Source organism: Flavobacterium undicola, from assembly GCF_009909155.2.
GTDB classification, from domain to species: Bacteria; Bacteroidota; Bacteroidia; order Flavobacteriales; family Flavobacteriaceae; genus Flavobacterium; species Flavobacterium undicola.
The window spans coordinates 57,672-138,923 of sequence record NZ_JAAAPM020000009.1; the positions used below are offsets into that span (position 1 = coordinate 57,672).

An 81,252-nucleotide genomic window follows, 5' to 3' on the forward strand; every position below is an offset into this window, starting at 1 on the left:
CGCCAGCGGTCTGGATGGCCTGCTTTATTAATGGAATACGATATTGCTTATCATGATCAATAGAAAACGTTTTTAAAGCTGTATCTCCTTCTTCGATATAAGAATAGCTTTCACTGCTAAAATCAGAACTTTGTATTGTTGTTCTTAGCAATGAATAGCCTATTCCTTTTTGCTTATTATAATAAGCATTTAAGAATTCTGTTTGTTTTTCTTTTGAAAGTTTAGCAAAAATTTCAGCACTCGCATCTGTAATAGCACCTCCAATTCCCATAAAGGTTTGAAACTTTTTAGAGGGTTCTACAAAAACAGAGGTTTCAGTTTCAAGAGGTTGTTTGGCTGCTGAAAAAATTAAATTATCTGTAGATGTTAATCTTAAATTTGAATTTTCAGCGGTCGTATAAACCCTTATCTTTTTTCCATTGGTTGTAAAATCTTTTTTTGTTTTCGGTTGTTGGGCGAAAGCCACTAACGAAAACAAAAAACACAGAGCTTTAAAACTATTTTTTTTCATTCTTCCCTTTTTTAATTTAGACTTTTAAATGAGGTTGTCAAATCTTTTCACATAAAAAAATGCTATCAGATTTAAAAATAGCCCATACTCATAATGATTATGGGCTATTCTGCAACAACCAAACTAAATTTATTTATATTCCTCTTAACTCAATATTATCAACGGAGATTCCATCTTTAAGATTTTCGCCACCACATTTAATAACCAAATAAACTGTTTCTGTAGCAGTAGCGGTATAAGTCCCAGCATTACTCGCGCCATCACATCCAACGCTTGATATTTTTCCAGAAAATGCAGATGTACCACAACCTGCCCAAGTATTTATCGTGCGTATTTTTCCTCCGGCAGAATAATCGCTGTTTTGTGTTGGAATTATTGGAGATACAAAAACTTCAAACCAAGTGTTTGATACACCACTTGTAGAAGAGCACACCATATCAACTTTATAGGTGCGACCAGAAACTACACTAATAGCCTGATAGAATCCTTGCTGATTCCAACCGCCACCTGTAACTGTTGCTTTACCATTTGCAAAAGCCCAAGAGGTTCCTGATGCAGTTATGTTTAAAACTGTCCATTTGCTTATATCTGAAGCCGTGTCTAATTTACCCCCTTGAACCAGGTTTCCTTTAAGTGGATCAGAGGTATTAACTACAATTTGCTGTGTTGTTTTAGCTGTAGCTCCACCAATTCCTACTGCGTTATGTGATATGGTATAGGTTCCTGCATCTGGTAAAGAAATTTTTTCAGCAAATTTTCCAGTATATTCTCCATCACCAATATTCCATTTAGATAAAACCACTCCTTTAGTTTGAGCTGATAAGAGATAGGTGTTAATCTCACCATTTACTGGAGCTACAGTAAATGAAGCATCAATACTTGCAGCTGTTAAACCATTTCCGTTGCCTGTACCGACTTCGTCAGGTTGGCAACTTACTAGTGTACCTAATGATAAAGCAAACATTAGAAAAACACTTCTTTTTAAAATTATATTTAGGTTCATATGTTTTAATAATTAGTTGTTATAATTTGGATTTTGAATAATTTTAGTGTTTTCTAATTCTTTTAAAGGGATTGGCCAGATTTCATTTTTTCCAGCTGTAAAACCTCTACTGGCTAAAGCGGTAGCCGCTTTACCTGTTCTCACTAAATCGAACCAACGATGTCCTTCTCCTGCTAATTCTAATCTACGCTCTAACATGATTGCATTAATAGAAACCGGTACAGATCCTAATCCTACTCTGGCTCTAACAGCATCTAATAATGCTTGAGCTCTGGCTCCTGTTCCTCCTAATGCCTCTGCTTCCATCAAATAAGTATCTGCTAAACGAATTGAATAAACATTTTGTTTGTAATTTAAAGCCGTAGTACCACCACCAGTTGAAGCATCTGAATTTAATGGCATGAATTTTTTTAAGAAATAACCTGTATCTCCAAAAGAAGGAGCCCAATCAGCAACACCAGCTGCTTTAAGAGCTTTCATATCTAAAATAGTAGATTCAAAACGAGGATCTCCTTTTAAAACATCATATAAACTTTGAGTTACAGTATTAAAACTCCATCCTGAAACATAATCAGGAGCTGGTGAATTAGCTGGTCTCGTATACCCTCTGGGGCCAACCATAATGTTGATAGTATTTCCTTCGTCACTTCCACTACCCCAGAATCCCCAGTCGGCATTACTTTTATCTGTGTGAACAATTTCTATAATTGCCTCAGAATTAAATTTGTTGCTTATTTTCCATAAATCAGCATAACTGGCAACTAGTTTATATCCATAAATACTTGTTCCTCCAGGAGTTCCATTTACTTCAGCTAATTGAACTGCAGCTTCACTGTTTTTTCCTTCATATAATAAAACTTTACCTAATAATGCTTTTACAGCACCTTTTGAAAAACGGCCTCCTTCGGTACTAACCACAATGGTATTGGGTAAACTTGGAATTGCTTCTTTAAGATCTTTTTCAATTTGAGCATAAACTTCTTCTGGTTTTGCTTGCAAAACATTATAAAATTCGTTTGCTGGAAGTGGCTCTAATATTAATGGTATATTTCTAAATGTACGCAACAATTCAAAATAATAATAAGCACGTAAAGCTTTAGTCTCAGCAGTGAATCTAGCTTTTTTGTTTTCATCCATAGGAACATTTGGAAGTTTTTGAAGCAAGGTATTGGCTCTAAAAATTCCTTGATAGAAATCATTCCAGAAACTTCCTGGAATTGTTACTTGACTGATTGTATAATCAGAAAAAGCATGAATTCCGATACCATCAGTAGCTCCACCACCGCCAGCATAAAAATCATCAGATCCTGAGTTTAGCATACACACCATATTCTCAAATCCTCTTGATTGTTTTCCTAAAACATCATAAACAGCAATAAGTCCAGAATAAGCTTGCGTTTCATCTTTATAATAATTATTCTCTAATTCTGTTCCTTTTGGCTCAACAGTTAAAAAGTCTTCACTACATGACGCTGCTGTTAAAAGCACTCCAAATGCGAGAAGTGAATATCTTATATTTTTTATTTTCATGATACTTATTTTTTATATTAAAATTGTAAATTAACCCCTAACATAAATGTTTTGGCTTGTGGATAAAATCCTCTATCAATCCCCATTACACTTCCACCAATTTCCGGATCATATCCTGTGTATTTTGTGAATGTAAATAAGTTCTCCCCCGTTAAATAAATTCTTGTTCTGCTTAATCCCGCTTTTTTGATAATATCGGTTGGTAAGCTATAACCAAATTGAATGGTTTTAATTCTGAAATAATCTCCATCTTCCAGATAAAAATCTGAGGGGTTATTGAAGTTTTTATTCGTATCGTTACTTGTTAATCTAGGATAAGCAGTAGAACTTCCTTCTCCTGTCCAACGACCTAAAGCTGCTGTTTGATAATTTGCATTTGCAATATCAAGTCTTCTTAATCCTTGGTAGATTTGATTTCCGGCTGCTCCTTGTCCAAAAACTAATAAATCGAAGTTTTTGTAATCTAAATTAACGGTAAGTCCGTAAGTATATTTAGGGATTGGAGTTCCAATGTATGTTCTGTCATCAGCAGTAATAGAACCATCTCCATTTGTATCTTGCCAACGAAAATCTCCAGGTTTAGCATTTGGCTGAATTAAACCTCCGGAAGTATTTGTATAAGCTGCGATTTCAGCCTCATTTTGAAAAATCCCTTGTGTTTTAAATCCATAAAAAGCATTATAAGCTTGTCCTACTTCAACTCTTGTTATTGGGTAAGTACTTGATTGTACCGTTTGTCCTCCTGATAAAAACTGGATACCATTTCCCAAATTAGTAACCTCATTTTCTAAGTAAGAAAGATTTGCATTTACAGCAATATTTAATCCACCTACTTTTTTACGGTAACCTAATTCAAAATCTAAACCTCTGTTTTCCATATCAGCAACGTTTCCAACAGGGTTCCCTGTAGAACCTATATATCCTGGCAAAACAACATCTTGCAAAATTCCTGTTGTTTTTTTAAGATACCAATCCATTGAGAAATTGAAATCTTTAAAGAATGTAGCATCAAAACCAATGTTTGTTTGGCTAGTTTCTTCCCATCTTAAATCAGGATTTGATGGAGCATTAGGACTGTTACCAATTGTCACCGAACCAGTATTACCAATAGTGTAGTTTCTACCACCACCTACAGTAGCTAAATATCTAAAATCTCCGATAGCGTCATTTCCAGTAACTCCATAACCTCCCCTAAATTTCAATTGAGTAACTATGTTATTCTCTTTCCAGAAACCTTCTTTAGAAGCTACCCATCCTAAAGAGAATGATGGGAAAGTTCCGTATTTGTTGTTAGATCCAAAACGAGAAGATCCATCTCTACGAATAATAGCTGTTAAAAGATATTTTTCTTTAAAATCATAGTTTAATCTGGAAAATAAAGAGGTAACGATGTGTTCTGCACCTGTATAAGCTGATGCAATAATTTGCTCTGATGGTATATTAAAATTAAAAGAAGCGTCTTTGTAACTAGATACCGGTAAATTATTGTAAGTAACATTAGTTCCACTATTAATATTATCTACATAAGAACCTTGGCCAATTAAAATACTAAAATTGTGATCACTAATTTGTTTAGTATACAATACCGTATTTTCAATATTCCAACCAAATCCTTTATTTGTACCTCTGGAAAGATTATTTTGTTGAATGATAAAAGTTGAGTTTAAATAAGCAACTGGTGTAAAACTTTCATATCCCCAATATGCTAATTTACCACCTAGAGTACTTCTAAATTTCAAACCTGTAATTGGCTCAATTTCTAAATAAGCATTACCAACAAAGTTATCTGACCATCCGTAGTTCCCTAAACGAGTTTGTGTATAAGCTAACGGGTTAGACATTTCCTGAGTAACCCATGGAGAAATTCCGTAAGGATTACCGTTTGCATCTCTAAAAATTCCATTTTGATTGCTATATGGTGATCCATTAATACGAACTGGGTCAGTTTCAACAATTGGAGTAATAGGATCTAAATTGATAGCTGAACTTAATGGTCCTCCAAATTCACTATTAGTATTTCCTAAACCAACATTCTTCTCTCTGGAAAATCCTAAAGTTTGTCCAAAAGTCACACCTTTAATAATTTTATGAGTAGAGTTTAAACGAATGTTTTTTCTTGTATAATTAGAAATATCAGTAGTTACGATACCTTCCTGATCTAAAAGACCGAAAGAAGCATAAAAAGTTGAAACATCATTTCCTCCGCTTAAACTTAATTCATGTCCAATTCTGCGAGCACGATCATTAAAAATAGCATCTTGCCAATTACTTCCTTTGCCAAATGATTTTGGATCAGCAAATCTCACGCTTCCTCCACCAGCAACTAACGACTCGTTAATCAAAGTAGCGTATTGCTCTCCATTTAATAAATCAAGTTTTCTAGCAGCTTGAGAAACTCCTGAATAGCCATTATAGTTAACACTTAATTTGCCTGATTTACCTTTTTTTGTAGTTACAAGGATAACGCCAGTTGCTGCTCTTGCTCCATAAATAGCTTGGGAAGCAGCATCTTTTAAAACCTCAATAGAAGCAATATCAGATTGATTCAAATATCCAATACCACCCGCATCAACAACAACTCCATCCACAACCCATAACGGTTCGTTATTACCAAATGTAGTAATACCACGAACTCTAATCGTTGCCGAAGAACCTGGTTGTCCAGAGTTTGCAGCAATTGTAAGTCCCGAAACTCTACCTTGTAAAGATTGTTCAACTCTTGTTATTGGTAAATCTTTTAAATCTGAAGCCTTAATACTGGAAATTGCTCCGGTAACAACTGATTTTTTTTGAGTTCCATATCCAACTACGACAACTTCATTTAATGATTGAGATTCCGGTTTTAATTGAATGGTAATTTTTGTTCTTCCACTTACAGCTTCAGCAACTGTAGTATATCCTATAAAAGTAACTGTCAAAACACCATTTGAAGGTACTTCCATTTGGAATTTCCCATCAAAATCTGATGTAGTTGACTTCACTGTGCCTTTTAATAGTATAGTAGCACCTGGAATTGGCATTCCGCTTTCATCTGAAACATTTCCCTTAACGATAACATCCTGTGCTTGTCCGTAAACTGAGAATAGAATAGATGAAAAACAAAAAATAATTAATTTGGTTAATTTCATTTTTCAATTTTTTTTAGTTAATAGATTAGTAATATGATGCAATATTAGGCGTATTTTTATTTGATCAATAAATAACCATCCTTACAAAACCATATCAAACCTTAAAAAAAACCATATCATTAGCTTATCAATATTTTTGTAAAATACTCATTTTTAAACATTTACAACAACAACTTGTTTAGTCCAAAAAATAAAAAAACATAAAATAGTATTAAATCTTATATAGGATTATTACTTTTATTAAAATTGAAGAAAAAGCACCTCTAAATAATCTCTATCAATAGATTCATATAGTAAAAGATTAATAATTTAAATTATGAAATTCATAAATAAACATATTCTACTATTTTTTATTTATACCTTACCATTTTGGGGTCAGGTAAAAAGTATTGGTCTCCCTAATATTAAGAATTACATTAGAACAGAATATAAAGGAGGCACCCAAAATTGGGACATCGACCAAGATAAAAATGGAAATTTATATTTTGCCAACAATAATGGTATGTATCAATTTGACGGATCCACTTGGCGCAAACACACATTACCAAACTCCAATGCAGTCCGAAGTGTAAAAATTGATAATTCAGGAAAAATATTTGTAGGTGGTTATAGTGAATTCGGTTACTTCAAACCTGATTTAAAAGGCAAACTGCGCTATTTCTCTTTATCAAAATTGGTAAACAAAAAAAAAACTAAAATAATAGATTTTATTTGGAAGATACATATATATAAGGACGAGGTAATTTTTCAATCATTTGCAAGAGCGTATATCTTCAAAAACAACAAACTAAAATTATTGGAGGCTCCCAATCGATTTCAGTTTTCATTCAAAGTAAAAAACCGTCTTTATTTACAAGATATTTCTGAGGGTCTCCTAGAGTATAAAAACGGGAAACTCCATCGACTAAAAGGATCAACAGCTATTAATAATACGGAAGTTTGGGGTATGTTTCCGTTACCCAATAACAAACTAGTCGTAGCGACTTTAAGCAGAGGACTTTTTCTATACGATAATGAAAAAATAATTCCGTGGGACACAGAAGCCAATGCCTTCATCAAAAATAACAGCTCATTAGGTGGCGTAACCATCAAAGATAAATTCATAGTAATCAATTCCGTTTTAAATGGAATCATTATCTGTGACACTAACGGAAAAATAATACAACATATTAACCGTGAAAAAGGACTGCAAAATAATACCGTCCTTACTTCATTCATAGATAACAAAAACAATCTCTGGTTAGGACTTGATAACGGTATTGCCTATATCAACGAGAATTCACCTTTCACTTATTTTGGTTTCAGTCATAACATCGGTACTGTTTATGCTTCGGTTGTACACAAAGGAAATCTCTATGTAGCTACCAATCAAGGTGTTTTTCACCATCCATGGAACAAGAACTTCAAAGAGGACAGTTTTGCTCTTGTAGAAGGTAGTACGGGTCAGGCATGGAATGTTCAGGTAATAGACGGCCAATTGATATGCGGAAACAACAACGGCGCTTTAATTATTGAAGGAGGTCGAACAGTAAAAATTCTGGACAAAAATGGATATTTTGGTTTTAAAAAAATACCTAACCACCCTAATCATATGATTGGTTCCAATTACCATGGTTTTGCCATTTTTGAAAAATCTTCAAGCGGATGGCAATATAAAAACCAAATAATGGGATTTGATAAATCTGCAAATTCATTCGAACTTGATAATACAAATTTATGGCTAAAAAAAGACGAGTATCTTTATAAGGCGGTTCTTTCGGAGGATTTTAAAAGAATAAAATCAATAAAAAAATATAAAGATTTAACGGGTTCTGTTAAAGGCATAACAAGCCTCCAATGCATCAACAAAACCGTTTATTTCCAAACTAATAATCATTTTTATAAATACTCCCAGGATCAGGAAGTATTTTTTGAGGATAAAAAAATGAGCAGCCTTTTTAAAAATGTTCCAAAAATATATTCATTATCACAAGATTCATCAGGTAATCTCTGGTACGCTTTTAATGAATCTTTAGGGGTTTTAATGAAACAACAAAATGGAAGCTATAAAAACAAATTAGCACCCTTTTCGAACTTAACCGGTAATTTAGTAGCCAACTATATGTCAATTAACACTATCGATCCTAAAAATATCTTTATAGGACTAACAGACGGACTGGCTCATTATGATTCCAAACTTTTAAACAATACCGTCACAAAACCAAATGCCTTTATAAGAAGTTTTTCATATCCTGGAGACACCTTAATAACAGGAAATGGTCAAAATAAAATTGAAGTTTCAACTATTCCCTATGAATCAAATAGAATAAAATTTACCTTCTCCTCTCCAACCTATGAAAATCTTGACAATATTGAATTCTCACATAAATTAGAAGGATTTGATGATCGATGGAGTAACTGGTCGAACGTCTCGACGAAAGAATACACCAACTTAAGAGAAGGTGATTACACCATGAAATTAAAAGTTCGTAACAGCTTTGGCATCCAATCAAATGAAACCTCTTTTTCATTTACAATTTCCCCTCCCTGGTACAGACATTTCATAGCCTATCTAGTTTACATACTGCTTATTGCAGCCGCAATTCATTATATACGAAGAAGAATAATAATGAAAATTCGTAAAAATAAATATTACGAAACCATTGAACAAAGAAGACTTTATCTCGAAAAAGAATCAAAAATAAAAAAGGAACAATATAATCTGGAAAAAGAAATTGAAAAATTAAAAAAAGAGAAACTTAAAACTAAAATTCTGGTAAAAGACAAAGAACTAGTAAACAACACCCTTCAAATAGTTAAAAAAAATAAAATCTTAAATGAAATTATTGATGAATTAAAGGATATTAATTTAACATCATTTGATGAAACCACTAAATCCCAATTCACTAAATTAAAAAAACGTATTGTAAATGAGGTTAACAAAGATAAAAGTTGGAACGGATTAGAAAAACACATCAAGAATGTCCATTTTGATTTCTTGAAAAGATTAAAAGAAAAACATCCGACAATCACACCACGCGAATTAGACTTGGCCACTTATCTCTTAATGAATATGTCCACAAAAGAAATTGCCGAAATTATGGGTATATCTAATGGTAGTGCTGAATTGGCTCGCCATCGACTACGAAAAAAATTAGGTCTTGACGAAAAGGAAAACCTAATTGGTTTTTTGATGCGTATATAGTAAAACCTATTGAATAAGGTATTTACAGAGACATAATAACAAAGATGATTACTAAAAAAACTCATCGAATTTTTAATGAGTACTTAAAGATACCCCTAAAAACAAAACACCGATAATCCTGGATGATCGGTGTTTTATGGTAACCTAAAATTAGCTTGTCAGGGTGAGGAGCTCTTTCTAAGAAAGGTCAAGCTTATATCCTTTGCCGCGAATATTAACAATTTTAACCTTCGAGTCAATCTCCAGTTTTTTTCTAAGTTTTGATATGAACATATCCAGACTGCGCCCAACAATAACACCTTCATCTTCCCATATCTCTTTTTGCAATCGGCTTCTCTCAATGGTCTCATTGGGAGATAACGCAAAAATGAGCAGTACACGCGTTTCAGTTGCGGTCAGATCTATGGTATTTCCATTTATTGTCAGTTGCCGTTTCTTCGCATCAAACAACACCGAGCCCAAAGTTAACATGCCGATATTTTGACCGCTAGGCACGACTCTTCGCAGTTTAACCGATCTAAAAAAAATAAAACCAATAAATGCTAAAAATGGCAGGCTGCCTAGCAAATATCCATTCTTTGTTGTAGTTATACCCGTTGGTTTGAATTTAATGTTGATTATGTAACATGCTCTGGGTTGCCTTCTTCCTATACAGGCTACAATATCATCTTTCTTATTTTTGGATATAGCGTATCCATAAGCTACACTGGAGTTGCCACAGTTCAGAACATTAATAACATAATCACTGGCGAGGGGATCTTTGGCCAACAAACGCTGAGTAGTATTCATTAGGGAGTCCGGTTGAAAAGTTAGGTCATTCTCAAACCTGATTTGGTACTCATTTTCGGCGATCTTTTTTACCGGAAGTACCCTTGATGTACTGTCACCCGACTGTAAAAGTAGTTCATGTCCAATCCTGCGGAGTAAAACTTCCCTTCTTGCGATAGCAAAGTCGTCACTATCCTCCATACTGACCCGAGCGAAAGCGAACTGGCGAAGCAAAGCCACGCAGATTACAGCCATAAACAAGAATACTATCAACCCGAACAGGTATTTGAGTTTCCCTGAAAAGAGATTTCGACTAAAATGCATAATGTCAAATTTTTATTTACAAAGTTTACATTTTTATTTACAATCCAAATCACTCAAGCCGAAAAATATCAAATTAATTTCGCTGAATCAATTAGATAAGATATGAAAAATAAAAGAAATGTTTTGTACAGCCTGATTATCATGCCTTCATGGGAGGGTATTTTTAAATATGATCCCCGCCTGCCGGACGGGCAGGGAAAGACCATCACGGACTTTAAAAGTGCAGCCGGTCAACAATAATGTGTATTGCTGATTTTAAAAATCATTTAGCTCCGCTCTATTCGGCTTACAGCCTCGGGTGTCAATTATTATTAATCAATATAACTTCTATACTATGAACAACAAGCTATCAATCACTTACTTAATTTTAATTATTTCTTCTTTGTTCTTCGGTTGCCGTGGACCTGTAAAAGAGGAAAATAAAAACAATGCATTTGCAGGTTACTTATCCTTACATTTTGGGAATGAAAAATATTTTATAATAGACACGAAGGAAAGTGTTGTGACATGGAAAGGTTCTATGCTAATTGGCCCAAACAGTCACACAGGGTACGTCTATATATCAAAAGGAGAATTGATGATTGAAAACGGCCAACTTGTGGGTGGTACAGCTGAAGTCGACATGAATACAATTGAAGATGAAAACCATGGGAGAGATAATGGACTTATTAATCACTTAAAAGATCCTGATTTTTTTGATGTCAAGAAATTTCCCATCTCTACAATTGCAATTACCAAGGTTGCATCGATAAATGGTGAGAACAAGAAAGTTACAGGGAACCTAACGATTAAAGGTATCACACACCCTGTTACTTTTCCGGCCAAAATAGAAGTTAAGGACGGAATTGTCAAAATGAATGCCAAGCTGATCATTGATCGAACAAAATGGGATGTCCGTTATAATTCAGGGAAGTTCTATGATAATTTAGCTGATGAAACTATTTCGGATTCCATTGAATTCCATATTAAGATCGTAGCAAAAAAATAAATAGCTGAATCCATAAAAGACTTTAACCTAATCAGATCATGTTATTCTATTCCGGTACAGAGCTTTTAGATTTTTGAAATTCTTAAGTAATTTAATTAAAAGAAATTATGAAATATGCACACGTATATGCTTTGTTGTTGATGTCTGCTCTTTGCATTTCCTGTGAAGGACAAAACAAAAAAACACCCCTCTCAAAACAAAATATCCAGTCCGAAACCAAAGACGTAGTCACTTCCCCCGGATCTAATGAAGGTAAGTATGAGTATACTGATTCTATGGGTAAGCGCCTAATAATACAAAACAGCTTTCCAAAAGGTGGACTAAAGTACAAATACCCCGATGGGAAGGGATATGTGTATGCTGTATTTTGGACTAGAATAATCAATGAAACAGATAATCCTCTAGAATTGAAGATTGACTTTCCAGTAGAATCATATGAGTTGCCTTCTATCCCAGGCCATTATTTTAGACTCTTTTTTCCTCCCGATACAATGACAATTGATAAAGAACCATTGTCTGATTATGGTTTGAGAGGTTTAAAATCTTTTTTGGACAATGCTTTTTATAAACCATCTTCATTGAAAATGACTATAAGTCCGAAAGAATCAAGTGCTTTCTATGTGGTAACTCTTTCTGAACAAGGAGTGACTGGTCCAATTCGAACTGGGTTTACCTTTAAAGACCAAAATGTTTTTTATAGCATCAATAAAAATGAAATTCATTGTGGCAAAATAAATTTAAAAAATTTGATGTTACAGAAATAAGCATAATGCCAGCGCACAATCAATGTGTATAAGAAATAGCGGGGTTCGTGGTAAATCGAAGGTCTTTGCTCTAATTAAGTTTTGTACCAAACTGAAAGTGAAGTGCTTTTAAATCACTACTTCTCATACATGAAATTCTTATTAATTAATTAAAAAAAATTATGAAATACATACCCGTATATACTTTGTTCTTGATGTCTGTTTTTTGCACTTCCTGCAACGGACAAGTCAAAACAGACTTACCAAAAGAAAAGGTAATTGTATCAAAAATAATATCTGTCGGACAACCAAAACTTATAGCAACCCAAAGCTCACCTAAATATGGCAATATTCAAGGTGGTCTGCAGGACAAAGCCGGTAACCTTTGGTTCGCAACCATACGAAATGGCGTTTATAAATATGACGGAAAATCGTTTGTCCAATTTACAGCGGAAAATGGACTTAACAGTAATAATGTTTACTGTATGTTGGAAGATAAAGATGGTAAAATTTGGATAGGTACCGACGCTGGACTTGTTCTTTACGATGGTAAAACATTTACTAAAATTCAAATCTCTTTACGAAAAAACATGCCTCCAAACAAGATTCGCAACGAGCATATTGTATTCAGTATGATGCAGGCAAAAAGCGGAAAACTATGGTTCGCCACAATAGATGGTGTTTATATTTACGATGGCAAATCCTTTACTCCGTTTATAGTTAATGAGGGTGGTGGCTTTTTGAGCAGTAACAATAACGTGGAATATATTTTAGAAGATAAAGCAGGTAACATTTGGTTTGGTGGACGGGTTAATAAGGGTGTATTTCGTTACGATGGTAAATCTATAACCAATCTTAAACCAAATGGTGACAATTGGGCTTGGCCCGTTTTGCAAGACAAAAACGGAAATATTTGGTTCAGCAATTGGAGTGGAGCCTACCGTTATGATGGCAAATCATTTACAAGTTTTACAAAAAAAGATGGCTTATCCAGTGATATGGTTGTCCGAATTATAGAAGACAAAAAGGGAAACCTTTGGTTTGGTGGTGATGGTGGACTTTGCCGATACGATGGAAAATCTTTCACTTGTTTTACAAGAAAAGACGGACTACTCAATAATGATGTATGGTCAATTTTGGAAGATAGAGCGGGAAATCTTTGGGTGGGCACAAGGAACACTAGTTTGTTTCGTTACGATGGAAAAACCTTTGCCAGCTATACAGAAATAGATGATGAAGATGTCAATAATTCCTTTTTAAAGCCTTTTAGTAGGCAATGAAAAAAGGGGGTTTGAGCTACACTTGAACTATCTATATTAATTTTTAACAGCAAACATTTATACAAACCGAACCAAATATGATAAAACAGCACATCCTTACTCTACTTGCTACCTTGTTTTTTACTCAGGCAGGAATTGCCCAATCCACCGGCACCTTTACCGACTCACGCGATGGGCAAACGTATAAAACATTCAGCTTTAAAAACGCTTTGACCGGCACCACTGTTACCTGGATGGCCCAAAATCTGAACTACAAAGTGCAGGGGAGCTACGCTTATGATGACAAAGAGAGCAATCGAAAAAAGTTTGGCTTGCTTTACACCTGGGAAGCAGCGAAAAAAGCCTGCCCCAAAGATTGGCATTTAGCAACGGATAACGAATGGTCTATGCTGGTGACTAAATTCGGTGGAATGGACAAGGCAGGCGAAGCCCTGAAAAGCATCAGTGGCTGGGCGGAAGACGGCAACGGTACTAACAGCAGCGGGTTTAACGCTCTTCCTGCAGGTATTCGCAGAAATAATCTTTATGAGGTGATGGGTGTTATGGGTTTCTGGTGGTCGGCCACACCCAGGGGTAAGGAGGGTAAAGCGTGGGGCTGGGACATGAGTTATGCTAAACCACTTAAAACAAAAGTTTTCCGTTTCGATGCCTATGTTTCTTACGAAGTCTCTGTTCGTTGCGTTCGGGATTGATTTATTTGATTTATCTAGTGAATGCAGCAAATCCTAAAGATTGTAGCAAAAAAATAAACATCTCAATCTTTAAGACTTTAACTAAATTCAGATCATGCTATTATATTCTAGCAAGAGTTTTTAGGTTTTTGAAATTCTTATTAATTAAAAAAAATTATGAAATACATACACTTATATACTTTGTTGTTGATGCTTGTTTTTCACACTTCCTGTGGGGGACAAAACAAACCAGACCTCCCAAAAGATAATATCAGTAAAGGACTATACTCCGAGTCTCAAGTTAAAGAGGCGGCCACCTCCAAGGTGCCTATGAGTATGGTTCGGAATGTAAAGAAAGCCAGAAACGGAGACATTTTGATTGCTTCTTACTTAGGCGTGTTTCGATACAATGCCCGCCTGCCGGACGGGCAGGGAAAATCGTTTACCAATCTAACAAGTAAAATAAGTTCGCCCCGCTTCTCCAGCTTCTGGGATGTGTTGGAAGATCGAAAAGGAAATCTTTGGTTCGCTACCAAAGATTCGGGTGTTTACTATTACCCTTCGACTGCGCTCAGGGCAGGCGGGAAATCCCTGTCTGCCGGACAGGCAGGCTTTCAGCATTTTACAACAAAGGATGGGCTTGCCAGTAATATGGTGCTTCATATTTATGAAGATAGAGCCGGTAATATTTGGTTCGGAGCAAGCCGTTACGATGGGAAATCTTTTCGAACTTTTACCACAAAAGATGGATTTCCCAGTAACAATATTCGTTTTATCCTCGAAGACAAAACTGGCAAGTTATGGTTTGGTTCAGGGGGCAATATCCTCATTTATGACGCACGCCTGCCGGTCGGACAGGGAAAAACATTTACCACTCTCACCAATAAAGACGGCAAAGCTTTTAAGAACGTTAGGTGCATAATCGAAGATAAAAAAGGTGATATTTTGTTCAGTAACGATGATGGTCTTTGGCGCTATGATGGCAGTACGTTTACTAAAATTAGTGAGAGGAGTGCTTATGCTATAATTGAAGATAAAAAAGGAAACATCTGGACTAGTTCAGGGAATAGCATTTTCCGTTATGATCAACAGTCCTTGTCCAATTTAAAACCTACTGTAATGGAAATTAAAGTGTCAGGAGGAAACGGAAACACTTTTTTGTCGGGAATTTTAGAAGCTAAAGATGGAAGTATTTGGGTTGGAGCTGGAGGACCTCAGAGTGGGGTGCATCGTTATGATCCCCGCCTGCCGGACGGGCAGGGAAAGACCTTTACATACTTTAAAAGTGCAGCCGGTCAGAAATAATATGTATTGCTGATTTTAAAATCATTTGTCAATTATTATTAATCAATATATTTCTACACTATGAACAACAAGCTATCAGTCACTTACTTTTAATTATTGCTCCTTTATTCTTCGGTTGCGGTGTCCCTCGTTAAACACATTATAGATGTAAAAACATTGTCTGACAAAAAAGCCCATAAATTTAATTTTATGGGCTTTTATTGTATTAGAATTACTTCACCTTATTCTGATTCGAATTGGGTTTCAATTCATCAGGACTGTCTTTAGTATAAGTTTTAAATTGTTCTTTTGAAGGACTAACAAATACATCCTGAATTACTTCAAAACTCAAGGCGTTTTTTGGATTAAACTGATCGGAATTCATATAGTTTTGCAGCGAGAAAAACAATTCTCTCGAAGCCGGTATATCTTGAACATCAGGTCCTAAATTAGCACTACTTACTATGATTTTTCCTTTTCCTACTTGTGCTTCAAATACTAAAGCCAGTCTGCGATTGATAAACCAGGTATCAATAGGCTGAATTAATGGACGGAAATCAGCCGGGAAATCTTCCAAATTCATGACCTGAGCGCGGTTTTGAATATCCCACCATTGTAAATCACTATGAAAACTGGTTGGGAAATTTGCAAAAGCAGGGCTTTTATCCTGAATTAGCATTCCTGTTACATGAGGCGGACGCATTTTAAACCAAGAGGTATTCCAGAAAACAGGTAGAAAATGCATTTCTACTTCTTTTCCTTTCACCACTTTTCCAGCAGCATTCAAAAATACCTTTCCTCCGTTATTCAGCATTTCTTTTGCCTTTGCGTCTAGTACAGTTGTATAATAAATAGAAGAAGAAATTTCAGGATTTCTATTTGGATATACCCAAAAATTCCAATCGTTGGCAAAAGCAGTATCATTGACTTTTACTTCCAAATTTAATTTTGAGGCAACCTTAACATCATTTAATGCGAAACTAAGATTTCCAACGATGATACCATTTCCGTTTTCGTATGTTTTTGGATCAAAATTTCCCGAAGAAAGTACATTTCCTTTTTCGTTTTTAATTGTCCAACTAATTACTGTATTTTTCAATGGCATTTTTCCTGAATGGAACAGCGCAATTTCAGCCTTGAAAGTTTCTCCGTTATTATATACAAACTTTGGAATCTTAGCCAACGGAACCGTTGCATTACAAAATCGAGAGTACTCTTGTGCCGTTACATATCCTTTTTCCTGAAAGAAAGCATCCAACACTCCTACTAAAGCCGTTCCCTGACCAGGAAAATCCTGTAAGCCTAAAGCTTGAAAACCACCATAACCGGGTGTTCTCAACATTTTTTCTATTTCGTTTTTATAACACAAAACCTGTAATTTACCGGAAGCATTCAGGAAATCTTTAGACTGATCAGCCATATTGTGATCTGCTAAATCCTGACGGAACATTTCAAAGTTTTTGGCTCTGTAAACGCCTTTGTATTTTTGTATTTCTTCAAAATTTGGAAAAACACAATATTGACCAATTTCGTGTGCTACAAAAGGAACTTTAAAAGGTTCAATTCCGGAGCTAAAATCAGATTCTGTTTCAGGCATTTTTTCCCATTTCAAACCTCTTACACCGCCACGTGATTGGTATTCTGCATTTGGAACTACAGGCCAGCTTCCTCCTACTGACATTCCTGTATATACTCTTCGATTATCCTTTGCTTTCCAGAAATCAACAAATTCGTTGAGGTATTTTACCTGATTTCCTGCCGGTTCATTCCCTGCAGACAACATCGTAAAAGAAGCATAATTACCATACTCCTTTGCCATTCTAGTGGTTTCATCATATAAAAATTGATCCACTGGCTGACCCAATCCTATTTTAGGGCCGTGGTTAGGCCAACTCGGGCCTTCAGGTTGTAAATAAAGCCCTATTTTATCCGCTGCGATAAAAGCTGCTTCAGGAGGACACCAAGAATGAAAACGAACGTGATTCATACCATAGGATTTTATTTTTTGTAAAATTTTCTCCCAAGCTTCAATGCTAGTTGCCGGATAACCTGTTAACGGGAATTCGCAATTATGAACGGTACCTCTCAAGAAAACTGGATTACCATTTATCAAAAATCGGTTGCCTTCTATTTTGAATTCACGCATTCCAAACTGAAGCTTTTTAGAAGCTTTTATTTCTTTGGAAACCAATTGTACTTCCAGATTATACAAAGCCGGATCAAATTCGTCCCAAGTCAGCATTCCTTTACCAAAAGGCAATTCGAGTTCAATTGTTTTGTCTCCCAACTTAGACACAGTCAGCGTAGTTGAAACCTCTTGGGTTTGATCTGATGCCTTAGAATTAAAGCTTTTAGCAGCAATTACAATTTTTCCGCTAAAATTATTTGGAGTGCTATTATTTACCGTTATTTTCACACGGGCTTTACGGTTTTTTACATCAGGATAAATCTGAACATCATCTATATAAACTGGAGAAACCGCCTCCAACGCAATTTTTCCAATGATTCCATTCCAGTTTCCTTGGGTATGATCAGTTACACTGTGAGAATCAGGCCCCACATTTATTTTTTTAATCTGGTTGTCAATTCGAATAGAAATACGCTGTTTTCCAGCAGTAAGATAAGGTGTTAAATCATATACATGCGGAGCTACCAGCGAGTTTTGCAATCCCACTTCTTTATCGTTTATCCAAACTCTGGTTTCTATGTGTACTCTTTCTAAATGGAGTACTATTCGCTTGCCTTTCCAATTGGCAGGAATGTTAACTTCTTTTTGATACCAGGCTGCACCAACATAATGCCTGGCTGGAGTTAGCCAAAACGGAATGTGGATATTTCCCGGTTGACGGTATTTTTCTAATCTTGGAATAAAATAAAAAGAACTGTCATAAATAGATCCTGTCCATTTGGTTTTCAGCGTAATTTCATCTCCTTTTAAAAACTCTGCCATAGAGCCCGGCAATTTTATAACATCCGAAAGATTCCTGTTATACCACTTTTGAGCTATTCCTTCATCTTTTCGGTCAATTTTAAAATGCCAATTGACATCCAAATGAATCACTTCATCCTTAGGCTTAACATTGAAACTACTTAAAGAAAATGAGATTGCAAAAAACAGACAGATATAACTGTATTTTTTCATTGTGTTATGTTTTATTTTTAGTTCTACAGGAAATCTTGTGAACATTCTTTTATAAAACCATTAAGAAAATTTAAGAAGATTAAGAACACTGCAACTCTTCATTTTCTTAATGGTTTTTAATATTTTTATTTCATACAAATTCTGTAGAACCTTATTTTTTAATTATAAATGCGCTTGGTTTAATATAAAAACGATAAGATAATACATTCCCATTGGTACTCTTATCAGTACGAGGTAAATATTTAAACCCTTTAATTTTAATTGTATTGCCTAAATCTACTACCACCTGATGTGGATGAGACGTTTTTGAAACCGTCCAGGCAGTTGACCAAAAAGTAGATTCCTGTTGGTCAAATATTTTTTCAGCCGAATAGTTTCCCACCGAAATCTCTTCGCTATCGGCATAAATAATTTTCCAATTGGAACGGTTAATTGGTAAACCATCAGCACCAATTAGTTCTAATTCAGCAATACTGCTACTTTGATCTTTAGGATTTTGAGAACTTAGCGCCTCAAAACAAAAGTAACGTCCTTCAGACTCTTTTTTAAGAATTACTTCTTTCCAACCTTGACCGCTAGTGAATAATCCCTCATCAGAAGGAGTTTCAGCAGATAAATCCAGTGTTTCTCCTTTTTTACGGTGTAAAAGTGATTCGTCTACCACTATTTTATCCAAAATAGGGGTGGTTACACCCGCAATTTGATTGTCATTAGGTATTTCTAAATCGAGAATAATAATCTCATTTTTTCCTTTTTTCAACCAACATCCTGGCATATACAGCGTTTGTTGAGGTCCAATTTTCCAATAACGACCTAGATTGTATCCATTTACCCAAACCATTCCTTTGCCCCAAGTACTCATATCGATATAGGTGTCACCAGTAGTTTTCAAATCAAAAGTGGCTTTATACCAAGCTGGACCATTTACTTTCGTTTTTTTAAATTTCAAGTTTTTCTGAAATTCATAGTCTACTGGAAAATTAAAAACTTCCCAGTCTTTAAGAATACTTGTATTGGTAGATGTAAACATCTCCACTTTTTCGGTTATCCCTTTTCGGTCAATAATAGCCTTTCCGTAATTCACTCTACCCAAAGCATCTACTAAAATATCCAGAACATCCCCTTTTTTCACTGGAGGTATTTTGATAGTATTCTGATCTTTGCGACGATCCAAATTGCCAATTAATTTGCCATTGATAAAAACAGCAGCCCAATCATGTAGCTCGGTAATTTTTATATCAAATGAAGTAACACATTCTGGTAATTTGGAGCGATACAAAATTCGTCCCCAACCCTGATTAAAAGCTTCCATAGGTTTTATCACTTCAGATTTGTTGGCTTTCGGAAGATTTTCGAAAAGCGATGCCGACTCATTAAATGTAATTTTAGGAATCGAAATTACAGGATAATTCACTGGTGGTTCCGGAATAGTTTCGCCAGGATTCAGATAATTTTTCATCAAATCACGAACAGCATAAAATTTATCCGTAGGTAATCCTCCTTCATTAATTGGAGCATTGTAATCATATGAAGATACCATAGCTCCAAAAGGAGGTGCATTGGCTCCACCCCATTGTCCAAACGATGTTCCACCATGCGCCATGTAAAGACTACACGAAATATTACGATCTAACATGTCTTTCAAACTTCCGATAAAACTGCTTATCGAACGGGTTTCATGTGCACGCCCCCAGTAATCAAACCAACCCGTCCAATATTCACTACACATCAGCGGAGCTTTTGGATAAATTTCTTTGTACTTTTCAAACTGCTTATCGATATTCGAACCTGCTCCAAAATTTAATGCCGTATAAACTCCATCCACATCATATTTGAAGAAATTCGAACTCCAATCGCAACGGAATAATTGAACTTTATCAAAGCCTGAAGCACGAACGGCATCACGCACCTTACCCATATAAACTGCATCATTCCCAAAAACGCCATATTCATTTTCGACCTGAACCATAATGATGTTTCCGCCATTTTGAATTTGGTACGGAGCTAATTGTTTACCTACCTGTTTTAAGTAATTAACAGAACGTTCCATGAAATACGAATCATTTAAAGTGCGTACCTGAAGATCACTTTTATTCAACAACCACCAAGGTAAGCCTCCCATATCCCACTCAGCACAAGCATAAGGCCCAGGACGAACAATGCAATACATTCCGTTTTTTTGAACTAACCTTACAAATTCAGCTACGTCTTTTTGTCCCGTAAAATCAAATTGATCAGGTTGTTGTTCGTGAAAATTCCAAAAAAGGTAAATACAAATGGTATTCATTCCCATGGCTTTACACATTTGAATACGCTGTTCCCAATATTCACGAGGAATTCTAGGGAAATGTATTTCACCAGCACGTACTAAAAATGGTTTTCCATTCAACAAAAAAGTTTTGTCACTAGTCTCAAAAGTTCCTGCTTTACCAGAAGTTTGAGCGTGAGTTGCCATGGTCAAAAAAAGCACAATGGCAAGAATTAGTTTTGATATTTTCATGTGTTTATAGTAATCTTTTTTTTTTCAAAAATACATTTACCCTGTATTAAACAAAAATTAAACGTTGTTTTATTTCTGTTTTTTTCGCTCTCACATGTTAGATATTAATTCATTGTCAAATCATTAGTTTTTAAAATCAGTAGAACTTTATTTTTAAAATATAAAAATAGATTAAAAAAAGTAGTTAATTAAAGCGTATTAATTGGTACATTAAAACCAAAAATCATCCCAATAAAGTATATATTTGTGCCCCCTAAAGCAACTTAAAAATAGATTTGCATGGTTTATGAAAACTTTATTTTTTGTCTCGAAGGTGTTCCTGATGTAGAAACCTACATCAGCACAGAGGCACTTAAAAATTTAGAGCATTTAGCGTTTGAAAATCAAATTGCCAGTATTTATAAGAGTTGCGATACTATTGAAGGACTGGAAGAAAGCCTAGGTGCTTTGCTATACGATGATCATAATTTTAAAGGCTACCAAATTATCTATTTGGTGATGCCGGGTCAGGAAAACAACATTTGCCTACATAATTATTACTATAGTTTAGAAGAAATAGCCGAATTGTTTGAAGGAAAATTGAAAGGCAAAATCATACACTTTGCCAATAAAAAAATTTTAGACTTAACTGCTGAGGAGGCGCAATATTTTCTTGATATAACTGGTGCTCGAGCTATTTCGGGTTATGGAATAAAAGAACACAAAATAAGCAGCATTCATCTGGATAAATTCTTTTTTGGATTGTGTGAAGAACTAGATGATCTTGTGGAAATTGTGGAAGAATTGCATCAAAAAAATTATGCACTGTGCAAACTACTTGATTTTAGATTGTACTATTAAAAACAGTAGTTATTCAATCTAAAATAACTATTACAAAAATCAATTTCGGGAACTCATTAAACTTTAATATCTTCGTAAAAGTTAAATATATTAGATAGTATACTATTTTTTAGAATACGCTGTTTAACCTACAAATTTTATATTAAGTTGACAATAATGAAAAAATATTATTTACATAACGGTGTCGAAAGCAGTGGCCCTTTTGATTTAGCCGAATTGCAAATGAAACAAATTACGGCAACAACACCTGTATGGCTTTCTGGAATGCCCGATTGGAAAACTGCAGGGGAAATAGACGAACTACAAACTATTTTAAAAGTCATACCACCTCCCCTTAAAACTATTCCGCCAACTCCAAAAAGGGAAGAAAAAAAAGAAGAAAGAAATCCCAAAATTATGGGACTGAAGAAAAACGTATTTTACTTATTTTCTGTACTTCTATTATTAATTATAGGAAGTTTTGTTTTAAGTATTTTAGAAGAAAACAGAGAAGCAGAATTAGAGCAAAAAAACAACAAAACCGAAAGAGAAAATCGACAATTTCAGCTGCAACAAAAAGAAATTCAGGAACAAAAACAACGTATAAGCGAACAAGAAAAACTGGAGGAAGAACGACTTACCACAGAAAGAAAAGCAGCAATTAACACCAAACTATCTGAAAATAAAATCAAGCAAATAGAATATCAAACACGCTTAGAAGAGGCAAAAAACAAATTGGTTAAGGCAACTGAATTTCAGTTTTTTAGAACTCCAGAAGACAGAACCAGAGAAATAAATGCCATTCAAACTGATATTGCTTATTATAATAATGAAATCCTATTACTAGAAAACGAGCGCAATCAATTGGCTTTAGAATTAGAAAAAATGCAATATAAAGCACATCAAATTCCATAAAATCAAACACCTAATACCATTTAGAAATATAAAATAATCCAATTTTCCAACTCCCTCTCCTTTGGAGAGGGTTGGGGTGAGGTAAACAAAAAACTGTTTTATAATTCTAAATGGTACTATTTCACGCTTAAAACTAAAAAATGCAAAATCGTTATTCCTTAGTTATTAGTCCTTCAGAAGAAATTATCGCTTTGGTAAAAACCATGAAGAACGAATTAGCTAAAGAAATTGGCTGGTTTCACAGCAAAAATTCATTGGCACATATTACCATCAACGAGTTTATGGCTTCCGAGAATGAAATTAAAATGATCAAAAAACAGCTGAATACTATTTGTGAAAGTCTGAAACCAGTTCTTGTTCACTTGAATGCATTTGACAGCTATCCCAATGGTGCTTTTTTCATTGCTCCCGATGCTCTTTCGAAAATAGATTTGAAACAAATAATGAAGCACCTCAATCAATCTTTTCGGGTAAAAACACTTTTTAAAAATAACGAACCCCATTTGTCTATTGCTCGCCAATTGAGTCCAGAACATATCGCTACAAGTTATCGTCTCTTTTCCAAATCTATTGACTTGAATTTTGTTTGCGACAGTATTTCACTGCGTCTTTTTAATCCCAACATCAAACAATTTGAAATAATTAGCCATTTTGAATTCAAGAATAACCCAAAATCTACTTTTGAGCAAGGAACTCTTTTTTAGCTTCATCAAAGCCTAAAAAACAAGTCAAAAAAATCTTAAATGTTTTTTGATAAAAATCAAAAATCGTAACTTTAAGATATGAAATGAGCATAATCCTAAAATTAGTCGAAAAAACAAATAATTATATGCGATAGCGAACAGGCTAAGCAATTACATATGACCGATAAAAAACAATAAATATCAACATATGAAACAGCATTTCAACATTATCATAGCGGGAGCGGGCGGCATTGCAGAAGCTGCGGGCTTGATTTTGGCAGAATGGAGCGAAGTCACTCCTTCCCTGTTTATTGGAAACAGAACGCTCGCTAAAGCCCAGTCGGTAGCGCAATGGATTGAAGAAGGAACAACAAAACCTTGTTCTGTTGAGCCTTTTCTCCTTCCTGAACAGGAATTGACTGAAGAAATGAAAATAATTTTCGACGAAGCCGATATTATACTGGATTGTTTGCCGGGAAGTCAGGCACCAAGAATAGCAAAACTGGCTCAGGAATTTCATTTGCATTACGCCAATCTCACGGAATGTGTTGCCGAAACCGATGAAATTATTGCTTTGGCAAAAGATGCGGCTACCAGTTTTATATTGCAAACAGGAATTGCTCCGGGTTATATTGATGTACTTGCCAATGCACTTTTTCAACAATTTTGCATTGATTTCAAGGTAAACACAGTCGATAAATTAGAATTTAAAGTGGGCGCATTGACTAAAAATGCCGTTGACCCTCACTATTATGGATTTACCTGGAGTCCTATAGGTGTAGCGACCGAATACTTAAAAAAAGCCATTACAATTCGGAATTTTAATAAAACAGAACTTCCTGCCTTATCCGAAAGAACTTCAATTGTCATTGATGGAGTTACTTATGAAGCCGATCTAACTTCGGGAGGTGCAGCAGATTTACCAGATACCTTGGCTGGAAAAGTGCGCAATTTAGATTATAAAACATTACGCTTTCCCGGGCATTATGATTGGATACAGAAACAATTAATGACAATTGGAAATTCTGAAAAGACCCTCAAAGAATTACAGCAAATCATGGAAAAAGAAATTCCGCTAATTGAAAACGACCAAATTATTTTATACGCCGCAGTAGAAGGCAAAGACCACGAAGGTATTTTGAGAAGAAGAGAGATTTCCAAATGTATCCTTCCACAAAAAGTAGGCAACCATCAACTAAGAGCCATACAAGCAACAACTGCAGCCCCTTTAGTGCAATCAGCTCAACTTTTACTGGAAAATAATCTCAAAGGTGTTATTCTTCAAAGTCAGATTGAAGCCCAGTCTTTTTTGAATGGAAATTTTATCATTCCTGTTTATGGAAAAATATAAAGGCATTTCTAATTAGTCTAAGATGTTCGAAAAAAGATGGAACACAGATCTCACAGATTTAAGAAATAAAAACAGATTTTTTTTAAAATTTCTATCTGAGAAAATTTACTTAAATTCCTTAAACCTGCCTGTCGGCAGACAGGTCTGTGATCCAAAACTATTTCAAATTCCTATTCGAAGATTGTCTAATAATCAATTCGGGTTCTAAAATGATTCGGTTGATTGTTTTTTTCTTAGGATTATTGATTCGTTCCAGGAAAGCTTCAGCAGCTAATTTCCCTATTTGGTCACTATGCTGATTTACGGTTGAAATGGAAGGCTGTGTCAACGAAGTAAAGGGTTCATCACTAAAACCGATCAGCGCCATTTCTTCAGGAACTTTAATGTTATTTTCTAAAAGTACTTGCAAAGCACCAAGCGCCGCAATATCACCCGCCACATAAACCGCATCTGGTCTTTCGGGCGAATCTAATAATTGTTGCATAATTCGGCGTCCATCGTCTAGACGTAAATTACTTTCGATAATCCAATTTTCGGGAGCTGCTAATCCTGATTTCTCTAATGCATCTTTATAGCCTCGAATTCGTTCTTTGTAAATTCGAATGTGTTTAAAACCTGCAATATGAGCTATGCGTTTGCAATTTTGCGAAACCAAATGATCAATAACCAAGTGGCTACTTTTATAATCGTCAATTCCCACATAATCAACATTTAACTCCTCTTCACCTCTATCAAACAATACAAGTTCGGTACCTTTGGATTTTATTTTTTGGTAATATTCTAAATCAGTAGTTTCATTTGCCATAGAAGCGATAATTCCATCCACTTGAATTTTTAATAAGGTATCTATTTCCTGACATTCTTTGGCGTACAATTCATTCGACTGCGTCATGATGATATTGTAACCATTCAGATTGAGCACTTTTTCGATGTTCTCGACTACCGAAGAAAAAAAATGACTGTTGACACGAGGAATAATCACTCCAACCAAATTACTTTTTCCTTTTCGTAAAGCACTCGACAAATAATTGGGCTGATAATCCAATTGAATTGCAGCTTCTTTCACCGCAATTTTAGTCTTATCACTAATTCTGGGATGATCGTTCAAAGCTTTAGAAACTGCCGAAGGTGTTAAACCTAATACAGCAGCAATATCTTTTATCGTAGATTTTTTTTTATTCTCCAATTAGTTTTTATATTTGTTCAATCGATTGAACAAAAATAGCTACTTTAAACTGAAAATACAAGACATCTCTATTTGTGTTTTTTATTTTTAAAACTGTTCAAACGTTGGAACAAAAAAATAATTAAGAAAATGAAATACATTGTTTGCGAAAAACCAGGTGAATTTATCTTAAAAGAAAAAGAAGCACCTGTTAGAAAAGAAAATGAAGCCTTATTACAAATCAACAAAGTAGGTATTTGCGGAACTGATTTGCATGCTTATGGCGGAAACCAAGCTTTTTTTAGCTACCCTAGAATTTTAGGACACGAATTAGCTTCTACGGTACTTGAAATTGGAGACAATCCCAGAGGAATTAAAGCTGGAGATAATGTTGTGATCATGCCTTATGTAAGTTGTGGTACTTGTATTGCATGCAGAAACGGAAAAACCAACTGTTGTACCAATATCAAAGTTTTAGGCGTTCACACCGACGGTGGAATGCAGGAACAAATTACTGTCCCTACTTCTATCCTTTTGCCTGCAAATAATTTATCTGATGACCAAATGGCTATCGTAGAACCTTTGGCAATTGGAGCGCATGCTATTCGTAGAGCGGCAATTGTTCCAGGAGAAACTGTTGCTGTTGTAGGTTGCGGCCCTATCGGAATTGGAATTATGAAACTGGCTCAAATTGCCGGTGCCAAAGTAATCGCAATCGATATGAACGAGCAACGTTTGGCTTACGCCAAAGAAAAAATCGGTGTTGATTATACTGTAAAAGCAGGTGAAAATACAGTTGAAGAAATTACAAAAATCACCAATGGCGATTTATGTACGGCTGTTTTTGACGCTTCGGGACACAAAGGCGCTCTTGAAACTTGTCCAAATTACATGTCTCACGGCGGTCGCTTTGTGCTTGTTGGTTTATCTAAAGGAGAATTGACTTATAGCCATCCTGCGATTCACGCCAAAGAAATGACTTTGATGTGCAGCCGTAATGCTACTACCGAAGATTTTGAACACGTAATCAGCATTTTAGACCAATTCCCAACAGAATCGTACATTAGCCATAATGTTCCTTATACTGAAATGATTGCCAATTTTGACAGCTGGTTAAATCCTGCAACAGGCGTAATCAAAGCTACTGTAGATTTTAAAATAAAATAAGTATGATAATCGATTCGCATCAGCATTTTTGGATCTACGAAGCGGAAAAACACGCTTGGATAGACGATGATATGAAAGTCATTCGCAAGAATTTCCTGCCTGAAGATTTAAAATTGGTTTACCAAAACAATGGTATCGATGGTTGTGTGACTGTACAAGCGGATCAAACAGTTGCCGAAACGGATTTTCTTTTGGATTTAGCCGAAAAAAATGACTTTATCAAAGGAGTTGTAGGCTGGGTTGATTTAAGAGCTTCTGATATTGATACTGTTCTAAAACAGTACAGCCAATTTCCAAAACTAAAAGGATTTAGACATGTGGTTCAAGGCGAAGCCGATCATAATTTTATGTTGCGTCCTGATTTCCTGAACGGAATTGCCGCTTTAGAAAAATACAATTTCACTTATGACATTCTTATTTTTCCACATCAATTGGGAGCAGCATTAGAATTAGTACGTCGTTTTCCAAATCAAAAATTTGTTATCGATCATATTGCAAAACCATATTTAAAATACGGGTTTTATGATGGTTGGGCAACTTTAATGAAAGCGATTGGTGAATACAAAAATGTGCATTGCAAACTATCCGGAATGACCACCGAAGCCGATTATAACAACTGGACTCCGGAACAAATTGAACCTTATATGCAATTAGTTTTGGACGCTTTTGGCGCTAACCGAATCCTTTTTGGTTCCGATTGGCCAGTGTGTTTAGTGGCTGGAAATTATACAAAAACAAAAGAATTAATAACCAATTTCATTGCGAAATTAAGCTCCGAAGAGCAAGCTGCTATTATGGGTGGCAACGCAATGCAATTTTATAACTTATAAATTATGGATTTAGGATTAAAAGGAAAAGTAGTCGTGATTACAGGTGCGGCTGGACTTAAAGGAAGTATTGGAGAAACTATTTTACAACATCTAGCTGCCGAAGGTGCTATTCCAGCAGTAATTGATAGAAACGATAGAGGTTTTGCTTATATCGAAGAAATTCAAAAACAAGGAATTGATGGTTTGTTTTGCAAAACTGATGTAACCAATCCTGTGGAAATCGAAGAAGCAATGGCGAAAATCATTGCTAAATACGGTCGTATTGATGCTTTAATCAACAATGTTGGTGTTAATGATGGCGCTGGATTAGACGCTTCTTATGAGGAATTCATGGATTCTTTGAAGCTAAATATGGTAAGCTACTTTTTAACCGTTAAACATGCTCTTCCTTATTTAAAAGCTTCTAAAGGTCCAATTTTAAATATTGGTTCTAAAGTTGGATTAACAGGCCAAGGCGGAACTTCAGGTTATGCTGCTGCCAAAGGTGGTGTTTTAGGATTAACCCGCGAATGGGCAGTGGATTTAATCAAACATTCGATAAGAGTGAATGCTATTATTATTGCCGAAAGCTGGACTCCTGCTTATGATACCTGGATTAAAACATTGGAAAACGGAGAAGAAAAATTAAAATCTATTGTCAAGAAAATTCCTTTGGAAAACAGAATGACAACTCCTGACGAAATTGCTGATACTTGTTTATTCACCATTTCTGAAAGATCATCACATACTACCGGACAATTCATCTTTTGCGATGGTGGTTACGTTCACTTAGACCGTTCGTTATTAACAGAATAAAAACGATTCCAACATAAAAAGGACAAATCATATAACTTTATGATTTGTCCTTTTTTTACAATTAATCACATTTCAACCAACCTGTAATACTCATTCTGGTATTTTGAGTTAGTAAAACTTCGTGAACCAATTCATCACTCTTAAAGAAAACGGTTTTTCCTTGTGTTGGACTTATTTTTTGGTTGTTATTATCCTGATGAATTAACAATTCTCCGCCATCAGCAGTTTGCCAATTGCTGTTTAAATAACTAATCATCGAGAATTTTCTACGCGAATTATTTTGAAATTGGTCTAAATGTTTCAGATAAAAATCACCTTTTTCGTATAAGGAATAATGGAATTCATAGCCTGTAATTCCAGTATAACAACTTTGATTGAGATACCGAATAAAATCCTCAATATGCTTGAAAAATTCATTTTCGAACGCATTATTATGTTTTTTATCCAACCAATAAATCGAATCACTCCTCACAGCGCTATCATAAGCAATAGCTTCAGAATTTCCTGTTCCAGCTTCTTTTAATAAATTTTTCTCGTTTAAGGAATATAGATTTTGTTTTAAATTATTGGCTAATTCATCAGTTAAAAAGTGTTCTGAAATGCCCACTTTATTTTCAATATACGAGGCTATTAAAGCCTCAAAGTTTTTTTCCATTTTGTAATAACCCAAAATAGGGCTAGCAAGCGAAAGTAGACTAAAAAGACCTAGCAATTACATTTATAACTTTTAATTACAATAAATAAAAAAAGGATTTAGAAACTAATCTAAATCCTTGTATTTCAAACCTATAAAAAAACTACAATTTACTGATATAACTTCCGTAAATATCTTTAAACTGATAACCTTCAGCAATTCTATCTTTACTTAATTTTCGATATTCTACTAAGCCCCAAAGAATAAATTCTTTCATGAAAAATTTATCTTCTTTTGCTAAATCAGCCTGATATTCTTTGAGTAAGATTTCCAATGGCACAATGGTTCCTAAAATGTTTTGATATTCGGCATCAGAACAATCATCTAATAATTCAAAACCACTTTCGGCAAAAAACCATTCAATTAAATCCGAATAAGGAGTTTTATCATTTGGTTTTTCTAATTTCTCAATTTTAGGAAAATAAGTTGGAAAAATGGTACGCACCGCCGAAGCTATCAAACGCTCAGCAACCGCAGCTGCTCCCTCTTGCTCTCCTTCATAAACCAATTCTACTTTTCCTGTTATCGAAGGAATAATTCCCATGAAATCAGACAATCGCAAAGTAGTTTTATCAACACCCGCTTTTAAAGCACGACGTTCGGCAGTACTTAGTAAATTCTCATAAGCGGTAATACTCATTCTGGCACTCACGCCACTTTTATGGTCAATAAATTCACTTTCTCTCGCTTCAAAACTAATTTGTTCCAATAAATCTTTGGCTAATGACGGAACATAAACCGTATCGCTTTGAGTAGTATCTAATTTGGCTTCTTGTTCCGTAATCTTTCTGGCGATTTTTAGATTTTCAGGATAATGCGTCAAAATTTGAGAACCTATTCTATCTTTCAAAGGCGTAACGATACTTCCACGATTGGTATAATCTTCGGGATTTGCTGTAAATACAAATTGCATATCGAGTGGCATTCGCACCTTAAATCCACGAATTTGAATATCGCCTTCCTGCAAAATATTAAACAAAGCAACCTGAATTCTGGCTTGCAAATCGGGTAATTCGTTTATCACAAAAATACAACGATTGGCACGTGGAATCATTCCGAAATGAATCACACGGTCATCAGCATAAGATAATTTCAAATTAGCTGCTTTTATCGGATCGACATCACCTATCAAATCAGCTACAGTTACATCTGGAGTAGCAAGTTTTTCAAAAAATCGCTCACTTCTATGCAACCAGAAAATAGGAGTTGCATCGCCTTTTTCAGCGATTAAATTTTTAGCAAAACGAGAAATAGGATTGAATGGATCATCATTAATTTCAGAACCACTCACATACGGAATATATTCATCAAGTAATTCGACCATTTTGCGGGCCAATCTGGTTTTTGCCTGACCACGAAGTCCTAACAAATTGATGTTATGTCGCGAAAGAATAGCTCGTTCCAACTCAGGAATTACGGTATTTTCAAAACCATGAATGCCTTCAAATGTTGGAATTCCCAATTTTATTTTTTCGCGCAAATTGTTTCGCAATTCGTCTTTTATGGTTTTACTTTGGTATCCAGATTTTTTTAATTCGCCTAAGGTATTTATATTTTCTATTTTCATGTTTTTTTATTTAACCGCCAAATGCGTTATGTTTTTTTTACCGCTAAGAATACTAAGTTTTACGCAAAGTTCACTAAGTTTCTTTTTATTCATTAAGCTGATTTCTGCCTTCTCATTTCTAACTTCTAACCTGAAATCTACTTCAATCTCTTTTTCCTATTCGTTTCATAATCTTCAAAAATCATTTCGCCTAAACCTTTTAAGCCGGTATAAAAAGCTTTTCCTTGATTGGCTTCGGTAAATTTATTGACAAACTTTTGCAAATACGGGTCACTGGCAATCATAAAAGTCGTGATTGGAATATGAAGTTTTCTAGCCTGTTGTGCCTGAGTATAGCATTTGTCAACAATATATTCATCAAGTCCGTTGCTGTTCATGTAATAAGAACCATCGCGCTCTCTTACACAACTCGGCTTCCCATCGGTAATCATGAAAATTTGTTTGTTGGTATTTCGTTTTCTTCGAAGCATATCCATTGCCAATTGCAAACCGGCAACGGTATTAGTATGAAATGGTCCAACTTTTAAATAGGGTAAATCTTTGATGGCAATTGACCAGGCATCATTTCCAAAAACCAAAATATCTAAAGTGTCTTTTGGGTATCGGGTAGTAATTAATTCAGCCAATGCCATAGCAACTTTCTTGGCGGGCGTAATTCGGTCTTCGCCGTACAAAATCATACTGTGACTAATATCAATCATCAAAACAGTACTCATTTGGGCTTTGTACTGCGTATCTTCGACAACCAAATCATTTTCGGTTAGCATGAAATTATCCACGCCATTATTGATTTGGGCATTTCGTAAACTTTCTGTCAAAGAAATTCGTTCCAGGCTGTCGCCAAAATGAAACTCTCTGAATTCACCCGTATGTTCATCGCCGTTTCCAGCATGTTTTGTTTTGTGATTGCCGTTTCCGGAACGTTTTAATTTACCAAATATCTGGTCTAAGGCTTGTTGCCGTATTGCTCTTTCGGTTTTTGCAGTGATTCCAATACCTGAAGTTCCATCGTCTTTCACTTCGTCTTTGATGTAACCTTTTTTCTTTAAATCTTCAATAAAGTCATCAATAGTATAGTGTTCATCAGTCAATTTATATTCCTTGTCTAATTCCCGCAACCAATCGATAGCTTCATCAAAATCCCCGGAAGTATGTGTGATTAACTCTTTGAATATCTCAAAAAGTTTATCAAATGGGGATTGATTAGGAGCTTGATACTGTTTAAAATAGAATCCTTTTTTATTGCTCTTTTCCATAGTCCTTAAAATTACATTATTTTAAAATGTACTTCAACTGAACAGCTATTAATTTTAAGTTAAAAAGAAATCAATAAAAATGGCAATTTCAATAACAATAGCAACGCTATAACAATAGTTTATTAAGATTTTAAATTAGCGATATTCTCCATCTACATAAAACCAAATATCATTTTCCTTAATAAAAGTGGAAAATTCATGATGGATATGTGGCTTTTTATTTGAATCTAAATAATAAGCTTTAAATTCCACCGTAGTTGCAGTGGATTTTAGCACTTCTAATTTTTGCCATTGATTACAAGTAGCCCAAAGTAAAATATCTTCTTTAGAATGCAATGCTCTTTGAGATACATGAGTGGTTGCTACTAAATAATCGGCTTGATGTGTTGCATAAGCGCTATAACGAGAACGCATCAAGGCTTCGGCTGTTGGTGCGTTTTTCAATCCTTTTATATAAGGTTCGCAGCAATCTTTAAATGATTTTTGAGAATCACAATAACAGAAATTCATAATACCAGAACTTATAAGTGACCGTTAAGTGACACAATTTTTTGATACAATTGATTTAATAAAACCTGGTATTTACTAATTTCAATTAAATCTTCGTCTTCATCTGTAGTGTCTAACATCTCATCTAATAATTCACTTACGTCCACTAATTTATTATTAGCTTCTTTAGCATTTTTAGCCGCTATTAAATCAATTATTTCCTGAACTTCGGCTTTTAATAAGGTGTATTTATCGTCTTCCATTTTTTGCTTTTTTATTTATTCTCTTCGGTATTGTTCTCGTTAAACTTTTTCACAATCTCTTTTAGCTTTTCTTTCCTAAGCATTTCGGCTTGCTTTGCTTTAGCTTGCGACTTATGTAACTTGTCATTATGTTTCTTTATATTCTTGTCATTATTTCTTCCCATAATCTTCTTTTTTAATCAACAGTAATAACTCGTCTGCTTTATTTAAAGCAAAATGCAACTTGATTTATTTTTATCTGCTACAAAGTTTATCATTTTTAAATAGAATATTCAAATTAAAAGTAGCTAATTCTTAGAGCCTGTTTAAATTTATTTTAAAAAAAGAAATTTTCTTTTCCCCGTCCCTAAAGGGCGGAAAATTTCTTGAAAATTCATCAAAATTACACCCTTTAGGGATTGGGGGAAGTTAATTTTGATGAATTTTAAACAGGCTCTTAGTTTATCAAAAAAATTAAATTTTGAATCAAAGCCTTACACCGTTGTATTTGTAGGGAAACAAATCCAGATTTTTTATAATTTATAAAAAATCTGGATTTGTTTATTGCTTTTTTAAATGTTTTCCATAGATTTGAGCTAAAACCACTACATTTTATATTTTTTATCAATTTATCAACAAATAATCCAAAGAACATCGACTACCAACTTTAAAAAAAATGAAATTAACAAAATCTTCTTTAAATCATAACAAATGGTTTCTGCTAAAACCCAAGTTGGTAGGGATATTAGTTTTTTTATTTTTTTGTATTATTTTTTCACTGATTCTTTCGCAACAGTATCATATTTCAAAAAAAGCCAAAAATGATGCTATGGATACCAATCTTCAGGCTATCAATAAAAGTATCGAACAATCTTTGAAAAAGAATTATGTTGATGCATTAACATTAGCATTAACCATTAACGACAAAGGTGTACCTGAACATTTTCAATCAATAGGAAAACAAATCCTTGCTTCCGATACTAATATTGATGCGGTACAACTCGTTCCAAATGGAATTATCCGCTTTACCTATCCATTAAAAGGAAATGAAGGTGCTACAGGAATTAATATTTTAACCAATAAAAAATATCGTTTTGAAGCTTTAAAAGCCATTGAAACTCGAAAAATGTATTTTGCAGGTCCTTTTGAATTGAATCAAGGAGGATTGGGAATTTTAGGCCGTTTAGCTATTTATAAAAACAATAAATTTTGGGGATTTTCAGCAATTCTAATTCGATTAAATACGCTATTAGAAAAACCAGAAATAGAAAAATTGGATCAGTCTAAATATTATTTTCAATTTTCTAAAATAAATCCAATTACAAAAAAAGAAACCTTTTTTCTAAACACAAAAACAAAGCTTAATCCTAAGAATGCTGTTTCATCTTTTATACCTGATGGCGACTGGAAACTATATTTATTTGACAAAAAACCAAATGAACTACTACTCACTTTTGCAATACGCTCCTTTTTAGCTTTAATTTTAGCTTCTTTAATTGGTTTTTTAACAACCTCATTTTTTAAAAAACCAGCTGAATTAGAAATTTTACTCAAAAAACAAGCCGATAAACTTTTAAAAAACGAAATTAAATTTAAAAGTGTTTTTGACCAAGCCGCAGTAGGAATAACCTATGTTGATACTAATTCGGGGCAACTTTTAGAAGCAAATAAAAAATATTGTGATTTATTAGGCTATACAGAGCAAGAAATAAAACAAAAAAAAATACAATCCATTGTTCATCCTGATGATTTACAAGAATCTTTTTTAAACTTTGAAAAGCTAAAAAAAGGAATAATCAGAGAATATTCAACAGAAAGAAGGCATATTACAAAATCAAATGACATCATTTGGATAAAACTTACCATTTCGCCTCTTTGGGAAGACAATACATATCCTACAAATCATATTGCTATTGTTGAAGATGTAACCGAACGTAAACTTGCAGAAGAAGCTATTTTTAATTCACAGCAAAGAATTGAATCGCTTATCAATACGGTTGACGGAATTGTATGGGAATGTAATGCAAAAACCCTAGAGTTTACTTTTATCAGTAAAAAAGTAGAAGACATCTTAGGATATACTTCTGAGGAATGGATTAACACTCCTGATTTTTGGGTAAAACACATTTATCATAAAGACAAAGACTTTACCTTAAAATATTGTGCAGAACAAACGGCTCAAAAATTAAATCATGATTTTGAATATCGAATGATAGCAAAAGACGGATCAATTGTTTGGCTTCGAGATATTGTAAATGTAATTGTTGAAAATGGAGAAGCTAAAAACTTAAGAGGCATCATGATTGATGTTACTAAAAACAAAGAAATCGAAAATGATTTAAATAATTCATTTAATCTGGTTAGTGAACAAAACAAGAGGTTATTGAATTTCTCTTATATTGTTTCTCATAATTTAAGATCACATACCAGTAACATTTCCTCCATTGTTGATTTAATTGACAGCTCGGAATCAGAAGAAGAAAAAGAGGAAATGATACAATTATTAAAATCAGTTTCTGATTCTTTAAATGAAACCATGTTAAACCTTAATGAAATTGTTAATATCCAAACCAACGTAGGTTTAGTAACTGAAAACTTAAACTTAAAACAATATCTGGACAATACATTGGCAATTCTTTCAGATCAAATAGAATTGAAAGGCGTAACTGTAGTTTCTTCAATTAAGAACGATATCGAAGTGAACTATAACCCTGCTTATCTGGAAAGTGTTTTATATAATCTAATTTCAAACGCCATTCGTTACAGTCATCACGAAAGACACCCTACTATTCATATTGATTGTTTCAATGAAAGTAAAAAAACAGTTCTTCAAATATCTGATAATGGAATAGGAATTGATTTGAATAAGAATGGTCATAAAATATTTGGAATGTATAAAAAATTCAGTACCCATAAGGATTCTAAAGGTATTGGATTATTTATTACTAAAAATCAAATTGACGCTATGGGGGGTAGTATAACTGTTGAAAGTGAACCCAATTTAGGAACAACTTTTAAAGTATATATATCATGACAGAAAAAACGATTTGGGTTGTAGATGACGATCCTATTTATCAAATTATAATGAAGAAAATAATTCATAAATCGAATATTTTTTCTTCTGCCTATTCTTTTACGAATGGAAAAGAAGCTATTGATACGTTAAAGCAAATCATACTAAAAGACGAAAAAATCCCAGATATTATCTTATTAGATATTGAAATGCCTATTCTGGACGGATGGGGTTTTATGGATGAAATCACCATTTTAAAATCTAGAATTGACGTGCCAATTCAAATTTACATTTCCAGTTCGTCAATTGCTATTGAAGACAAAGAAAGAGCCAAAAACAATACCGGAATTTTAGGTTATATGTGTAAACCGGTAACTCTTGATGATTTAATAAAAATAGCCTCTGTTTAATTAGAAAACTTTTTGGCAACCCCCATTTTTATTTCTTCCAACGTTTTATTGGTATTAATTAACTCTTCAATAATTAAAGAGCGTAAAACAGTAATATCATCACAATCAAAATACCTGGCCCAGGAAGTCAGTTCTAATAAATTTCTAATTTGCTTGATTCTTTTAGTTGTCTCTAAACTGGTTCGAAGTACTGCTTTTTGATTGTAATCAGGATTCTTTATGTGTTGATAATTCACGGTGTTTTTAGCATAATCCATTTCTAAATAGTACAACTTCTCAGTTGCGTTATCAGGATAAAAACAATCCCATTTTGCAAAACCTATTTTGTATTTAGAAGCCGTCTCTGGCTCCATAGGAATCAATCGCCACTTACTGTTAGCTAATCTTCCCCAATGATTAGAAAGTCTATACATGCCTTCTGAGGTATAATAATAATTACTGCCTGCCTTGCTTTCAAATTGGATTTTTAATCCTTTAATAGCATCCGGAAGTACTTCGTGGAAAACACAAAAGGTATTTTTAAAGGAGTTAGGATGTGGTCTAAAGTTTTTTTGCATAAGCGCAAATATACTCAGAAAGCATAAAACAGCCTAAAGCCAAAAATAATTGATTAACTTTGCAGCAGAATTTTAAATAAAATACCATGACCAAGGCTTCAGAAGAAAAGATGTTACAAAAAGGAGTATTTACAGGAATTATTGAAAAAGATGAAAATAACAACTTTTTTTGTGGCGAATATCTATTAGATTACAAAATGGTTCAGGCTAAACATGCTGTAGGTGATTGGATTACTATCAAGTCGGTTATAGAAAACCCGAGTGATATTAGTTATAACAAGTATCCTAAAAAATCTAAAAACTTTGATAAGGCTAACAACAAACCGCAACAATAAGTACTGACACTCTGAGTTTTAGAGTAAAAAAATCTTTTTTTCTTTTTTTTTGCTGATAAAGTAAAAACTTAAAAAAAAGTGTACCTTTGCAAAAAAATTGTCGACTTTGAAACTGTCACAAGATTAGTTTCACACTAACAGACAAGTAGTTACCTTTATTTATGAAAAAAATAGTTGAATACCGCAAGCTCCTAAATGTAGATAAAACTGCACAGCTAAAAGATTTGAAAACCATTTATCGCAATGCGATGAAAGAATCACATCCTGATAAATTTCAAGGTGACGAATCTGGTTTAAAAGAAGCTGAAGAAAACAGTAAAAAAATCATTGAAGCTTACCACTTTTTAGTAAGCATCAATCCTGAAACTATTAAAGCTAATTTACCTGAGTATAATGAAACTATTGCTACTGCAACTGTTACTGATTACAAATTTGTTGAAGGTAGATTGATTATCAATTTTTCTAACGGTAGTGTTTACGAATACATCAGTGTTCCTAAAGCAACTTACGTAAAAATGGTAAACGCTGAATCTCCTGCAAGATTTGCAAAAAGACATATCTTTAATGCTTTTCCTTACAGAAAAACAATAAACCAAGATTAATTTTAATTAATCTGAATGATATAAAAAAAGCCAGTAAAAATAATTTTACTGGCTTTTTTAGTTTTTATAAATTCAGGTTTATTCTAAAATAAAATTCACACTCACGTTAGCGGTAATGGTAATCTCCCCTACTGCCAAAGTTTCTCTTTGAGCCGAATCGCTTTCCATAGCCATTGTTTTCATTCTTGCATAAACGGGTTGTGGAGTATAACTTTGTGTGTTATCCGATATTGTCATTGCACGTCCTATTTTTTGCCCTAAAACCGATACATAATCTTCTGCTTTGTGTTTGGCTTCTTTCATAGCCAGTTTTCGAGCCTCTGATTCATATTGCGCTAATTTAGACGATTGAAAAACTACGTTATCAATTCGATTGATACCTTGGCTCACTAAACCTTCCATCAGCTCATCGTACTTGTTTAAATCTCTAACAATAATTTCTATTGTTTGCGTAGCATTATAAGTAGTTTTCTTTTTTTCATAATCGTATTGCGGATTTAAAGCAACGCGTTGAGTTCTGTAATCGGCTGGTGCCAAATTCATTTTTTTAATCAACTTCAAAACGGCATCTATTTGCTCGTCATTTTTTTGTTTAACTTCTTTGGCATTGTTTCCCTTTGTTTCAACTGTTGCCGAAATTGTGGCTTGATCAGGAATTACTTTTATTTTACCTTCACCTGATACCGTTATTTGTGGAACTTGTTTAATTTCTTGACCATAAGATATGGTCATAAACATTACAGACAGAAATACTACTACTTTTTTCATTTTTATAGTTTTTAATAATTTTCTAGACAATATTCAAAAGCTATGCCATTAAATCTTCTTCTGCTTTATTAAAACAAAAAGAAGTATTATCGGAATTGTTAACAAACTGACCATCAACGGATGTAAGAAAATCAAATCCGGATAAACTAATAATGTAATTAAATAGCCACCAATAGCTCCGCCAAAATGTGCCGTATGACCTATGCCATCATTTTTTGCCTTCATACCATAAATAGAATACAACAGATACAATATTCCAAATACATAAGCCGGCATAGGAATGATAAAAAAGATTCCCAACATCATATCAGGTTGCAATAATATCGAAGAATACAAAATTCCTGTAACAGCTCCTGATGCTCCAATAGCCCGATAATTATAATCGTTTTTATGCAAAATAAAGGTTAATAAACTTCCGAAAATCAAGCTTGCAAAATAGATGATAAGAAATACCCAACTTCCTAAATAAGCCACAACAACAGGGGCAAAAAAATAAAGTGTTATCATATTGAATGCTAAATGTCCAATATCGGCATGAAGAAATCCTGAAGTGAACATCCTGATTTGTTCTCCCGAACGAATACTTCCTATATGAAATTCATATTTTCTAAAAAAAGAATAATCCTTAAATCCCTTATAACTAAAAAGTACATTAGCAATTATTATTGCTATCAAAAAAGTATTCATACCCTGTTTTTATTGTGATTGGTAAATATAATAATTCCAATAGTGTTGATGCGGCTTATTAAAGCTATTTTTTAAATTATAAAACCATCCAATAAATATCAGTTCCACATAGCTCCCAGTAGACAGCTAAGACTTAGAAAAAACGCTTCTTTTTAAAACATATTATCACAAATTGTCCTACAATTAAAAAGTTTACTTGATGATTTGTAATAAAAATATTATTTCTATATTTGAAGAAAATACGCTAATCAAATAGCGACTATACATCCAATAATGGGTATATTCTCGCTATTATATAGCGCGAGTATATACAAGTTAGTGGCAAGCATTTCGAAACTTAACAAGATAAAAGCAATAAAAAATTGAGAGTAATATTAATATTTCTTCTTTTTACTACAACTTTGTTTAGCCAAAGAAAGACTATTGTGGAAATTGAAAACGAATTACAAAAGTCATATCAAAAAATTCAGACAGACAGACTAGGCAACGGTACAATAGCTTGGGATTCACTTGAATCGGACACCAAAACATTTAAAGAAGAAATCACAAAGTACATTGCTACATATCCAGAAACATTAACCTATGAATTTGACTCACTAAAAAAGGAGAATATTGATATTGTTACTTCGGATGACAAGTTATTCAGAATTTACAGTTGGAATACTTGGTTAGGTGGTACAATGGAAGACTTTGAAAACATATTTCAATATAAATCGAACGCTAAAGTATATTATAAGAACAGTTTAGATAAAACTACAAATGAATGGGATTATATCCCTTTTTACTCTCAAATTTTCACTTTAAAAACTGCCAAAAAAACATATTATTTAGTCATTAAAAATGGTAGTTATTCATCTAAAGACGCTAGTCAATCTATTCAAATATATACAATTGAAGACAACAATCTAATTGATTCTGTAAAATTAATTAAAACCCAAAGTGGTCTAACTAACACTATTGATATTTCCTTTGACTTTTTTAGCGTTGTAGACAGACCTGAACGACCACTAGAATTAATCAAATATGATAAAGAAAACAGAATTATTTACATTCCCATTGTTTATGAGAACGGAAAGGTAACTGACAGATTCATTTTATATAAATTTAACGGTGAATATTTTGAGCATATTGAAACGAAGAAAAATAAAAAAGTGAAAAAGTAAAACTAAGCAAGCCACTATCAGCTACTACAACGGATTTGGGCAATATGCTTAATGAAAAATTGGTTTTGTATTTGGGATGATTTGGCAAATCCGAAAATAGGTCTTAATTTAATCCCAAACCAGCTGTAGTACCAGAACATTGGTGGCAACCCTAACCGACCACAATGCAAACAAGAACTGTCTGAATTTTCAAAATCCAATCACATCCAAAACCCCAATATTAAAATCTTAACCTCTCATTTGGATACAATCTTATCTCATTTAGATACTTTTTTCAGAATCAATATTTTGACCTTTGCTTTAAATATTTAAAAACATAAATTTTATGAGCAATATCAAAGAAGTGAAATTAGGAAGTCAGGGATTAATAGTACCTGCAATTGGTCTTGGCTGTATGGGTATGACAACAGGTTTTGGTGGAGACATTTATGGAAAGGCAGATGAAAAAGAAGCAATAGCTACCATTCATCGTTCATTAGAGCTGGGCGGTAATTTTTTGGACACGGCAGATATATATGGTCCTTTTCTCAACGAACAACTGATTGCAAAAGCCATTCAGGGAAACAGGGAAAAATATATTATAGCTTCAAAATTTGGTTTTGAAATTAACGATAACGGACAAGCTACCTGGGCTATAAATGGCAGTAAAAGTTATGTAAAAAAAGCTGTAGAGCGTTCATTAAAAAATCTTGGCACGGATTATATTGACTTGTATTATCTGCATCGATTGGACATCAATACACCAATTGAAGAGACAGTAGAAGCAATGAGCGAATTAGTAAAAGAAGGAAAAATAAAATATATCGGACTTTCGGAAGTAAGTTCTGAAACCATCCGAAAAGCACACCAAATTCACCCACTTACGGCAGTGCAGTCTGAATACTCCTTGTTTGAAAGACAAATTGAAGAATTGGGCATTTTAGATACACTGAAAGAATTAGGTATAGGTCTGGTTGCCTATTCGCCAGTTGGTAGAGGATTTTTAAATGGCGAAATTCAAAAGCCAGAAGATTTTAGAGAAAATGATTTCAGAAAAACAATACCAAAATATCAGGGCGAGCAATTTTACAAAAATGTGGAGTTAGTAAATGAAATTAAAAAAGTAGCCGCCGAAAAAAACATTACTTCTGCACAATTGGCAATTGCGTGGGTTATTGCAAAAGGACACACGCCTATTCCAGGTACAAAACGTGTGAAATATGTTGAAGAAAATATAGCAGCAGCAGGCATTTCGTTAACGCAAGAAGATTTAAACCGTTTGGAAAAAATCATTCCATTGGGAAAAATAACGGGTGCAAGATATGACGAAGTATCAATGAAAGGCGTTAATTTGTAACATTCAAAACAGCGGATAACTTAATTACTTATCCGCTGTTTTTTTTTAATTTTATTGTATGAAAAATAACAAGACTTATTTCTTTAACTCGGTTTCAGAACTTCATCATTTTCTGAATATCAAAAAACCAGCACACCCTTTGGTAAGTGTTGTAAATCTTGATGAGATTGCTGTTAATGTTTGTGAAGAAATGGATACAATTGTTTATAATTTCTACACCATTTATTTGAAAAAGAATTTTGACGGAAAAATAAAATATGGGCAACAGTATTATGATTATGACAATGGAATAATGACCTTTTTTGCACCAAAACAAATGTTTTCGATAGAAGAAAACAGTTCTACAAAAGTGGAAGGTTGGATGCTTGTTTTTCATCCCGATTTTATTCAAAGCTATTCTTTGGCAAAACGGATTAAAGAATACGGATTTTTCTCTTATGCCAACAACGAAGCATTACATCTTTCAGACAAAGAAGAAACCATTATCGCAGGATTAATGCAAAATCTGCAACAGGAAATTGAAGCAATGATAGACAATTACACGCAAGATGTAGTTGTTTCTCATATTGATTTGTTGCTAAACTATTGCAACCGTTTTTACAATCGTCAATTCATTACAAGAAAAAAAGTATCAAGCGATTTGTTTTTAAAATTTGAAGACTTACTAAACGCTTATTATCAAAATGATGATTTAACTGTATCAGGATTGCCCACCGTTCAATACTTTGCTGAAAAACTATTTGTATCGACTCACTATTTGAACGATATGCTGAAAAATTTGACAGGACAAACCACACAACAACATATTCAAAACCAGCTTCTCGAAAAGGCTAAAGAACTTTTATCGACAACAAAATTATCCGTCAGTGAAATTGCTTATCAGTTAGGCTTTGAATATCCGCAATCATTCAGCAAAGTGTTTAAAAACAAAACGGAACAGACACCATTGGAGTTTAGACAGTCTTTTAACTGATCAAAGTGACAGACAATGGACACGACAGAAAAAGGCAGCCACCAACAACAGCTACAACGGATTTGAGCAATTGGCTTAATGGAAAGTTGGTTTTGTGCCAGATGCCGCTTATCAAATCTATTTTTTTAACCATAAAAAAAGCTTAGTTGAAAATTTCCAACTAAGCTTTTACTATTTAGGGTTTGGAGCAATTTTATATTTTATACCATTTAGAATTATAAAACAGTTTTTTTGTTTACCTCACCCCAACCCTCTCCAAAGGAGAGGGAGTTGGAAAATTGGATTATTTTATATTTCTAAATGGTATTACAAATCAAATCCCAGAGAAAACATCCAGACTCTGTTTTGAGCTTTTTGAGCATCGTACAAATCTCCAAGTCCTAAATGGTATCTAACTCCTAAATTTATACCTGAATTAGTTTTGATACCGGCTCCAAAGTTCATTCCCCAGTCAATACTATCAGGATCATATTCTGTAGTACTGCTATAATAACCATCGTATATTTCTTTATGAGTAATAGCCCAGCCAATTTGAGGCCCTATTTCTAAGAAAAGATTATTAGACGGATAGGCTTTGAACATCACAGGAACGTTGATATAATTTAATTTCTGAATAAATCTTCCTGTGTTATCTGTAATCTCATAACCTTGTTGAGAAAACAATAATTCGGGTTGGACAGAGAAATTTCTATCAATAAACGATTCTCCATATACTCCAATATGAAAACCGTGACGTTGATCGGTCTCTCCATAATTACCATCGAAGCTTACCGATGCTAAATTATAACCTCCTTTTATCCCTCCATGAGATTCATGTGAGGTATTTTCTTGTGCGCTTATCGATGTTATTATGCCAAAGAATAACATCATTAAATATGTTTTTCTCATAATTTTAATTTTTTATTTATTTGCCACCATTGGCACGAAGATCAGCTATACATTGAGCGTCAAGTTGTGGAATAGTACCACCTAAGATATTACTCCCCGATTCTGATTCCCAAAACATCAAACAAGTGGTAACACTACAATGTCTCTTATGGTCAGCATCTTCATGGCTTGATTGCATTGCTGTACCTGAATTCGTCAATCCTAAAATATGACCAAATTCATGCTCGATTACTGTAGATTCTAAAACTGCTGTGCTTGGTTTATACAAACCTCCACTTAGTTTTTTAACTGTATTTTCATAAATTACAAAAGAAGTATTTCTGTATGCTGTTCCTAAAACTACTGCCGTACTCGTATCAGTAGAGGATTTTCCATCAGCAAAAAAAGCCCAAACCGCTATTTCACTTCCTTCATTGTAATGAATTCGATTAGCATCTTCAATGGCAATAATTTGCGCATTAGTATAAGTTGCATTTCCCGGTGACGGAATAGGGCTTTTTTCAACGGTAATTCCTCCTGATTTATTAATTCGACCACCCAAAAAAGAAACAAAGTTATTAATTGCTGTTGCCGAAGGTTCATAACCTTCCACATAAACTACCTCTATAACCATACTATCAAATTTATCTTCTGATAATAAATCATGGGCAGAAGTCCCTAAGCTTTTTTTATTATTAGATTTTACGTCTCCTTCAGTATCGTCTTTTGAACAAGAGGTCAGTACTAAAAAAGCTAAGGCTATTACAGCAATTATTTTCTTCATTATATAATTTTTAAGAACAACAAGATTTCAAAAATACAATTTAAAATAAATGAATTGCAAAAATGAACAATACTCAATTAAATTTGTTTCAATACTAAGGTTACAGCACTATTGGTTTTACTTTGCAATGTAATGGTTGAAGTGGTAAAACTGATTACTTTCCATGTATTATTGAATACGGTAAAATTAGTACTTCCGGTAAAACCTAATTGTAAATACACATCCGTGTCTGATGTCATACTATAAGTACCTGTAGCAATAGTAGTCAAAGCTTCCATAGACTTAACCTTCCAATCGTTTGTAAAATCAATAGTCTTATTCAAATAATAACTAGAAGCCGATTCCACTCCTGCAACAATATATGAGCTCACTTTAAAAGTACCATTTACCAATATAGTCTCTAATTTTTTCTTGTTTTCAGCCGCCAATTCCATTTTCGATTCTATACTCAAAGCAGCATCGACATTCGATTTTAATTCGGCATCACTGCTTACTACTTGACTAGATTCGCCAGTAAGTGTAACTGTCATTGGATATTTTACAGAAAAATATTGAGTACTGCTCAAATTAATCATATAGTTGTACAATTGTCTTTCAGTTGTAATCACCACACTTCCGGTTTGCACTAAACTCGCATCATAAGTTAATATTGTAATAGGAAAACTAATATTTAATGAAGAAATAGCATCTTGTCCATTATTTTCAGCTGCAGTACAATTATTAACAATAGCATTATAGTCTGATTGACTGTTTACAGTAACCTCTGTATAATCGCTCATTCTGATTCTTATTGGAAACGTAATAACAACTGAATCTGTATCGTTATTTAATGCTCCAAGAATAGTAATGGCCTGTTCATAGTTCAATTGACTTGCAAAATTAATTGATACTCCATTTACTTTTGCAACAAAAGGAAACAATATAGAAGAACAAGCAGATCCATCGATAAAATCATCAGAGGAACCATCATACATGGAAACTCTCTTCATATTATTAGCTGTAGTTGAATTAGATGTGTTCGTATTTGGATTGTCTCCTTGAACTTCATCAACTTCACTTTGGCATGATGTTAAACTAAAAATTCCCATCAATGCAATTCCGGCAATCAATTTTAATGTTTTCATAATTTACAAATTTAATATTTTATTAATAGTTTATAATGACGATTTATTCGCATTTCTATTAATAAGACAAGTCATCCCTATTTTACCCTACCCAAAAAATTAAAAAAAACCCACAAAAAACACAACCAACTGATATACAGTATGTTTAAAATTATAAAAAAACACATTTTTTCAAATAGTTCCAATTTCAAAAAAATAATCTAATTTTACAAAACCCCTAAACCAATCCTACAACAAGAATGAGTAAGGAAAATAACAATCTTTGCGAAGAATCTCATTTTAGCGAGTTTTATATCAATACGATTCAATCGGCAACTAATTTCGCCTATTATAAATCGGGCGATAGCGATGCCGCTTTAGATTTAGTTCAGGATGCCTTTGCTAAAATTTGGGAAAATTGCTCTCAAATTGACTTCTCTAAAGTAAAAACTTATTTGTTTACCACGGTAAATAATTTATTTCTCAATAGCATTAAACATCAAAAGGTAGTTATGGCTTTCGCCAAAGAAACGCCTTATTTAGATAGAACCAATCAAAGTCCCGAATACCTTTTAGAAGAAGAAGAATTCAAACATACGCTGCAAAAGGCTATTGCTTCTTTGAGTGAAGCGCAAAGAGAAGTTTTTTTAATGAATCGGATTGACGGAAAAAAATACAGAGAAATTGCCGATTTATTAGGTATCACTCAAAAAGCAGTCGAAAAAAGAATGTCTGGCGCTTTAAAAATTCTAAAAGAGCAAATCGAAAATATTTAATTATACCGTTTGTTATTTCAAAATAGTTCCATAAAAATGGAACTAAATGAAATATACAACGGCATAATACCCGAACGACTGAACTAAAATAAAATAAGTACTAGTATTAACTGAATAGTAGGGTAAAAAACATTTAAGTTGTCTTATCATTTTAGCGAGAACTAATGAAAAAGGAAAAAGAAATATTAAAATGGCTTAACGGTGAACTTTCCAGTAAAGAAATCGAAGATTTAAAACAATCAAACGATTTTGAAACACTTGAAAAGATAGCCCATTATTCTGCCCACATAGCAACTCCAAAAGTAGATGCTAAAGCAGCTTTGGCTTCATTAAAAAACAGAAAGCTGACTAAAAAAGAACCTAAGGTGAGAACTTTACATTTTAGAACCATCTTTAGAGTTGCGGCTGTTTTAATAGTAACATTAACTTCGGCTTATTTTTTATTTTACAATACAAACCAATCTTTTGAAACCGGAATTGCACAAACAGAAAGCTTTCAACTTCCGGATAATTCAGAAGTATTATTGAATGCTTCGTCTAAAATCACTTTCAATGAAAAAAATTGGGACAAAAAAAGAGATTTAACACTGGAAGGAGAAGCTTATTTTCAAGTACAAAAAGGAAAAACCTTTAGCGTGAAAACCGCTGACGGTGTGGTAAAAGTGTTAGGAACTCATTTTGATGTTAAACAACGCAACAATTATTATGAAGTAAGTTGTTTCGAAGGATTAGTGAGTGTAACTTACAATGACAAAACCGTAAAATTACCTCCCGGAAAAACCTTTAGAGTAATCAACAAGCAAATTGAAAAAACAGACGATTTTGATGCTGAAACTCCGTCCTGGCTACAAAAAGAATCCAGTTTTACCCGTGTTCCTTTAAATCAGGTAATTGCCGAATTAGAGCGTCAATATGATCTAAAAATAGAAACTCAAGACATTGATACTTCTAAACTTTTTACAGGAAGTTTTACTCATACCAATCAAAAAATAGCCTTAGAAGCCATTACTATTCCGCTACAATTAAGCTATAAAATAAAAGGTAAAACCGTAATATTTTACAAATATGAAGGTCAATAAATGGATTTTTTATATGTTTTTATTTGTTGGGAGTATTTGTTGTGCACAAAAAAGCACTAACAAAACTCCTTTAACTACCATAATCAAAAACACTGAAAAACAATACAATATAAAATTTTCTTATGCTGTAGAAGATATCACCAATATTGCTATCGATAAACCTTCTCCCACTTTAAATCTTCAGGAAACGATTGATTATTTAAATGCTAAAGTACCGCTTAATTTTAAAGCATTAAACGATCGCTATATTACCATTTCGGTTTTAGACAAAACGGTTTCCATTTGTGGAATTGTCCTAACTGAAGATTCAAAAACAATACTTCCCAGCGCATCCATTCGAATCAAAAATAGCTCAGAAGGAAGCATTTCTTCAAACAACGGAAGTTTTAATTTAAAAGATGTCGCAATTGATGCTACAATTATAATTTCTTATTTGGGTTACGAAACAAAAGAATTTAACGCCAAGGAGTTCTTTTCGACGGATAAAAACAATTGTAAAAACATCTTTTTAAAATCCACAAAAGAAGAATTAAACCAAGTTTTGATTAATGTATTCCTGACATCGGGTTTGCAAAAAAACATTGACGGAAGTACCGTTTTAAACACTAAGAAATTTGGAATCCTTCCGGGATTAACTGAACCTGATATCCTTCAATCTATTCAAACATTACCGGGTGTTGAAAGTAGCAACGAAAGCATTGCCAATATTAATGTCCGTGGAGGAACAAACGACCAAAACCTAATGCTTTGGGACAACATCAAAATGTACCATTCAGGACATTTCTTTGGTTTGATTTCGGCTTACAATCCCAATTTGACTAATAAAGTAATTGTCACTAAAAACGGAACAAGTGCCGAATACAGCGATGGCGTTTCCAGTACCGTTAACATGAGTGCCAATAACGAAATAAGAAATACCATTTCAGGCGGAGCCGGTATCAATCTTATAAGCGGAGATGCTTTTGTCGAAATTCCGCTTGCTAAAAATCTGGAAATAGATCTTTCAGCCCGACATTCAATAACCGATATGCTCAACACGCCTACTTATACTAAATATTACAAAAAAAGCTTTCAGGATAGCGAAATCAACGCTAACAATTTGGATAAAAACACTAATTCTGATTTCTCTTTTTACGATTATACGGCTAAAATCCTCTATGATTTGAACGATAAACATCAATTTAGAGCCAATATCATCGGGATTAATAATGAATTAAATTATTCTGAAAACAACAACAGCGACCAAAGCCAATCTAAAGCAAGTAGGCTTTCGCAAAAAAACCTGGGCTACGGTGGAAACTGGAAAGCACAATGGAATAATAAATTCAGCAGCCAACTTAGTACATATTTTTCTAGATATAATATTGATGCCAGCGATTATCGTGTCACTACAAATCAGCTTTTAACAGAAGCCAACGAAGTTCTTGAAACAGGAACAAAGCTGAATTTATATTATGATAGGAATCAAAATATTAAATTTTTAGCGGGTTATCAAATCACCGAAACGGGGATGCTTAATCAAACTAGAGTAAATTCACCTTTCTATTCAAGCACCAAAAAAGATGTTTTGCTAAACCATGCCCTATTTCTGGAAACGGAATACAACAAAAACAAAACCTATTTGAGATTAGGAATGCGTTTGAACTACTTTCAAAAATTCGAAAAATTGTTATTCGAACCAAGAATTAATTTCAGACAAAAATTTTCTGACCAACTGGCATTAAAACTAGAAGGAGAATTTAAAAACCAAACCACAACACAAATCATCGATTTTGAAGATGATTTTCTTGGCGTAGAGAAAAGACGTTGGCAATTAGTCAACAACAAAGACATTCCAATTGCAAAGAGCAAACAGGCTTCGTTAGGGCTTGAATTCAATCAAAACGACTGGAATATTGAACTTACGGGGTTTTATAAAATGGTTGACGGAATTACGGCTTCAAACCAAGGGTTTTACAATAATTTTCAATACAAAAAAGCTCATGGAAGTTATACCGATAATGGGGTTGAATTTTTGATCAATAAAACAACTAAAAAATATAGCACTTGGTTGAGTTATACATTTAGCACCAACAACTATGATTTTGAAAGTTTTATTCCTGCTACATTCCCTAACAATGTCGATATTCGTCATTCGTTTACGCTAGGATTCAATTACAATATTCTGGATAATTTAAAAATCTCGATTGGAGGAATTTGGCACAACGGATTACCTTATACCAAACCAGTTGAAGGAGATGAAACAGTTCAAAACGGAAACAATACTTTTGTCAATTATGATGCTCCCAATGGCCAAAATTTAGACAATTTCCTTCGTTTAGATACATCTGTAAGCTACACTTTTAATTTTACCCAAAAATTAAAAGCAAGCCTACGTGCCGGAATTATCAATTTAACCAACGAAAAAAACTATATCAATAGGTATTACAAAGTGGATCCAAATAATACCGAAAAAGCAATCGAAGTAAACAATCAATCTTTAGGCTTTACACCAAATGTAAGTTTTAGAGTTAATTTTTAATTAGTATTTCAGAAACTTTTTACAAAAAATTAAGCTACATTTGAGAAAAGGATCATTTTCCTAAAATCAACTATTAACCAACTTAATTTTTTCATTATGGGCTTCTTTACTTTTTTTCCATTTTTAATATTACTTATTTACATCGGTATAATTACTGGAATTCTTTATGTCATCTACAAATGGGTAAATAAATTTCTGATTTTAAAACAAGAGCACAATGACTTGCTAAAAGAAATCATCAAGAAAATGGACAATAAATAAAAAACAAAAGCCCTTTCAAAATCAAATTTGAAAGGGCTTTTTAAATTATGTAAACAGTAATTAAATACCTACTACAGCTTTAATTTCATCAATGATTCGCAATGCTAAAGCATCTGCTTGCGATTGCATAGGTGCTTCTGTATAAATACGAATAATCGGCTCTGTATTTGATTTTCTTAAATGAACCCATTCCTTAGCAAAATCTATTTTAACACCATCAATAGTGGATAGTGAGCCTGTCGAACTATCGTTTTTGTATTTCTCAGTCATTGCAACTAGAATGGCATCTACATCAATTTGTGGAGTCAGTTCAATCTTGTTTTTGCTCATGTAATATTCAGGATAGGATGCACGCAAAGCAGCAACACTCATTTTCTTGTTTGCCAAATGCGTCAGGAACAAAGCCACTCCTACCAAACTATCACGACCATAATGTGACTCAGGATAAATGATTCCACCATTTCCTTCACCACCAATGACTGCATTGTTTTTCTTCATCAATTCCACTACATTCACCTCTCCTACCGCACTGGCTTCATAGCTTCCGTTGTGTGCATTAGTCACATCTCGCAAAGCACGCGAAGAAGACATATTAGAAACTGTATTTCCAGGAGTTTTGCTCAATACATAATCGGCAACAGCTACCAAAGTATATTCTTCACCAAACATTTCTCCGTCATCACTAATAAATGCCAAACGATCCACATCAGGATCAACAACAATTCCAAGATGCGCTTTTTCTTCCACTACTAATTCGCAGATATCCTTTAGATGTTCTTTTAAAGGTTCCGGATTATGAGGGAAATGTCCGTTAGGTTCGCAGTATAATTTTACTACTTCAACACCCATTAATTCTAACAATTTCGGAATAATAATTCCTCCAGATGAATTCACCCCGTCAACAACTACTTTAAATTTAGCTGCTTTCACTGCATCAACATCAACCAATTCCAAGTTTAACACTTCATCGATATGAATATCCATATAAGCATCATTTTCAATGATTTCACCCAAGCTATCCACATCCGAAAAATCAAATGCTTCCGCTTCGGCAATTTGAAGAATTTTTTCGCCTTCAATACCATTCAAAAATTCTCCTTTTTCATTCAGCAATTTCAAGGCATTCCATTGTTTTGGATTGTGAGAAGCAGTCAAAATAATTCCACCATCAGCACTTTCTAAAGGAACAGCAATTTCAACCGTCGGCGTTGTAGAAAGTCCTAAATCAATCACATCAATTCCTAAACCAATTAAAGTATTCACCACTAAGTTGTGAATCATAGGTCCTGAAATTCTGGCATCACGTCCTACAACAACCTTTAAATTCTTATTATCCTTGCCATTGGTATTTTTTAACCAAGTTCCATAAGCCGAAGCAAATTTTACTGCATCAACCGGAGTCAGGTTATCCCCTACTTTTCCGCCAATGGTTCCTCGAATTCCTGATATAGATTTTATTAATGTCATTCTTGTTTTTTTAAAATTTTTGGTGATTTAATATAAACTTGGTCACAAATATAAAAAAGTTGTTGAGTTACTAAGGTGCTGAGACGCTAAGATTTTAAAATAATATTTAAGTCTTAAGTTTATTTAAAGCTAAATTACACATCAAAATGATTAAAAAAAGTTTTAATACATTTACTAAAATAAAATCAGCACCTTAGCTTCTAAGAACCTTAGTAACTTTAAAAGATGAATTTTCTAGCACATATCTATCTTTCGGGAGACAATGATTTTATCAAAATTGGCAATTTTATGGCCGATGGTATCCGTGGAAAACAATTTGAAAATTTCTCTGAGGAAATCCAAAAAGGAATTTTGCTGCACAGAGCAATTGATACTTTTACTGATGCACATCCTATTTTCAGAGAAAGCACCAAGCGTTTGCACGAACGCTACCATCACTATGCTGGCGTAATTGTAGATATTTTTTACGATCATTTCTTGGCAAAAAACTGGGCTAATTATTCGAATGAAAATCTGGAAGAATATGTTAATCGGTTCTACCAATCTATGCACATACACCATGATTTACTTAGCGAAAGAGCCAAAAGAATACTGCCGTATATGGAAAAACAAAATTGGCTTTCAAGTTATCAAAGCATTGAAGGAATTCATCAAATTTTAACTCAAATGGATCGACGAACCAACAATAGTTCCAATATGCGTTTCGCATCAGAAGAGCTTCAAATGTATTATGATGAATTTGAACAAGAATTCAGTCTTTTTTTCGAAGAGATAAAAACCTATTGTGCATCCAAAATAAATACGCTTTAAAATGGTATTTGTAACCCAATTAGAAAATGATTTTCAGGAAAACTCCAATGCCGAAAACGCATTGCCAATGGCAAAATACATGAAAAACAAGTTTCCTTTTTATGGCATTAAAACCACCGAAAGAAGACTGCTTTTTAAAACCATTTGGAAACAAAACCAACAAGAAGTTGCTGAAAAAACCAGAGCAATTGCTTCAGCTCTCTACGCAAAAGAGCAAAGAGAATTGCATTATTGTGCCATTGAAATTCTAATAAAAGAACTCAAAGGAAATTACAAAAAAGACGATATTGAATTTATCGAAAAGCTGATTATAACAAATTCCTGGTGGGACAGCGTGGATACTATTTCGAAATATATTTTAGGTCAGTACCTTCTAGAATTTACGGAAACTATTGAAAACACCATCGAGAAATTTTCAAATTCTAATAATATGTGGCTCAACCGAAGCGCTATTTTATTCCAATTGGGTTATAAAAAAGAAACCGATTTCGAATTACTGAAAGCCATTTGCACTCAACATCAATCGTCTACAGAATTTTTTATCCAAAAAGCCATTGGATGGGCTTTGCGTGAATATGCAAAAACAGATTCTGAGGCCGTGAAAAATTTTGTTTTAGTTAATAACTTAAAGCCTTTAAGCCGAAAAGAAGCCCTCAAAAATTTATCCGATGCTTGAAATAATAGTAATTTAGCACTTTCAAAAAAGACAAAATGTTCAAAAAATATATTTCTAAATTAGACACTATTATAGTATGGTCACAATCCATTTTGACCGGAAAACAGTTTATTTTTCTGTCCAGTGTTTTAGTAGGTATTAGTGCAGCATTTGCCGTAATTGTTTTAAAATCATTTGCTCACTGGGTTTTTTCTTTTGCTACTTATATTAATGGTATTCTAAAATTGAGTTTTATCAATAGTATTCTGCCTATTGCAGGACTTTTGTTAACCGTATTTGTCATCAAAAAAGTATTGGGAGGAACGATCGAAAAAGGAACTTCTCAAATTTTGTATGCCGTTGCCAAAAAGGCCAGCATCATTCCCGAAAAACAAATGTATGCCCATATCATCACCAGTTCCTTAACTGTTGGTTTGGGTGGTTCTGCGGGTTTAGAAAGCCCAATTGTGGTTACTGGAGCAGCCTTTGGTTCTAATTATGCTCAAAAATACAAGTTAAGTTATAAAGACCGAACACTTCTTATAGGCTGTGGCGTTTCTGCCGGAATTGGAGCTGCCTTTAACGCCCCTATTGCCGGAGTTTTGTTTGCCATTGAATTTTTACTGGTCGATGTAAGTATATCTGCTTTCACCCCAATTATGATTTCTGCTGCCACAGGCGCTATTGTATCAGCGATTACCTTAGACGAAACTGTTTTATTGAATTTCAAACAGCAACAGCTTTTTAATTATCACAATATCCCTTTTTATGTCCTGCTTGGTGTGCTAACCGGTTTTATTTCTATTTATTACACCCGAAATTTTCAAAGAACTGAACACTTTTTTCACCGGCTAAAATTAACGCCATATAAAAAAGCAATGTTTGGTGCTGCTCTGCTAGCAGTATTAATTTTTATTTTTCCAAAACTTTTTGGAGAAGGATATGAAAGTATCAAAATCTTAGCTGAAAATCATCCTGAAGAAATGCTTGAAAACACGCTGTTTGAAAGCTTTAAAAGCAACCGTTGGGTTTTACTTGCTTTTGTAGCAGCCACAATGATGATGAAAGTTTTTGCAACCTCCATAACTTTGGGCTCCGGAGGAAATGGAGGAAATTTTGCTCCTTCCCTTTTTGTAGGCTCTTATGTTGGTTTTGTATTTTCAAAATTCATCAATTTAATAGGATTATCACATTTGCCTGTAAGTAATTTTACCATGGTAGGTATGGCCGGAATCTTGAGTGGATTATTTCATGCACCACTTACCGCTATTTTCCTTATCGCCGAAATTACAGGTGGTTACAGCCTGATGGTTCCGCTGATGATTGTCGCTTCGATAAGTTTTGCAATTTCAAAACGTTTTGAAAAACATTCTATGGATGTGAAAAATCTGGCCGAAAAAGGACATGTTTTCACTAACAATAAAGACACTAATGTACTTTCGACCTTAAATACCAATTCCATTATTCATACCGATTTTTTAACCCTTTCACCTAACGAAAATCTTGAAAAATTAGTGGATTTGATTTCGCATTCCAATCAATCTGTTTTTGCTGTGGTTGACAAAGAACAGCATTTATTAGGTGTAGTCCATTTTAATGATATACGTGAAATCATTTTTAATAAATATCGTGTAAAATATACTTTGGTTAAAGATATCATGACACCACCAGCCGATATTATTTATCCATTTCATAGCATGGAAGTGGTTATGGATAAATTTGAAAAAACAAAACGAACTTTTTTACCCGTCATCAAAGACGAGAAGTACTTTGGTTTTATCTCAAAATCTGAAGCACTAGAAGCCTATCGGGCTAAATTAAAATCGATGACTATCGAATAAATTTAAGCTCATTATAATAAAGAGAAAGTGCCAACCTAAGTTAGCGTTTTCGCTTTATTATTTATATTACAAAACTTCTGAAGTTTATAAGTAATTGTGTTTTATATCAAAAAAAATATTAGATTTGAGTTTAAATATTTTTAACATGAAAAAACACATACTTACCTGCTTATTCATTTTCTTTTATTCTTTTATTTATTCCCAAAATAAAAACACAACTTTTGACAGTAATCAATTTTTAAAGGAATTATCAGATCAAGCCTGTCTTTGTATTGATTCTATTCCAACAAAAAATCTTAGAACGAAAATTATAGCTTCTAAGATCAATAGATGTATCGATAATGTGGTTGGTGCATATCAAATTGGTTTAAATCTTAAAAACATAAACCTTTCTGATAATGATAAAAATAAGCAGATAAACATCAACCTCAATACCGATAAAAATTCAACCGAATATAAAAAAAACTATATAATCATTGAAGAATATTTAATGGCTAATTGCTATGCTTTAAAAGAAACAATCGCAGCTAATGATGTTATAAGAGAAAAATCGGTTTCTAAAAATGAGGAAGCAATGAAAGCTTATCACCTTGGAATTGCTGCTGCAAGAAAAGAAAATAACAAAGAAGCAATTGACTATTACAAAAAAGCAGTCGCTATAGACCCCGAATTTGCATTTGCTTATGACAACATGGGACTATGCTATCGTAAATTAGAAGATTTTGACAATGCAATTATTGCCTACCAAAAATCATTAGAAATTGATCCTAATGGTACAATGCCTCTCCAAAATATTGCAGTTGTTTACCAATATAAAAAAGAGTTTAACAAAGCTATTGAAACCTATAAAAAATTATCAGAATTAGATTCAAAAGATCCTGAAATATATTATGGAATAGGTAACGTATATGCTTTTAACCTTAATGATCTTGAGAATGGATTGGATAATTTATGCAAAGCTTACAAAATATATTCTGATATGAAATCGCCTTATAGAACTGATGCACAAACTTTAATCCAAAGAATTTATGTTAACTTAAAAAAAGAAGGTAAAGAAGATAAATTTTTCGAAATTTTAAAAAACAACAACATCAACATTAATAAATAACTATTAAAATTAAAACCCTCAATTAAAGTCCTTGATTTAACAAAAACTTCTAAACTGTTGTATCGAAAGAACAAACCAAAATGGTAACTTTGCTTTTTTGCTAAAATTATGTTAGAAAAAGACAATACTATTGAAGTTCTTGGTGCACGCGTTCACAATCTAAAAAACATAGACATTTCGATTCCGAGGGAAAAACTGGTGGTTATTACCGGTCTTTCCGGCTCCGGAAAATCGTCTTTGGCATTCGACACTATTTATGCCGAAGGGCAACGTCGTTATGTGGAAACTTTTTCGGCTTATGCCCGACAATTTCTGGGCGGTTTAGAACGTCCTGATGTGGATAAAATTGACGGACTTTCGCCAGTAATTGCCATCGAACAAAAAACGACCAGTAAAAGTCCTCGTTCTACCGTGGGGACTATTACCGAAATTTATGATTTCCTGCGATTGCTATATGCCCGTGGCGCCGATGCCTACAGCTACAATACGGGAGAAAAAATGGTTTCTTATTCAGACGAGCAAATCAAAGACCTGATTATACAGGATTTCGCCAATAAACGCATCAATATCCTCGCTCCGGTAATTAAAGCCAGAAAAGGACATTATGGTGAATTGTTCCAACAAATAACCAAACAAGGTTTTCTAAAAGTACGCGTCAATGGAGACATTCTGGATATCACGCCCGGAATGAAATTAGACCGTTATAAAACCCATGATATCGAAATTGTCGTAGACCGAATGCAGATTGAAGATACGGCTGACAATCAAAAACGATTATCTGAAAGCATTAATACTGCTATGCATCATGGCGAAAACGTATTGATGGTTTTAGATCAGGATACAAAGGAAGTACGTTATTTCAGTAGGAATTTAATGTGTCCAAGTACTGGTATATCCTACCAAAATCCGGAGCCTAATTTATTCTCGTTCAACTCGCCAAAAGGTGCCTGCGAACATTGCAACGGCTTGGGAACAGTCAATGAAATCAATGTCAAGAAAATAATTCCAAATCCTAAATTATCCATCAAAGCGGGTGGTTTTGCACCATTAGGCGAATACAAATCATCTTGGATTTTCAAACAATTGGAGATTATTGGAGAAAAATACGGTTTTAAAATCACCGATGCCATAGAGAAAATTCCAGCCGAAGCGATGGAAATGATTTTAAATGGCGGGAAAGAAAAATTCACGATCAACTCTAAAGATTTGGGCGTTGCCCGAGATTATAAAATAGATTTTGAAGGTATTTCGCATTTTATCAAAAACCAACACGACGAAAGCGGTTCTACCACTATAAAACGTTGGGCAAAGGAATTCATGGATGAACTGGGATGCCCCGTTTGCGAAGGTTCCCGCTTGAAGAAGGAAGCGCTTTTTTTCAAAATCAACGAGAAAAATATTAGTGAATTATGCAATTTAGATATTTCTGATTTAACAGCTTGGTTCCAAGATTTGAATATTCATTTATCTGATAAACAACGCCGCATTGCTACCGAAGTCATCAAAGAAATTAAGGATAGATTAAACTTTTTGATGAACGTAGGTTTGGATTATTTGGCTTTAAGCCGAAGCTCTAAATCGCTTTCTGGTGGTGAAGCGCAACGTATCCGACTGGCTACTCAAATTGGTTCGCAGCTCGTGGGTGTGCTTTATATTTTGGATGAACCAAGTATTGGTTTACATCAAAGAGACAACGAAAAACTGATTCATTCTTTGGAGCAATTACGTGATATTGGTAACTCAGTAATCGTAGTAGAACACGACAAAGACATGATTGAGCGAGCTGATTATGTAATTGATATTGGCCCAAAAGCGGGGAAATACGGAGGGGAAATTATCAGCAAAGGAACTCCTGCTGAAACATTGAAATCCAATACTATTACAGCTCAGTACCTCAATGGAAAAATGAAGTTCGAAATTCCGAAAAAACGTCGTGAGGGTAATGGAAAATCCTTGAAACTGAGTGGCGCTACAGGAAACAATCTAAAGAATGTTTCGATAGAAATTCCGCTTGGGAAAATGATTTGTGTGACTGGAGTTTCAGGAAGTGGAAAATCGACTTTAATCAACGAAACGCTGTACCCGATTTTAAACGCCTATTATTTCAACGGCGTAAAAAAACCACAGCAATACAAAAAAATTGAAGGACTCGAACATATTGATAAAGTGATTGATATTGACCAAAGTCCAATTGGTAGAACGCCTCGATCGAATCCGGCTACTTATACCGAAGTATTTACCGAAATCAGAAATCTGTTCACGATGACTTCCGAGAGCATGATTCGCGGTTACAAAGCTGGTCGTTTTAGTTTTAACGTAAAAGGAGGTCGTTGCGAAACCTGCCAGGGATCTGGAGTTCGAACGATAGAAATGAACTTTTTACCCGATGTGTATGTCGAATGCGAAAGCTGTCAGGGGAAGCGTTTTAACCGCGAAACACTTGAAATTCGATACAAAGGAAAATCCATTTCGGATGTGTTAGACATGACAATTGACGAAGCAGTTCCGTTTTTTGAGAATATTCCAAAAATCTATCGAAAAGTAAAAACCCTGCAAGATGTTGGTTTGGGTTATATCACCCTTGGACAACAAAGTACCACTCTTTCCGGAGGTGAGGCGCAACGCATCAAACTGGCGGGAGAATTATCTAAAAAAGATACTGGAAATACTTTTTACATCCTCGACGAACCGACCACAGGATTGCATTTTGAGGACATTCGCGTATTTATGGAAGTAATTAATAAATTGGTCGATAAAGGCAATACCATCCTGATTATCGAACACAATATGGACGTCATCAAACTTGCCGATTACATCATCGATATTGGTCCCGAAGGTGGAAAAGGCGGTGGAACCGTTGTTGCTAAAGGAACTCCAGAAGAAATAATGAATAACAAGAAAAGTTATACCGCTAAGTTTTTGAAAAAAGAATTGGTTTAATATTCTGAATGATATAAACCGAACCTACAGCTCTTTATTATGATTTCGTATCATTTGGATGGATTAAAATCCATCCCTACAAAATTAACCGAGCCTACGGCTCTTTGAAGTTAAAATCAATTAGCCTAGTTCGGTAAGATCGAAACATTTTGTAAAAAACTAAAATTCATCTCTACAAAATCAACCGAGTCTACGGCTCTTTGATGTTGAAATCAATTAGCCTAGTTCCGTAGGAACGAAACATTTTATAGGAACGGATTTTAATCCGTTTTAAAAACACACCACAATCTAATATGAAGTTCCGTAGGAACGATTCATATAAATAAAAACAGTTTAAAAATCTGACTCAAATCTTTGTCAAAATTTTGAAATAATATTTTTATATATTCGATTTTAAATTTGATAATACAATGTATATCAAACGGTAAGAACAATACATTCAACCAACCCATTTAACCAAAAATTATTTTAACCATGAACAAAATTAAATCCTCATTATTATTCCTCATTCTTTTACAAAGCATTTTGGTTTTAAGTCAAATACCTAAAGAAATTCCTTTATATCCAAACGGAATAAAAGACAATCCAATTGTACATGAGCAAAAAGAAAACTTTGTCGATTCGATTGCAAAACCGGGTTCTCTATCACAAAAAAATCGTGTTTTCAGCAATATATCCGAACCAACATACATGATTTTCCCTGCAGCCGAAGCAAACAACAAACACATAGCGACAATCATTTTCCCAGGCGGTGGTTTTGTCACTAATTGGGTCGATAAAGAAGGAACTGATTTAGCATTATGGCTTTCCAGTCAAGGAATTACTTGTATGGTTGTGAAGTATCGAACGAACACAAAAGACAAGAATGGGAAATTTGAAATACCAATGGAAACAACCTATTTCAATGCACTTTATAGTGATGTTAGTGCAAGTATCATGAACATGATTGGACTGGCGGACAAATTAAAATTTGATAAAGACAAAGTAGGAATACTCGGTTTTTCGGCTGGGGGTTATATAGCTGAGCAATTGACATTCAAAACTAATAGTGATAAATCAGGATGGAAACCTGCTTTTGTGGGCTTAATTTATGCAGGAGATAAAATAAAATACTTAGAAAGTGTTAAGGACAAAAGTACTTTACCTCCATTTTTTATGGCTATAGCCAGAGATGATAAAAAATGGACTTTAAAACGAGCACTTCCGTTTTTGTCGGCTGTTGTAGCCGAAGTTGATAAATCTGAATTACATATTTACTCTAAAGGGGATCATGGATTTGGATTAGCTTACAATGAAGGACATTCAGTAGCATTATGGAAAAACAGCTTTAATAACTGGCTATTAGATATTTATAAAAAATAAATAAAATTCAAACTAAAAAAGCAGTGGCTAATAAATTGGGAAATCCTTTTTATTAGCCACTTTTATCATTTTTCAGGGAAAATATACAGCTGTTTTATGCGTTTTGTACGCAAAAAATCTTACTTTAGTAACAAGTCACCCTAACACCGTTAGAAGCGAATATAAGGTCCAAATAAAAAATAGTACTAAAACGTATAAGAAGATGAGACTAGAAGATTTCGACAATGATGAAGAAAAAATAATCCAAGACAGACTGAAACAAAAAACATGGAATGAAATTCGAACCAATGACAGTTGGGCGATTTTTAAAATCATGTCAGAGTTTGTTAATGGATATGAAAACATGGGACGTATTGGTCCTTGTGTTTCTATTTTTGGATCAGCACGTACCAAACCAGAAGACAAATTCTATCAATTGGCTGAAAAAATTGCTTATAAAATCAGCAAAGCCGGTTATGGTGTTATCACAGGCGGCGGACCTGGAATTATGGAAGCGGGAAATAAAGGAGCACATTTGGGCGGAGGGATTTCTGTGGGTCTAAACATCGAATTGCCTTTTGAGCAGCATTTCAACCCTTACATTGACCATGATAAAAACTTAAATTTCGACTACTTTTTTGTTCGAAAAGTAATGTTTGTAAAATACTCCCAAGGTTTTGTGGTGATGCCTGGAGGTTTTGGAACGTTAGACGAAATGTTTGAAGCTATCACTTTAATTCAAACCAAAAAAATTGCGCGTTTCCCCATTATACTGGTCGGAAGTAGTTATTGGTCTGGATTAATTGATTGGATTAAAACCGTTTTGGTAGAACAAGAACAAACTGTAAGTCCTGATGATTTACGTTTAATCAAAATTGTTGATAACGAAGATGAAGTTGTCGAAGTATTAGATAATTTCTATAAAAAGTACACTTTAAAACCCAACTTTTAAGAAGCTGTTTTTTTACAGCTTTTTTTTATTTTATTAACCTTCATAAAATAAAAAAAATGTATCTTGAATTGCTATTTAAACCCCAAATTACCATTGAATACTATTATTAAAATTTCACTCTCGCTTGTTGTTGTTTTTACTTCAATAAATAGCAGTTTTGCGCAACATCGCAATCAGCTTTTTGTGGACGTAGATACCGAAACGCATGTCCTGAACATCAAGCAAGAAATTGATTATTTTAATACTTCTACTGATAGTATTTCGGAAATTGTTCTGAACGATTGGAACAACGCCTATTCAAATGTCAAAACACCTTTAGCAGTGCGGTTTTCGGACGAATTTTATCGCGGCTTTCATTTGGCAAAAGAAGAAGAAAGAGGGAAAACGTCAAACATCAACATTGCCAGCAAAGAATATTTTTTTATCCCATGGGAAAGAACCGATAAAGATCCTGATCTTGTTGTAGTGAAACTGCCTAAAAAACTAGCTTCAAATCAAACAATTAATCTTCAACTTAGTTATACTGTAAAAATTCCGAGTAGTAAGTTTACTAAATTTGGTTATGATGACTTTGGTAATATGAATCTAAAAAATTGGTTCCTTACCCCTGCCCGCTATGAAAGCCATGCATTTGTAAAATACAATAACGAAAATTTAGATGATATAGCCAATGCCATTTCTGATATTGATATTGAAATGAAAGTTGCTAATGGATTTGAAATTAATACTGATTTAGATACTTCCGAAGAAATCAACAATGACGACTATTCTATTTATAAATTAAACGGAAAAAACAGAGTGAATTTTAGTCTTTTTATCGAACCTAAATCTAGTTTTACAAACTTTAAAAGCGAAAGTTTCGAAGTAATAACTAATTTAGATGGAGAAAAAGTAACTCCTATGGCTCAAGCTGAAGCTATTGACTGCGTGGTTCGCTTTGTAAAAAACTTAGTAGGTGAATATCCTTTTAAAAAAATTGTGATTTCTCAAACGGATTACGAAAAAAATCCTTTTTATGGTCTCAATCAATTGCCGTCATTTATTAGACCTTTTACAGATGAATTTACATACGAGTTAAAATTCTTAAAAACCTATCTTAACGTTTATCTTAACAATACTCTTTTTATTGATAATCGAAAAGAAAGTTGGGTTCATGATGGTATTCAAATATACGCCATGATGAAATATATCGAGCAAAATTACCCTAACACCAAAATGATGGGTAATGTTTCTTCTTTCAAATTATTAAAAAGCTTCAATTTAACTAATTTAGATTTTAACGAACAATACAGCTATTTTTATATGTTAATGGCTCGCAAAAATTTAGACCAAGCCCTGGGAGCTCCTAAAAATACTTTAATTAAATTTAACGAACAAATTGCCAGTAAATACCGCGCTGGTTTAAGTTTACGTTTCTTGGATAATTATATTGAAAACCAAGCCGTAGCTAAAAGCATTCATGATTTTTATAGCGACAATAGAGCCAAACAAACAACAGCAATCGATTTTGAGAACAATCTGAAAGGACAAACTGAGAAAGACATCAATTGGTTTTTCAAAACGGTAATCTATTCCAGAGATCTTATCGATTATAAATTTAGTAATGTTGCTAAAACCAATGATAGTGTCTATTTTACATTAAAAAACAAAACAGGAATTAATGTTCCCGTTCCTGTTTACGGTATAAACAAAGGAGAAATTGTGTTTAAAAAATGGCTGGAGCCAACGATAAACGATAGTATTTTTAGTGTCGAAAGAAATAATGCCAGCAAGATTGTTTTGAATTATAAAAATGAAGTACCTGAATATAATCTCAGAAACAACTGGAAATCATTAAAACGATTTTTCCCTAACAACCGCCCTATAAAATTTGTATTTATGAAGGATTTAGAAGATCCTTATTACAATCAAATTTTATATGTTCCTACATTAGAATACAACTTATATGATGGATTTATTTCAGGTATGCGTCTTCACAACAAAACAATATTAGACAAACCTTTCATTTTTGATATTAACCCAGCCTACTCAACCAATGCTAAAACGTTTTCTGGTTCTGGTTCTTTCACTATTAATCAAAATTACAGAAATAGCAGATTATACAATGTAAAATATGCTATGTCAGGATCTTATTTTCATTATGCTCCCGATGCAGCTTATACAAAACTAACTCCAAACGTACAGATAAAAATCAGAGAAGACGATTTTAGAGACAATAGAAAACAACTAATTTCTTTTCGTCAAATATTAGTTAATCGTGAAAAAAGCGCCATAATTACTGATAATGCAACCGAAAACTATTCTGTTTTTAACGCCAAATATTTCAATACAAAAACAGAAGTTACTAAACATTTCAATTTGATGGGTGATATTCAATTTTCTGATAAATTTGGAAAAATTGCTGGCCAAATTGAATATAGAAAACTCTTTGAAGATAACCGTCAAATCAATTTACGCTTTTATGCAGGGAGTTTTTTGTACAAGAACAGCAGTTCTGATTTTTTCAGCTTTGCTTTGGATCGACCTAGTGATTATTTATTTGATTATGGCTACTATGGCCGGTCAGAAAGCACTGGTTTTTATAGCCAACAATTGATTATAGCCGAAGGAGGATTTAAATCTAAATTAAAAAATCCTTTTGCAAATCAATGGATTAGCACCATAAATACAGGCTATACTATTTGGAATTGGATCGAAATGTACGGCGATGTGGGAGTCTTAAAAAACAGATATCAAAATCCAAATTTTGTTTTCGATAGCGGTATTCGCCTGAACTTAGTTACCGATTATTTTGAGCTGTATCTACCCGTTTATTCCTCTAATGGATGGGAAATAAGTCAGAATAAATACAATGAAAAAATCCGATTTATCATTGCATTTTCGCCTAAAATACTTGTCAATTTATTTAATCGAAAATGGTTCTAAACAAATAACTTAAAATATTGAATTGCACAATAACCAAATATTTGCAGTAAAAATTATTTTTCATCAAAAAAACAAGTTTTTTTTTGACGAAAAACATCAATTTATATCTGGTTTTTCTTTTATTCGATTATGATAATAGCCAGTTTTTAAGTAAATTTGCGGCATGAATTATAATCTTTCAATTATGTTAAAAGAAAAAAACAATACTACATTGACTTTTGAGGATTTCAAGACTGAAGTATTGAATGATTATAAGATAGCCGCAACAAGTCGAGAATGCAGTCTTGTAGGGCGCAGAGAAGTATTGACAGGTAAAGCAAAATTTGGGATTTTTGGAGATGGAAAAGAAGTGCCGCAAATAGCAATGGCAAAATTTTTCAAGAATGGAGATTTTCGCTCAGGTTATTACCGTGATCAAACTTTTATGATGGCTATTGGCGAATTTACAATAGCAAATTTCTTTGCTGGATTATACGGTAACACTGATATCAAACAAGAACCCATGTCAGCTGGAAGACAAATGGGAGGACATTTTGTTACACATAGTTTAAATGAAGATGGAAGTTGGAAAAACCTAACAAAGCAAAAAAACTCTAGTTCAGATATATCACCTACAGCAGCTCAAATGCCGCGCCTACTAGGTTTAGCACAAGCATCTAAATTTTATCGCAAAATAAATAATATCCCTAATCAAAGAAATTTCTCTAACGATGGAGACGAAATTGCTTGGGGAACAATTGGTAATGCCAGTACATCTGAAGGTGTTTTTTTTGAAACCATAAACGCTGCCGGAGTATTACAAGTACCAATGCTAATTAGTGTTTGGGATGATGAATACGGTATTTCGGTACATGCAAAACACCAAACTACTAAAGAAAATATTTCTGAAATTCTATCTGGTTTTCAACGCGATAAAAACAATGAAGGAATTGAAATCTTAACAGTAAAAGGCTGGGATTATTCTGATTTGATTTCGACCTATGAAAAAGCCTCGACAATTGCTCGAGAAAAACATATCCCTGTTTTAGTTCACGTAACAGAGCTAACACAACCTCAAGGACATTCAAGTTCAGGCTCTCACGAGAGATACAAAAGTACCGAACGTCTTAATTGGGAAAAAGAATTCGACTGCCTTAGACAGATGCGATTATGGATGATTGCCATAAACATTGCTTCTTCCGAAGAACTTGCTGAGATTGACGATGCTATAAGAAAAGAAGTTTTAGAAGGTAAAAAAGCTGCTTGGAATTCGTTTATAACTCCCATTGCTAAAGAAAAAGACGAACTCGTTAGCTTATTGCAAAAATTAGCTACTTCAAGCAAAAATAAAGATCAAATTCTGAGACTTTCAAATACTCTAAAAGCAATTAAAGATCCTTTAAAAAAGGAAATCCTTGTTGCAGCTAGAAAATCGTTACGCTTAGTTGTAAACGAAGCTGTTGCTGCTGAATTGTCTCTTTGGATACAAAATTATACCCAAAAGAATCAAGCTACTTTTAGCAGCAATCTTTATTCGGAATCAAAAAACGATGTCTTTTCTGTTAAAGAAGTCGCTCCTACTTATCCTATAGACGCCAGAAAAGATACTGACGGAAGAATGATTATCCGTGATAACTTTGATGCCTTATTTGCCAAATATCCTGAAGTCCTCATTTTTGGTGAAGATTCTGGAAATATTGGTGATGTAAACCAAGGTTTAGAAGGAATGCAGGAAAAATATGGAGAAACCCGTGTTGCCGATGTAGGCATTCGTGAAGCAACCATAATTGGTCAAGGAATAGGTCTTGCCTTAAGAGGACTACGCCCTATAGCCGAAATTCAATACCTTGATTACTTACTTTATGCTATACAAATTCTAAGCGACGATTTAGCTTCATTACAATATCGAACAGTAGGAAAGCAAAAAGCACCATTAATCATCAGAACACGTGGACATCGTCTGGAAGGTATTTGGCATTCTGGTTCTCCTATGGGAATGATTATTAACGCTATTAGAGGAATTCATGTTTTGGTACCTAGAAACATGACTAAAGCTGCTGGTTTTTATAATAGTTTGTTAGAATGTGATGAACCGGCCTTAGTTGTCGAATGTTTGAATGGCTATCGTTTGAAAGAAAAAATGCCTTTGAACTATGGTGAATTTAAAACCCCTATAGGTGTTGTAGAAACCATAAAAGAAGGTGCTGATATCACTCTTGTTTCTTACGGCTCTACACTTAGATTAGTAGAACAAGCTGCAAAAGAATTATTGGAAGTTGGTATTGATTGCGAAATAATTGATATTCAATCCCTCCTCCCATTTGACATTAATCAAGATATAGCTAAAAGTATCGAAAAAACCAATCGCCTTTTAGTAATCGACGAGGATGTACCAGGTGGAGCTTCTGCTTATATTTTACAACAAATTATTGAGCAACAAGACGCTTATAAATTTTTAGATAGCAAACCACAAACCTTATCAGCTAAGGAACACCGACCTTCTTATGGAACGGATGGTGATTATTTTTCAAAACCTTCTATCGAAGATATTTACGAAAAAGTATATAGTATTTTTTCTGAGGTTAATCCGGCTAAATATCCAAAACTGTACTAAAAAAAAATCCCATCTCGTTTTTAGACAAGATGGAATTATTATAATCACAAAAAAGTCCCGAATTATCGGGACTTTTTTTATTTAAGCTTTATTTTTAACTACTAATCGGAAACCTTCTCCGTGAATATTTAATATCTCTACATCTTCATCAAGTTTAAGATATTTTCTCAATTTAGCAATATAAACATCCATACTTCTGGAAGTAAAATAGTTATCGTCTCTCCAAATTTTAGTTAATGCCAACTCTCTAGGCATTAAATCATTTTCATGAAGAATTAGCATTTTCAACAATTCATTCTCTTTAGGAGACAATTTTACCGGTTCTTCACCAGCAAAACTTAAGAATCTTAATTTTGAATTCAAATGAAATTTACCAATTATAAATTCAAAAGGAACTTGTTCCGCTTTAACATCAGAGGCTTTTCTTTGAATGATAGCTTTGATTTTCATCAATAAAACTTCTGAATCAAAAGGCTTGTTCAAATAATCATCTGCTCCGGCTTTATATCCTTTTAAAACATCCTCTTTCATTGATTTAGCCGTAAGAAAGATAATAGGCACTTCTGCATTTTTCTCTCTTATTTCTTTAGCTAATGTATAACCATCTTTGTATGGCATCATTACGTCCAGAATACATAGGTCATAAGAATCTTTTTTAAATTTCTCAAAACCTTCCATTCCGTTCTTTGCTAAAGTAACGTCAAAGTCATTCAACATTAAATAATCTTTTAGAACAGCTCCAAAATTTAAGTCGTCTTCTACTAAGAGAATTTTTTTATTTATATTTTCCATATTCTAATTTATTAGAGGTAATTTTATAATGAAGGTACTTCCTTTTCCCTTTTCGCTTTCTACAAATACTTGTCCGTTATGGTCTTCTACAATTCTTTTTACATAAGCTAAACCTAAACCATGCCCTTTTACATTATGCAAATCTCCGGTATGCTCTCTGTAAAATTTCTCAAAAACTCTTTTTTGAGCCACTTTACTCATTCCTAAACCTTGATCTTTAACCTTTATCAGAATCATATCCTTAATATTCTCGGTATAAATATCAATTATTGGTGTATCAGGCGAATATTTTATTGCATTTTCTAATATGTTTACTATCACATTGGTAAAATGCACTTCGTTAATTAAAACGGTTGTTCTTAGAGCTTCAAAATGATTGTTTATTTCTCCTCCTCTATCTTCCAGAATCAAATTCACGTGCTCGATAGCATCATAAATGACTTCTTCAACATTGCTCGAACCTTTTTCTATATCAAGTTCTTTTTTCTCTAATTTAGATATACGCAAAACATTCTCCACCTGAGCGTGCATTCGTTTATTCTCATCTCGAATCATTTGCAAATACTTAAAAACCTTTTCTTTGTCTTCAATAATTTTAGGATTCTTAATAGCATCTAAAGCTAAATTAATAGTAGCAATAGGTGTTTTAAACTCATGCGTCATATTGTTTATAAAATCCGTCTTAATCTCTGAAATTTGACGTTGACGAATTAATTGATTCAATGCACTTGTATAAGCTATTAAAATAATTAACGTAAATACTATTGATAAAACCGTAATACTTACTAATTCTGACAAAAGAAATTTCTTTTTATGCGGAAAAGTAAGCGACAATTTATACTTTTCATTTCCCTCATTATCAGCAAGTATTGGTATGGAATAAGTTGCTTCTTTATCAAAATGAAATCCGTCTGATTTTATTTTTGTCTCCGTTCCATTGCTAAAAATTCCAAATTCAAATTTGGTATTTACACCATATACTTCTAATTCTTTCTTAATTAACTTTTGTAAAGTTTCCTTAGAAATTCTTTCTTCAACAGGCATTGCGGAAGCAATATCTTTAAAGAAAATTTCAAACTGAGCATTATCTAAAACATCTAAACTTCCAGATTTTTCAATTTTTAAATCAGGTACTAAACTCTGTTGCGATTTATCAATGGAATTATTATTGTAAACCTCGGTTACTCTCTTAGAATTAAAATTTTTAAATCGCTCACTACTAAACCTTTTACTAAACAAAGCAGGCGAAATATTGTAATCTTCCGCTATAACACTGTTTGAATAAACAATTGTCTTATTCGTTCTTGGATTTTTTTGAACATAATAAAATTCAAGTAAATCATTCTTTTCAGGAATTTTTCCAGTACTATCTTTGTAACGATTGTATTTATCATAAAAACTAAAAGCCTCTTGTTTTTCAAGTTTTTCTGCAACATTATCAATTACCTGCGTAACATGATATTTAAATTGTTCATCATTATTTTTAAATGACGTATTAAACCAATATACCTGAACAAGTATAATCCCTATTAGAGACATACTCATCAACAAAACAAGAAATCTAAAAAACAATTTATTCATCAAAACAAAATTAACTTTTTAACACTATAGTTGATAATGTATTAACCAAACATTAACATCTAGAACTCCTATTGATTAATCGATAAAATTTTAAGAATTTTATCGATTTTAAGCTTAGTTTTAACAATATCAATATTATCAACAACAAAATCGCTTTTTGAAATGCGTTGTTCATCTGTCCATTGCGAATTAATTCTATTCAATACCTGATCGCGGCTAATTGTCTCTCTTTTTAAAACGCGTTCAATTCTGGTTTCTAAAGGTGCTGTTATTGTCAAGATATAATCAAAATCTTTATAATTCCCACTTTCAAATAAAATTGCCGATTCATAAACTAAAATAGGATCTTTTTGATGTTGAGACAACCAATCCTGATAATCCTTTCTAACAGCAGGATGTACAATAGCATTTAATGCTTTTAATTGATTAGGATTATCAAAAACAATTCCAGCCAATTTTGCTCTATTTAATTGATTTTCGTCAAAAATAGCTGCACCAAACTGTTCTTTTATCGCTTTAAGAATTTCTTTAGTTTGCATTACTTTTTTACCCGCATCATCAGCTATATAAACAGGAATACCTAACGAAGCTAAATAATTAGCAATAGTAGTTTTACCACTTCCAATCCCTCCTGTTAAACCAATAATTTTTGGCATAATTACACTTTAAAAAACAAATTAGGAAAAGCTACTTCTGGCTTTTGCTTCAAGATAATTATTTTAATATAGGATTCTAAAAATCCCAAACCATAACCTGAAAATTGTTTCCAAACTGCAGTTACCGAAAGATAACCTATTTTAATACTTTTATTTTGAAAACTTGACACTAAAAATATTACAAAAAAGTAAACACAATACAATTTTGCTAAAAGATCATAAGTAAATATTAATAAAGCAATCGAAAGTGCTAAACCGATAATAAATACCGATGGAAAAAAGAACGTGAGTTTACTATATTGCGGATACCAACTATTTAAAATTGGTCGCGCTTTACCAAATTTATTAACCTGAATTGAAAATTTTTCCCAATCAATCCTTCTTTTATGATATACGTAAGCTTTTGAAAAAAGTTTTGTTTCAAAGCCTAAATTCCATAATCGAATAGACAAATCAGGATCTTCACCAGGATGAATATTCCCAAAACCATTAGAAGCCTCAAATGCTTTACGGGAAATCCCCATATTAAAGCTTCGTGGTTGGAATTTCCCTATTTTTTCCGAACCTCCTCTAATCCCTCCTGTAGTCAAGAAAGAAGTCATAGCAAAATTAATTGCTTTTTGAATATCCGAAAAACTATCTAACGCCCTGTCAGGACCACCAAAACAGTCTACATAACTTTCTTTTAAAGCGGTATCTACCTCTGTCAAATATTTGGCAGGAATAATACAATCTGAATCAAATATGATGAAATAATCACCTTTGGCTTTTCTCATTCCATAGTTTCTAGAATCTCCAGGACCTGAATTTTCTTTGAAATAATAAGAAATCGTCAATTTGCTTTTGTACTGATTGACAACATCTTCACACCGAATTGTAGAACCATCTTCCACAATTACAATTTCAAAATCTTGTTTATAATCTGATTTTGATAAACTTTCTAAAAGTTCATCGACTTCGTCCGGACGATTATACACGGGAATAATCAAAGAAAAATACATATTCTTAAAAGCGGTATTAATTATACAATATAAATGTAATATTTTAACAAAGATAACCTTTAATCAATAATGCGCCTTAATTTTAAATGCTTTTATACATTTAAAATTAAGGCGCATTACAATAAATTAAATTTTATTTTTTTTCGAAAATAAATTAAGAAATACTTTCAACCTGAACCATTTCGTCAGCCTCAGCTTTATAATCTACTCCAGCTAAATCGAAACCAAATAAATTATGAAAATCTTTTCTATATCCTTCTAAATCACCTATTTCAGCAAGATTCTCTGTAACAGCTTCTTCCCATAACTTAGCCACTTTAGCCTGAATATCTTCACGCATTTCCCAGTCGTCAATTCTGATTCTACCTTTATCATCTACTGGAACTTCAGCTCCTGTAAACAATCTTTGTTGGTACAAACGTTGAATTTGTTCGATACAACCTTCGTGAATTCCTTCTGCTTTCATTGTTTTGTACAATAAAGAAATATACAACGGAATTACCGGAATAGCAGAACTAGCCTGAGTAACCAATGCTTTATTTACCGAAACATACGCTTTTCCATTAATATCAGCTAAACTATCTGAAATAGAAAAAGCTGTAGCTTCTAAATGATCTTTAGCACGACCAATTGTTCCTTTTCTATAAACAGCTTCAGTGATTGATGGCCCAATATAAGAATAAGCAACAGTTGTAGCTCCAGGAGCCAATAAATTTTCAGCTTTTAAAGCATCAATCCACATAGCCCAATCTTCACCGCCCATTACAGCAATTGTATTTTCGATATCGTCACCACTGCATGGCTCAATAGAAACTTCAGAAACTTTTCCTGTATGAAAATCTACTGTTTTATTTGTAAAAGTACTTCCGATAGGTTTTAAAACCGAACGATGTGTCACTCCTGTATTTGGATTTGTACGAACAGGAGAAGCCAAACTATAGATTATTAAATCTACCTGACCTAAATCGGCTTTTATTAAATCTAAAGTTTCTCTTTTTACTTCATTCGAAAAAGCATCTCCATTGATACTTTTTGCATACAAACCTGCTTTATGCGCTTCTTTTTCAAAAGCAGCAGAATTGTACCAACCTGGTGAAGCCGTTTTTCCAGCCATTGGTGGTTTTTCAAAAAACACTCCAATAGTTGCTGCATCAGAACCAAAAGCACTTGAAATTCTTGAAGCCAAACCAAAACCTGTTGAAGCACCAATTACCAATACTTTTTTAGCACCGTTGATTGCTCCTTTTGATTTAACATAATCAATTTGATTTTTAACACTTTGCTTACATCCATCTGGGTGTGATGTCAAGCAAATAAATCCTCTCATTCTAGGTTCTATGATCATAATGTATCAATATTATATTTTTATTTTTTTTTAAGCGAATAAAACAATGACTTTATCAAGAAAAAGCTATCGTTTTTGGAAGGCAAATATAGAGCATTTTTTTAGTTCAACAAGGCTTTTGCATGATTTAGAGCCGAATCTGAAACAATAGTTCCTGATAGCATTTGTGCAATTTCAACAACACGTTCCTCTTCCGAAAGTAATTTTAATTCCGATTGGGTATCCTCTTCAATAGTTGATTTAAACACTTTAAAATGAACGTCTCCTTTAGCGGCTATTTGAGGCAAATGGGTAATGGCAAATATTTGCATTGTCTTACTCATTTCCTTCATGATTTCTCCCATTTTTATGGCAATTTCTCCGGAAACTCCAGTATCAATCTCATCAAAAATTAAGGTTGGTAATTTTGAATATTGCGCTAAAATAGCTTTTACAGCCAGCATAATTCGGGACATTTCTCCTCCTGAAGCCACTTTTTTCAACAATCCAAAATCAGTTCCTTTATTAGCCGAAAACAAAAACTGTAATTCATCTTTTCCATTTGGAAAATAACTTTCGCCTTGCGTAACTTCTATATTAAAACGAACATTTGGCATTCCTAAAGTAGCCAAAATTTCAATCATTTTTTCAGATAAAATCGGAATAGCTTGAATTCTATTATCATGAATAGTGGTAGCCAAAGTATCTAATCTTGCTGATTTTTCTTGAATCGTTACATTCAAAAGAGCTATCTCTTCTTCTATATTTCCTAATTCAACAACCTCATTTTCTAATTTAGCCTGAATAGCTAATAAGTCATCTACAGTGCTAACCTGATGCTTTTTTTGCAAATTATAAATCAATTGCAACTTTTGATTAATTTGCTCTAATTGCTCTGGATCATGAGTTATTTTTTCCGAACAACGATTCATTTCAGCCGAAATATCATCAAATTCAATAGTCAAACTATCAATTCTTTCCAGTAATTCTTTGTACTCAGTAGAAAAAGAAGCTATTTTTTGTATGGCCGCTTTAATTTCTTTCAGATTATTTAAAACCCCAAATTGCTCTTCATTAGCGATAGCCAACGATTTATCAATAGCTTCTTTAATAATTTCAACATTATTAAGTTGCTCAAAAACACTTTCAAGTTCTTCTTGTTCGCCTATTTTTAACTGGGCTGCAAGCAATTCATTCAATAAAAAAGTATGGTATTCCTGTTCTTTATTGGATTCGTTTTGTTTTTTAATAAGGGAATTCAATTGCGTCTTATCTGATTTATAACTTTTAAGAAGTGATTGATAATCAGCAATAATTTCCTGATTAGCAGCAATCGCGTCAATTATATCAAACTGAACATTCTCATCAGTAAGTTCTCTGGTTTGTTGTTGCGAATGAATATCGATTAAAAACAATCCTAAGTCCTGAAGTTCTTGAAGATTTACCGGACTATCATTAATAAAAGCACGCGATTTCCCCGAAGGCAAAATTTCTCTTCTAATGATTGTCTCATCTTCGTAATCCAAATCATTGACTTCAAAAAAAGCTGCTAAATTGTATTTCGAAATATCAAATTGGGCTTCAATAATACATTTTTCTTCCTTATTTTTTAAAGAAGTCAAATCGGCACGTTTTCCTAAAACCAGACCTAAAGCCCCTAAAATAATGGATTTTCCCGCACCTGTTTCTCCTGTAATAATCGAAAATCCTTTAGAAAAATCAATAGTTAATTTCTCAATTAAAGCATAGTTTTTTATTGATAGTGCAGTAATCATTAATTGTATTTATTATGAGTTGTATGGAATAATTTTAAAAAAGGTAATAATAACTAATATTTAAAAGCTGCCCATTTACTGGAATTCATAGGCGAAATTCTATTTAAATTATCGACTAAATCGGTAATATTCAAACTTGGTCCTCCTGAAAAGATAGAAACAATTTCGTCTGATTTTGCATCAAAAAAACCACGAGTTAAAAAAGCATTTGGTTTTGAATTATTCAATTTGTTTAAGGCTATCAGCGAATTTTTCACTTTCTCTTTTGCCGATTTAGAATCGGCTGTCATTAAATCCAAAGCTTGATGGTAATCGAATAGTGTTTTTCTTATTTCGCTATAAGTGGGTGACAACAAATCATTAATTAAAAAATAACGATTTTGGTTTCCATCAATCTGACTCCAACCTTTATAACCGCTTTGTTGCGCAACCGTTGCTATAGTTTGTGCGGTTTGATAACTCGAATCTCCTAATTTCAACTCAAATGTATCTTTGTCCATTCCTATAATTACATTACTATAAAAAGAAATAACCGAAACAAGATTGGATTGAAATGAATTAGCATTAAACACTAAATTTTCAAACTCAGTATAAGTAAAACTAAAATCTTTATCATTAAGATTCAATACTGGTGTTTCATAAGAAGAATCATAAACAGGACGAGAAGATTGTACCTGAATTGTTGCTGTAAATTGATCAGAACTATTCGATAACAACGTAATATACATCGAACAATTAATCTTTTCCTGCTGTTTGTAATTTTGTGTAGTCCAATCGGTTTTATTGACAAACTCATTCAAAGAAGTTTCCAATGTTTTATAAAGCTGTTGATTAGGATTACCCATTTTTTGAGCATTAACAGTCACAGTGCAATTCAACTGTTGCCCCTGAACAAAACCAAAGCTTAATACTAAAAAAAAGACAATTATCTTATTCATAAAAATGAGCTATTACTTTATTTAAAATATCATCAGCAACCGCTTCTTTGGATTTTAATTCCATCGGTTCGATCTTAAAATTCTTATCGATAAAAGTGATTTTATTGGTTGATTTTTGGAAACCAGCCCCTTCATCTTGTAAAGAATTTAAAACAATCAAATCTAAGTTTTTTTTCTGAATTTTAGCCTTAGCATTCTCAATTTCATTTTCAGTTTCTAAAGCAAAACCGATTAAAAATTGCTCTTTTTTATTTTCTCCCAATGAAAACAAGATGTCTTTTGTTTTTTCGAGTTCGATAACAAAATTATCAGCGGCTTTTTTAATCTTTTGGTCAGCAACTATTTTTGGTCTGTAATCAGCTACCGCTGCGGCGGCAATTGCTACATCAACATCAGCATAATATTGATGGCAAACATCATACATTTCTTGTGCCGAAACTACTTTGATTACTTTTATCAAAGAATGATTCGCCACACAATGCGTAGGGCCAGTTACTAAAATAACTGAAGCACCTAGATTAGCCGCACTTTTTGCAATATCAAATCCCATTTTTCCAGAAGAATGATTACCAACAAAACGCACCGGATCGATAGCTTCGTAGGTAGGACCAGCTGTGATTAAGATTTTTTTTCCTTTTAAAGGCAATTTACTTTCTAAATCGGCTTCGAGGAAAGCAATAATATTTTCGGGTTCAGCCATTCTGCCTTCGCCTGATAAACCACTGGCTAATTCTCCACTTTCGGCAGGAATTATGGTATTACCAAATTGTTCTAAGGCTTTAAAACTAGCTATTGTAGAAGGATGCTTGTACATATCTAAATCCATTGCAGGCGCAAAATAAACTGGACATTTTGCAGATAGATAGGTTGCAATAAGCAGATTATCACAACTGCCATTTGCCATCTTAGACAAGGTATTTGCAGTTGCAGGCGCAACAATCATCAAATCAGCCCAAAGACCTAATTCTACATGATTATTCCATTTTTCATCTTCTTCGTCTTGATTAAAGAATGTGGAATAAACCGGATTTTTAGATAAGGTGGATAAAGTAAGTGGGGTTACAAAATCCTTAGAAGCAGGTGTCATTATCACTTGGACATGTGCACCTGCTTTTATAAAAAGTCGTACTAAAGACGCTGTTTTATAGGCGGCAATTCCGCCAGAAACTCCTAGCAAAATCTTTTTACCGCTTAAAACTGACATAGTATTTTATTTATTTGATTCTCTGTGATAAATTTTACCATCTAACCATTCTTGAACAGCTAAAGCGTGTGGTTTTGGTAATTTTTCATAGAATTTAGAAACCTCGATTTGCTCTTTGTTTTCAAAAACTTCTTCAAGACTGTCATTATATGTAGCAAACTCTTCCAATTTCTCTGTTAATTCTTTTTTGATTTCAGAATTAATTTGGTTTGCTCTTTTAGCCATAATGGTAATCGCTTCATACACATTTCCAGTAGGTTGTTCAATAAGCGTTTTGTTGTACGTTATTGTATTTACTGGAGCATTCGTCTTTTTTAAATCCATGACTTTAGTTTATTTAGTATATTTTTGTAATTCTTGTTCAACACGAGCATACATCTCGTCTGCTTTTTCTTTATATTTTGTATCTGCTTTAAACTTAAACAAGTTTTGATACGATACTTTAGCTACATTCAATCTTTCTTGCATTTTTGCAGGTACACTATTGATCCCTAATTGATAAGCTGAATCAAATTTATAATACAAAGCATCTTCTTTAAATTTAGTTCCCGGATAATCAGCAACAAAATTATCAAAAGCAACTAATGCTGATTTGAAATCAGAAATAGTATTGTAAGCTTTAGCGTTTTCGTACACTTTTTGTTCTATTTTTTCAGATAACAACTTAGTCAATCCATTTGCTTCTGTCAAATACTGTGAATTTGGGTATCTGTCTATAAAAGACTGCATTTTTTCAATTGCTTTAAAAGTATCTGCCTGATCTAAACTATATGTTGGCGACAAAATAGCATAACTTTTAGCTCCTAAAAAGGCTCCTTCTTCTGCCTTTACACTTTTTGGATATCCTGAAACAAAACTTTCAAATTGATATGCTGCCAAATGGTATTGTTTCGTTTTATAATAAGCCTGTGCATACATATAAAACAGTTTTTCTGCCTGAGGCTTCCCTCTGTATTCTGGAGCAATTTGCTCAAAAAGACGCAGTGCTTTAGTGTATTTAGCTTGTGCATATAACGTATCAGCCATTGCAAATTTTTTCGAAACATCTTCGCTTTTCAAGGCTTTTTGATATTCATTACATGAACTAAAAAGAACTACAAGAAGCAATAAGGATACAATTTTCTTCATTTTTTTATTTTTATCTTTAAAATACAGACTGTTTCAGTCTATAAAAAATCATACCGAAGTTTCGGTTGCAAATTTAGTTATTAATTTAGCGACTACAAAATATTTCTTAGCTTAAATAAAACAGGTGAAAACTACTTATTTATCTATTCTTTTTACAAATTCAGCTATTCTTTCTTGTAAGGATTCATCCACACTTACTAATGGAAGTCGAACTGTATTTTCTGCTATTCCTAAAGCTTGAAAAACTTGCTTGATTCCGGCAGGATTCCCTTGTTCAAAAATCATATCGATACAATCAAACAATAAATATTGCGATTTGAATGCTTCATCTACTTTACGATTCAAACCCAAACGAATCATCTCCGAAAATTCTTTTGGAAAACCTTGGCCAATAACCGAAATCACGCCTGAACCTCCTGCTAGCACAGTTGCTAAGGCTGTCATATCATCCCCTGAAATCACATGAAAATCTGCTGGTTTGTCTTTCAACAATTGCATTGCTTGAACAATATCACCAGCTGCTTCTTTAATAGCAACAATGTTTTTGAAATCATTTGCTAAACGCAAAACTGTTTTTGGCAACATATTACTTGATGTTCTTCCAGGAACATTGTAAACAATTATCGGAATTGGAGAAGCCTCTGAAATAGCTTTAAAATGCTGATAAATCCCCTCTTGTGAAGGTTTATTATAATAAGGAGAAACAGAAAGTATTGCCACATAAGGAGACAAATCTCTTGTTTTTAATTCCTCAACAACTTTCATAGTGTTATTTCCACCCACACCTAAAACTAACGGCAAACGACCATTATTAGCCTCTACAACGGTTTGAATTACTAATTCTTTTTCGTCTTGAGTAAGCGTTGCGTTTTCTGCTGTTGTTCCTAAAATAACTAGATATTCAATTCCTCCGTCTACAGAAAAATTTACAATTCTTTTTAATGCTTCTGTATCAATTGAAAAATCTTCTCTGAAAGGAGTCACAAGGGCAACACCAGTTCCTATTAATGATTGCATGTTTTTGATTATATTTTGTTTAATATTTTTAAATACCTAAATAATTCCTGAACAAAGACCTTATAATTCTCTGGATTAACATTAATCATAAAATTATTCAATCGTTTGTCTATTGTTGAAAAACCAACTTTAAATTTAGCCTTTGATTCGTGAGTTGCAACAAGTAAAACAGCTTTATCAACATCATAATAATTCACTAACAAATCAAAATCTTTAGCTAAAAATGCATTTACAGCCTCGTTTTTAATTTGAGCTTTCCAATTTAAATGACTTGTTTCTAATTTAGTAACAGAAGAAGCTAAATTGACATTTAATTTACTTTTATAAAGCAATAATTCTATATTTTCTTCTGCAATTCCACTTATCACTAACTCCTTAATCAACAATTGCGTATGATTAAAATAACCCTCATCTACTATTAATCCTACTGTTTTTATAGCACTGGAAAAAGAGCCAATCTTTACATTAAGTAAGCTGTTTTTTAATATTTTCTTTACCAAAAACTCTTTTAAGTAATTTAAAAACATAACTTATCTTTATCTGTAAACAAAATTAATTAATTAAGTCACACTATAAGTGGCAAATCTAAAAAAGTATAACGACGATTTGAAACTTTTTGTTAAATTCTTAACACTTATTTTTTAACTCAAATTGAATTTATAACTGAAACCCAAATATCAATTCGAATTTAACATACCCATAAAATCCGTTTCAGAAATAATAGGAATATTTAACTTATTGGCTTTATCTAATTTAGCAGGCCCCATATTATCTCCGGCAACTACATAATCGGTTTTTGAAGAGATGGAACTCCCTACTTTTCCACCATTATCTTCAATGGCTTTTTTTAATTCATCTCTCGAAAATTCAGCAAAAACTCCTGAAACAACAAAGGTTTTACCTGATAATTTATCGGTTGCATTTAGATTTACTTTTTCAATAATTTCAAATTGAACACCATAGCTTTTTAAACGCTCAATAATCGTTTTATTTTCTTCATTCTCAAAAAAATCAACAACACTTTGGGCAATTCGCTCTCCAATTTCATCAACCAAAACCAAATCCATCAAAGTCGCTTTGCTTAAAGCATAAATATTTTTATAATGTTTTGCCAACTTTTTAGCAACTGTTTCTCCTACATAACGAATCCCCAACGCATACAACACGCTTTCAAAAGGAATAGCAGTCGATTTCTTAACTCCATTTACCAAATTCTCCGCCGATTTTTGTGCCATTCGCTCCAAAGGTAAAATTTGCTCTACCGTTAATTCGTACAAATCAGCATAGTTTTGTACCAAATGATTATTATAAAGCAAAGCCACTGTTTCTCCGCCTAAACCTTCAATATCCATCGCTTTACGCGAAATAAAATGCTGAATTCTTCCAATAATCTGCGGTGGACAACCATAAAAATTTGGACAATAATGATTTGCTTCGCCTTCATTCCTAACTAATTGGGTTTGACATTCCGGACAATGTGTAATATATTCGGTAGGTACAGAATTATCAGGGCGCTTAGTCAAATCAACTGCAATAATCTTAGGAATAATTTCTCCTCCTTTTTCAACAAATACACTATCTCCTATTCGAATATCTAATTTTTCAATTTGATCCGCATTGTGTAACGAAGCACGTTTTACAATAGTCCCCGCCAACTGTACCGGTTCTAAATTAGCTACCGGAGTAATTGATCCCGTTCGTCCCACTTGGTAGGAAATAGAATTTAATCGTGTCGCAACCTGCTCCGATTTAAATTTATAGGCTATCGCCCAACGAGGCGATTTAGCAGTATAACCCAACTCCTCTTGATGCTGAATTCGATTTACCTTCACCACCACTCCATCGGTTTCATAAGGTAAATTATGTCGGTGTATATCCCAATAATCTATAAATTCAAAAACCTCCTGCAAACTATTCACTAATTTTGCTTCGTTAGGAACTTTGAATCCCCAATTTCGAGCAGCAGTCAAACCGTCAAATTGAGAAGAAAAAGGCAATTTCTCTCCAGTAACAAAATACAACAGACATTCTAAAGGACGCTTAGCCACTTCAGTACTATCCTGCAATTTCAAACTACCCGAAGCCGTGTTTCTAGGATTAGAATAAGGCGTTTCTCCAATTTCAATCAATTCCTGATTCATTTTTTCGAAACCAGCAAAAGGCAAGATGATTTCACCACGGATATCGAATTTATCAGGATGATTCTCCCCTTTTAAAGTCAACGGAATGGATTTTATGGTTTTAATATTATTCGTCACATCATCGCCTTGAAAACCATCTCCGCGAGTTACTGCACGAACTAATTTTCCATTTTCATAAGTAATACTAATTGATGCGCCGTCATATTTTAATTCGCAAGTATATTCCAAATCAACATCACCCAAAACTTTTTGAATTCGGACTTCCCAATCCTGCAAATCTTCTTTAGAATACGAATTATCCAAAGAATACATCCGTTGTGTATGCGCTACCGTTTGAAAATTTTTAGTGATTGCCCCCCCCACTCTTTGCGTTGGAGAATGAGCATCAAAATATTCAGGATGCGCATTTTCTAAATCTTGAAGTTCCTTTAGTTTTGTATCAAACTCATAATCAGTTATTGTTGCATTATCTAACACATAATAATTATAATTATGAAGATTAAGTTCTTCTCTTAATTTTTGAATCGTATTTAGCACATCCATATAAAAAAATTGGTCATTTTAGTTTCTGTAAACAGCGTACTAAAATAACCAATTTAAAAGAAACCCACATTAAAAAAACACTTTTTCCTAATTAAATATAACGGGTTCCTGATAGCCAAAATTTAAATATTTTGAGTTAGTCATTTAGTTTCTGTATTTTTATGTCTTTAAAAACAGTCGTTATGGAAGTATTTGAAGGACAAAGCATACTAAACTTTATAAAAGAATTGCCAAATGATGAAGCTTGCAAAGCTTA

Annotated in this window: 67 protein-coding genes (1 of these 67 cut by a window edge); 33 read left to right on the forward strand and 34 right to left on the reverse strand. The window is 33.5% G+C overall.

Going from position 1 to position 81,252, the window contains the following annotated elements; all coding sequences use genetic code 11:
- The 4 genes from GTZ96_RS07115 to GTZ96_RS07130 form a co-directional block, all read right to left on the reverse strand.
- Nucleotides 1-511, reverse strand: the 5' portion of a protein-coding gene (locus GTZ96_RS07115; protein ID WP_161642321.1) for a glycoside hydrolase family 30 protein. 944 nt of this gene lie to the left of the window's left edge; only the first 511 of its 1,455 coding nucleotides appear in the window; it begins with the start codon at nucleotides 509-511; its stop codon lies off the left edge, out of view.
- Nucleotides 512-644: 133 nt separating this feature from the next.
- A complete protein-coding gene (locus GTZ96_RS07120) occupies nucleotides 645-1,514 on the reverse strand; it encodes a hypothetical protein (RefSeq protein WP_161642323.1) in 870 nt (289 codons plus the stop codon).
- Nucleotides 1,515-1,526: 12 nt separating this feature from the next.
- Nucleotides 1,527-3,044, reverse strand: coding sequence for a RagB/SusD family nutrient uptake outer membrane protein (locus GTZ96_RS07125; protein ID WP_161642325.1), 1,518 nt, complete (start codon nucleotides 3,042-3,044; stop codon nucleotides 1,527-1,529).
- 17 nt (nucleotides 3,045-3,061) lie between these two features.
- Nucleotides 3,062-6,172: a SusC/RagA family TonB-linked outer membrane protein gene (locus tag GTZ96_RS07130; protein ID WP_161642327.1), complete on the reverse strand. Its 3,111-nt coding sequence runs from the start codon at nucleotides 6,170-6,172 to the stop codon at nucleotides 3,062-3,064.
- Between the two features lie 316 nt (nucleotides 6,173-6,488).
- On the opposite strand from GTZ96_RS07130, the gene GTZ96_RS07135 reads away from it, so the two are divergent.
- Nucleotides 6,489-9,356 (forward strand): triple tyrosine motif-containing protein, encoded by a 2,868-nt coding sequence (locus GTZ96_RS07135; protein WP_161642329.1) that lies wholly within the window; start codon nucleotides 6,489-6,491, stop codon nucleotides 9,354-9,356.
- 177 nt (nucleotides 9,357-9,533) lie between these two features.
- Here GTZ96_RS07135 and GTZ96_RS07140 read toward each other — a convergent pair whose 3' ends face one another.
- Nucleotides 9,534-10,448 carry a winged helix family transcriptional regulator gene (locus GTZ96_RS07140; protein WP_161642331.1) on the reverse strand — a complete coding sequence of 305 codons (915 nt, stop codon included), beginning with the start codon at nucleotides 10,446-10,448 and terminating at the stop codon, nucleotides 9,534-9,536.
- Between the two features lie 102 nt (nucleotides 10,449-10,550).
- On the opposite strand from GTZ96_RS07140, the gene GTZ96_RS07145 reads away from it, so the two are divergent.
- From GTZ96_RS07145 to GTZ96_RS07170, 6 genes are all read left to right on the forward strand, one after another.
- Nucleotides 10,551-10,688 carry a hypothetical protein gene (locus GTZ96_RS07145; protein ID WP_161642333.1) on the forward strand — a complete coding sequence of 46 codons (138 nt, stop codon included), beginning with the start codon at nucleotides 10,551-10,553 and terminating at the stop codon, nucleotides 10,686-10,688.
- A gap of 94 nt (nucleotides 10,689-10,782) precedes the next feature.
- On the forward strand, nucleotides 10,783-11,436 hold the full coding sequence (locus GTZ96_RS07150) for a YceI family protein (RefSeq protein ID WP_161642335.1): 654 nt from the start codon (nucleotides 10,783-10,785) through the stop codon (nucleotides 11,434-11,436).
- 107 nt (nucleotides 11,437-11,543) lie between these two features.
- Nucleotides 11,544-12,200, forward strand: a complete 657-nt coding sequence (locus tag GTZ96_RS07155; RefSeq protein WP_161642337.1) for a hypothetical protein — start codon at nucleotides 11,544-11,546, stop codon at nucleotides 12,198-12,200.
- Between the two features lie 161 nt (nucleotides 12,201-12,361).
- Nucleotides 12,362-13,459 carry a ligand-binding sensor domain-containing protein gene (locus tag GTZ96_RS07160; protein ID WP_161642339.1) on the forward strand — a complete coding sequence of 366 codons (1,098 nt, stop codon included), beginning with the start codon at nucleotides 12,362-12,364 and terminating at the stop codon, nucleotides 13,457-13,459.
- Nucleotides 13,460-13,536: 77 nt separating this feature from the next.
- Entirely contained in the window at nucleotides 13,537-14,151 is a 615-nt protein-coding gene (locus GTZ96_RS07165; RefSeq protein ID WP_161642341.1) for an FISUMP domain-containing protein, read from the forward strand.
- A 156-nt stretch (nucleotides 14,152-14,307) separates the two neighbouring features.
- The gene (locus GTZ96_RS07170) at nucleotides 14,308-15,435 is read left to right on the forward strand and encodes a ligand-binding sensor domain-containing protein (RefSeq protein ID WP_161642343.1); all 1,128 of its coding nucleotides are present in this window, start codon (nucleotides 14,308-14,310) and stop codon (nucleotides 15,433-15,435) included.
- Nucleotides 15,436-15,646: 211 nt separating this feature from the next.
- Here the strand turns inward: GTZ96_RS07170 and GTZ96_RS07175 are convergent, their stop codons facing one another.
- Nucleotides 15,647-18,556, reverse strand: a complete 2,910-nt coding sequence (locus GTZ96_RS07175; protein WP_161642345.1) for an exo-beta-1,4-galactosidase — start codon at nucleotides 18,554-18,556, stop codon at nucleotides 15,647-15,649.
- Nucleotides 18,557-18,707: 151 nt separating this feature from the next.
- Nucleotides 18,708-21,056 (reverse strand): beta-galactosidase, encoded by a 2,349-nt coding sequence (locus GTZ96_RS07180; RefSeq protein ID WP_161642347.1) that lies wholly within the window; start codon nucleotides 21,054-21,056, stop codon nucleotides 18,708-18,710.
- Nucleotides 21,057-21,335: 279 nt separating this feature from the next.
- Here GTZ96_RS07180 and GTZ96_RS07185 point away from each other — a divergent pair, with 279 nt between their 5' ends.
- The 4 genes from GTZ96_RS07185 to GTZ96_RS07200 all read left to right on the forward strand — a co-directional run bounded on the left by GTZ96_RS07185 (nucleotide 21,336) and on the right by GTZ96_RS07200 (nucleotide 24,824).
- Nucleotides 21,336-21,896, forward strand: coding sequence for a DUF6642 family protein (locus GTZ96_RS07185; RefSeq protein WP_161642349.1), 561 nt, complete (start codon nucleotides 21,336-21,338; stop codon nucleotides 21,894-21,896).
- Between the two features lie 156 nt (nucleotides 21,897-22,052).
- Nucleotides 22,053-22,790, forward strand: a complete 738-nt coding sequence (locus tag GTZ96_RS07190) for a DUF4339 domain-containing protein (protein WP_161642351.1) — start codon at nucleotides 22,053-22,055, stop codon at nucleotides 22,788-22,790.
- 140 nt (nucleotides 22,791-22,930) lie between these two features.
- Nucleotides 22,931-23,494 carry a 2'-5' RNA ligase family protein gene (locus GTZ96_RS07195; protein ID WP_161642353.1) on the forward strand — a complete coding sequence of 188 codons (564 nt, stop codon included), beginning with the start codon at nucleotides 22,931-22,933 and terminating at the stop codon, nucleotides 23,492-23,494.
- 187 nt (nucleotides 23,495-23,681) lie between these two features.
- Entirely contained in the window at nucleotides 23,682-24,824 is a 1,143-nt protein-coding gene (locus GTZ96_RS07200) for a saccharopine dehydrogenase family protein (RefSeq protein WP_161642355.1), read from the forward strand.
- A 157-nt stretch (nucleotides 24,825-24,981) separates the two neighbouring features.
- Here the strand turns inward: GTZ96_RS07200 and GTZ96_RS07205 are convergent, their stop codons facing one another.
- On the reverse strand, nucleotides 24,982-26,010 hold the full coding sequence (locus tag GTZ96_RS07205) for a LacI family DNA-binding transcriptional regulator (protein ID WP_161642357.1): 1,029 nt from the start codon (nucleotides 26,008-26,010) through the stop codon (nucleotides 24,982-24,984).
- A 129-nt stretch (nucleotides 26,011-26,139) separates the two neighbouring features.
- Between GTZ96_RS07205 and GTZ96_RS07210 the strand changes: the two genes are divergently transcribed.
- The 3 genes from GTZ96_RS07210 to GTZ96_RS07220 are packed head-to-tail and all read left to right on the forward strand — an operon-like array spanning nucleotide 26,140 to nucleotide 28,781.
- On the forward strand, nucleotides 26,140-27,156 hold the full coding sequence (locus GTZ96_RS07210; protein ID WP_161642359.1) for a zinc-binding alcohol dehydrogenase family protein: 1,017 nt from the start codon (nucleotides 26,140-26,142) through the stop codon (nucleotides 27,154-27,156).
- A gap of 2 nt (nucleotides 27,157-27,158) precedes the next feature.
- Complete coding sequence (locus GTZ96_RS07215) at nucleotides 27,159-27,986, forward strand: amidohydrolase family protein (RefSeq protein ID WP_161642361.1); 828 nt, start codon at nucleotides 27,159-27,161, stop codon at nucleotides 27,984-27,986.
- Between the two features lie 3 nt (nucleotides 27,987-27,989).
- Entirely contained in the window at nucleotides 27,990-28,781 is a 792-nt protein-coding gene (locus tag GTZ96_RS07220; protein WP_161642363.1) for an SDR family oxidoreductase, read from the forward strand.
- 61 nt (nucleotides 28,782-28,842) lie between these two features.
- Here the strand turns inward: GTZ96_RS07220 and GTZ96_RS07225 are convergent, their stop codons facing one another.
- The 6 genes from GTZ96_RS07225 to GTZ96_RS07250 form a co-directional block, all read right to left on the reverse strand.
- On the reverse strand, nucleotides 28,843-29,436 hold the full coding sequence (locus tag GTZ96_RS07225; protein ID WP_161642365.1) for a 2OG-Fe(II) oxygenase: 594 nt from the start codon (nucleotides 29,434-29,436) through the stop codon (nucleotides 28,843-28,845).
- 142 nt (nucleotides 29,437-29,578) lie between these two features.
- Nucleotides 29,579-31,042 carry an AAA family ATPase gene (locus GTZ96_RS07230; protein WP_161642367.1) on the reverse strand — a complete coding sequence of 488 codons (1,464 nt, stop codon included), beginning with the start codon at nucleotides 31,040-31,042 and terminating at the stop codon, nucleotides 29,579-29,581.
- A 137-nt stretch (nucleotides 31,043-31,179) separates the two neighbouring features.
- Complete coding sequence (locus tag GTZ96_RS07235; RefSeq protein WP_161642369.1) at nucleotides 31,180-32,298, reverse strand: vWA domain-containing protein; 1,119 nt, start codon at nucleotides 32,296-32,298, stop codon at nucleotides 31,180-31,182.
- A gap of 135 nt (nucleotides 32,299-32,433) precedes the next feature.
- Entirely contained in the window at nucleotides 32,434-32,808 is a 375-nt protein-coding gene (locus GTZ96_RS07240; RefSeq protein ID WP_161642372.1) for a YchJ family protein, read from the reverse strand.
- 11 nt (nucleotides 32,809-32,819) lie between these two features.
- Entirely contained in the window at nucleotides 32,820-33,050 is a 231-nt protein-coding gene (locus tag GTZ96_RS07245) for a hypothetical protein (RefSeq protein ID WP_161642374.1), read from the reverse strand.
- Nucleotides 33,051-33,061: 11 nt separating this feature from the next.
- Complete coding sequence (locus tag GTZ96_RS07250) at nucleotides 33,062-33,214, reverse strand: hypothetical protein (RefSeq protein WP_181033159.1); 153 nt, start codon at nucleotides 33,212-33,214, stop codon at nucleotides 33,062-33,064.
- Nucleotides 33,215-33,705: 491 nt separating this feature from the next.
- On the opposite strand from GTZ96_RS07250, the gene GTZ96_RS07255 reads away from it, so the two are divergent.
- Both GTZ96_RS07255 and GTZ96_RS07260 read left to right on the forward strand, forming a co-directional pair.
- Nucleotides 33,706-36,063 carry a sensor histidine kinase gene (locus tag GTZ96_RS07255; RefSeq protein WP_161642376.1) on the forward strand — a complete coding sequence of 786 codons (2,358 nt, stop codon included), beginning with the start codon at nucleotides 33,706-33,708 and terminating at the stop codon, nucleotides 36,061-36,063.
- The gene (locus GTZ96_RS07260; protein WP_161642378.1) at nucleotides 36,060-36,452 is read left to right on the forward strand and encodes a response regulator; all 393 of its coding nucleotides are present in this window, start codon (nucleotides 36,060-36,062) and stop codon (nucleotides 36,450-36,452) included. The genes GTZ96_RS07255 and GTZ96_RS07260 overlap by 4 nt, the downstream gene beginning before the upstream one ends.
- Here GTZ96_RS07260 and GTZ96_RS07265 read toward each other — a convergent pair.
- A complete protein-coding gene (locus tag GTZ96_RS07265; RefSeq protein WP_161642380.1) occupies nucleotides 36,449-37,009 on the reverse strand; it encodes a hypothetical protein in 561 nt (186 codons plus the stop codon). The genes GTZ96_RS07260 and GTZ96_RS07265 overlap by 4 nt on opposite strands.
- Nucleotides 37,010-37,095: 86 nt before the next feature.
- Between GTZ96_RS07265 and GTZ96_RS07270 the strand changes: the two genes are divergently transcribed.
- Together GTZ96_RS07270 and GTZ96_RS07275 are read left to right on the forward strand one after the other, a co-directional pair.
- Complete coding sequence (locus tag GTZ96_RS07270) at nucleotides 37,096-37,344, forward strand: hypothetical protein (RefSeq protein WP_161642382.1); 249 nt, start codon at nucleotides 37,096-37,098, stop codon at nucleotides 37,342-37,344.
- A 161-nt stretch (nucleotides 37,345-37,505) separates the two neighbouring features.
- A complete protein-coding gene (locus tag GTZ96_RS07275; RefSeq protein ID WP_161642384.1) occupies nucleotides 37,506-37,946 on the forward strand; it encodes a KTSC domain-containing protein in 441 nt (146 codons plus the stop codon).
- Between the two features lie 78 nt (nucleotides 37,947-38,024).
- Here the strand turns inward: GTZ96_RS07275 and GTZ96_RS07280 are convergent, their stop codons facing one another.
- Nucleotides 38,025-38,714 carry an SIMPL domain-containing protein gene (locus tag GTZ96_RS07280; RefSeq protein ID WP_161642386.1) on the reverse strand — a complete coding sequence of 230 codons (690 nt, stop codon included), beginning with the start codon at nucleotides 38,712-38,714 and terminating at the stop codon, nucleotides 38,025-38,027.
- A gap of 48 nt (nucleotides 38,715-38,762) precedes the next feature.
- Nucleotides 38,763-39,401 carry a rhomboid family intramembrane serine protease gene (locus GTZ96_RS07285; protein ID WP_161642388.1) on the reverse strand — a complete coding sequence of 213 codons (639 nt, stop codon included), beginning with the start codon at nucleotides 39,399-39,401 and terminating at the stop codon, nucleotides 38,763-38,765.
- Nucleotides 39,402-39,763: 362 nt separating this feature from the next.
- Here GTZ96_RS07285 and GTZ96_RS07290 point away from each other — a divergent pair, with 362 nt between their 5' ends.
- The 3 genes from GTZ96_RS07290 (at nucleotide 39,764) to GTZ96_RS07300 (ending at nucleotide 42,873) form a co-directional block, all read left to right on the forward strand.
- Nucleotides 39,764-40,564 (forward strand): hypothetical protein, encoded by an 801-nt coding sequence (locus tag GTZ96_RS07290; protein ID WP_181033160.1) that lies wholly within the window; start codon nucleotides 39,764-39,766, stop codon nucleotides 40,562-40,564.
- Nucleotides 40,565-40,889: 325 nt separating this feature from the next.
- Nucleotides 40,890-41,900 (forward strand): aldo/keto reductase, encoded by a 1,011-nt coding sequence (locus tag GTZ96_RS07295; RefSeq protein ID WP_161642392.1) that lies wholly within the window; start codon nucleotides 40,890-40,892, stop codon nucleotides 41,898-41,900.
- A 58-nt stretch (nucleotides 41,901-41,958) separates the two neighbouring features.
- On the forward strand, nucleotides 41,959-42,873 hold the full coding sequence (locus GTZ96_RS07300) for a helix-turn-helix domain-containing protein (protein WP_161642394.1): 915 nt from the start codon (nucleotides 41,959-41,961) through the stop codon (nucleotides 42,871-42,873).
- 306 nt (nucleotides 42,874-43,179) lie between these two features.
- Here the strand turns inward: GTZ96_RS07300 and GTZ96_RS07305 are convergent, their stop codons facing one another.
- From GTZ96_RS07305 to GTZ96_RS07315, 3 genes are all read right to left on the reverse strand, one after another.
- The gene (locus GTZ96_RS07305) at nucleotides 43,180-43,761 is read right to left on the reverse strand and encodes a porin family protein (protein ID WP_161642396.1); all 582 of its coding nucleotides are present in this window, start codon (nucleotides 43,759-43,761) and stop codon (nucleotides 43,180-43,182) included.
- A 16-nt stretch (nucleotides 43,762-43,777) separates the two neighbouring features.
- Nucleotides 43,778-44,524: a membrane metalloprotease gene (locus GTZ96_RS07310; protein WP_161642398.1), complete on the reverse strand. Its 747-nt coding sequence runs from the start codon at nucleotides 44,522-44,524 to the stop codon at nucleotides 43,778-43,780.
- Nucleotides 44,525-44,601: 77 nt separating this feature from the next.
- Entirely contained in the window at nucleotides 44,602-45,648 is a 1,047-nt protein-coding gene (locus GTZ96_RS07315) for a hypothetical protein (protein ID WP_161642400.1), read from the reverse strand.
- A gap of 239 nt (nucleotides 45,649-45,887) precedes the next feature.
- Here GTZ96_RS07315 and GTZ96_RS07320 point away from each other — a divergent pair, with 239 nt between their 5' ends.
- From GTZ96_RS07320 to GTZ96_RS07330, 3 genes are all read left to right on the forward strand, one after another.
- Nucleotides 45,888-46,403: an RNA polymerase sigma factor gene (locus GTZ96_RS07320; protein ID WP_161642401.1), complete on the forward strand. Its 516-nt coding sequence runs from the start codon at nucleotides 45,888-45,890 to the stop codon at nucleotides 46,401-46,403.
- A gap of 164 nt (nucleotides 46,404-46,567) precedes the next feature.
- A complete protein-coding gene (locus GTZ96_RS07325; protein ID WP_161642402.1) occupies nucleotides 46,568-47,482 on the forward strand; it encodes a FecR family protein in 915 nt (304 codons plus the stop codon).
- Between the two features lie 13 nt (nucleotides 47,483-47,495).
- Nucleotides 47,496-50,003, forward strand: coding sequence for a TonB-dependent receptor (locus GTZ96_RS07330; RefSeq protein ID WP_235972887.1), 2,508 nt, complete (start codon nucleotides 47,496-47,498; stop codon nucleotides 50,001-50,003).
- A 321-nt stretch (nucleotides 50,004-50,324) separates the two neighbouring features.
- On the opposite strand, the gene glmM is transcribed toward GTZ96_RS07330, so the two are convergent.
- Complete coding sequence (glmM, locus tag GTZ96_RS07335; RefSeq protein ID WP_161642404.1) at nucleotides 50,325-51,731, reverse strand: phosphoglucosamine mutase; 1,407 nt, start codon at nucleotides 51,729-51,731, stop codon at nucleotides 50,325-50,327.
- A 225-nt stretch (nucleotides 51,732-51,956) separates the two neighbouring features.
- Between glmM and GTZ96_RS07340 the strand changes: the two genes are divergently transcribed.
- The 9 genes from GTZ96_RS07340 (at nucleotide 51,957) to GTZ96_RS07380 (ending at nucleotide 66,896) form a co-directional block, all read left to right on the forward strand.
- On the forward strand, nucleotides 51,957-52,541 hold the full coding sequence (locus GTZ96_RS07340) for an acyl carrier protein phosphodiesterase (RefSeq protein WP_161642405.1): 585 nt from the start codon (nucleotides 51,957-51,959) through the stop codon (nucleotides 52,539-52,541).
- Nucleotide 52,542: 1 nt separating this feature from the next.
- Nucleotides 52,543-53,217: a DNA alkylation repair protein gene (locus GTZ96_RS07345; protein ID WP_161642406.1), complete on the forward strand. Its 675-nt coding sequence runs from the start codon at nucleotides 52,543-52,545 to the stop codon at nucleotides 53,215-53,217.
- A gap of 35 nt (nucleotides 53,218-53,252) precedes the next feature.
- Nucleotides 53,253-55,037: a chloride channel protein gene (locus GTZ96_RS07350; protein WP_161642407.1), complete on the forward strand. Its 1,785-nt coding sequence runs from the start codon at nucleotides 53,253-53,255 to the stop codon at nucleotides 55,035-55,037.
- A 145-nt stretch (nucleotides 55,038-55,182) separates the two neighbouring features.
- On the forward strand, nucleotides 55,183-56,145 hold the full coding sequence (locus GTZ96_RS07355) for a tetratricopeptide repeat protein (protein WP_161642409.1): 963 nt from the start codon (nucleotides 55,183-55,185) through the stop codon (nucleotides 56,143-56,145).
- Nucleotides 56,146-56,253: 108 nt separating this feature from the next.
- Entirely contained in the window at nucleotides 56,254-59,085 is a 2,832-nt protein-coding gene (uvrA, locus tag GTZ96_RS07360) for an excinuclease ABC subunit UvrA (protein ID WP_161642412.1), read from the forward strand.
- A 474-nt stretch (nucleotides 59,086-59,559) separates the two neighbouring features.
- Nucleotides 59,560-60,447 carry an alpha/beta hydrolase gene (locus GTZ96_RS07365; protein WP_161642414.1) on the forward strand — a complete coding sequence of 296 codons (888 nt, stop codon included), beginning with the start codon at nucleotides 59,560-59,562 and terminating at the stop codon, nucleotides 60,445-60,447.
- Between the two features lie 202 nt (nucleotides 60,448-60,649).
- Complete coding sequence (locus GTZ96_RS07370; protein WP_161642417.1) at nucleotides 60,650-61,378, forward strand: LOG family protein; 729 nt, start codon at nucleotides 60,650-60,652, stop codon at nucleotides 61,376-61,378.
- A gap of 93 nt (nucleotides 61,379-61,471) precedes the next feature.
- Nucleotides 61,472-64,303, forward strand: coding sequence for a gluzincin family metallopeptidase (locus GTZ96_RS07375; protein WP_235972889.1), 2,832 nt, complete (start codon nucleotides 61,472-61,474; stop codon nucleotides 64,301-64,303).
- 184 nt (nucleotides 64,304-64,487) lie between these two features.
- Nucleotides 64,488-66,896, forward strand: coding sequence for an alpha-ketoacid dehydrogenase subunit alpha/beta (locus GTZ96_RS07380; protein WP_161642460.1), 2,409 nt, complete (start codon nucleotides 64,488-64,490; stop codon nucleotides 66,894-66,896).
- An 81-nt stretch (nucleotides 66,897-66,977) separates the two neighbouring features.
- On the opposite strand, the gene GTZ96_RS07385 is transcribed toward GTZ96_RS07380, so the two are convergent.
- The 13 genes from GTZ96_RS07385 to ligA form a co-directional block, all read right to left on the reverse strand.
- The gene (locus GTZ96_RS07385; RefSeq protein ID WP_161642419.1) at nucleotides 66,978-67,688 is read right to left on the reverse strand and encodes a response regulator transcription factor; all 711 of its coding nucleotides are present in this window, start codon (nucleotides 67,686-67,688) and stop codon (nucleotides 66,978-66,980) included.
- A gap of 3 nt (nucleotides 67,689-67,691) precedes the next feature.
- Complete coding sequence (locus GTZ96_RS07390; RefSeq protein ID WP_161642421.1) at nucleotides 67,692-69,269, reverse strand: sensor histidine kinase; 1,578 nt, start codon at nucleotides 69,267-69,269, stop codon at nucleotides 67,692-67,694.
- A 68-nt stretch (nucleotides 69,270-69,337) separates the two neighbouring features.
- Nucleotides 69,338-69,925: a dephospho-CoA kinase gene (gene coaE, locus GTZ96_RS07395; RefSeq protein ID WP_161642424.1), complete on the reverse strand. Its 588-nt coding sequence runs from the start codon at nucleotides 69,923-69,925 to the stop codon at nucleotides 69,338-69,340.
- A 2-nt stretch (nucleotides 69,926-69,927) separates the two neighbouring features.
- On the reverse strand, nucleotides 69,928-70,926 hold the full coding sequence (locus tag GTZ96_RS07400) for a glycosyltransferase (protein WP_161642427.1): 999 nt from the start codon (nucleotides 70,924-70,926) through the stop codon (nucleotides 69,928-69,930).
- Nucleotides 70,927-71,080: 154 nt separating this feature from the next.
- The gene (gene fabV, locus GTZ96_RS07405; RefSeq protein ID WP_161642429.1) at nucleotides 71,081-72,271 is read right to left on the reverse strand and encodes an enoyl-ACP reductase FabV; all 1,191 of its coding nucleotides are present in this window, start codon (nucleotides 72,269-72,271) and stop codon (nucleotides 71,081-71,083) included.
- A 101-nt stretch (nucleotides 72,272-72,372) separates the two neighbouring features.
- Complete coding sequence (gene recN, locus GTZ96_RS07410) at nucleotides 72,373-74,025, reverse strand: DNA repair protein RecN (RefSeq protein WP_161642432.1); 1,653 nt, start codon at nucleotides 74,023-74,025, stop codon at nucleotides 72,373-72,375.
- 53 nt (nucleotides 74,026-74,078) lie between these two features.
- Complete coding sequence (gene porD, locus GTZ96_RS07415) at nucleotides 74,079-74,963, reverse strand: type IX secretion system protein PorD (protein ID WP_161642434.1); 885 nt, start codon at nucleotides 74,961-74,963, stop codon at nucleotides 74,079-74,081.
- On the reverse strand, nucleotides 74,956-76,167 hold the full coding sequence (gene coaBC / locus GTZ96_RS07420) for a bifunctional phosphopantothenoylcysteine decarboxylase/phosphopantothenate--cysteine ligase CoaBC (protein WP_161642437.1): 1,212 nt from the start codon (nucleotides 76,165-76,167) through the stop codon (nucleotides 74,956-74,958). The genes porD and coaBC overlap by 8 nt, the downstream gene beginning before the upstream one ends.
- A gap of 6 nt (nucleotides 76,168-76,173) precedes the next feature.
- Nucleotides 76,174-76,491: a DNA-directed RNA polymerase subunit omega gene (locus GTZ96_RS07425; protein ID WP_035657230.1), complete on the reverse strand. Its 318-nt coding sequence runs from the start codon at nucleotides 76,489-76,491 to the stop codon at nucleotides 76,174-76,176.
- A gap of 9 nt (nucleotides 76,492-76,500) precedes the next feature.
- Nucleotides 76,501-77,295: an outer membrane protein assembly factor BamD gene (locus GTZ96_RS07430; protein ID WP_161642439.1), complete on the reverse strand. Its 795-nt coding sequence runs from the start codon at nucleotides 77,293-77,295 to the stop codon at nucleotides 76,501-76,503.
- Between the two features lie 135 nt (nucleotides 77,296-77,430).
- On the reverse strand, nucleotides 77,431-78,312 hold the full coding sequence (dapA, locus tag GTZ96_RS07435) for a 4-hydroxy-tetrahydrodipicolinate synthase (protein ID WP_161642442.1): 882 nt from the start codon (nucleotides 78,310-78,312) through the stop codon (nucleotides 77,431-77,433).
- 8 nt (nucleotides 78,313-78,320) lie between these two features.
- On the reverse strand, nucleotides 78,321-78,839 hold the full coding sequence (locus GTZ96_RS07440) for a DUF6913 domain-containing protein (RefSeq protein ID WP_161642444.1): 519 nt from the start codon (nucleotides 78,837-78,839) through the stop codon (nucleotides 78,321-78,323).
- A gap of 150 nt (nucleotides 78,840-78,989) precedes the next feature.
- Nucleotides 78,990-80,996 carry an NAD-dependent DNA ligase LigA gene (ligA, locus tag GTZ96_RS07445; RefSeq protein ID WP_161642447.1) on the reverse strand — a complete coding sequence of 669 codons (2,007 nt, stop codon included), beginning with the start codon at nucleotides 80,994-80,996 and terminating at the stop codon, nucleotides 78,990-78,992.
- Between the last annotated feature and the right edge of the window lie 256 nt (nucleotides 80,997-81,252).

Excerpts from the sequence above, each read along its gene's own strand:
- GTZ96_RS07120 (WP_161642323.1), bottom strand. The coding sequence starts at position 1,514 with ATGAACCTAAATATAATTTTAAAAAGAAGTGTTTTTCTAATGTTTGCT.
- GTZ96_RS07125 (WP_161642325.1), bottom strand. The coding sequence starts at position 3,044 with ATGAAAATAAAAAATATAAGATATTCACTTCTCGCATTTGGAGTGCTT.
- GTZ96_RS07130 (WP_161642327.1), bottom strand. The coding sequence starts at position 6,172 with ATGAAATTAACCAAATTAATTATTTTTTGTTTTTCATCTATTCTATTC.
- GTZ96_RS07135 (WP_161642329.1), top strand. The coding sequence starts at position 6,489 with ATGAAATTCATAAATAAACATATTCTACTATTTTTTATTTATACCTTA.
- GTZ96_RS07140 (WP_161642331.1), bottom strand. The coding sequence starts at position 10,448 with ATGCATTTTAGTCGAAATCTCTTTTCAGGGAAACTCAAATACCTGTTC.
- GTZ96_RS07145 (WP_161642333.1), top strand. The coding sequence starts at position 10,551 with ATGAAAAATAAAAGAAATGTTTTGTACAGCCTGATTATCATGCCTTCA.
- GTZ96_RS07150 (WP_161642335.1), top strand. The coding sequence starts at position 10,783 with ATGAACAACAAGCTATCAATCACTTACTTAATTTTAATTATTTCTTCT.
- GTZ96_RS07155 (WP_161642337.1), top strand. The coding sequence starts at position 11,544 with ATGAAATATGCACACGTATATGCTTTGTTGTTGATGTCTGCTCTTTGC.
- GTZ96_RS07160 (WP_161642339.1), top strand. The coding sequence starts at position 12,362 with ATGAAATACATACCCGTATATACTTTGTTCTTGATGTCTGTTTTTTGC.
- GTZ96_RS07165 (WP_161642341.1), top strand. The coding sequence starts at position 13,537 with ATGATAAAACAGCACATCCTTACTCTACTTGCTACCTTGTTTTTTACT.
- GTZ96_RS07170 (WP_161642343.1), top strand. The coding sequence starts at position 14,308 with ATGAAATACATACACTTATATACTTTGTTGTTGATGCTTGTTTTTCAC.
- GTZ96_RS07175 (WP_161642345.1), bottom strand. The coding sequence starts at position 18,556 with ATGAAAAAATACAGTTATATCTGTCTGTTTTTTGCAATCTCATTTTCT.
- GTZ96_RS07180 (WP_161642347.1), bottom strand. The coding sequence starts at position 21,056 with ATGAAAATATCAAAACTAATTCTTGCCATTGTGCTTTTTTTGACCATG.
- GTZ96_RS07185 (WP_161642349.1), top strand. The coding sequence starts at position 21,336 with ATGGTTTATGAAAACTTTATTTTTTGTCTCGAAGGTGTTCCTGATGTA.
- GTZ96_RS07190 (WP_161642351.1), top strand. The coding sequence starts at position 22,053 with ATGAAAAAATATTATTTACATAACGGTGTCGAAAGCAGTGGCCCTTTT.
- GTZ96_RS07195 (WP_161642353.1), top strand. The coding sequence starts at position 22,931 with ATGCAAAATCGTTATTCCTTAGTTATTAGTCCTTCAGAAGAAATTATC.
- GTZ96_RS07200 (WP_161642355.1), top strand. The coding sequence starts at position 23,682 with ATGAAACAGCATTTCAACATTATCATAGCGGGAGCGGGCGGCATTGCA.
- GTZ96_RS07210 (WP_161642359.1), top strand. The coding sequence starts at position 26,140 with ATGAAATACATTGTTTGCGAAAAACCAGGTGAATTTATCTTAAAAGAA.
- GTZ96_RS07215 (WP_161642361.1), top strand. The coding sequence starts at position 27,159 with ATGATAATCGATTCGCATCAGCATTTTTGGATCTACGAAGCGGAAAAA.
- GTZ96_RS07220 (WP_161642363.1), top strand. The coding sequence starts at position 27,990 with ATGGATTTAGGATTAAAAGGAAAAGTAGTCGTGATTACAGGTGCGGCT.
- GTZ96_RS07225 (WP_161642365.1), bottom strand. The coding sequence starts at position 29,436 with ATGGAAAAAAACTTTGAGGCTTTAATAGCCTCGTATATTGAAAATAAA.
- GTZ96_RS07230 (WP_161642367.1), bottom strand. The coding sequence starts at position 31,042 with ATGAAAATAGAAAATATAAATACCTTAGGCGAATTAAAAAAATCTGGA.
- GTZ96_RS07235 (WP_161642369.1), bottom strand. The coding sequence starts at position 32,298 with ATGGAAAAGAGCAATAAAAAAGGATTCTATTTTAAACAGTATCAAGCT.
- GTZ96_RS07240 (WP_161642372.1), bottom strand. The coding sequence starts at position 32,808 with ATGAATTTCTGTTATTGTGATTCTCAAAAATCATTTAAAGATTGCTGC.
- GTZ96_RS07245 (WP_161642374.1), bottom strand. The coding sequence starts at position 33,050 with ATGGAAGACGATAAATACACCTTATTAAAAGCCGAAGTTCAGGAAATA.
- GTZ96_RS07250 (WP_181033159.1), bottom strand. The coding sequence starts at position 33,214 with ATGGGAAGAAATAATGACAAGAATATAAAGAAACATAATGACAAGTTA.
- GTZ96_RS07255 (WP_161642376.1), top strand. The coding sequence starts at position 33,706 with ATGAAATTAACAAAATCTTCTTTAAATCATAACAAATGGTTTCTGCTA.
- GTZ96_RS07260 (WP_161642378.1), top strand. The coding sequence starts at position 36,060 with ATGACAGAAAAAACGATTTGGGTTGTAGATGACGATCCTATTTATCAA.
- GTZ96_RS07265 (WP_161642380.1), bottom strand. The coding sequence starts at position 37,009 with ATGCAAAAAAACTTTAGACCACATCCTAACTCCTTTAAAAATACCTTT.
- GTZ96_RS07270 (WP_161642382.1), top strand. The coding sequence starts at position 37,096 with ATGACCAAGGCTTCAGAAGAAAAGATGTTACAAAAAGGAGTATTTACA.
- GTZ96_RS07275 (WP_161642384.1), top strand. The coding sequence starts at position 37,506 with ATGAAAAAAATAGTTGAATACCGCAAGCTCCTAAATGTAGATAAAACT.
- GTZ96_RS07280 (WP_161642386.1), bottom strand. The coding sequence starts at position 38,714 with ATGAAAAAAGTAGTAGTATTTCTGTCTGTAATGTTTATGACCATATCT.
- GTZ96_RS07285 (WP_161642388.1), bottom strand. The coding sequence starts at position 39,401 with ATGAATACTTTTTTGATAGCAATAATAATTGCTAATGTACTTTTTAGT.
- GTZ96_RS07295 (WP_161642392.1), top strand. The coding sequence starts at position 40,890 with ATGAGCAATATCAAAGAAGTGAAATTAGGAAGTCAGGGATTAATAGTA.
- GTZ96_RS07300 (WP_161642394.1), top strand. The coding sequence starts at position 41,959 with ATGAAAAATAACAAGACTTATTTCTTTAACTCGGTTTCAGAACTTCAT.
- GTZ96_RS07305 (WP_161642396.1), bottom strand. The coding sequence starts at position 43,761 with ATGAGAAAAACATATTTAATGATGTTATTCTTTGGCATAATAACATCG.
- GTZ96_RS07310 (WP_161642398.1), bottom strand. The coding sequence starts at position 44,524 with ATGAAGAAAATAATTGCTGTAATAGCCTTAGCTTTTTTAGTACTGACC.
- GTZ96_RS07315 (WP_161642400.1), bottom strand. The coding sequence starts at position 45,648 with ATGAAAACATTAAAATTGATTGCCGGAATTGCATTGATGGGAATTTTT.
- GTZ96_RS07320 (WP_161642401.1), top strand. The coding sequence starts at position 45,888 with ATGAGTAAGGAAAATAACAATCTTTGCGAAGAATCTCATTTTAGCGAG.
- GTZ96_RS07325 (WP_161642402.1), top strand. The coding sequence starts at position 46,568 with ATGAAAAAGGAAAAAGAAATATTAAAATGGCTTAACGGTGAACTTTCC.
- GTZ96_RS07330 (WP_235972887.1), top strand. The coding sequence starts at position 47,496 with ATGTTTTTATTTGTTGGGAGTATTTGTTGTGCACAAAAAAGCACTAAC.
- glmM (WP_161642404.1), bottom strand. The coding sequence starts at position 51,731 with ATGACATTAATAAAATCTATATCAGGAATTCGAGGAACCATTGGCGGA.
- GTZ96_RS07340 (WP_161642405.1), top strand. The coding sequence starts at position 51,957 with ATGAATTTTCTAGCACATATCTATCTTTCGGGAGACAATGATTTTATC.
- GTZ96_RS07345 (WP_161642406.1), top strand. The coding sequence starts at position 52,543 with ATGGTATTTGTAACCCAATTAGAAAATGATTTTCAGGAAAACTCCAAT.
- GTZ96_RS07350 (WP_161642407.1), top strand. The coding sequence starts at position 53,253 with ATGTTCAAAAAATATATTTCTAAATTAGACACTATTATAGTATGGTCA.
- GTZ96_RS07355 (WP_161642409.1), top strand. The coding sequence starts at position 55,183 with ATGAAAAAACACATACTTACCTGCTTATTCATTTTCTTTTATTCTTTT.
- uvrA (WP_161642412.1), top strand. The coding sequence starts at position 56,254 with ATGTTAGAAAAAGACAATACTATTGAAGTTCTTGGTGCACGCGTTCAC.
- GTZ96_RS07365 (WP_161642414.1), top strand. The coding sequence starts at position 59,560 with ATGAACAAAATTAAATCCTCATTATTATTCCTCATTCTTTTACAAAGC.
- GTZ96_RS07370 (WP_161642417.1), top strand. The coding sequence starts at position 60,650 with ATGAGACTAGAAGATTTCGACAATGATGAAGAAAAAATAATCCAAGAC.
- GTZ96_RS07380 (WP_161642460.1), top strand. The coding sequence starts at position 64,488 with ATGTTAAAAGAAAAAAACAATACTACATTGACTTTTGAGGATTTCAAG.
- GTZ96_RS07385 (WP_161642419.1), bottom strand. The coding sequence starts at position 67,688 with ATGGAAAATATAAATAAAAAAATTCTCTTAGTAGAAGACGACTTAAAT.
- GTZ96_RS07390 (WP_161642421.1), bottom strand. The coding sequence starts at position 69,269 with ATGAATAAATTGTTTTTTAGATTTCTTGTTTTGTTGATGAGTATGTCT.
- coaE (WP_161642424.1), bottom strand. The coding sequence starts at position 69,925 with ATGCCAAAAATTATTGGTTTAACAGGAGGGATTGGAAGTGGTAAAACT.
- GTZ96_RS07400 (WP_161642427.1), bottom strand. The coding sequence starts at position 70,926 with ATGTATTTTTCTTTGATTATTCCCGTGTATAATCGTCCGGACGAAGTC.
- fabV (WP_161642429.1), bottom strand. The coding sequence starts at position 72,271 with ATGATCATAGAACCTAGAATGAGAGGATTTATTTGCTTGACATCACAC.
- recN (WP_161642432.1), bottom strand. The coding sequence starts at position 74,025 with ATGATTACTGCACTATCAATAAAAAACTATGCTTTAATTGAGAAATTA.
- porD (WP_161642434.1), bottom strand. The coding sequence starts at position 74,963 with ATGAATAAGATAATTGTCTTTTTTTTAGTATTAAGCTTTGGTTTTGTT.
- coaBC (WP_161642437.1), bottom strand. The coding sequence starts at position 76,167 with ATGTCAGTTTTAAGCGGTAAAAAGATTTTGCTAGGAGTTTCTGGCGGA.
- GTZ96_RS07425 (WP_035657230.1), bottom strand. The coding sequence starts at position 76,491 with ATGGATTTAAAAAAGACGAATGCTCCAGTAAATACAATAACGTACAAC.
- GTZ96_RS07430 (WP_161642439.1), bottom strand. The coding sequence starts at position 77,295 with ATGAAGAAAATTGTATCCTTATTGCTTCTTGTAGTTCTTTTTAGTTCA.
- dapA (WP_161642442.1), bottom strand. The coding sequence starts at position 78,312 with ATGCAATCATTAATAGGAACTGGTGTTGCCCTTGTGACTCCTTTCAGA.
- GTZ96_RS07440 (WP_161642444.1), bottom strand. The coding sequence starts at position 78,839 with ATGTTTTTAAATTACTTAAAAGAGTTTTTGGTAAAGAAAATATTAAAA.
- ligA (WP_161642447.1), bottom strand. The coding sequence starts at position 80,996 with ATGGATGTGCTAAATACGATTCAAAAATTAAGAGAAGAACTTAATCTT.